The sequence below is a fragment of the Ideonella sp. genome (assembly GCF_041287625.1).
In the GTDB taxonomy this organism is placed as follows: domain Bacteria; phylum Pseudomonadota; class Gammaproteobacteria; order Burkholderiales; family Burkholderiaceae_C; genus Ideonella.
Genome location: NZ_JBGGNH010000044.1, coordinates 1 through 83,190 on the forward strand (window position 1 = coordinate 1; position 83,190 = coordinate 83,190).

72 protein-coding genes, 1 other RNA gene and 1 pseudogene are annotated in these 83,190 nt (G+C 68.4%); 53 read left to right on the forward strand and 21 right to left on the reverse strand.

The annotated features are described in order from the left end of the window. From ACAH41_RS17460 to ACAH41_RS17480, 5 genes are all read left to right on the forward strand, one after another. Positions 1–478: ABC transporter ATP-binding protein (locus ACAH41_RS17460; protein WP_370538390.1), on the forward strand; the 478-nt coding region annotated here is incomplete at its 5' end. Beyond that, complete coding sequence (locus tag ACAH41_RS17465) at positions 475–1,650, forward strand: cytochrome c (protein ID WP_325654989.1); 1,176 nt, start codon at positions 475–477, stop codon at positions 1,648–1,650. The genes ACAH41_RS17460 and ACAH41_RS17465, both read left to right, overlap by 4 nt. A 301-nt stretch (positions 1,651–1,951) precedes the next feature. After that, the gene (locus ACAH41_RS17470; RefSeq protein ID WP_325654990.1) at positions 1,952–2,752 is read left to right on the forward strand and encodes a DUF3592 domain-containing protein; all 801 of its coding nucleotides are present in this window, start codon (positions 1,952–1,954) and stop codon (positions 2,750–2,752) included. Beyond that, the gene (locus tag ACAH41_RS17475; protein WP_325654992.1) at positions 2,752–3,219 is read left to right on the forward strand and encodes a hypothetical protein; all 468 of its coding nucleotides are present in this window, start codon (positions 2,752–2,754) and stop codon (positions 3,217–3,219) included. Before ACAH41_RS17470 ends, ACAH41_RS17475 begins: the two co-directional genes overlap by 1 nt. Before the next feature lie 32 nt (positions 3,220–3,251). Continuing rightward, a complete protein-coding gene (locus ACAH41_RS17480) occupies positions 3,252–3,833 on the forward strand; it encodes a hypothetical protein (protein WP_325654993.1) in 582 nt (193 codons plus the stop codon). 168 nt (positions 3,834–4,001) lie between these two features. On the opposite strand, the pseudogene ACAH41_RS17485 reads toward ACAH41_RS17480, so the two are convergent. Beyond that, positions 4,002–4,130 (reverse strand): annotated as a pseudogene (locus ACAH41_RS17485) (sulfurtransferase); the annotation flags it as partial. 237 nt (positions 4,131–4,367) lie between these two features. Between ACAH41_RS17485 and ACAH41_RS17490 the strand changes: the two are divergent. From ACAH41_RS17490 to ACAH41_RS17500, 3 genes are all read left to right on the forward strand, one after another. Further along, on the forward strand, positions 4,368–4,601 hold the full coding sequence (locus tag ACAH41_RS17490; protein WP_325654995.1) for a cytochrome C: 234 nt from the start codon (positions 4,368–4,370) through the stop codon (positions 4,599–4,601). Between the two features lie 356 nt (positions 4,602–4,957). After that, entirely contained in the window at positions 4,958–5,698 is a 741-nt protein-coding gene (locus tag ACAH41_RS17495) for a hypothetical protein (protein ID WP_325654997.1), read from the forward strand. Between the two features lie 13 nt (positions 5,699–5,711). Next, the gene (locus ACAH41_RS17500; protein WP_325654999.1) at positions 5,712–8,000 is read left to right on the forward strand and encodes a hypothetical protein; all 2,289 of its coding nucleotides are present in this window, start codon (positions 5,712–5,714) and stop codon (positions 7,998–8,000) included. Positions 8,001–8,190: 190 nt separating this feature from the next. Here ACAH41_RS17500 and ACAH41_RS17505 read toward each other — a convergent pair whose 3' ends face one another. Both ACAH41_RS17505 and ACAH41_RS17510 read right to left on the reverse strand, forming a co-directional pair. Further along, positions 8,191–9,807: a rhodanese homology domain-containing protein gene (locus tag ACAH41_RS17505; protein WP_325655000.1), complete on the reverse strand. Its 1,617-nt coding sequence runs from the start codon at positions 9,805–9,807 to the stop codon at positions 8,191–8,193. Between the two features lie 42 nt (positions 9,808–9,849). Next, positions 9,850–10,455, reverse strand: a complete 606-nt coding sequence (locus ACAH41_RS17510) for a cysteine dioxygenase (RefSeq protein WP_325655001.1) — start codon at positions 10,453–10,455, stop codon at positions 9,850–9,852. Between the two features lie 52 nt (positions 10,456–10,507). On the opposite strand from ACAH41_RS17510, the gene ACAH41_RS17515 reads away from it, so the two are divergent. Next, positions 10,508–11,434 carry a LysR family transcriptional regulator gene (locus ACAH41_RS17515; RefSeq protein WP_325655002.1) on the forward strand — a complete coding sequence of 309 codons (927 nt, stop codon included), beginning with the start codon at positions 10,508–10,510 and terminating at the stop codon, positions 11,432–11,434. Positions 11,435–11,473: 39 nt separating this feature from the next. Here ACAH41_RS17515 and ACAH41_RS17520 read toward each other — a convergent pair whose 3' ends face one another. Continuing rightward, positions 11,474–12,679, reverse strand: a complete 1,206-nt coding sequence (locus ACAH41_RS17520) for an acyl-CoA dehydrogenase family protein (protein ID WP_325655003.1) — start codon at positions 12,677–12,679, stop codon at positions 11,474–11,476. A gap of 163 nt (positions 12,680–12,842) precedes the next feature. On the opposite strand from ACAH41_RS17520, the gene ACAH41_RS17525 reads away from it, so the two are divergent. The 3 genes from ACAH41_RS17525 to ACAH41_RS17535 all read left to right on the forward strand — a co-directional run bounded on the left by ACAH41_RS17525 (position 12,843) and on the right by ACAH41_RS17535 (position 15,794). Then, positions 12,843–13,943, forward strand: a complete 1,101-nt coding sequence (locus ACAH41_RS17525) for an LLM class flavin-dependent oxidoreductase (RefSeq protein WP_325655004.1) — start codon at positions 12,843–12,845, stop codon at positions 13,941–13,943. A 70-nt stretch (positions 13,944–14,013) separates the two neighbouring features. Beyond that, on the forward strand, positions 14,014–14,856 hold the full coding sequence (locus ACAH41_RS17530) for a class II aldolase/adducin family protein (RefSeq protein WP_325655005.1): 843 nt from the start codon (positions 14,014–14,016) through the stop codon (positions 14,854–14,856). Beyond that, a complete protein-coding gene (locus tag ACAH41_RS17535; RefSeq protein WP_325655006.1) occupies positions 14,853–15,794 on the forward strand; it encodes an ABC transporter substrate-binding protein in 942 nt (313 codons plus the stop codon). Before ACAH41_RS17530 ends, ACAH41_RS17535 begins: the two co-directional genes overlap by 4 nt. Here the strand turns inward: ACAH41_RS17535 and ACAH41_RS17540 are convergent. The 3 genes from ACAH41_RS17540 to ppk2 all read right to left on the reverse strand — a co-directional run bounded on the left by ACAH41_RS17540 (position 15,784) and on the right by ppk2 (position 19,163). Further along, on the reverse strand, positions 15,784–16,854 hold the full coding sequence (locus ACAH41_RS17540; RefSeq protein WP_325655007.1) for a hypothetical protein: 1,071 nt from the start codon (positions 16,852–16,854) through the stop codon (positions 15,784–15,786). The genes ACAH41_RS17535 and ACAH41_RS17540 overlap by 11 nt on opposite strands. 170 nt (positions 16,855–17,024) lie before the next feature. Beyond that, a complete protein-coding gene (locus ACAH41_RS17545) occupies positions 17,025–18,116 on the reverse strand; it encodes a restriction endonuclease (protein WP_325655008.1) in 1,092 nt (363 codons plus the stop codon). Positions 18,117–18,236: 120 nt separating this feature from the next. Beyond that, a complete protein-coding gene (ppk2, locus tag ACAH41_RS17550; RefSeq protein ID WP_325655009.1) occupies positions 18,237–19,163 on the reverse strand; it encodes a polyphosphate kinase 2 in 927 nt (308 codons plus the stop codon). A gap of 181 nt (positions 19,164–19,344) precedes the next feature. On the opposite strand from ppk2, the gene ACAH41_RS17555 reads away from it, so the two are divergent. Beyond that, positions 19,345–20,349: a transporter gene (locus ACAH41_RS17555; protein WP_325655010.1), complete on the forward strand. Its 1,005-nt coding sequence runs from the start codon at positions 19,345–19,347 to the stop codon at positions 20,347–20,349. A 176-nt stretch (positions 20,350–20,525) separates the two neighbouring features. Here ACAH41_RS17555 and ACAH41_RS17560 read toward each other — a convergent pair whose 3' ends face one another. From ACAH41_RS17560 to ACAH41_RS17570, 3 genes are all read right to left on the reverse strand, one after another. Continuing rightward, positions 20,526–21,026 (reverse strand): pyridoxamine 5'-phosphate oxidase family protein, encoded by a 501-nt coding sequence (locus ACAH41_RS17560; protein ID WP_325655011.1) that lies wholly within the window; start codon positions 21,024–21,026, stop codon positions 20,526–20,528. A 133-nt stretch (positions 21,027–21,159) separates the two neighbouring features. Next, entirely contained in the window at positions 21,160–21,795 is a 636-nt protein-coding gene (locus tag ACAH41_RS17565) for a nucleoside/nucleotide kinase family protein (protein ID WP_370538396.1), read from the reverse strand. Next, a complete protein-coding gene (locus tag ACAH41_RS17570; RefSeq protein WP_325655013.1) occupies positions 21,792–22,727 on the reverse strand; it encodes a carbohydrate kinase in 936 nt (311 codons plus the stop codon). The genes ACAH41_RS17565 and ACAH41_RS17570 overlap by 4 nt, the downstream gene beginning before the upstream one ends. Before the next feature lie 363 nt (positions 22,728–23,090). On the opposite strand from ACAH41_RS17570, the gene ACAH41_RS17575 reads away from it, so the two are divergent. The 4 genes from ACAH41_RS17575 to ACAH41_RS17590 all read left to right on the forward strand — a co-directional run bounded on the left by ACAH41_RS17575 (position 23,091) and on the right by ACAH41_RS17590 (position 27,417). Next, complete coding sequence (locus ACAH41_RS17575) at positions 23,091–24,107, forward strand: sugar ABC transporter substrate-binding protein (RefSeq protein ID WP_325655014.1); 1,017 nt, start codon at positions 23,091–23,093, stop codon at positions 24,105–24,107. Between the two features lie 109 nt (positions 24,108–24,216). Continuing rightward, positions 24,217–25,272 carry an ABC transporter permease gene (locus ACAH41_RS17580; protein ID WP_325655015.1) on the forward strand — a complete coding sequence of 352 codons (1,056 nt, stop codon included), beginning with the start codon at positions 24,217–24,219 and terminating at the stop codon, positions 25,270–25,272. Then, entirely contained in the window at positions 25,272–26,105 is an 834-nt protein-coding gene (locus ACAH41_RS17585) for an ATP-binding cassette domain-containing protein (protein WP_325655016.1), read from the forward strand. Before ACAH41_RS17580 ends, ACAH41_RS17585 begins: the two co-directional genes overlap by 1 nt. Before the next feature lie 40 nt (positions 26,106–26,145). Then, complete coding sequence (locus ACAH41_RS17590) at positions 26,146–27,417, forward strand: ROK family transcriptional regulator (protein WP_325655017.1); 1,272 nt, start codon at positions 26,146–26,148, stop codon at positions 27,415–27,417. 1 nt (position 27,418) lies between these two features. On the opposite strand, the gene aroQ is transcribed toward ACAH41_RS17590, so the two are convergent. Next, on the reverse strand, positions 27,419–27,865 hold the full coding sequence (gene aroQ / locus ACAH41_RS17595) for a type II 3-dehydroquinate dehydratase (protein WP_325655018.1): 447 nt from the start codon (positions 27,863–27,865) through the stop codon (positions 27,419–27,421). Between the two features lie 257 nt (positions 27,866–28,122). On the opposite strand from aroQ, the gene ACAH41_RS17600 reads away from it, so the two are divergent. Both ACAH41_RS17600 and ACAH41_RS17605 read left to right on the forward strand, forming a co-directional pair. Beyond that, a complete protein-coding gene (locus tag ACAH41_RS17600) occupies positions 28,123–30,486 on the forward strand; it encodes a CotH kinase family protein (RefSeq protein WP_325655044.1) in 2,364 nt (787 codons plus the stop codon). Between the two features lie 67 nt (positions 30,487–30,553). Next, the gene (locus tag ACAH41_RS17605; RefSeq protein WP_325655046.1) at positions 30,554–31,435 is read left to right on the forward strand and encodes a M90 family metallopeptidase; all 882 of its coding nucleotides are present in this window, start codon (positions 30,554–30,556) and stop codon (positions 31,433–31,435) included. Here ACAH41_RS17605 and ACAH41_RS17610 read toward each other — a convergent pair. Together ACAH41_RS17610 and ACAH41_RS17615 are read right to left on the reverse strand one after the other, a co-directional pair. After that, a complete protein-coding gene (locus ACAH41_RS17610) occupies positions 31,398–32,243 on the reverse strand; it encodes an alpha/beta hydrolase (protein WP_325655048.1) in 846 nt (281 codons plus the stop codon). The genes ACAH41_RS17605 and ACAH41_RS17610 overlap by 38 nt on opposite strands. Continuing rightward, positions 32,240–33,268 (reverse strand): M14 family zinc carboxypeptidase, encoded by a 1,029-nt coding sequence (locus ACAH41_RS17615; RefSeq protein WP_325655050.1) that lies wholly within the window; start codon positions 33,266–33,268, stop codon positions 32,240–32,242. Before ACAH41_RS17615 ends, ACAH41_RS17610 begins: the two co-directional genes overlap by 4 nt. A gap of 183 nt (positions 33,269–33,451) precedes the next feature. On the opposite strand from ACAH41_RS17615, the gene ACAH41_RS17620 reads away from it, so the two are divergent. After that, entirely contained in the window at positions 33,452–34,750 is a 1,299-nt protein-coding gene (locus ACAH41_RS17620; protein WP_325655051.1) for an esterase-like activity of phytase family protein, read from the forward strand. Positions 34,751–34,846: 96 nt separating this feature from the next. Here the strand turns inward: ACAH41_RS17620 and ACAH41_RS17625 are convergent, their stop codons facing one another. The 3 genes from ACAH41_RS17625 to ACAH41_RS17635 all read right to left on the reverse strand — a co-directional run bounded on the left by ACAH41_RS17625 (position 34,847) and on the right by ACAH41_RS17635 (position 38,034). Next, the gene (locus ACAH41_RS17625) at positions 34,847–35,320 is read right to left on the reverse strand and encodes a glycine zipper 2TM domain-containing protein (RefSeq protein ID WP_325655053.1); all 474 of its coding nucleotides are present in this window, start codon (positions 35,318–35,320) and stop codon (positions 34,847–34,849) included. A gap of 190 nt (positions 35,321–35,510) precedes the next feature. Then, positions 35,511–36,656: an anhydro-N-acetylmuramic acid kinase gene (locus ACAH41_RS17630; protein ID WP_370538391.1), complete on the reverse strand. Its 1,146-nt coding sequence runs from the start codon at positions 36,654–36,656 to the stop codon at positions 35,511–35,513. Positions 36,657–36,687: 31 nt separating this feature from the next. After that, positions 36,688–38,034, reverse strand: a complete 1,347-nt coding sequence (locus tag ACAH41_RS17635; RefSeq protein WP_325655056.1) for a M23 family metallopeptidase — start codon at positions 38,032–38,034, stop codon at positions 36,688–36,690. 358 nt (positions 38,035–38,392) lie between these two features. Here ACAH41_RS17635 and tyrS point away from each other — a divergent pair, with 358 nt between their 5' ends. From tyrS to dtd, 3 genes are all read left to right on the forward strand, one after another. After that, positions 38,393–39,652 carry a tyrosine--tRNA ligase gene (gene tyrS / locus ACAH41_RS17640; RefSeq protein ID WP_325655164.1) on the forward strand — a complete coding sequence of 420 codons (1,260 nt, stop codon included), beginning with the start codon at positions 38,393–38,395 and terminating at the stop codon, positions 39,650–39,652. Between the two features lie 172 nt (positions 39,653–39,824). After that, a complete protein-coding gene (locus tag ACAH41_RS17645) occupies positions 39,825–40,250 on the forward strand; it encodes an FKBP-type peptidyl-prolyl cis-trans isomerase (RefSeq protein ID WP_325655058.1) in 426 nt (141 codons plus the stop codon). A 25-nt stretch (positions 40,251–40,275) separates the two neighbouring features. Then, positions 40,276–40,731 carry a D-aminoacyl-tRNA deacylase gene (dtd, locus tag ACAH41_RS17650; RefSeq protein ID WP_325655060.1) on the forward strand — a complete coding sequence of 152 codons (456 nt, stop codon included), beginning with the start codon at positions 40,276–40,278 and terminating at the stop codon, positions 40,729–40,731. Between the two features lie 54 nt (positions 40,732–40,785). On the opposite strand, the gene ACAH41_RS17655 is transcribed toward dtd, so the two are convergent. Further along, positions 40,786–41,772, reverse strand: a complete 987-nt coding sequence (locus ACAH41_RS17655) for a tripartite tricarboxylate transporter substrate-binding protein (RefSeq protein ID WP_325655062.1) — start codon at positions 41,770–41,772, stop codon at positions 40,786–40,788. Between the two features lie 132 nt (positions 41,773–41,904). Between ACAH41_RS17655 and ACAH41_RS17660 the strand changes: the two genes are divergently transcribed. Beyond that, positions 41,905–42,270 carry a cupin domain-containing protein gene (locus tag ACAH41_RS17660; RefSeq protein WP_370538392.1) on the forward strand — a complete coding sequence of 122 codons (366 nt, stop codon included), beginning with the start codon at positions 41,905–41,907 and terminating at the stop codon, positions 42,268–42,270. A gap of 121 nt (positions 42,271–42,391) precedes the next feature. Continuing rightward, complete coding sequence (locus ACAH41_RS17665; RefSeq protein WP_325655065.1) at positions 42,392–43,045, forward strand: peroxiredoxin; 654 nt, start codon at positions 42,392–42,394, stop codon at positions 43,043–43,045. A 24-nt stretch (positions 43,046–43,069) separates the two neighbouring features. Here ACAH41_RS17665 and cysK read toward each other — a convergent pair whose 3' ends face one another. Continuing rightward, a complete protein-coding gene (gene cysK, locus ACAH41_RS17670) occupies positions 43,070–43,996 on the reverse strand; it encodes a cysteine synthase A (RefSeq protein WP_325655067.1) in 927 nt (308 codons plus the stop codon). A 199-nt stretch (positions 43,997–44,195) separates the two neighbouring features. Here cysK and rnpB point away from each other — a divergent pair. The 9 genes from rnpB (at position 44,196) to glk (ending at position 54,615) form a co-directional block, all read left to right on the forward strand. After that, positions 44,196–44,608: RNase P RNA component class A (gene rnpB, locus ACAH41_RS17675), an RNA gene on the forward strand. A gap of 59 nt (positions 44,609–44,667) precedes the next feature. Further along, positions 44,668–45,918 (forward strand): multidrug effflux MFS transporter, encoded by a 1,251-nt coding sequence (locus ACAH41_RS17680; RefSeq protein WP_325655069.1) that lies wholly within the window; start codon positions 44,668–44,670, stop codon positions 45,916–45,918. A gap of 125 nt (positions 45,919–46,043) precedes the next feature. Continuing rightward, on the forward strand, positions 46,044–47,240 hold the full coding sequence (locus tag ACAH41_RS17685; RefSeq protein WP_325655071.1) for a carbonic anhydrase family protein: 1,197 nt from the start codon (positions 46,044–46,046) through the stop codon (positions 47,238–47,240). Positions 47,241–47,510: 270 nt separating this feature from the next. Further along, a complete protein-coding gene (locus ACAH41_RS17690) occupies positions 47,511–48,917 on the forward strand; it encodes a selenium-binding protein SBP56-related protein (protein WP_325655073.1) in 1,407 nt (468 codons plus the stop codon). Beyond that, positions 48,914–49,555 carry a hypothetical protein gene (locus ACAH41_RS17695; RefSeq protein ID WP_325655074.1) on the forward strand — a complete coding sequence of 214 codons (642 nt, stop codon included), beginning with the start codon at positions 48,914–48,916 and terminating at the stop codon, positions 49,553–49,555. Before ACAH41_RS17690 ends, ACAH41_RS17695 begins: the two co-directional genes overlap by 4 nt. A gap of 75 nt (positions 49,556–49,630) precedes the next feature. Beyond that, a complete protein-coding gene (locus ACAH41_RS17700) occupies positions 49,631–49,855 on the forward strand; it encodes an addiction module protein (RefSeq protein ID WP_325655075.1) in 225 nt (74 codons plus the stop codon). Further along, a complete protein-coding gene (locus ACAH41_RS17705) occupies positions 49,852–50,145 on the forward strand; it encodes a type II toxin-antitoxin system RelE/ParE family toxin (RefSeq protein WP_325655076.1) in 294 nt (97 codons plus the stop codon). Before ACAH41_RS17700 ends, ACAH41_RS17705 begins: the two co-directional genes overlap by 4 nt. 331 nt (positions 50,146–50,476) lie before the next feature. Beyond that, complete coding sequence (locus tag ACAH41_RS17710; protein ID WP_325655078.1) at positions 50,477–53,308, forward strand: ExeM/NucH family extracellular endonuclease; 2,832 nt, start codon at positions 50,477–50,479, stop codon at positions 53,306–53,308. A 185-nt stretch (positions 53,309–53,493) separates the two neighbouring features. Then, complete coding sequence (glk, locus tag ACAH41_RS17715) at positions 53,494–54,615, forward strand: glucokinase (protein WP_325655080.1); 1,122 nt, start codon at positions 53,494–53,496, stop codon at positions 54,613–54,615. 202 nt (positions 54,616–54,817) lie between these two features. Here the strand turns inward: glk and ACAH41_RS17720 are convergent, their stop codons facing one another. Next, the gene (locus ACAH41_RS17720; protein WP_325655082.1) at positions 54,818–57,091 is read right to left on the reverse strand and encodes a winged helix-turn-helix domain-containing protein; all 2,274 of its coding nucleotides are present in this window, start codon (positions 57,089–57,091) and stop codon (positions 54,818–54,820) included. Between the two features lie 196 nt (positions 57,092–57,287). On the opposite strand from ACAH41_RS17720, the gene ACAH41_RS17725 reads away from it, so the two are divergent. From ACAH41_RS17725 to ACAH41_RS17815, 19 genes are all read left to right on the forward strand, one after another. After that, positions 57,288–58,898 (forward strand): hypothetical protein, encoded by a 1,611-nt coding sequence (locus ACAH41_RS17725; protein WP_325655084.1) that lies wholly within the window; start codon positions 57,288–57,290, stop codon positions 58,896–58,898. Between the two features lie 14 nt (positions 58,899–58,912). Continuing rightward, positions 58,913–60,022 (forward strand): DUF1566 domain-containing protein, encoded by a 1,110-nt coding sequence (locus tag ACAH41_RS17730; RefSeq protein ID WP_325655086.1) that lies wholly within the window; start codon positions 58,913–58,915, stop codon positions 60,020–60,022. Positions 60,023–60,467: 445 nt separating this feature from the next. Beyond that, entirely contained in the window at positions 60,468–60,896 is a 429-nt protein-coding gene (locus ACAH41_RS17735) for a division/cell wall cluster transcriptional repressor MraZ (RefSeq protein WP_141288902.1), read from the forward strand. 12 nt (positions 60,897–60,908) lie between these two features. Further along, on the forward strand, positions 60,909–61,880 hold the full coding sequence (rsmH, locus tag ACAH41_RS17740; RefSeq protein WP_325655088.1) for a 16S rRNA (cytosine(1402)-N(4))-methyltransferase RsmH: 972 nt from the start codon (positions 60,909–60,911) through the stop codon (positions 61,878–61,880). Beyond that, positions 61,877–62,164: a cell division protein FtsL gene (ftsL, locus tag ACAH41_RS17745; RefSeq protein WP_325655090.1), complete on the forward strand. Its 288-nt coding sequence runs from the start codon at positions 61,877–61,879 to the stop codon at positions 62,162–62,164. The genes rsmH and ftsL overlap by 4 nt, the downstream gene beginning before the upstream one ends. Then, positions 62,164–63,927: a penicillin-binding protein 2 gene (locus ACAH41_RS17750; protein ID WP_325655092.1), complete on the forward strand. Its 1,764-nt coding sequence runs from the start codon at positions 62,164–62,166 to the stop codon at positions 63,925–63,927. Before ftsL ends, ACAH41_RS17750 begins: the two co-directional genes overlap by 1 nt. A 14-nt stretch (positions 63,928–63,941) precedes the next feature. Then, entirely contained in the window at positions 63,942–65,489 is a 1,548-nt protein-coding gene (locus ACAH41_RS17755) for a UDP-N-acetylmuramoyl-L-alanyl-D-glutamate--2,6-diaminopimelate ligase (RefSeq protein ID WP_325655094.1), read from the forward strand. Further along, positions 65,489–66,901 carry a UDP-N-acetylmuramoyl-tripeptide--D-alanyl-D-alanine ligase gene (gene murF / locus ACAH41_RS17760; protein WP_325655096.1) on the forward strand — a complete coding sequence of 471 codons (1,413 nt, stop codon included), beginning with the start codon at positions 65,489–65,491 and terminating at the stop codon, positions 66,899–66,901. The genes ACAH41_RS17755 and murF overlap by 1 nt, the downstream gene beginning before the upstream one ends. Continuing rightward, the gene (gene mraY, locus ACAH41_RS17765) at positions 66,892–68,073 is read left to right on the forward strand and encodes a phospho-N-acetylmuramoyl-pentapeptide-transferase (protein WP_325655098.1); all 1,182 of its coding nucleotides are present in this window, start codon (positions 66,892–66,894) and stop codon (positions 68,071–68,073) included. The genes murF and mraY overlap by 10 nt, the downstream gene beginning before the upstream one ends. An 85-nt stretch (positions 68,074–68,158) precedes the next feature. Continuing rightward, positions 68,159–69,925, forward strand: a complete 1,767-nt coding sequence (murD, locus tag ACAH41_RS17770; RefSeq protein ID WP_325655099.1) for a Mur ligase family protein — start codon at positions 68,159–68,161, stop codon at positions 69,923–69,925. Then, positions 69,922–71,190, forward strand: a complete 1,269-nt coding sequence (ftsW, locus tag ACAH41_RS17775) for a putative lipid II flippase FtsW (RefSeq protein WP_370538393.1) — start codon at positions 69,922–69,924, stop codon at positions 71,188–71,190. Before murD ends, ftsW begins: the two co-directional genes overlap by 4 nt. Continuing rightward, positions 71,187–72,287, forward strand: a complete 1,101-nt coding sequence (murG, locus tag ACAH41_RS17780) for an undecaprenyldiphospho-muramoylpentapeptide beta-N-acetylglucosaminyltransferase (RefSeq protein WP_325655100.1) — start codon at positions 71,187–71,189, stop codon at positions 72,285–72,287. The genes ftsW and murG overlap by 4 nt, the downstream gene beginning before the upstream one ends. Continuing rightward, on the forward strand, positions 72,284–73,690 hold the full coding sequence (gene murC / locus ACAH41_RS17785; RefSeq protein ID WP_325655102.1) for a UDP-N-acetylmuramate--L-alanine ligase: 1,407 nt from the start codon (positions 72,284–72,286) through the stop codon (positions 73,688–73,690). The genes murG and murC overlap by 4 nt, the downstream gene beginning before the upstream one ends. Next, positions 73,687–74,658: a D-alanine--D-alanine ligase gene (locus tag ACAH41_RS17790; RefSeq protein WP_325655104.1), complete on the forward strand. Its 972-nt coding sequence runs from the start codon at positions 73,687–73,689 to the stop codon at positions 74,656–74,658. Before murC ends, ACAH41_RS17790 begins: the two co-directional genes overlap by 4 nt. 7 nt (positions 74,659–74,665) lie before the next feature. Next, complete coding sequence (locus ACAH41_RS17795; protein WP_325655106.1) at positions 74,666–75,478, forward strand: cell division protein FtsQ/DivIB; 813 nt, start codon at positions 74,666–74,668, stop codon at positions 75,476–75,478. A 7-nt stretch (positions 75,479–75,485) separates the two neighbouring features. After that, positions 75,486–76,718, forward strand: a complete 1,233-nt coding sequence (gene ftsA / locus ACAH41_RS17800; RefSeq protein WP_141288466.1) for a cell division protein FtsA — start codon at positions 75,486–75,488, stop codon at positions 76,716–76,718. A 111-nt stretch (positions 76,719–76,829) separates the two neighbouring features. Beyond that, the gene (gene ftsZ, locus ACAH41_RS17805; protein WP_325655108.1) at positions 76,830–78,074 is read left to right on the forward strand and encodes a cell division protein FtsZ; all 1,245 of its coding nucleotides are present in this window, start codon (positions 76,830–76,832) and stop codon (positions 78,072–78,074) included. Between the two features lie 186 nt (positions 78,075–78,260). Beyond that, positions 78,261–78,908 (forward strand): response regulator transcription factor, encoded by a 648-nt coding sequence (locus ACAH41_RS17810; protein ID WP_325655110.1) that lies wholly within the window; start codon positions 78,261–78,263, stop codon positions 78,906–78,908. 61 nt (positions 78,909–78,969) lie between these two features. Beyond that, positions 78,970–80,943: an ATP-binding protein gene (locus ACAH41_RS17815; protein ID WP_370538397.1), complete on the forward strand. Its 1,974-nt coding sequence runs from the start codon at positions 78,970–78,972 to the stop codon at positions 80,941–80,943. 27 nt (positions 80,944–80,970) lie between these two features. Here the strand turns inward: ACAH41_RS17815 and ACAH41_RS17820 are convergent, their stop codons facing one another. Together ACAH41_RS17820 and ACAH41_RS17825 are read right to left on the reverse strand one after the other, a co-directional pair. Further along, a complete protein-coding gene (locus ACAH41_RS17820) occupies positions 80,971–82,059 on the reverse strand; it encodes an ABC transporter ATP-binding protein (RefSeq protein ID WP_370538394.1) in 1,089 nt (362 codons plus the stop codon). Continuing rightward, the coding region (locus ACAH41_RS17825; protein WP_370538395.1) for an ABC transporter permease at positions 82,056–83,190 on the reverse strand (1,135 nt) is incomplete at its 5' end. The genes ACAH41_RS17820 and ACAH41_RS17825, both read right to left, overlap by 4 nt.

Genomic DNA, 83,190 nt, shown 5'->3' on the forward strand with positions numbered 1-83,190 from the left:
CGTGTGGGACAACGTGGCGCTGGGCCTGCAGGCGCGCGGCGTGCTGCGCGAACAGCGCGGCCGCGTGGACCAGGCGCTGGCGCTGGTGGGCCTGACCGAGTTCGCCGGCGCGCATCCGCATGCGCTGTCGGGCGGCATGGCGCAGCGCGTGGCGCTGGCCCGCGCGCTGGTCAACGACCCCAGCCTGCTGGTGCTGGACGAGCCGCTGGGCAAGCTGGATTCGCTGACCCGGCTGACCATGCAGGGCGAGCTGTCCGAGCTGTGGCAACGCCAGCGCTTCTCGGTGCTGTTGGTCACCCACGACGTGGAAGAAGCGCTGTTCCTCGCGCAGCGCGTGGTCGTGCTCAGCCAGCGGCCGGCGCGGCAGGTGGCCGAGATCGTGGTCGACCTGCCGTACCCGCGCCACCGCGGCGACGCGCGCCTGGCCACGCTGCGCCACCAGGCCTTGCGCGCACTGGGGCTGGACGCCACCTGGTGAGCCCAGGCAGCAGCGACTGGCTGCCCGCCTGGCTCGCACTGCTGGAACAGGCGCAGCAAGCGCTGCTCGCGGCACTGCATGCGCTGGGCCTGGCCACCGAGCTGAACGGCCAGCCGGCCTGGCCTTTTGCGCAGCGGCTGGCGCTGGAAGTGCTGGCCATCGACCGCGGGCTGGCGCGTTCGCTGCTGCTCGCCGTGCTGGTGCTGGCGCTCGCGCTGCTGCCGGCCTTGGCGGGCCTGCTGTGGCGCCGCACCCGCCGGCCCTTGTGGGCTGGCGCACTGCTGGGCTTGGGAGCGGGCCTGGCACTGTGGCCCTGGGGCCAGGCCTCGCTGCTGTGGGCGCCGGCCGTGCCCAGCAGCTTCCAGCATTCACCCAGCGGCTTCAGCGCCGCGGCCATCGTGCAAGGCGCGCAGCGCTACCAACAGCTCTGCGTGGCCTGCCACGGCGCCAGTGGCAGCGGCGACGGCCCGCTGGCCGCGCAGCAGCCACTGTGGCCGCCCAACCTGAACCGCGGCCTGCTGGCTCGGCGGCGCGAGGGTGAGCTTTGGTGGCAGCTTCAGCACGGCGCGCAGGACGCGCAAGGCCGGCCCACCATGCCCAGCTTTGCGTCCAGCTTGTCATCCAGCGACGCCTGGCAGCTGCTGGCCTACCTGCAGGCCCAGGCGGCCGGGCAGTCGCTGCGCGAGGAAGGGCGCTGGCTGCAGCCGGTGGCGCTGCCCGAGCTGGCGGTGCGCTGCGAGGGCGGGCCCACACGGCCGCTGCGCAGCTGGACCGGCCAGCGCCTGCGCCTGGTGGCGGTGGCCGGTGGTGCACTGCTGCGCGAGGACCCGCGCTTCATCACCATCGCCGTGTCCGCGCCCGGCCAGCCCGCCAGTGCAGCGCAGTGCCAGGCCCAGGGCCCGGAGGCCTGGGCCGCGCTGGCCCGCATTGCCGGCGTGGCACCCACCGAGCTGGCCGGCACCCAGTTCATTGCCGACCGTCAGGGCTGGCTGCGGGCACGCAACCCGCCAGGCACGGCCGGCTGGCGAGCAGAAGACCTGGTCTGCCGGGCCGAAGCCAATGGCGCACCAAGCGGGGGCCGCACGCCAGCCGATGCGCTGGACCAGCTGATCGCCCGCATGGATGCCGAGCCGGTGCGGGCCGTCGTGCCTGGCACGCCACATCTGCCGTGATCGCTCACCAGGAAACGCAGGGCCGCTCCAAACTTTCTCGTCCCTGCCGGGGCTATGCCTGTTCCGATGACCTCGGCCGTGTCTTCACATCAAGCTGGCTGGACATCTCTCGCCAGGTGGGTCTTGGGTGAATGTTGGCTCCTCACAGTGGTGGGAGCGATGTCTGGTTTGCACCGCGGGCGACGTACGGGAAAGAAGGGGCCGCGCGGGCGGTCGGCAGGGAAGCAGCGCGGCCGTCAGCCGGCTTCCGCCGTCACCCGAAGTGGCGGCCCCCAGTTTCCCCACCGAACGAAAGGCGCCCATGAGTGCGACCGTTCCAGTCCTGAGCATCGTGGCCGTCATCGCTCTCGCTCTCCTCCTGCCCACGCGTCTGATCATGCGGGCCAGGCAGAGCCGCTCGTGGCCCACCGTCGACGCCACCGTCGTCGACGCCCGCGTCGTCGGCACCAGCAAAGGCTCGCGGCCGAAGATCCGGTACCGGTACCAAACCCCGGACGGCCCCCACGAGAGCGGCCGACTCGTCGTGGGATGGATGTGGGGCGTGTCGGGCGCAGGCCCGGAGCGCATCGTCGGGCAGTGCCCGAAGGGCTCGACGGTCCGCGTGGCCGTCGACCCTGCCGATCCGCGCTACAGCGTCTTGCTGCCTGGCCTCCGCTTCCACCAGGTGGCGACCGCCATAGGCTGCGTGTTCTTCGCGATGGCGATGGCGTTGCTGCTGACCGTGGTCCTGACCGGCGGGGCCACGCCCGTGCCGCCAGAGAAGGCAGCTTATGTCGGGGAGTGGCAGGCCCCTTCGATGTATTTGTTGATCACGCAGGACGGTTCGGTCCGTTACCGCCGGATCAAAGAAGGCGGTTCGAGTTCGATCGACGGCCCGCTGAAGGGTTTCAGCGGCAACGACTTCGAAGTCGGCATCGGCCCGTTGTCCAGCACTTTCGTCGTCTCCACCCCGCCCCATCGAGACGACGAGCAGTGGAAGATGGTCGTCGACGAGGTTGAACTGCACAAGACGGCGGATCACGCCGGCCCGCTGCCGTTCAGCGCCGGTTCGACAACCCCCGCCGCTGCCGGGGGCACGCCATCGGCGAGCGCAAGACCGTGATGCGCGCCGCACTGCTGTGGCCCGTCGCACTGCTGCTCGGGTGCGAGGGCAGTGACCGGCACCTGGCAGAGGCGCCCGCGCTGGCCGCACCGGCTCACGCCTTGTCCGCGTCCGAGGGCGGAGCCGCCGCGCGCCAGGTCGCGTCAATGCTGGGCTTGTCGGCGAGCGTCGACCGGGCTGAGCAGGTACAGGAGCGGATCGGCGATGGCAGCCTCGGCCCTTCGGACGTTGTCACTTACACCGTGCTCTCCGTGCCCGAGGCGGAACTGCTGGCGTGGGCACCGAAGGCGGCGAGGCTCGCAGGCCGACCGGTGTACCGTGCCCCGAAAGCGCTGCCCGACTGGATCAGCCGCCCGGACTTTGACACGCTCGAGTTCTACGACGCATCGGACCTGTCGCCGCAGACTGGTTGGGTCGGTGTCGCACGGGCCCGCGGCAAGGTCTATGTCACGACGATGACGAATTGACCCCAAGCAACTCCCACCGAAGAAAGCCAGCCATGAAAACCGAAATCCTCGTCATCACCGACCGCTCCGGCTCGATGGCCGCCACCGCACAGGACGTGATCGGCGGCTACAACACCTTCATCCGCGAGCAGCGCGAGGTGCACGGTCAGGCGAGGGTGACCTTCGCGCAATTCGACCACGAGTACGAGGTGGTGTACGCCGGCAAACCGGTCGCAGACGTGCCGGCGCTGGACGCCAAGACCTTTGTTCCCCGCGGCAACACCGCTCTGCTCGATGCCATCGGTCGCACGCTCAACGAGCAGGGCCAGCGCATCGCCACCGAGAGTTGGGCCGACTTGGTGATCGTCTGCATCCTGACCGATGGCGGCGAGAACGCCAGCCGCGAATACGACATCGCCACCATCAGGACCATGACTGCGCAGGCAGAGAAGGTCGGCTGGAAGTTCGTGTATCTGGGCGCCAACCAGGATTCGTTCGCCGTGGCCCAGGGCCTGGGGCTCAAAGGCGCCATCGTCGCCAACTACAACGCCGACGCGGCCGGTACGCAGCAAGCGTATGGCGCGACCAGCGCTTCCGTGCGGAACCTGCGGGGTGGGCCACAGCCGAAGCCGTGAGCTTTCGCCAGCGGCAAGGAATTGCGTTGTTGGGAGTCACAAGCGGCGAAACCCCTCGAACGGCAACCAAAGCAGCCTCCTGGCTCAAACCGCATCCATCGGAGAGATGGCGGCTGCCTTGGTTCGGAATACGCAGCCTGACGCGCATCGGCAGGTCTGGAGGCGCTTTCAGCTGGCCGCCTGCAGCACCTTGAAGCCGTGCGTGCCGTCCCGCGCCAGTTGCGCCACCAGGCCGAATTCCCAGTCCAGGTAGCCCTGCATCGCTTCGCGCGGGTTGTCGGTGCCTTCGCAGGGGCGGTGGCTGCAACTGGTGGCGCTGCCCGAGCTGGCGGTGCGCTGCGAGGGCGGGCCTGCACGGCCGCTGCGCAACTGGGCCGGCCAGCGCCTGCGCCTGGTGGCGGTGGCCGGCGGCGCACCGCTGCCCGAGGACCCGCGCTTCATCACCATCGCCGTGTCCGAGCCCGGCCGGCCACTGCTGCGGAGTGCCAGGCCCAGAACCCGGAGGCCTGGGCCGCGCTGGCCCGCATTGCCGGCGTGCCGCCCACCGAGTTGGCCGGCACCCAGTTCATCGCCGACCGTCAGGGCTGGCTGCGGGCGCGCAGCCAGCCGGACGCAGCCGGCTGGCGGGCAGACGACCTCGTCTGCCGCGCCGAGGCCGATACAACCTCAGGCCGTGGCGCGCCGCCCGATGCGCTGGACCAATTGATCGCCCGCATGGACGCCGAGCCGGTCCGGGCCGTGGTGCCCGGCACGCCGCACCTGCCGTGATCGCTCACCGGGAAACACAGGGCCGTCCCAAACGTTCTCATCCCCGCCGGGGCTGTGCGCATTTCGATGAACTCTGCCGTGTCTTCTCCATGAAGCCGGCCGGGCATCTCCCTGTTGGCTCCCGATGAAGAATGTCTGCTGCTCGCGGTGATGGACTCGCGCTGTCGACCCTGATGAGACATTCGCAGTCCTGATCTCGTCGCTGCAAACCTGACGGTCGAACCAATGCCAGTGGCACCCGAACGAGGCACTGCAGGGGAGGTCTACACTGACGACTAACAAGGGCGGCGAGGCTCGCAATGAGCGCGCTGCTACGGTCGCCGAACCCACCGCACCTGCCGACACGGACGCAGCACATGACCGACCGACTTTTTGTCCTTGTGGACTACGACAACCTCGGTGATTTTCGAAAGGCTAAGACGCTTGACGCGGTTGTTCGGCACATTGAATCGCGCATCCCCAACCAATTCATGGACGGCATTTCGCGCGTCGAGGTGCGTTTGTACGGCGGCTGGACCACTGGACGCTCACTTACCCGCCAAGCCCAGGTCCTTGGGGCTGAGATCCAAGCCAATTTCCCAGCCACTACCCAGCGCCTCGATCCAACCGGCAAGCTGGTCACGCGCATACTGACGGTAGCCTTCGCGCGCTCGGGCCTGTTCTTGCCAAGCGAAGATCTAGCCGACACTTTCATGTCGGGACGGTCGGTCCGGAACGTTCAGGTCAATCAAAGTGGATGGCGCACGTGCGCGTCACCTCAACGATGCCAGTTAGCGCCAATTGAATCGTTCCTCCGGGATGGGCAATGCGACTTTGGCAGCTGCGGAGTAACGACCCGAGACCTTCTCCGCAGGAACGAACAGAAGCAGGTCGACACGCTGCTTGTAGCGGACATGGCTGAACTTGCGCTGCGGCAAGGAACAAAGAAGGTGGCAGTTGTCTCATCAGACGCCGACATGTGGCCAGGTGTCCTTCTTTGCCTCACAGCAGGGGCGTCTGTTTGCCAAATTCATACTTCTCCGGGTGGCATCACCAAGCCTGTGCTGATGTCCAATTTGTCGCGACTCGGCGCTGCGTATAACCAAACTTCAGTCTGAAGAGGAGCGAACCGTGACCGCAAATGAGCTAAAACGCATCCTTGGCGCCTTCGTCAATGACCCGAGTGAGTTGGACGTTCGTCAAGGGCGAATCGTTGCGCAAATTCAAGACGAATTGGTAGATGTTCGCCTCGTCACAAATGCAGATTCGGGCGAATTGATGATCGAAGACTCCGACTCAACGTATACACCTCGCTCGTGGCTCCTTCGAAGGGTTGCAAAGCTCGATCTGCTTGCTGACCGGATCTTGATGCATGTTCCGGACACCCCAGCCTTTGTCATACCGAGCGGCCTTCTGCGCGGAGATCTTTCTTCCCCCACTGCAGACGACGAGTTCGCGGTCACCGATGTCGCCGATGCTCTAGAGCAGCGCTTGGGGGCCCCAACCCCGGCAACCACAGCAATCCTGTACCTCACTTCAGATGCTGGCGAGGGCAAGACGACCCTAATTAACCACTTGGCTCGACAGCAGGCCGCCCGCTGCAAGTCCCGAACAGGTAGTTGGCTTCTAGTTCCGATAGCACTTGGTGGCAAGACGTTTCTGAGATTTGACGATGTCGTCATCGGAACATTGTCAAACCGCTTCCGCTTCAATCGGTACTACTTTGATGGATTTCTTGAGCTGGTCAAACTTGGAGCTATTGTTCCGGCCTTTGATGGGTTTGAGGAGATGTTTGTAGAGGGTCACTCAGGCGAAGCCGTCTCCGCGCTTGGCAGTTTCATCGATTCCCTTCAGTCGGCTGGATCGATCATGGTTGCAGCGAGAAAGGCCTTCTTTGAGATCACGAGCTTCAAGACACAGGCACGGCTGTTTGACGCAATCGGGGACAGGTCTGCTTCGTTTGCAAGACTGAAGATCAATCGATGGGAGAAGTCACAGTTCCTTGGCTACGCGGCTCTGCGTGGTTTCTCAGATGCCGAAGTCTTATACGACTCCTTTGCAGCCCGCCTCGGAAGCGAACATCCGATGTTGTCGCGCGCGTTCCTAGTCAAACGCTTGGTTGACCTCGCGCAGAGTGTCGAGACAGTTGAACAACTTGCAAACGAACTCGGTACTGCACCGCAGGACTACTTCTTTAAATTCGTCGAGACGCTCGTGGATCGAGAGGCCCGCCTGAAGTGGCTAGACAAGACTGGGGATGCAGCACAGCCCTTGCTCACTGTGGCCGAACACCATCAACTCTTGGCCGCGATCGCACGCGAGATGTGGCAATCTTCGGCCAATGCGCTTCGGCTCGACGTGATCGACGTGATTGTTGAGATGTTTGCCGAGCCGATGAGGCGGGGCCCTACCTTCGTGCGTCAAATTCGTGAGCGAATTCGAAACCACTCCCTTCTCTCGACGAACCCAGCGCGCGGAGGCTTGCTCGAGTTTGATCACGACGAGTTCCGCCGTTTCTATTTGGGCGAGTCACTAGGCATTGCGCTTGCGGATCGTAACCAAGCAGACTTGCTATCAATCGTTTCGGCCGACAGGCTTCCATCAGACACTTGTGACCAAGCACTCAGCCATTTGCTAAGGGTCGGAGAGCGACAGAGCGATTGCATTACGGTCGTCGTGGATGTCGCACGTAGCTCATCGCCACTTTCGTTTGCGCGAGAGAACTGCGGCGCCCTGCTAGTGCGGCTTCTTTCTGGTGAGTCCGAGAGCCGAGGTCACGAGGAAGTGGATTCGGTTGTCCTCCCATTGAACGCACTTTTAGGTCGACGGCTGTCCGACGTGACATTTTCGAAGTGCCGTTTTGAACCTACAGAGATCGCTGGAGCGCAATTCAACAGCGTCTCTTTCCATGCCTGCGACTTCGAACGCCTCGATGTCGCGGACACTGACACTTTAGTTGGGACGACCTTTGTTGACTGCCGAGTCAACGCTTTGAAGCGCGGTAGCGGGGAAGCTGAGAGAAACCTCTACGGGCCTCATGAAGTAGTCGCTGAAATGCGCAAAGTTGGCGCAGCAATTCCGCTGGCAAAGGACTCACCAGCTGATTCCACCCTACCTGAGGCCGATTCGCGGATTGATGCCGTCGAGAAGTTCCTTCGAGTGTTCTTGCGTGCGACTCAGGTCAATGAAGACACCATTCGGGCCAAGTTCGGCAAGCAAGGCCCATGGTTCCTCGACGACATTGTCCCTGTCTTGGTTCGAGCGAAGATCGTCGAAAATGTTGAGTACCGGGGCAGAGGCGTTCAGGCCCGTTTCAAGCTGGCTGTTCCGATGTACGCGATTCAGGATGCCCTCGCAGCCTCAGAAGGCAGCTTTGATACGTTTCTAGCCGCATTTCACGCAAGGGAAGCCCAAGGCTAGCCTACCCGAAGGAGGTCATCCATGAATGGCAGCTCCTGGCCGGGTCCTGACGCAGCTCGGCGATCTCAATGGCCGCCATCCACGTTGCGGATGCGGTCCGTCAATGCCAAACGGCAGGCTGCTGGTTCAATGGCGAATGGCCGTTGTCGATTGAATCGGTGAACTCTCGGGTCCGGTCATCAGGGGCCTTTCAGCCGGCCGCCTGCAGCACCTTGAAGCCATGCGTGCCATCGCTCGCCAGCTGTGCCACCAGGCCGTATTCCCAATCGAGGTAACCCTGCATCGCTTCGCGCGGGTTGTCGGTGCCTTCGTAGGGGCGGCGGTAGCGGTCGGTGCGGGGGCTGGCCAGGCGCTGGGCGCCGGTCTCGGCCGGCTGGCCGGCGGTGAACCAGGCGGTGTTGCCGCCTTCGAGCACCAGCACCGGCGTGTCCGTTTCGCGCGCCAAGTCCGCGGCGGCAAAGCGGGCCAGCTCGCTGCTGCCGCAGGTCAGCACGATGCGGCTGGGCGGTTGCGGCAGTGCCGCGGCGATCTGCGGCAGCACGGCTGGCAGCTCGGCGCGCAGGGCCCACCAGGCGCCGGGAATGTGGCGTTGCACATGGCGCGCACTGGCGGTGAGGTCGATCACCACGGTGCGGCCTTCGGGCAGCGCCTCGGCCAGCTCGGCCACGCTGATGCTGGGCACGGCGGGCGAAGGTGTCTTGGGCGGCCACGGGCTGCGGTGCGCAAAGCGCGTGGGTGAAACGTCGGCCACATAGGCCACGTCCCAGCCCATCTGGGCCAGCCAGTGCGCGGTCATCGGCGCGCGCACGCCGTCGTCGTCCACCAGCACGATGCGCGCGCCGCGCACCGGCGCGAACACGTCCGTCTCCTGCACCAGCTGGCCGCCCGGCGCGCTGCCGAAGCCCGGCAGGTGGCCGGCGGCGAATTCCTCGGGCGAGCGCACGTCGTAGCGGTAGACGGTGCGGCCCAGCGGCGCGGGCGCCAGCAGCGCCGATTCGTCCAGCCGCTGCACGCCTGCGCGCGCGGCCAGTGCCTGCGCCGCCTCGCGCGCCGCGGCGCGGCTGCTGCGGTCCACCGGGCCGGCCTGTGTCGCTTCGCCATGCGCCAGTTCGAAGCCTGCCAGGGTCCAGCCAATGGTGCCATTGCGCAGGGCGGCCACCGGGTTCGGTATGCCGGCGTTGATCAGCGACTGGGTGCCGATCAGGCTGCGCGTGCGGCCTGCGCAGTTGACGATGACCTGCGTCGTCGGGTCTGGCGCCAGCGTGCGCACCCGCAATGCCAGTTCGGCGCCGGGCACGCTGATGCCGCCGGGAATGCTCATGGTCTGGTATTCGTCGAAGCGCCGCGCGTCCAGCACCACCATGTTGGCGCCGCTGTCCAGCAAGGCCTTCACCTCTTCGGCCGCCAGCGAAGGCGTGTGCCGCTCGTGCTCGACCAGCTCGCCGAAGGACTTGCTGGGCACGTTGACGTCGCGGAACAGCTCGCCGCCGCTGCGTTGCCAGCCGTCCAGCCCATCGGCCAGCAGCGAGACCTGGGTGTAGCCCAGGCCTTTGAGCTTCTCCGCCACCGGCAAGGCCAGGCTGCCGCCCTGGTCGTCATAAAGCACGACGGGCACCTCGCGGCGCGGCAGGCGCCACGGTGCGTCCATCTCCACGCGCGACAGGCTCAGCTGCGCGGCAAACAGCGGGTGCGCCTGGGCAAACGGGTCTTCCTCGCGCACGTCGATCAGCGCGATCTCGCGGCCGGCGCGCAGTGCGTCGCGCACGGCTTCGGGAGAGGTCAGGGGCAGGGCGTGTTCAGCAGGCATGCAGGGCTTTCGGAGCAGGTTCTGGATGGGATTCGGAAGGCATCAGTGTTCTTTGGACAGGTCCCAAAGGTTGGGCAGCCAGGCGTTGGAGTAGCCCGAGACAAAAGGCTTGCGGCCACCCTCGGCGGGGTAGACCGAGCGCTGCACCGCGCCGATGTTGGCGCCGTAGACGTGGATGGAGATGGAGGTGCGGTCCGCATGCAGGTTGCGCACGCGGTGCACGTCCCCCAGCGTGGGCGACACGGCCTCGACCTGGCCTGGGCGCAGCCGCACCGGCTCGCCGCTGGGCTGGGCGTAGCCCTGCGCGCCCAGCAGGTAGCCCTGCGACTCTTCATCGCCGCGCAGCATGCCGATCAGGCCCCACACCGTGTGGTCGTGCACCGGTGTGGCTTGGCCCGGGCCCCAGACGAAGCTGACGATGGAGAAGCGGCTCAGCGGGTCGGCGTAGAGCAGGAACTGGCGGTAGCGCACGGGGTCCGGCTCGGCGAGTTCGGGCGGCAGCCAATCGTCCTGGCTGACCAGCGCGGCCAGCAGCGGCCGGGCCTCGGCCAGCATTGCCGGCTCGGGCAGGCGACGCTCGGCCAGCCGCGTCAAAGCGGCGATGAATTCGCGCAGCGGGCGCGGGTTCAGCAGTTCGGTGGAAGTCATTTTCAACGCTCCGTCTCGTTATGATGCAACGCCTCTTTCATGCGGAAGCCACATGAAGTTAGAAGACCTCGAAGCCTTTGTTGCCGTGGTTCGCATGCAGTCGATCAGCGCCGCGGCCGAGTCGCTTCAGCTGACGCAGCCGACCATCACGCGCCGGGTGCAGAACCTGGAAGAGGCGCTGGGCGTGGCATTGCTGGACCGCAATGTCAAGCCGCCGCGCGTCAATGCGATGGGCCGCGAGGTGCATGCGCAGTGCCGCGCCGTGCTGCGCGAGGTGACGGCGCTGCGCGCGCTGGTGGCGCTGGACACGCGGCCCTCTGGCAGCCTGCGCCTGGGGCTCACCCAGGGCCTGGGCGACCTGGTGCTGCCGGTCGCGCTGGGCCGGCTGCGCGACGCCACGCCCGAGCTCACGGTGCAGGTCTCCGTCGGCTGGGCCGGGCAGATCGTGCAGCGCCTGGTGCATGCCGAACTGGACGGCGCGGTGGTGCTGCTGCCCGAGGGCCACGCGCTGCCGCGAGACGTGCAGGGCGAGGCGCTGGGCGAGCCCGTGCGGCTGGTGGTGGTGGGCCCGCGTGGCGTGGCGCGCAAGTCCCGGCTGCGGCTGGCCGACGTGGCGCCCCAGGGCTGGGTGCTGAACCCGGACGGCTGCGGCTTTCGCGCCGGCCTGCAGCGCGCGCTGGCCGCGCAAGGCTTGCCAATGGACATCCGCCTGGAAACCTTCGGCCGCGAGCTGCAGCTGCAGATGGTGGCCGAAGGCTTGGGGCTGGGCCTGGTGCCCGAGCCACTGCTCACTGCCAGCGCCTGGCGCGAGCAGCTGGACGTGCTGCCCCTTTCCGACTTCCAGCCGCGCGTGGCGCTGTGGCTGCTGCACGCGCGGCTGCTGGGCAAGTTCGAGGCGCCGCTGCGGCGCTTCGCGGCCGATGTGGTCGAGGTGCTGGGCCTGCAGGAAGCCAAGCCCGCCACGCGCTGCCGCGCCTGAAGCAGGACGGCTGATCGGGTACTGCTCGGTCGGCATGGTTCAGCCTGCGGCCTGCAGCGCCGCGCGGCCGGCGGCGATGCAGGCGCTGTCCTCCTGCGGCGTGTGGATGCGGCCGCAGAGCACGTCCCGGTGGTAGCGCTCCAGCGGGTTGGCGCGCGCCATGCCGTGGTTGCCGCTGAGCTTCAGTGCGCGCTCCACCACCTCGATGGCGTTGCGCGTCACGGCGGTCTTCAGCAGGCCGCTTGCCGCTGGGGACCAGGGGCGGCCGGCGTCGCCGTCGCGCGCTGCCGCGTCCAGCTGCAGCCGGTTGGCCTGCAGCAGCAGCTCGATCTCGCCCAGCGCCTCCTGCGCACGCGGCAGCGTGGCCAGTGGCGCGCCCAGGCTGGCGGGTGCGCGGGTGCGCAGGAAGTGGATCAACCAGTCGCGTGCGTTGAGCGCAATCGCGTCATACAGCGCACCCAGCAGCACGTGCATCCAGTGCTGCTGCTCGGCGTCTGGCGCACGCGACCAGTCGGCCGGCTCGCGCAGTTCGAGTGCATGCGAGGCAGGAATCAGCACCTGCTCCAGCAGCACGTCGTGGCTGCCGCTGGCGCGCTGGCCCAGGCTGTCCCAGGTCTTGACGATGCGCACGCCAGGCGCCCGGCGCGGCACCAGGAACGCACCGGTGCGCACGGGGGTTTCGTCGCTGCGGGCCCAGACCACCAGCCAGCTCAGGCCTTCCACGCCGGTGCTGTAGAGCTTGTGGCCGGACACGCGCCAGCCTTCGGCGCAGCGCTGCGCCACCGTGGCCGGCAGCCCGCCGCGCGCCGGCGTGCCCAGCTCGGGCTCGACGCGCAGCGCGTTCAGCAGCGCGCCGTCTTGCACCACGCTGTGCAGCACCTGCCGGCGCAGCGCTTCGGGCCAGCCGCTGCCGGGGCGCGACAGCGCGCGGGTTTGCAGGTACTGCATGGTCAGCACCAGCGCAGTCGCCGGGTCGCCGCGGGAGACGGCCGCAATCACCTCGCGTGCCCGCTGAAGCCCGGCGCCACCGCCGCCATCGGCTTCGGCCACCGTCAGCGCCAGCAGGCCGTGGCGCTGCAGCAGCGCAAAATTGGCATGCGGGAAGCTGGCCTCGGCGTCGTGCTGGGCGCTGCTGGCCGCCAGCGTGGCGCTCAGCTGGCCAAGGGCGACCGCAGCGGCTCGGCTGGCGCTGGATGCAGGGGCGGGTGGTTGCGCAAATTGGGCCGGTTCGGCAAGCAAGGTCATGGCGACTGCAGGGAAAACGAGTGACGCTGGCCCGCAGGCTAGGCGCGCGTGCCGGGCTGGTCAAGCATGCGATATGAGCATGAATATCCGAAATCATCATTTGATGTGCGCATGATGCGGCGCTAGCGTCCGGGTCCTGTCCAGACCATTTCCAGGAGACGCCATGTCGCTCGAGATCATCGGCATGATCAGCACGCAGCACCAGTCGGAGACCCACGCCGCGCGCGGCCCGGTGATCGACCGCGACTACACCTGCCGCTTGGCCCAGGCTCACGAGGCCGCGGGTTTCGACCGGGTGCTGGTGGCGCAGCATTCCACCGGGCCCGATGCCAGCCAGGTCATTGCCTACGCAGCGTCCGTCACCGACAAGCTGCACTTCCTGCTGGCGCATCGCCCCGGCTTCATCGGCCCGGCGTTCGCGGCTCGCCAGCTGGCCACGCTGGAAAACTTCACCGGCGGCCGGCTCGCGGTGCACGTCATCTCCGGTGGCTCCGACGCCGAGCAGCGCCGCGATGGCGACTTCCTCGACCACGACAGCCGCTACGCCCGCACCGACGAATACCTGCAGGTGCTGCGCCAGGCCTGGACCTCGGACAAGCCCTTCGACCATGAAGGCGCGCTGTACCGCTACGAAGATGCGTTCTCCGAAGTCAAGCCGCTGCAGCAGCCGCACATCCCGATCTTCTTCGGCGGCGCCAGCGAGGCCGCGCTGCGGGTGGCCGGCAAGCACGCAGACGCGTATGCGCTGTGGGGCGAGCCGCTGGCCGAGTCCGGCGAGCTGATCCGCCGGGTGCGCGGCGAGGCGGCGCGGCATGGCCGCAAGCTGCGCTTCTCGGTGTCGTTCCGCCCCATCATTGCCGACACCGAGGCCAAGGCCTGGGCCCGCGCCGATGCCATCCTGGCCGAGACCCGCCGCCTGCGCGCAGCCAGCGGCGCCGGCCAGGGTGCGCCGCTGCAAAGCGAAGGCGCGCGCCGCCTGCTCAGCGCGGCCGAGCGCGGCGACGTGGTGGACGAGCGGCTGTGGACGGCCATCGCCCGCGAGTCCGGTGGCCGCTCGAACTCGACCTCGCTGGTCGGCACGCCCGAGCAGGTCGCGCAGGCGCTGGCCCGCTACATCGACCTGGGCGTCGGCACGCTGCTGATCCGCGGCTTCGACCCGCTGGAAGACGCACTCGACTACGGCCGCGAGCTGATCCCGCGCCTGCGCGAACTCGCCGCGGAGCGCGAGGCGCGGGGGCAGGATCTGCACAAGGAGGCGGCATGAGCCCCGCCCGGCCGCCCGAAGGGGCTCATCCCCGCTTGGCGGGGCCGACCGCAGGTCGCGGGGTGCTCCAATGAGTGCCGTTTTAGAGACGGCTCCCAACGTTGGTGACTTCGACCCGCTGGCCGGTCTCGCCGTCAACACACCACCGCGCCAGCACTTCTGGTGGGACGAATCGGCCGTTCCGGCGCGCAATGTCGCGCAGGAGCGCCGCCACCGCCAGGAGAAGCTGGCCATCACCTTTCGGCTGTTCGCGCGCCAGGGGTTCGATGTCGGCCTGGCCGGCCACGTGACCGCCCGCGACCCGGCGCTGCCGGACCACTTCTGGGTCAACCCGCTGGGCCTGCATTTCAGCCGCATCCGCGTGTCGGACCTGCTGCTGGTCAATGCGCGTGGCGAGATCGTCGTCGGCCGCGGGCCGCTGAACCAGGCGGCGTTTGCGATCCATGCCGCCATCCACGAGGCGCACCCGCAGGTCATCGCCGCTGCGCACACCCACTCGCTGCACGGCAAGGCCTGGTCCACGCTGGGCCGGCTGCTGGACCCGCTGACACAGGATGCCTGCGTCTTCTACAACGACCACGCGCTGTTCGACGACTTCACCGGCGTGGTCTTCGAGGAAGACGAAGGCTGGCGCATTGCGCAGGCCATCGGCAGCCGCAAGGCGCTGATCCTGAAGAACCACGGCATCCTCACGGCAGGCCCCACGGTCGAGGCGGTGGCCTGGTGGTACATCGCGCTGGAGAATGCCTGCCGCACCCAGCTGCTGGCCGAAGCCGCCGGCAAGCCGCAGCCGATCTCGCCTCAGGTCGCCGAGCACACGCATGCGCAGATCGGCCGCGCCACCGGCGCCCGCCGCGCGTTCGACAGCCTGGCCGCCGTGCTGGTCGAGGACGAGCCGGAGGTGCTGACGTGAGCGGTGACATCGGGCGCCGTGCAGTGCTGCAGGCGACAGGCGCTGGCGCTGCATTGCTGGCCGCGCCGGCCTTCGTGCGCGCCGCCGGCAAGCCGGTGCTGAAGGCGGGTGATCAGAAAGGCGGGCTGCGTGCGCTGCTGGAATGTGCCGACGAGCTGAAGAACCTGCCCTACGAGATCCAGTGGGCCGAGTTCCCAGCCGCCGCACCGCTGGCCGAAGCGCTGAACGCCGAGGCCGTCGAGCTGGGGCCGATTGGCGACGCGCCGTTGATCTTTGCACTCGCGCAAGGCGTGCGCATCAAAGCGTTTGCGGTGAACCGCAGCGACGCCTATGGCACGGCGGTGCTGGTCAAGGCCGACTCGCCAATTCGCACCGGCGCGGACCTCAAAGGCAAAAGCGTCGCCACCAACCGCGGCTCCATCGGCCACTACGTGACGCTGCGCACGCTCGCCGCCGCCGGCCTGCAGCCCGGCGACGTGCAGTTCCGCTTCCTTGCGCCATCGGACGCCAAGCTGGCGCTGGTCGGCGGCTCGGTGGACGCCTGGGCCACCTGGGAGCCGTACACGGCAGTGGCCGAAACGGTGGACAAGCTGCGCGTGCTGAGCAACGGTCGCGGCCTGTGGTCCGGCCTCAGCTACATCGCCGCGACCGACACCGCGCTGCGCGACAAGCGCGAGCTCCTGGTGGACTTTCGCGCCCGCACCGAGCGCGCTCAGCGCTGGGCCAACGCCCACATCGGCGACTACGCGGACGCGCTGGCCCGCATCATCGGCATCCCCGCGCCAGCGGCGCGCCTGGCCTTCGAACGCCGCCAGACCCGCTACCTGCCGATCGACGCCGCGCTGATCGCCGAACAGCAGAAGACCGCCGACGTCTACCTCGACGCCGGCCTGCTCGCCAAGCGGCTGGTGGTCAGCGAGACGTTTGTCAGCGTGTGAGGCGCCGGGCGCCTGCGTTCGAGATCGGCTTGAGCACCGCGTTGATCACCTGATCCGGGTTCCGGTGGTCGCGGTTGCCGACTTCGGCCAGGATCTCGCCATGGTCGTTGATGGCCCTGGTCCGCATCACGTACCAGCCCGCCGCCTGGAGGTCGGGGCTCAGCAGTTCAGTCAGCAGCGTCGGCCCGCTCTGAAGCCACACCACCGCCTTGCCGTCGCAGGAGCCGATGGTCAGGTCCTGGTTGTTCAGCGCGCTGACTTCGCAGCCCTGGTACTGGGCCGTGGGCAGCATCACGAGCTGGCCCGGCTTCCAGAGCATGGGCTGGTTGGCGTCCTTCGCGAAGTCGATGTAGGAGCCGCCTGCCGTGCCTTGATCGTTGATGTCCTGGAAGATGGCGCCGGTGAGTCCGGCCAGTGCTGACAGGTCCTGCAACTGGCCGTCCTTCCAGACCTGCGGGCTGTAGTAGCCCGCGCTGAACCCGAAGCCGATCACCCAGCCATTGGCTGCCGTGCGGTAGGCCTCCACCATGCTGATGCCAGGTGTCGAAGGCAGCACGGTTGGGAGCGTGGCAGGGTCGTTCCACATGACCGGCCATTGCACGCCGTCCTTGATCGCAATGCCCACCGCGTGGCCCTCGCTGTCCACGTCCAGCGCCATGCAGGCGCAAGGCTCCCCGGCAGGGGCAAAGGAGGCAAATGGGGTCAGCGAACCATCGGGCCGCCAGAGCACGCTGCGGCTCCTGTCGTACGCATAGGCAACCAGGTAGTGGTTCTGCGGGCTGAGCCGGGCCATGTCAAAAGACCACTGCTCAGGGTTCTTCACGACCTTCGCCCGGCCTTGGGTCCACAACACCGGGTAGTACATCGACTCACCCTTCCTGCGGCCTGCGCCCGACACCACCCCCGCCTCGTCGATGGCCTCGGGCCAGGCACTGGCCAGCTGGTTGAACGGCGGCAGAACCTGCAGCCCGTAGGTCTGCGCGCTGGCCGCGCAGGCAGTGCCCAACAGAGTGGCCGCAGCGGCCATGCCGCTCAGGACAGTGTTCGAAAAAGATGCCATCGGGAACCTCCTGGATGTTTGAAAACAGAGGCTGCCGACGCTTGTACTACTGCGGTGCGTTGCCGGCAGCGGCGCGATCGTAGTTCGATCCAGCGCGCGGCTGACGGGGGGCCCCTAGAACCCGTGGCGGGTCGCGTCAGGGCTTGACGGTGATGGCGGGCGGGCCGGTGTCAGGCCGGCAGCCGCATCGGCATTTTCTTGTGGCACTGCGGGTAGCCGGTGCAGCCCCAGAACGGGCTGCCATCGGTGCGGCGGGCGCGTTCGGTCATCTTCTTGCCGCAGCTCACGCAGGTGGGGCGCCAGTAGTCGTTTTCGAGTGCGAGGGTCAGCAGCAGTTGTTGCTCCTCGGGCGAGCGCTGGCGGATGAGGGCCAGCAGGCGTTCGCTGTCCAGCAGGTTGATGCGGTGCTCGCGGGCGAAGGCTTCGGCCTCGGGGGTGAAGCCGGAGGTGGTGGCGAACTGGCCGCGGCGCACGTCGCGGGCGGCCATGGTGCCGCTCAGCGCCTGCAGCCGGTCCACGCCAACGCGCCGGCCGTGCCAATGCTTGCACTGCACCACGCTGACCGGGCGGCCGGGCTGGTGGCGCGAGTACAGCCAGAGGTCCAGGCCGTCGTCGTCGGCGTGCGACTTGGATCTGGTCTCGAAACCGGCCTGCTGGAACAAGGCCTCGACCACGGCTTCGAAACGCCGCCATTCGATGGCCTCGAAGACGGCCACGCTCCATGCGGTCGGCCGCTCGGGCACCAGGCTGGCGGTGGCGGGCAAGGTGCCGGCGACCCGGCGTGGCGTGAGCTGGTGCCGGGTGGAGACCTCGCCCGGCGCGGGCGCGGGTGAACGGGCGGGCTTGCGCGGCGGCGCAGCCAGCGGCGGCAGCGTCGAGGGCGGTTCCGCCAGCCGGCTCTCCAGCCCGATGCCGGGGCCGGCTTCCTCGAACAGCGAAGGCTCGACCCGGTCGGTCTCGCCGCTTTTGCGTCTGCGCTTGTGCGAGCGGCGGGGCGCGTCGTCGCCCATGCGCTGGCCTTTCCATGGGCTGACGCTGGCGCGGCGCTGGTAGCGCAGCCACAGGAAGCCTGCAGCGCCCAGTGCAAGCAGCCCCCAGCCGACGGGGGCTGCGCTGGCGAAGGTCGGTGCGTAGGCTGTCTTGCCCAGCAGCAGCGGCAGCAGCGTGAACAGCAGGCCCAGGCCGGCGACAACGATGGCAGCGTCCTGCCGCCGCCTGGCGCTTCTTGCCTGTTGTCGTGTCGACGAATGCTTGCTGGCCACTGGCTTGTCCTACTGCTGCTGCGCTTGCGTTTGCGCAGCCATGATAGGGGCAGCCCCGGGCTGCGCGCAGCTCCGAGGCACGGGCCAGCGACCGCCGGGCCCCGCGGCCCGACCAGTCGTTCAGAAGATTTCGGGCACGATCATCTCGTCCGGCACCGGGTTGCGCGAGTAGTCCGCATGGCGAACACGCGCGGGCAATTCAACCGGCGGGTGCGGCACCTCGCTGTAGTCGAATTGCGACAGCAGGTGCGTCATGCAGTTCAGCCTGGCCTTCTTCTTGTCCACCGCCTGCACGATCCACCAGGGCGACTCGGGGATGTGGGTGCGTTCCAGCATCACTTCCTTGGCCCGGGTGTAGGCCTCCCAGCGGCGGCGCGACTCCAGGTCCATCGGGCTGAGCTTCCACTGCTTCAGCGGGTCGTGCATGCGGCCCAGGAAGCGCAGGTGCTGCTCGTCGTCGGTGATCGAGAACCAGTACTTGATCAGCTTGATGCCCGAGCGCATCAGCATGCGCTCGAACTCAGGTGCCGAGCGGAAGAACTCTTCGTACTCGTCGTCGCTGCAAAAGCCCATCACCCGCTCGACGCCGGCGCGGTTGTACCAGCTGCGATCGAACAGCACCATTTCGCCGGCAGCCGGCAGGTGGGCGGCATAGCGCTGGAAGTACCACTGGGTGCGCTCGCGGTCGTTGGGCGCGGGCAGGGCCACCACGCGGCAGACGCGAGGGTTCAGCCGCTGGGTGATGCGCTTGATCACGCCGCCCTTGCCGGCCGCGTCGCGGCCTTCGAACAGGATGACGACCTTCTGGCCGGTCGTCGCGACCCAGTCCTGCAGCTTGACCAGCTCGCCCTGGAGCTGGAACAGGGTGCGGAAGTACTGGCGGCGTTCGTCGCGGCTGGCGTCGGTGTCGGCGGGACGGTTGCCGTCGACGTCCAGGCTGGTGAAGCTGTCTTCGGATTCGAGTTCGAAGGCCTCGTCCATGCTGTCGAGCATGTCGGCTTCGATGCGGCGAATCAGCTCGCCATGGTCGGATAAAGGCAGGGCCATGGGCGCTCCGTGGGTAGGATGGGGACGGCCTCGCATGCTCGGCTAGGTGCATGTCGGCACTGTGACAGCCGGCCAGGCCGTCGCGCCAGTGTGACAGCCCGCACAGCGCGCGCCGCCAGCGGCGGCCCGCCCCGGCACCATGCGCGATGGCCGCAGCCGTTGAACCGCCTCAGGACTTTTGATGAACCCTCGTTACGGACCCGATGAAAAAGGCCTGATCTGCGGCTATGTGTTCGCGCCCGGCCAGCCCGGCCAGCCCATCGGGCCGGACCAGGCGCTGGCCTGGCTGGCCGGCAGCGACCAGGCCAGCCGCGGCGAATTCGTCTGGCTGCACTTCAGCCTGGCCGACGCGGCGGCCGAGCCCTGGCTGCGCGAGAACCTGGACCTGCGCGACGAGTTTTTCGAGGCCCTGCACCAAGGCTCGCGCTCGACCCGGCTGGAAGACGTGCAGGACCAGTTGCTGGCCGTCATCAACGACGTGGCCTACGAGTTTTCGTTCGACCCTTCGCAGATCGCCACGCTGTGGCTCAACGTGGACCGGCGGCTGCTGGTCAGCGCCAGGCTGCATCCGCTGCGCTCGATCGACCGGCTGCGCCAGGCCGTGCGCCAGGGCGAGCAGTTCGCCTCGCCGGTGGCCTTGCTCACGCATTTGCTGAACGACCAGGCCGACGTGCTGGCGCGCATCGTGCGCGACGCGGCCGTCAAGGTCGATGACATCGAGGACGGCCTGCTGCACGACCGCGTGCGCCACACCCGGCGCGAGCTGGGCCAGCTGCGCCGCGTGCTGGTGCGGCTGCAGCGCCTGCTCGCGCCCGAACCGGCCGCGCTGTTCCGCCTGCTGCGCCAGCCGCCGCGCTGGATCGCGCAGGACGACCTGGAGGAACTGCGCCAGTCGACGGAGGAGTTCTCGCTGGTGATCCGAGACGCCGCGGCGCTGCAGGAGCGCATCAAGCTCTTGCAGGAAGAAATGGCTGCGCTGGTCGACGAACGCACCAGCCAGACGCTGTTCACGCTGACCATGGTCACGGTGCTGGCGCTGCCGATCAACATCACCACCGGATTTTTCGGCATGAACGTCGGCGGCATGCCGCTGTCCGACAGCCCGCACGGCTTTGCGATCACCGTCACCGTGGTCACGGTCTGCACGCTGATCGCCGCGTGGATCGCCTTCCGGCGCAGGGATTGAGGTGCCTCATCAGCGGGGCTTCGACAGGCTCAGCCCGAACGGGAGTGTGTGCCTGGGCCGAGCCCACACGCCGTTCGCCCTGGGCCCGCGCCGTTCGCCCTGAGGAACCCCCTCCGTTCGCCCTGAACAAGCCCGCCCGTTCGCCCTGAGCCTGTCGAAGGGTCCGCGATCAATGCTCAGTTCATCCGAACTTCAGCATCCTTGCCGAGCTTCGGTGTTTCACCGGTCACGGCCGCCTTGGCCATCTTGTAGAGCTGCACGACCTTGCTGTCGTCCACATCCCAGTAGTGGGCGTGCGAGATGCGCACTTCGACCAGCGCGAGGTCGGGGTCGTCCACGCCGCCCTTGAAGTAGGCCTCGTTCAGCTTGGACCAGAGCTCACGCTTCTTGGCCTCGTCGGTGCTGACGCGGGCAATGCCGGAGACCGAGACGTAGCTGTCGTCGCCCGGGTTGGCATAGCCGATGTTGACCTGCGGGTCGGCCAGCAGGTCGCTGACCGAGTCACTGCTGCGCGACATGAAGAACCACAGCCGGTCGTCCTCGTCGATCTTCTTGTTCTGCGTGGTCATCGGCCGGCTGTGCAGGTGGCCGTTGGCATGGCGGGTGGTGAACAGGCCGAACTTGGTGTCCTTGATCAGCGACCAGAGCTTTTCGCGGGAGTGAGTGTCGGTGGTCATCGTTGTGCGTCCCTTGGCTGGGCGCGCCCGGTGCGAGCGCGCAAGGCCATCAGGATGACGCGGCCCGGCCGCTTGGCGTATCGGCTCACCGGCTGCTGCCACGTAGGCGCATGCCTTCAAGCCGAGGCGCTTTTCACGCCGCGAGCGGCCAGCGCAACTGCCAGTCGGCGCGGCCGGCAGCCGCCTCCACCAACCGCGCATTCGGCTCGTCGTTGCCCAACGCCCAGGCCCTGGCATCTTCAGCACTGCGCCCATGCCGCTGATGGCGCGCGATGAGCTGCGCCAGGCGCTGGTCCTGGTCGACCGCCACGTGCCAGCACTCGTCCAGCAGCGGACGCACGCCGGCCCAGGCGCCGTTTTCCAGCAGCAGGTAGTTGCCTTCGACGATGAGCAGCGGCAGCTCGGGTGGCACGGCGAGTGCGCCGGCAATGGGTTCTTCGATCTCGCGGCGGAACTCGGGGGCGTAGACGGTTTCGCCGGGCACCGGTGTGCGCAGCCGCTGCAGCAGCGAGACAAAACCTGCCGCGTCGAAGGTGTCCGGCGCGCCCTTGCGGCCGGCGCGGCCCAGGCGTTCCAGTTCGGCTTGCGCGAGGTGGAAGCCGTCCATCGGCACGATCTGGGCTTGGTCGCCCAGTTCGGCCAGCAGCAGCGCGGCAACGGTGGACTTGCCGGCGCCCGGCGGGCCGGCCAGGCCCAGCAGCCGCCGGCCGCCGCGGGCCAGCAGGGCGCGGGCGCGTTGCAGGGCTTCGGCCGGCAGTTGCATCGTCAGCTCACTTCGCCGCGCCGCGGCAGGTCGGCGCCGCGGCGTGAGCAGGTGATGGCTGCCGCGCGCGTGGCCAGCGCGAGGATGCAGGCGGTCTGTTCGGTCGTCAGGCCGCGCACGCCGGCAGGCGTCAACAGGCCCATCTCGTTCAGCGCAGTGAGCAGCATGGCCTGGAAGGTGTCGCCTGCGCCCACGGTGTCGATCACATCGACCTTCACCGGCTCGGCCTTCACATGGCCGGCGGCGGACCAGGCTTCGGCGCCTTCGCCACCTCGCGTGATGACGACCAGTGCTGCGCCGGCCTTGAGCCAGCCGGCGGCCAGCTCGGCCAGCGGCGCGCCGGGGTAGAGCAGGCCCAGGTCTTCGTCGCTGACCTTCAGCAGGTGCGTGCGCGGCACCATCCAGTCCAGCACCTCGCGCCAGCGCGCCAGGTCGGGCTCGACATTGGCGCGCACGTTGGGGTCATAGGCGATCACGCTGCGCAGGTGTTCGCGCTCGACCAGCGCGCGCTGCGTGCTGCCGGTCGGCTCGATGACCATCGCGTACGAGCCGAAGTGGTAGGCCTGGGCCGCGGGCTGCGCGGCGGCCACGGCGTCCAGTGCCGACAGCGGCAGCTGGTATTCGGCGGCGCCGTGGGAATAAAACGCATAGTCCGGCACGCCGCTGGGGCGCACACCGACCAGGCTCAGCGTGGTCGGCGCGTCGGTGCGCTGCACCAGGCTCGTGTCCACGCTTTCTGCCTGCATCGCGGCCATCAGCCGCTCGCCGAGGAAGCCGCGCGAGATGCCGCCGAAAAAGCGCACCGGCTGGGCCAGCCGCGCGAGACCGATGGCGACGTTCAGCGGCGAGCCGCCAATGCGCGCGTCCAGCGTGTGACCGGTGGCAGTGCTGCCTTGGTCGAACACGTCCATCAGCGCTTCTCCGCTGACCACGATCATGGGAATCTTCCTTTGTGTGCTGGCTTGCCGGTGAAGCCGGTGGTGGGTGGATTGTCGGGACTGTCGCGCCGCGCAGGTGCGCAAGCGCGGGGCAACGATGACGGGGAAAACGCGCTGCTGGCCGGGCGCAACGCGGAGTAGAACTGGCTGGCTGGGGCCCTCGCACCAATTGCCGCCGAACCCTCGCGGCGCGGCGTTGACGCAAGCGTGACGCCGGCACGCGGCTGCCCTTGGCGTTGCGGCGGGATGCTAGTGGTTTTCCATTAATCAATCCACTTGATTTATTTATCAACTGTTTCCAGAATCCGCTCCACAACAAGCCGCGCCGCCGTTCGGCGTTTTTGCCCCAGGAGACCCATCCCGATGTCCTGCTTCCGCTCCGCTCCCCTGACCACGCTGGCCGTCGCCGCCTGGCTGTCGCTGGCCGCCTCGCCTTCGCTGGCCGAAGACGCGCCGGTGATCGGCCTGATCACCAAGACCGAGACCAACCCGTTTTTCGTCAAGATGAAGGAAGGCGCAGCCGAAGCCGCCAAGGCCAAGGGCGCGAAGCTGCTGACCGGTGCCGGCAAGGCCGATGGCGACAACGCCGGCCAGGTCACCGCGATGGAGAACATGCTGGCCGCCGGTGCCAAGACCATCCTGATCGTGCCCAGTGACAGCAAGGCGATCGTGCCGTCCATCAAGAAGGCGCGCGACAAAGGCGTGCTGGTGATTGCGCTGGACAGTCCTACCGATCCGACCGACGCGGTGGATGCCTTGTTTGCCACCAACAACTACCGGGCCGGCGAACTGATCGGTCAATACGCCAAGGCAGCGCTGGCCGGCAAGCCACCGGTGGTCGTGACCCTCGACCTGTTTCCCGGCCACCCCGTTGGCGCGCAACGCCACAACGGCTTCATGAAGGGCCTGGGCCTGGCTGCGCCGGAGGCCAAGAGCAACGAACTCGGCAAGGGTCCGGAAATCGCCTGCATGGCCGACAGCTACGGCGACCAGGCCAAGGGCCAGACGGCAATGGAAAACTGCCTGCAGAAGGCGCCCGGCGTGAACCTGGTCTACACCATCAACGAGCCTGCTGCGGCCGGTGCGTACAACGCGCTGAAGAAGGCCGGCAAGGAGAAGGGCGTGATCATCGTTTCAGTGGATGGCGGCTGCCAGGGCGTGAAGGACGTGGGCGCCGGCAAGATCGCCGCGACCAGCCAGCAGTACCCGCTGACCATGGCCTCCATGGGCGTGGAAGCCGGGGTGGACTTTGCCAAGACCGGCAAGAAGCCCAGCGGCTACACCGACACCGGGGTGGTCCTGATCGCGGCCAGCCCGCAAGCGGGCGTCAAGAGCATGGCGGTCGACAAGGGCCTGGAACTCTGCTGGGGCAAGAAATGAATGCGACCCCGCGGCCCGCCGCGAAAAGCGGCGGGCCGCGGGGTCAAGAAAGCTTGGGAGCGGCCTTGCGCTTCCTTGAGACCGCGCTTGCGCGCCCAGGAGACCTGTGATGAAACCCAACCCCTCCGCCGCAGCGGCGCCCGCTGCGTCTTCTCCGCCCGGACCCACCCTGGTCGCGGTGACGCCCGCCGCGCCGGCAGGCGCCATCGGCAGCCACCTTCCGCCCGGGCTGAACCTGGCTTCGCTGGGGCCGTTCATCGCGCTGTTGATCGCCTGCGTGTTCTTCGCCACGCAGAGCCCCATCTTCCTGACCGGTGGCAACTTCTCGCTGATCCTGCAGCAGGTCGCGGTCGTCGGCGTGATCGCCATCGGCCAGACGCTGGTGATCCTGACGGCCGGCATCGATCTTTCGTGCGGCATGGTGATGGCGCTGGGCGGCATCGTGATGAGCAAGCTCGCGGTGGATGCTGGCCTGCCGGCACCGCTGGCGGTGATGGCGGGCCTCGCGGTGACCACGCTGTTCGGCCTGGCCAACGGGCTGCTGGTGACGCGGGTCAAGCTGCCTTCGTTCATCGTCACGCTGGGCACGATGAACATCGCGTTTGCGATCACGCAGCTGTACTCCAGCTCGCAGACCATCACCGACGTGCCGCCGCTGATGACGGCACTCGGCAACACCTTCGCCATCGGCGGCACCGAGTTCGCCTGGGGCACGCTGCTGATGCTGGCGCTGTACGGCGTGGCCTGGTTCGTGTTGCGCGAGACGGCCGCGGGCCGGCATGTCTATGCCGTAGGCAACAACCCGGAAGCCACCCGCCTGGTCGGCATTCCGACGCAGCGCGTGCTGCTGGTGGTCTATGTGACGGCCGGCTTCTGCTACGGCCTGGCCTCGCTGCTCAGCGTGGCGCGCACAGGCGTGGGCGACCCGAATGCCGGCCAGACCGAGAACCTGGACGCCATCACCGCGGTGGTGCTGGGCGGCACCAGCCTGTTCGGCGGCCGCGGCGTGGTCATCGGCTCGCTGATCGGTGCGCTGGTGGTGGGCGTGTTCCGCAACGGGCTGACGCTGATGGGCGTGTCGTCCATCTACCAGGTGCTGGTCACAGGCGTGCTCGTCATCCTGGCCGTCGCAGCCGATCAACTGTCCCGTCGCGGAGCCCGCTGATGTCAAGTTTCACCACGCCAACCAATTCGCACATCGCCCCCACGTCCAAAGCCAAGATCGTGATGCAGGCCACCGGCCTGGTGAAGCGCTACGGCCAGGTCACGGCGCTGGACGGTGCTGACTTCGAGCTGCGTGCAGGCGAGATCCTTGCGGTGATTGGCGACAACGGCGCCGGCAAGTCTTCGCTGATCAAGGCGCTCTCGGGCGCTACGCTGCCGGACTCCGGCGAGATCCTGCTGGACGGCCAGCGCACCGTGTTCAAGAGCCCCATCGACGCGCGCCGCGCCGGCATCGAGACGGTCTACCAGGACCTCGCGGTGGCCCCGGCGATGACGATTGCCGAGAACCTGTTCCTCGGCCGTGAGCTGCGCCGGCCCGGCCTGCCGGGCACGCTGCTGCGCATGCTGGACAAGCGCCGCATGCTGGCCGAGAGCGCCGCGCGGCTGGCCGAGCTGAAGGTCGGCATCCGCTCGATGTCGCAGGCGCTGGAGACGCTTTCGGGCGGACAGCGCCAGTGCGTGGCGGTGGCACGCGCGGCGGCCTTTGCGCAGCACGTGGTCATCATGGACGAGCCGACCGCGGCGCTGGGCGTCAAGGAAGGCAACATGGTGCTGGAGCTGATCCGCCGGGTGCGGGACAAGGGCCTGCCGGTGGTGCTGATCTCGCACAACATGCCGCACGTCTTCGAGGTGGCCGACCGCATCCACGTGGCGCGGCTGGGCAAGCGCGCGGCGGTGCTGAATCCGAAGAAGATCAGCATGAGCGACACTGTGGCGGTGATGACAGGCGCGCTGCGGCCGGATCAATTGCCGCCCGAGATGTTGGCGCATTGAGTCACCTCTATCCCCTTGCATCGTCCCTTGAAGGAGCCCCTTGCCTGCGTTGACTGCCGACGGCGACAGCCGCCTTGAAGCCGATGCCGAAGCCATGCCGGCCCGTGGCGGTGACGCCCGCTTGTCCACCCGCGGTTCCAACCAGGGCGGCCTGCGCCAGTACAACGAGCGCGTGGTGCTGCAGGCGGTGCGGTTGCATGGCGCAATGCCCGGTGCGGACCTGGCGCGGCTGACGGGGCTGACGGCGCAGACCGTTTCGCTGATCAGCAAGCGGCTGCTGGACGAGGGCTACCTGCGCAAGGGTGCGCCGGTGCGCGGCAAGGTGGGCCAGCCTTCGGTGCCGCTGTCGCTGAACCCGCTGGGCGCGTATGCAGTGGGCATCAAGGTCGGCCGCCGGCAGATGGACACGCTGCTGGTGGACTTCACCGGCGCGGTGCAGGCCCGCTGGTCCTGGAACTACGACTTCCCCGACCCGGACGAACTGCTGGCCGAGATCGGCCGCCGGCTGGCCGGCATCCGCCGCAAGCTGGGGCCGGGTGCGCGCGAGCGGGTCTGCGGCGTGGGCATTGCCGCGCCGCTGGCGCTGGGCGGCTGGCAAAGCCTGCTGGGCGTGTCACCTGCGCTGGCCGCGCGCTGGGCCGGGCTGGACCTGCGCGAGGCCGTGGCCCAGCGCTGCGAATGGCCGGTGCTGGCGATGAAGGACACCGCAGCCGCCTGCGTCGCCGAACTCGTGGCCGGCCGCGGCCGCAGCCTGCACAGCTTCCTCTACGTGTTCGTCGACACCTTCATCGGCGGCGGCCTGGTGATCGACAGCCATTTGCGCACCGGCGCCACCGGCAATGCCGGCGCGGTCGGTTCGATGCCGCTGGGCCCGGCCGGCACCGGGCCGCAGGGCGCGGCGGGGCAGTTGCTCAGCGTGGCTTCATTGAACACGCTGCAGCAGGCCTGGGCCGCGGCAGGATTGGCGCCAGCGCTGGGCGAGCAGTCGCTGCAGGCGCCGTGGCGCGGCGTGACCGAAGCCTGGCTGGCGCAGGCGGCACCGGCGCTGGCGCATGCGATCCAGGGCGCGGCCTGCCTGCTGGACCTGGACGGCGTGATCATCGACGGCGTGTTCGACCGCGCGCTGCTGGCCGCGTTGATGCGCGCGACCGAAGCCGCGATGCGGGCCCACAGCTGGGAAGGCGTGACGCGGCCACCGCTGTTCGAAGGCGCGGTGGGCGCCGATGCCGGCGCCTTGGGCGGCGCCTTGCTGCCGCTGCACGCCAACTTCGCGCCCGACCGCGAGCTGTTCCTCAAGGATTTGACGGCCTGAATCAGGCCTTGGCGGCGGTGATCGCGCTGACTGCCGCACGCAGCCCGAGCAGGTAGCTTTCGGCACCAAACCCGGCGATCTGGCCCTTGGCGATCTCGGCGAACACCGAGTGGTGGCGGAAGGCCTCGCGGGCATGGATGTTGGACATGTGCACCTCGATGATGGGCGCCTTCAGGATCGCAAGCGCGTCACGGATGCCGTAGCTGTAGTGCGTCCACGCGCCGGCATTGATGATGACGGCGTCCACCGCATCCCGGAAGGCTTGGTGGATACGCTCGACCATCTCGCCTTCGTGATTGGTCTGGAAGCAGGTCACCTCGGCGCCGAGCTCGCTGCCCAGGGCCTTGAGGTTGGTGTCGATCTCGGCCAGCGTGGCGCGGCCGTACTGGGCCGGGTCGCGTTGGCCGAACATGTTCAGGTTGATGCCGTGGAGGACAAGGATGTTCATGGGGCGTAAGCCTACACGTTGCCGAAGCCTCCGGGCCTTCCCTTGTCCGGCGCGGGAACTGCGCGGCGCCTCGGTCTCGATGATCGGCCGCGACGGCCGGGTGGTGTACTGGGAACAGGTGACGGCACCCCCAGTCTGAAGCCTGCGCTTGCCGCTGCGCAAAGCCCATACTCGCCCTTTCGGGGCGCGGCACCGTCGAGTGATTGGGAGGCCTGGACGCTCCACTGATTGCGCTGGTTGGCAACGGGAGGAGACCCATGCTGTACACGACTCGAACGCTGGCGCTGCTGGGCGCCTGGCTGCTTTTGCCCGCGGCCTTTGCCGGCACCGCGCGGCTGGACTGCGGCGGAAATGGTGGCCGCTATGACGCGGTCTACAGCGCCGACCGGCTCTATGACGCCAGCAACGGGTCTGGTGCCATTGGCGGCACCGCCAGCACGCCTTCGCTGCTGTATGCCGGCCAGGTGATCGAGAACACCGCGTATTCGCCACTGGTCAACAGCGTGCGCGAAGGCGCCAGCGAATACCGTTTCGACGTGCCCAACGGCACTTACCTGCTGAACATGCAGTTCGTCGAGCTGGTGCAGAACGGGCCCAACCTGCGCAAGTTCTCGGTGCTGGCCGAAGGCCTGCCGCTGCTGCAGGACTTCGACCTCTACGCCCGCTTCGGCCGCAACTACGCGGTGACCTACCAGTTCGCCGTGACCGTGGCCGACGGGCAGCTCAACGTGACCTTCCCGGCCAGCATCGGCCAATCCACCATCGCCGCAATCTCGGTGCAGTCCACCAAGGCCGACACCCGCGCGCCGAAGACGCTGGCCTCGGTCGCCGCGCTGGGCGGCTACTACCGCAACATCGTCACCTGGCCGGATTCGACCGAGGCCGACCTGGCCGGCTACCTGGTCAGCCGCGCCGCATCGTCCGGCGGGCCGTACACGCTGCTCACGCCCAAGCCGGTGCCGAACAGCCGCTACTTCGACGACGCGGTCACGCCGTTTGCCGCCAGCTTCTACAAGGTCGCCGCGGTCGACGTGTTCGGCAACCAGAGCGCGCTGTCCGCCGCTGTTTCCGCCGCACCGCTGGACCGCACGCAAAGCACGCTGCCGGCCTTCCAGCTGACCATCCCGGCCGACCAATACGCCATCCTGCAGGCCAACCCCGATTCGGACTACGTGACGGCCGACTTCGCCGGCGACAACCTGCTGTTCAGCGCCATCGGCGTCAAGTTCCGCGGCGCCACCAGCCTGAACAACCAGAAGAAGTCCTGGAAGGTCAACTTCAAGAAAGGCGTGCCGTTCCAGGGCCGCGACAAGCTGATCCTCAAGGCCTCGGGCCTGGACACCACGCAGCTGGCCGAGTGCCTGTCTGCCGCGCAGCTGGCGGGTGTGTCCACGCTGTTCTCCAGCTGCAGCTTTTCGCACCTGGAGGTCAACGGCGAGTACCTGGGCGTGTTCAGCCACCTCGAAGACGTGGACGACGACTTCTTCAACGCCCGCGCCATCAACCCCAAGGGCCAGCTGCTGGAAGCGCAGGACGTGGTCGCGTCCAACTTCCGCATGCTGGACGACTATTCGACCGCCTGGGACGACCACAGCGACAACGACGACGGCTACCCCGCGCTCGCCGCGCTGGTGCAAACGGTCAACGTGACCTCGGACGCCGACTTCCCGGCCGTCATCTCGGCTGTCATCAACGTCGACAGCTACCTGGACTACCTGGCCGCGATGCAACTCACCGGCGACTGGGACCACGTCGGCCACAACTACTACATGTACCGCAGCCCGGACAGCCCCGTCTGGGAAGTCATTCCCAAGGACTTCGACCAGGCCTTCTACCAGACCACGCTGTCGCTGCTGAAGGGCGTGAAGACTACGCCCCGGCAGTCGATCAATACCTACAACGTGCTGACCTCGCGGCTGCTCACGGTGCCGCTGTTCCGCCAGCAGTACGTCAACAAGCTCGCCGAACTGCTGGCCACGCAGTTCACGCCGGCCCTCCTGAACCCGCGCATCGACAGCCAGCACCAGACGGTGCTGGAAGACACGCACCGCGACGTCTACAAGCGCTTCCGCGAGGACAACGCCGGCTTTGACGCCTCGCCCGCCGCGCTGCAGGATTTCGTGAGCCAGCGCATCGCCTACATCAACGCCAACCTGGCCAGCATCTCGCCCAACCTGGCCCAGCCGCTGCTGCTCAACGAGGTGCTGCCGGACAACCGCACCAGCGTCGTCACCGCCGCCGGCAATCACAGCCCCTGGGTCGAGCTCTACAACCCCGGCAGCCAGGCCTACAACCTGGCCGGCCACTTCCTCACCAACAACCCCGCCCAGCCCACGCTCTGGCCCTTCCCGGCCGGCACCAGCGTGCCGGCCCACGGCTACCTGCTGGTCTGGCTGGACAACCTGCCCGCCGCCGGCGAACTGCACGCCAGCTTCACCGCCAACCCCAAGGGGCAGGCGCTGGCGCTGTATGCCCCATCGGGCAGCAGCGTGACATTGCTGGACACCATCGCCTGGCGCGCGCAGCCTGCCGACACGTCCTACGGCCGCCGTGGCAGCGGCTCGTCGCTGTGGGGCCGGCAAACCCAGGCCACGCCGCTGGGGGCGAACACGGGACCGTGAGGCTTGCGCTTTTCCCGGGCTTGATTTGGCCGCGTTGCGCGCCATCTTCAGGTCTGGAGGAAGTCTCATGCATACCACCGGGTCCGACCCGGCCAGCCTGCTGGCCATGAGCGCCGTGCTGCTGGCAACCGCCTTGTTCGTCGCTGGCTTGCTGTTGCAGCCGCGCTGGCAGGCCTGGCGCCGCGCGCGGCTCGCGCGGCAACCGTTTCCGCAGGCCTGGCGGCGCGTGCTGCGCAAGCGTGTGCCGCTGGTCGCCAAGCTGCCGGCGGATCTGCAGCTCAAGCTCAAGCAGCGCATGCAGGTCTTCCTCGCCGAGACGGCCTTCATCGGTTGCGCGGGCCTGAAGGTCAACGACGAAATGCGCGTGACCATCGCCGCCCAGGCCTGCCTGCTGCTGCTGGGCCGGCCCGAGGTGGCGTTCGACCGGCTGCGCCAGGTGCTGCTGTACCCCGGCGCGTTCATCGTGGACCGGGTGCACAGCGGTGCTGCCGGCGTGCAGCGCGAGGAACGCCGGGTGCTGTCGGGAGAATCCTGGCAGCAAGGCCAAGTCATCCTGTCCTGGCAGGACGTGCTGGCGGGTGCTGCCGATGCCGGCGACGGCCACAACGTCGTGATCCACGAATTCGCCCACCAGCTGGACCAGGCCAACGGCCCGGCGAACGGCGCGCCGTTGCTCGGCACCCGCGCTCAGACTCGCCGCTGGTCGCAGGTGATGCAGGCCGAATTCGACGCGCTGCACGCCCGCCTGGCTCGGGCCCGATGGGCCGAACCCGGCACACCCGAAGCGTCACCCGGCCTGCTCAACCCCTACGGCGCCACCGACCCCGCCGAGTTCTTCGCCGTGACCAGCGAAGTCTTCTTCGAGCAGCCCCAAGCGCTGCTGGACCAGCATCCGGCGCTGTACCAGGTGCTCAGCGAGGCCTACGGGCAGCATCCGGCCAGTTGGTGACAGGCGAAAGGCTCGCGGACCAGCGGGCCACCTGCTGCGCCACCCAGGCCGCGTCGTCCAGCGGCAGGTCGTGCCCGGCAAGTGAATGGGCCTGGAGCGGCAGTTGCCAGGCCTGCGCCAGGCGCTGCGAGCAGGCGGGGTTGACGAGGCGGTCGGCCGCACCGTTGAGCACCAGCATCGGCACGGTGGGCGGCTGCAGCGGTGCCCGATAGCGAGCTGCCGCCCACAGCTGGCGAAGCGTGTTGGCGGCGCTGACCGGGTTAGTGCGGCGCAAGGCCTCCCAGTGGGTCAGCACGGCGCGGGCGCGCAGGGGTTGGCTGGCGGCCAGGGCACTGGTCAGGCCCAGCAGTTCGGCCTCCCACGCCGGGCCTGAGAGGGCGCGGCCGCGGGCGCTGCGCAGGCGCCAGAGCCAGCGCAGCAGGGCCAGTGGCGCGGCGGGGCGCAGCCGATGGTGCAGCGGGCTGAACGGGCGCAGGCTGGTGTTGACGAGCACCGCGCCGCGCAGTTCCTGCGGGTGGCGCGCAGCCCAGTCGCAGGCGACCATCGCGCCCAGTGACAGGGCCAGCACGTGCACCGGGCCATCCTTCAAGACGGGCTGCAGGGTCCCGCGCAGTGCCTCGGTCATGGCCGGCACGCGGCTTGGGCTGACTTCGCGGTGGCGCACGCCGTTGCCGGGCAGCTCCGGAAGGATCAGGCGCGCGTTGGGCAGGGCTTGCTGCAGGCGGACGGGGAAGTCGCCCCAGTGGCCGGCGCCGCGCGTCAGGCCGCGCAGCAGCACCCATGTTGGCGGTGAGGCGGGGGCATTCATGCGCGCGGCGTCCGGTACCAGCGGTTCAGCGCGAGTTCGAGCTGGGTGTGGCGTTCGGTGGGCGCGGGCAGCCAGTGCGCATGGCCCAGCGTGGCGCGGGCGATGAAGTCCAGCCACGCCACGTGCCGGCGCAGCACGCGCTGGCGGCGGTGCTCGATCAGCGGGTTGAACGCGCCGTGCCGGCTGAACAGCTGGCGCGGGTTTTTCTTGACCCACAGCCAGGAGCCCATCTCCAGCGTCAGCGGCAGGAAGATGCTGCCGGGGTGCTGGTGCTGGCCCTGGTCGTACAGGTGGTCCCACAGGTCGCCATGGGTGCGGTATTGGCGGCTCTGCGGCTCGAACACGTAACGGTGGTGCAGTTGCGCGCGGTCGAACACCTCGCACAGCGCATGCAGCTCGGGCAGGTGCTCGACCGGGTGCGCGGTGTGCGCATACGGGAACCAGATGCGGTCGTGCAGGCCGAAGCCGGAGTGGCAGTCCACCGCGATGCTGAAGCCACGGCCCAGCAACTGGCTTTCGACCAGCGCGCACAAGGCCTGGCTCTCGGCTTCCATCGGCTGGCCGGCGCGGCCGCGGTACCAGGGCAGCACCGGGCTGATGCGCTGGCCGGAGACCAGCCAGGGCACCGGCGGCTGTGCGTCCACCGGTGCATTGCGCATCAGGTCCACGCCGCGCGGGTTGGCGCGGCTGCCACGCCAGTAGCCGCCGGGGTTGACCAGCGGCATCAGCACCAGGCGCATGCCGGCCAGCAGGTGGTGCAGCGTGTCGTCCCAGGTTAGGCGCTCGACGAGGCTGCGCAGGAAGGCCATCGCGACCTCGGCGCCGATGCGCTCGAGCCCATGCACGCCGCCGAACACGCCGAGCGCCGGTGCGGCCGGGTCGCTGCTGCCCATGCTGACGGCCAGCAGCGGGAAACGCTCGCCGTGGCCAGCGTCGATCTCGCCCAGCGTGTGCAGCGTCAGGTAAGGCGCACTGGTGTCGACCAGCCGGCGGATCGCCGTCAGTTCCGGCAGCAGAACAGGCATGGCGGTTCGCACAACGACAACGGCAGCGACAACAGCATCGCGTGAGGGTAGGGCTGCCGTGTGTCATGCGGGTGTCATGGCCGGCACGCCGGTCTGACGCAAGGGTTTCACCGGGACTTCACGGGCACGTCATGTGATCTGACGACCATCGCGGCATCAAGCATTTCCTCTCAGGAGCAGACCATGAGCTTTCCCCGTTTTGTGCTGAGCGCCCTGGCGCTGGCCTCGCTGTGCGCCACGGCCCAGGCTGCCGAACTCGTCGGCTACGCCAGCCTCCCGGCCGACACCTTTGCCAAGGGCCCGACTGCCGGCCAGTTCGTCTCGTCGGCCAATGGCCGCACGCTGCCGCTGGTCGACAAGCAGCCGGTGCAAGGCTTCTCGGCCGTGCTGCCCGGCCCGGTGGCCGGCACCTACCGCGTGATGCCGGACAACGGCTTTGGCAACAAGGCCAACTCGCCGGACGCGATGCTGCGCACCTACACGCTGCAGCCCAACTTCCGCACCTGGGACGGCTCGGCGCTGGTCGGTGAAGGCAACGTGCTGCCAGTCAACGAGAAGACCGGGGCTGTGGTCGCCGCGTTCACCGACGAGACCTTCACCGCGCTGAAGGACCCGGACGGCCTGATCGGCTTCACCAAGGTGGCCGACCGCGAGTTCTACCCCTACTCGGGCAGCGGCCCGGGCGCTGCCGACATTCCCGTGCCGCAGAAGGTGCGCGACGGTGGCTACCTGACCGGCAGCGACCTGGACATCGAATCGATGCGCCGCGACAAGAACGGCTACTTCTGGTTCGGCGACGAATTCGGCCCGTTCCTGGTCAAGACCAACAAGAACGGCAAGGTGATGCGCGCTGCCATCCCGATGGCCGGCGTTCAGTCGCCTGACAACCCCTTCCTGAACGGCGCGCAACCCACGCTGAACGGCTCGAACGGCTTCGAAGGCATGGCCATCAACGCCGCTGGCGACCACCTCTACACGCTGCTGGAAGGCAGCGTGGTGGGCGACACGCCCAAGACCCTGCGCATCAACGAATTCAGCGTGGACGACGAGGCCTACACCGGCCGGCAGTGGCACTACAAGCTGGACGACGCCGGCACCAACATCGGCGACATGACGGCGGTCAACGCCCACCAGTTCATCGTGCTGGAGCGCAACGGCACGCAGGACCCGCGCTTCAAGCGGGTCTACCTGATCGACCTGAACGTGGTCGACGCCGACGGCAATGTGCAGAAGACCGAGATCGCCGACCTGATGAACCTGGCCGACCCGCACGACCTGAACCAGGACAGCAGCCAGACCTTCACCTTCCCCTGGGTGACGATCGAGGACGTGCTGGTGCTGGACGCTTCGACGCTGCTGATCATCAACGACAACAACTACCCGGGCAGCAGCAAGACCGCCGGCGTGCCGGACATCACCGAGTTCCTGCGGGTCAAGCTGGACCAGAAGCTGGCCCTGAAGGACAAGACGCCGCTGAATTGAACCCGCGCCCGTCTGCGGACGGGCCAGGGAGGGAGAGCATGAAAAAGGCCGGCCCCGCTGCGAAGCGGGCCGGCCTTTTGTCGTTGATCCAGGGACTCAGTTGACGACGGGCGGCGCCTTGGTCACGCGGACCTTGCCGCCGGTACTGACGATGACCACAACGTCGCCAGGCTGCAGGTTTTCATTGCCCTTGGCTTGCACGATGGCGCGGCGGTCGCCATTGCGCAGCTGCACCAGCAGCTCCACGCCTTCTTCCTTGGTGGAAGAGCGCTCCACCGCGTTGCCGATGGCGGCACCGGCCACCGCACCGATCACACCGACGATGGCCGATTCCCGCGAGCCTCCGACGCTCGAGCCGGCGACGCCACCCACGACGGCGCCGGCAGCGCCGCCCAGGCCACTCTGGCTGCCGTCGATGGTCACCGGGCGCACGCTGAGGATGGTGCCGTCCTGCACGGTGGACAAACGCTGTGCGTCGCCGCGCTGCACGACGTCAGGGCTGGAGGTGGCGCAGGCGGCCAGTGTGGCCACCATCGTGGCGAGGATCAGGCGGGAAGCGAGGCGTTGCATGGTGTTTCAGACGTGTTGAGCGGGACAGAACGCCCCGGGCGGGCGTGGCGTTGACAGGTCTTTTCAGGCGCGCCATCAACGGGTGAATTGTGCGCGCCACGCGTTGCCCCCTGCTTTTGCATTGACAAGACGGTAGTGGACGCCGGTGCGGCGCGAATTGCCGCGCGGTGAGGGTTTGTGAAGCAGCCGTTCAGCCGGCCGGGTACAGAGCGCCCAGGACGCGCGGGCCGCGGGCGCCGGTCACCTCGGCGCGGTTGCCGGGCCGGCGCTGCATGAAGGCGCGGGCCAGCCAGGCAAAGGCGGCGGCTTCGACCTGCAGCGGCGGCAGGCCGGCGTCGTCGCTGCTGTTGACCATGACGCCGGGCAGTGCGGCGGCCAGCCGGTGCATCAGGTCGTCGTTCAGTGCGCCACCGCCGCAGACCAGCAGGTCGGCGCTGGCAGGGGCATGCTGAAGCAGCGCCTGCGCGGCGCTTTGCGCGGTGAACTCGGCCAGCGTGGCCTGCACGTCCTGCGGCGCAGGCAGGGCCGCGGCGACGAGGCTGGCGAGCTGGCGCATCAGCCAGGTCGCGTTGAACAGGTCGCGGCCGGTGCTCTTGGGCGGCGGCGCAGCGAGGAAGGGTTCGGCCAGCAGCCTGGCCAGCAATTCGGGCTGGACCTGGCCGCCCGTGCTCCAGCGGCCGGCTTCGTCATAGGCCTGGCCCAGGTGCATGTGCACCCAGTGGTCCAGCAGCGCGTTGCCGGGGCCGCAGTCGAAGCCGCGCACCGGCGTGGTCATGTCGCGGCTGCCGGGCAGCAGTGTCAGGTTGGCGATGCCGCCCAGGTTCAGCACGGCACGTGGCCGTTCGGTGCCGCCGAAGACCATCGCGTGGAAGGCCGGCACCAGTGGCGCGCCCTGGCCTCCGGCGGCCACGTCGCGGCTGCGGAAGTCGCAGACCACGTCGATGCCGCAGCGCTCGGCCAGCAGCGCGCCCTGGTTCAATTGCAGCGTGTAGCCCAGGCCGTCGAACTCAGCCGGCCGGTGGCGCACCGTCTGGCCGTGCGAGCCGACGGCGGTGACCTGGTGGGCGCGGCAGCCGTGCTGGCGCAGCAGCTGCTGCACCACGCCGGCCTGCAGCGTGGCCAGCGCATTGGCGGCCAGCGCGGCCCGGTGCAGTTCGTCGGCGCCGCGCTGGTTCAGCGCCAGCAGTTCTTCGCGCAGCACGGCGGGGAAGGGCGCATGCGCGTGGGCCAGCACCTGCATCGTTGCGCTCTCGCGCTGGAAGGCGGCGAGCACGCCATCGATGCCGTCCAGCGATGTGCCTGACATCAGGCCGATGTAGAGATCGGCGTTGTCCATGGCGCTCAGGCCGCTGCTGGGCAGCGCCGCGTCATTCGACGCGGGCGGTCTGCTGGCCACGCGTGTCGTTGGCCACCGTCAGCTGGATCTTGGCGGCCTGCGCCAGCGCGGTGAAGCGGGCGCGCTGCGACGGGTCGAGCTTGATGGTCTCGGAAGACTTGGCGATCTCCAGCGGGTCTTTCTGCAGGCCGCCGACCTTGAATTCGAAGTGCAGGTGCGGCCCGGTGGCCCAGCCGGTCATGCCGACGGCGCCCAGGCGGTCGCCCTGGCTGACGTGCTGGCCTTTCCGCACGTCGATGCGGCTCATGTGTGCATAGAGCGTCGTGCGGTCGCCGGCATGGTGGACCTGCACCACGTTGCCGTAGCCGTTTTGCTGGCCGGCGAATTCGACGGTGCCGTCACCGACGCTGCGGATCGGCGTGCCCATCGGTGCGCCGTAGTCCACGCCCAGGTGGGCTTTCCAGATCTTCTGGATCGGGTGGAAGCGCATCGAGAAACCGGAGGTCACGCGCGAGAACTCCATCGGGCTGGCCAGGAAGCTGCGGCGCTTGCTCTCGCCATTCAGGTCGAAATAGCCGCCCTTGCCTTCGCCGAACCACACCGCCTGGTGCGGATGGCCGTCGTTGATGAACTCGGCGGCCAGCACACGGCCGCTGCCCTGATTCCAGGTGATGGGTTCGCCGTCGGCCGTCAGGTGTTCGTAGACGACGCTGAAGGTGTCGCCCTTGCGCAGCTCGCGGCGGAAGTCGATGTCGGTCGAGAACAGTTCGGCGATCTGGGTGGCGACGGCGTCGGGGATGTTGGATTCGTCGGTCGCGGCGAACAGCGAGCTGCGGATGGTGCCGCTGGCCAGGCGTTGCGTGGCTTCCAGCGGCGCCTGTTCCAGATGCGATTGCCAACGGCCCTGCGCGTCGCGTTCGATGCTCAGCCGGCTGAAGCGGGCCTGGCCCTGGCTGTCGTCGTCGGTCGCGAAACGGGCCACCAGCGAGTCCAACCGGCCGCTGCCACTCAGCGAGGCGGTGATCATCTTGCCGGCCCGGCCCTCGACCAGCTTGCGCCCGATCGGGTCCAGGCGCAGCCATTGCACGGCGGCTGCGTCGACCACGCCCAGGCGCTGCATCAGGCTGTCCAGCGTGTCGCTGGGGCGGGTGATGTCGCTGCGGTTGAGCTGCAGCTCGGTGTCGGCCAGGGCCTCAAGCTGAGGCGCCAGCGCTTCGGGGGTGACGGTTTGCACCACCAGGCGCTTGGGCAGGTCGGCCGCGTCAGGCGCCATCGGCGCGATGCCGAATGCGGTCACCCCGGTGCCAGCCAGCAAGGCCAGGATGGCGGCGGAAAAACCGCGGGGATGCGAGTGGATGAACTGTGCTGCGGGCGCCAAAGCGCGCTGCAGGGCGGAAAGAGAGGGTGTGCCCGACGACTTCAATCTTCAGCGGAGCTGCTTGCTCCGTCCTGTGTGCGGCGTGCACGCCAAAGCGTGCACCATGTGCCAAGACGGCAAAACCGGGCGCCATGCGCCTGCCGTCATCCACCATCCTGCAGCCCCGTAGAATCGCGGTCCTTGCTTGGAAGCAAGGACTCCTTCTCCACTCGTTTCCACCCGCTTTTTTGCCGTTGTTCGTGCGGTGCTGCCGGCTCGAAAAAAGAATCGGCGCAGTATACCTGTGACACTTCCGCCAAAAGGCGCGCCCGAACCGGGCAAACACCTGTTATTTACACCGATGTCCGAATCTGCTGCCATGCCGGCGCCCGTTGGCGCCAACCCGTCTGACAGCGCAGCTGCTGCGGCCGTCTCCCTGAGCGACGGCGTGCGCGAGGCGCTGGCCATCAGCCAGCGCGGTTGTGCCGAGCTGCTGCCGCAGGCGGACTGGGTGAAGAAGCTCCAACGTTCCGAAGCCACCGGCCAGCCCTTGCGCATCAAGCTGGGGCTGGACCCCACTGCGCCTGACATCCATATCGGCCATACCGTGGTGCTGAACAAGCTGCGCCAGCTGCAAAACCTGGGGCACACGGTGATATTTCTCATCGGCGACTTCACGTCGATGATCGGCGACCCGTCCGGCCGCAACGCCACCCGCCCGCCGCTGACGCGCGAGCAGATCGAGGCCAATGCCCAGACCTACCGCCGCCAGGCCGACCTGATCCTGGACCCGGAAAAGACCGAGCTGCGCTACAACAGCGAATGGAGCGACCCGCTGGGTGCCCGCGGCATGATCGAGCTGGCCGCCAAGTACACGGTGGCCCGCATGCTGGAGCGCGACGACTTCACCAAGCGCTTCCAGTCCAACACCCCCATCTCGCTGCACGAGCTGTTGTACCCGCTGATGCAGGGCTACGATTCGGTGGCGCTGAAGAGCGACCTGGAACTCGGCGGTACCGACCAGAAGTTCAACCTGCTGGTGGGCCGCGCACTGCAGGCCGAATACGGCCAGGAGCCGCAGTGCATCCTGACCATGCCGCTGCTCGAAGGCCTGGACGGCGTCGAGAAGATGTCCAAGTCCAAGAACAACTACATCGGCATCACCGAGCCGGCCAACAGCATGTTCGCCAAGACGCTGTCAATCAGCGACGAGCAGATGTGGAAGTGGTTCACGCTGTTGTCCTTCCGCTCCGAAGCGGAGATCGCGCAGCTCAGGGCCGAGGTCGAAGGCGGACGCAACCCCAAGGACGCCAAGGTCATGCTGGCCAAGGAAATCACCGCACGCTTCCACAGCGCCTCTGCGGCCGACGCCGCCGAGGCCGATTTCCAGAACCGCGCCAAGGGCGGCATCCCGGACGACATTCCCGAGCTGACGCTGAGCGGCGCGCCGATGGGCATTGGCGCGCTGCTGAAGGCGGCCAACCTGGTGGCCAGCAACGGCGAGGGCCTTCGCATGGTCGAGCAGGCTGGTGTGCGCATTGATGGCACCGTCATCAGCGACAAGGGCCTGAAAGTCCAGCCCGGCACTTTTGTCGTGCAAGTCGGCAAGCGCAAGTTCGCTCGCGTGACCCTGGGATGACGGCACCCGGTCCCTCGGGTACGTGGGCCCACCCGCCGGGCGGGTTGCGCGGCCGCCTTGGGAGCGGCCCGGCGCCGGCCGCGTCACAACTCGCAACAGGCCAGGGCGGTGGCACGCGAGCGGGTAAGCTCGCGGCTCCTCCGGCTTGGCCGGATTTTTCAGGACCGACGAGATGACCCGTTCCCTGCGTTCTTCGCTGACCCTTGCCGCGGCCTGCGCCGTGGCCCTGCTGTCCGGCGCTGCCCATGCGGCCGATGCCGCACCCGTGACCACCGCTTCCGGCCTGGTCTACACCTCGATCAAGGACGGCACCGGCGCCAGCCCGGCGGCCACCGACAAGGTCAAGGTGCATTACCGCGGCACGCTGATGGACGGCAAGGAATTCGACAGCTCCTACAGCCGCAACGAGCCGGCCGAGTTCCCGCTGAACCGCGTGATCCCTTGCTGGACCGAGGGCCTGCAGCGCATGAAGGTTGGCGGCAAGGCCAAGCTGACCTGCCCGCCTGGCATTGCCTACGGCTCGCGTGGTGCTGGCGCCGTGATTCCGCCGAATGCGACGCTGAACTTCGAAGTCGAACTGCTGGACATCATCAAGTAAGGCCCGCCAGCCGCGGAAGCGCTGCGTGATTGCCGTGATCCAGCGCGTCAGCCAGGCCCACGTGGTCGTGGCGGGCGCGACGATTGGCGCCATCGGCCCCGGCCTGCTGGTGCTGCTGTGTGCCGAGCCGGAAGACAGCGAAGTGCAGGTCGCCAAGCTGCTGGACAAGTTGCTCAAGCTGCGCATCTTCAGCGACGACGCCGGCAAGATGAACCGCAGCGTGTCCGACCTGGACGGCCAGGGTAAGTCCGGCGGCTTGCTGGTCGTCTCGCAGTTCACGCTGGCGGCCGACACCCGCGGCGGCAACCGCCCCAGCTTCACCGGTGCGGCGCCCGCAGCGCTGGGCCGCAGTCTGTACGAGGCCTTTGTCGCACTGGCTCGCCAGCGCCACCCCATCGTCGCCACCGGAGAGTTTGGTGCCGACATGCAGGTGCACCTCGTCAACGACGGCCCGGTGACGATTCCGATCACGGTGCGCTGAGCGCAGCATGAAAAAAGCGCCCCGCAGGGCGCTGGGTGGCCGGTCCTGGCCGGGTCAGTCCGCGTACTGGCCGGCAGCCTTGATGGCCGGGCCCCACTTGTTGATCTCGGCCTCGACCCACTTCTTGTGGTCCGCGGCGTTGGAGCGGTTGTCGGTCACGACGACGGCGCCCAGCGCCTCTTCACGCTTGTGGAACTCAGGATCCTTCAATGCGACCTTCAATGCAGCGTTGAGCTTTTCCACAACTGCCTTGGGCGTGCCCTTGGGCGCGTACAGGCCGTGCCAGATCGTCACGTTGAAGCCCTTCAGGCCGGCTTCGTCCAGCGTTGGCAGCTTGGACAGCAGGGCGCCTGGCAGGCGGGCTGGCGTGGTCACCGCAAAGGCCTTGACCTTGCCGGACTCGATCTGGCTGGTGGTGTTGGTGGTCTGGTCGCACATGATGTCGACCTGGCCGCCCAGCAGGTCGGTCATGGCCGGTGCCGTGCCCTTGTACGGCACGGTGGTCATGTCTTCCTTCAGGCTTTGCTGGAACAGCAGGCCGCACAGGTGCGAGGCGGAACCCAGGCCGGCGTTGGCCAGGTTGACCTTGCCCTTGTTGGCGGCCAGCCACTTGGCCAGCTCGGCGTAGTTGGTCGCCGGCAGCGTGCTGCGGCCAATCAGCGTCATCGGCACTTCGTTGATCAGGCCCAGGTATTCGAAGTCGTCCAGCGTCTTGTAGGCCAGGTTGCGGTACAGCGCAGGCGAGGTGGCCATGCCGATGTGGTGCAGCAGCAGCGTGTAGCCATCCGGTGCCGCCTTGCTGACCTTGGTCGCGCCCAGCGTGCCACCGGCCCCGCCGACGTTCTCGATCACGATCGCCTGGTTGCCCAGCGGCTTGCGCAGCGCCTCGGCAAAGTCGCGCGCGACCTTGTCGGTCGGCCCGCCCGCGGCGAACGGCACGACGATGGTGATGGCATGGTCCGGGTATTCGGCATGGGCGCTCTGCGCGCCGAGCGCGGCCAGCAACGCGGACAACGCGGCGCCGAACAAACGACGGTTCATGGAAGTGCTCCTTCTGTGGGGGCGTGAGGATGGGATGGGCGGGATGCTAGGCGCAGCAGGGGGCTGCGCCATCGCGGTTACTACGTAAGCTGACGCTACCATCTGCAGCCCCGTCAACCTCTGCGCCTTGTCATGCCCGCCATGCCCACCGTCATCCCTTTTTCGCTCGCTGAGCAGCCACCGGTGATCGACCAGCCGCGCGAATCCCGGCGCGAAGTGGGCGCACCGCAGCGCAGCACCTGGACGCTGTATGAAAGCGCGGCCGAAGGCGTGTCGGCCGGCATCTGGGATTGCGAGCCGGGCCGCTGGCGCATCGAATTCGGCCCGAACGAGCACGAGTATTTCCACGTGCTGCACGGCCGCGCGCGGGTCCATGAAGAAGGCGCGGGCTTCACCGAAGTCGGCCCCGGCCAGGCGCTCATGATCCCGCCGAATTTCCGCGGCTCGTTCGAGGTGCTGGAAGCCTTGCGCAAGCACTTCGTGATCATCGAAAAATGAGCTGACGGCGGCGGCTGGCGCGCTGGCTGCATGGCGAAAAATACTTGGCTGGAAAAACGCAGCGCGGGCGATTACGCTTGCAGCCCGCCGGCCGAGATTGTTCAACCTTGAAGGAGACACCATGTCCCTGCGCATCAACGACACCGCTCCGAATTTCACCGCCCAGACCACCCAGGGCGTCATCGATTTCCACCAGTGGATCGGCGACAGCTGGGCCATCCTGTTCTCGCACCCGAAGGACTTCACGCCGGTCTGCACCACCGAGCTGGGCTACATGGCGAAGATCGAGCCGGAGTTCACCAAGCGCAACGCCAAGCTGATCGGCCTGAGCGCCGACACGGTGGACCGCCACGGCGAATGGGCCAAGGACATCGAGGAGACCCAGGGCGCCGCGGTCAAGTACCCGATGATCGGCGACAGCGACCTCGCGGTGGCCAAGCTCTACAACATGCTGCCGGCCGACGAAGTGGGCACCGATGGCCGCACCGCAGCCAACAACGCCACGGTGCGTTCGGTCTTCATCATCGGCCCGGACAAGAAGATCAAGCTGATGCTGACCTACCCGATGACCACCGGCCGCAACTTCGACGAGATCCTGCGCGTGCTGGACTCGATGCAGCTCACCGCCAAGCACAAGGTGGCCACGCCGGTGAACTGGAAGCACGGCGACGACGTGATCATCACGCCGGCCGTCTCGAACGAAGACGCCGAGAAGGCCTTCCCCGGCTTCAAGACCATCAAGCCTTACCTGCGCACCACGCCGCAGCCGAAGTGAACGACCACCGGCAGGCTCGGGCTTTCAGGCTTCCTCGCTGGGCAGGAAACCTTCGATGGACAGGTAGCGTTCGCCGGTGTCGTAGTTGAAACCGAGGATGCGACTGCCGGCCGGCAGCTCGGGCAGTTTCTGGGCGATGGCGGCCAGCGTGGCACCGCTGGAAATGCCCACCAGCAGGCCTTCTTCGCGGGCGCTGCGGCGGGCGTAGTCCTTGGCTGCTTCGGCCTCGACCTGGATCACGCCGTCCAGCAGTTCGGTCAGCAGGTTCTTCGGCACAAAGCCGGCGCCAATGCCCTGGATCGGGTGCGGTGCCGGCTGGCCGCCGCTGATGACCGGTGAGGCGCTGGGCTCGACCGCGAACACCTGCAGCTTCGGCCAGCGGGCTTTCAAGACCTTGGCGACGCCCGACAGGTGGCCGCCGGTGCCCACGCCGGTGATGATCGCGTCCAGGCCTTCGGGGAAGTCCGCCGCGATTTCCTCGGCCGTGGTGCGCACGTGCACGTCGATGTTGGCCGGGTTTTCGAACTGCTGCGGGATCCACGCGCCCGGCGTGGCTTCGCGGAGTTCCTCGGCCTTGGCGATGGCGCCCTTCATGCCTTGCGCGCGCGGCGTCAGCACGAAGCTGGCGCCGTAGGCCAGCATCAGCCGGCGGCGCTCCACGCTCATGCTGTCGGGCATCACCAGCACCAGCTTGTAGCCCTTGACGGCCGCGACCATCGCCAAGCCCACGCCGGTGTTGCCCGAGGTCGGCTCGATGATGGTGCCGCCGGCCTTCAGCGCGCCGCTGGCCTCGGCCGCCTCGATCATCGCCAGCGCGATGCGGTCCTTGATCGAGCCGCCCGGGTTGGACCGCTCGGACTTGACCCACACCTGGTGGCTGTCGCCGAACAGGCGGTTGATGCGGATGTGCGGCGTGTTGCCGATGGTGGCGAGGACGTTGGCAGCTTTCATGGGCGCGATTCCTTGTGAAGGCGGGCATGATGCCGCATGCCGCATGCCGCATGCCGCATGCCGGGGCCGCGCATGAGCTTGTACGGCGCTGTCATGAGGAAACGCCGGGCCGCCCCAAGTTTCCGAATCCCCCTTGGGGGGACGGACGGGCGCAGCCCGGCCTTGGGGGCACCATGAGTCATGGGACAATCCGGCCCGTGAAGCCGACCAGACCGCCGCTGGTGCTAGTTGCCGAAAGGCCGCACTGGAGGAAGGTCCGGACTGCACAGAGCAGCGTAGCGGGTAACGCCCGTCCACCGCGAGGTGCGAATCAGAGCCACAGAGACGAGTCCTGCCGGGGCGCCCGAACTGGGGTGTTCTACCTGGGTCTGGCGCAAGCCAGAACCGAGTAGCCACCCCTGACGGGGCGAACGCCACGGCAGGGGTGAAACGCGGCAATCTTTACGCGCAGCAACACCAAATAGGCCAGCGATGAAGCGGCTTGCTGAGCTGGCGGGTAGGTGGCATCGAGCCAGGGTGGCAACATCCAGGCCCAGAGGAATGGCGGTCACGGCCGGCGCTTCGCAAGAGGCGCCGGCCGCACAGAATCCGGCCTATCGGTTGGCTTCACACTTTATTCAACCCCCGTCCGCGCGATCCGCGGGCGGTACCTGGCCCGCGGGCCGCTCGCGATGAATCCCGACGCTTCGACGATCTGGCGCGGCCCGCGCTGGCTGCTGGCCGCGCTGCTGGCCTGCCTGGGCATGCTGGGCCCGTTTTCCATCGACACCTACCTGCCGGCCTTCACCGGCATTGCGCAGTCGCTGGGCGCCACGCCGGTGGAGATGCAGCAGACGCTGTCGGCCTACCTGCTGGGCTTTGCGCTGATGAACCTGTTCCACGGCGCGCTGGCCGACAGCTTCGGCCGCAAGCCGGTGGTGCTGGTCGGGTTGATGGTCTTCACGCTGGCCTCGGTCGGCTGCGCGATGAGCCAGTCCATCGGCGCGTTGGTGCTGTTCCGCGCGCTGCAAGGCATGTCGGCCGGCTCGGGCATGGTGGTTTCGCGGGCCATCATCCGCGACATGTTCCCGCCGGCCGAGGCACAGCGCGTGATGTCGCAGGTCACGATCTACTTCGGCGTGGCGCCGGCCATTGCGCCGCTGTTCGGCGGCTTCCTGTTCGTGCACATTGGCTGGCACGCCATCTTCTGGTTCCTGGTCCTGGTCGGTGCGCTGCTGCTGGGCGTGATGTGGCGCTTGCTGCCCGAGACGCTGTATCCCGCCCAGCGCCAGCCCTTCAATGCCCGCCACCTGATGCGCGGTTACTGGGACATGGTCTCCAGCGCGCGCTTCATGGCGCTGGCGTTCGCGTCCGGCGTGCCGTTCAACGGCATGTTCCTGTACGTGCTGTCGGCACCTGTCTTCCTGGGCGAGCACATGAGGCTCGGGCCCACGCAGTTCTTCTGGTTCTTCCTGATGACGATTGGCGGGATCATGGGCGGCGCCTGGTTCTCGGGCCGGCTGGCCGGCCGCATCACGCCGCAGCGCCAGATCCGCTGGGGCTTCATCGTGATGATCTGCGTCTCGTTGCTGAACCTGGCGCTGAACCTGCTGCTGCCGCCATCGCCCGTCTGGCACCTGCCGCTGATCGGCCTGTTCTCGCTGGGCTGGGCGCTGATGGTGCCGGTCGTCACGCTGCTGGTGCTGGACGAAGCGCCCACGCGGCGCGGCATGGCCTCGTCGCTGCAGGCCTGCATCGGCAGCGTGGCCAACGCGTTGGTGGCCGGTGCCATCGCGCCGCTGGTGATGCACTCGACGGTGATGCTGGCGGTGGCTTCGTCGCTGATGACGGCGGTCGGCGTGGTCGCGTGGATCTGGGTCCGGCCGCGGCTGACCTTGCCCACGCATGCCGACCTGAAGCGTGCGGCGCTGGATCTGAAGTGAGGCTGCTGGCGGCGCGTTGAAGCCCGGATCAGCACCGGAAAACCGGCCCGAGTCCGCTTCAAGCGGCGGAGGGCGGCAGTCGATATCCAGCGAAGGACCTGCCCGGTCCTTGCCTGGAGCCTCGCATGTACCGCCCGATCTTCCCGCGCCACCCGTTGGCCTTCCTGACTCCCCTTGCCCGCGCCGCCGGCAACTGCCATCACGCGTTGCAGCGGCTGGCCGCGCGCATGGGCGTCACGGGCCTGTTCCCGATCAGCGTGCTGGCCATCGGTGCGCTGGCTGCGCTGACCATGGTGGCGCCGGACGCGCACGCCAACGAGCCTGCCTCGCCGTCGGCGCCGAAGGAAGCCAAGGCTGAACCCAAGACCGAGGCCAGACCGGCCGCGAAAGCGGAAAAGAGTGAGAAGGCCGAGAAGGCCGAGCCGGCAGACGCACCCCCCGAAGCCATGGACCGCCTGCGCGAAAAGCTGGCCCAGCGCCTTGGCGCCGTGCGTGCGCCGGGCAGCAAGTCGCCCAATGACTTGCAGGTTGCCGGCAAGAACCCCGAAGCACCTCTAGTGCCCAAACCGGCCGCCAAGGCCAAGCCGGCCCGCGCGGGCGCAGACGGCGCACTGGAGCCGCACGCCGTGGCGTTGCACCCCGCCGGGCCGGCGCACTGGGCTTACAACGGCGCGGGCGGCCCGGAGGCCTGGGCCAGCCTCAAGCCCGAATTCGCCGCCTGCAGCACCGGCCAGCGCCAGAGCCCGATCGACATCCGCGATGGCATCCAGGTGCAGATGCCGGCCATCCAGTTCGACTACAAGCCCAGCGGCTTCAGCGTGCTCGACAACGGCCACACGGTGCAGGTCAACCTGCCGGCCGGCAACGGCATCACCGTCAACAACCGGCGCTACGACCTGCTGCAGTTCCACTTCCACCGGCCTTCGGAAGAACGCATCAACGGCAAGCTGTTCGACATGGTGGTGCACCTGGTACACAAAGACCCGGAGGGCAAGCTTGCCGTGGTCGCGGTGCTGCTGGAGCGTGGCAGCGCGCAGCCGGTGGTGCAGGCGGTGTGGAATGCCTTGCCGCTGGAGAAAAACGAGGACACGCCGGCGCCCGGCAGCCTCGACGTGAGCCAACTGCTGCCCAAGGACCAGCGCTTCTACACCTACATGGGCTCGCTGACCACGCCGCCCTGCAGCGAAGGCGTGTTGTGGATGGTGATGAAGCAGCCGGTGCAACTGTCGCCCGAGCAGCTGAACATCTTCTCGCGCATGTATCCGATGAACGCACGGCCCATTCAACCGACCGCTGGCCGCATGATCAAAGAGGCGAGCTGAATGGGGCACCCGGCGACCTGAACAGCTCGCCACCCGCCGTGCGGGTGATCCGGCGCCTTGGGGCGGCCCGGCGGCCCCGGATCTCTCCGCCGTCCCCGTTGGAGGTCGCTCGGGGCTTCCCTGTCCCACAAGGCCGGCATGGCCTTGGGCGCGGGATTGACAGCGTCGCCAGCTGAGCGATGCTGCCGGTCTGTTTCGCGCCTGATGTTGCGTGTTGTTCGAACGTAAGGCGGCGTTCAGCACATTCACCGCATATCAAGGGGAGACTTCATGCTGGAATCATTGCGTCCGGACCCAACCTTCCATCCCTCCGCCAAGCTCGCCATGGAGGCGCCGCCCGAGCGCCTGGCCTACACCGCCTTGCTGTCGCCCGACGGCTCACGTCCTGACGCGCTGGCCGTCGTCGACGTGGACCCCGCCTCCGAGGCCTACGGCAAGGTGCTGTACCGGCTGGACATGCCGTACCGCGGCGACGAGTTCCACCACTTCGGCTGGAACGCCTGCAGCTCGGCGCTCTCGCCCATGTCCGGCCACAGCTTCCTGCGCCGGCGCTACCTGATCATTCCCGGCATCCGCTCGTCGCGCATCTACGTGATCGACACCCAGCCCAACCCGGCGCGGCCGACGATCCACAAGGTCATCGAGCCCGAGGAGGTGTTCAAGAAGACCGGCTACTCGCGGCCGCACACGGTGCACTGCGGGCCCGAAGGCATCTACGTCAGCACGCTGGGCGGCGGCGGGAAAGACGGCACCGACGGCCCGCCCGGCATCTTCCTGATGGACTGCCAGACCTTCGATGTCATCGGCCGCTGGGAGATCGAGCGCGGCCCGCAGAAGCTGCACTACGACTTCTGGTGGAACCTGCCGCGCGACTACATGGTCAGCAGCGAATGGGGCCTGCCGCCGCAGTTCGAAAACGGGCTGGACGCCGAAGGTTTGCTGGCCAACAAATACGGTCACGCGATCCATTTCTGGAACCTGCGCGAACGCCGCCACGTGCAGACGCTGGACCTGGGCGCCAACCACCAGATGGCGCTGGAGCTGCGCCCCGCGCACGACCCGACCAAGGAATACGGCTTCCTCGGTGTGGTGGTGGACACCACCAACCTCGAAGGCTCGATCTGGACCTGGTACCGCGAAAACGGCCAGTTCAAGATCGCCAAGACCGCCGTCATTCCGCCCGAGCCGGCACCGGCCGACCAGTTGCCACCGCTGCTGCAAGGCTTTGGCGCCGCGCCGCCGCTGATCAGCGACATCGATCTCTCGCTGGACGACCGTTTCCTCTATGTCGCCTGCTGGGGCACCGGCGAGCTGCGCCAGTACGACGTGAGCGACCCGCTGCACCCCAAGCTCACGGGCAGCGTGCGCGCCGGTGGTGTGGCCAAACACACACCACGCGCAAGCGGCAAGCCGTTTGGCGGCGGCCCGCAGATGACCGAGATCAGCCGTGACGGCAAGCGCGTCTATTTCAGCAACTCGCTCTATAGCAGCTGGGACAAGCAGTTCTACCCCGAGGGCGTTCCCGGCCTGCAGCTGATGGCGCACGTGGGCCCGAACGGCGGGTTGACGCTGGACCCGAAGTTCGAGGTCGAGTTCGGTGCCGAATACGCCTCGCACCAGATCCGCCTCGAAGGCGGCGACTGCTCGACCGACTCGTTCTGCTACCCGTCCGCATGAGCGGTGACCTTGCCACGGCCGGCCTATGGGCCGCCGTGCTGGGCCTGGGCGCGTACCACGGGCTGAACCCAGCCATGGGCTGGCCGCTGGCGGTCGCCAACGGCCTGGCCGAGCGCCGCAGCCGCGCGGTGTTCACGACGCTGCTGCCGCTGGGCGCCGGCCACTTGGCGGCGATGGCGCTGGCGCTGCTGCCGTTTGCATTGCTGAGCTGGTACGTCGAATGGAGCCGGCCGCTGCGCATTGCGGCCGGGCTGCTGCTGGCGCTGTTCGGCCTGGGTCTGCTGATCCTGCGGCGGCACCCGCGCTTCCTGGCGCGCGTGCCGCCGTCGCGGCTGGCCTGGTGGTCCTTCCTGGTGGCCAATGCACATGGTGCAGGGCTGATGCTGCTGCCGATCAGCCTGGGCCTGTGCGGCACGGCCGGCGGCGGCATGGCCACGCTGCAGGCCAGCGCCGGCACGGCCATCGCGGTCGCGCTGGTGCACACGTTGGCCATGATGCTCACCGGGCTGGCCATCGCCTGGCTGGTCTATCGCCACCTGGGCCTGCGCTTCCTGAAGCAGGGCTGGTTCAACCTGGATGCCGTGTGGGGTGTGAGCCTGGTGCTGACGGGTGGGCTCAGCGCGGTGCTGGCTTGGTGAGGGTGCCCTTCCTCAGGCCAATCCTCGTGGGGCTTGTGGCATGCTTATCGTTCTGTTGACAGAACGAGGTGCGCGATGACCATCCCGATTGAAGTGCTCGAGGCCGAGGCGTTAAGCCTGCCACAGGCGGACAGGTCGAGGCTTGTAGACCGACTTCTGGCCAGTCTTGGGCACGACCCGGAATGGGAGGAAGCTTGGTCCGAGGAGGCTGACCGACGGGAAGCGCGCATCGCTGATGGCCAAGCCCAGTGGGTCAGCGGACCTGAAGCGGTAGCGCGTATCCGTGCTTCGCTAAAGTGACCTATGTACTCACGCCGGAAGCTGAAGCCGAGTTGTCAGACGCGGCTTCCTTCTGCCGGCGACAGTTCGGCGCCTTCGCTGCGGAGAACTTCCTCGCCACCTTCGAAGCGAAAGCTTGCCTGATCGCTGAATTTCCAGGCGTCGGGACGGCAACTTCAAAGGGCCGCTACTTGTTTCCAATAGGACGGTATCCGTTTTCGGTGCTTTATCGAATCGAAGGTGAGGCCGTCCGCATCAGCGCTGTCGCACATCATGGTCGGCGACCAGGATACTGGCGCAAGCGGCGATGATCAGGGAACGCGGGGCCCTCTAGGACAGCGCCACCACGGCCGGTACCAAGCCGAGTTTCTTGGCCCGCCGGGCAAACTTGCGGTCGTCGAATGTGACGACGTCGCGCCTCAGCGTCCGCTCCATCATGGTGATTCCAAGTATGGCGCGGCGATGCCAGCGGAGCCCTGGCGAACCCGATCGATCACTGAAAGTGCGGGCATCTTCGATGGAAGGTCAATCGTGCATCCCTAGAAGACACGCTGTTACCGCATCGTCAGCACTTCGACACGGCATCGTCATCGAGACTCGCGAAGCTCTGGGGTTAACCAGTCCAGCGGAGACAACGCTTTCATGAAACTCAATCCCATCCTCGCCGCGGCACTGCTCGCGGTGTCGGCCTCGGCCAGCTTTGCGTCCACCAGCGGCGTCGTCATCAGCCAGGCCTACGGCGGCGGTGGCAACAGCGGTGCCACGCTGAAGAACGACTTCATCGAGCTGTACAACGCCGGCTCGGCAGCGGTCTCGCTGAACGGCTGGTCGGTGCAGTACAACTCCACCACCGGCACTGCCAGCTGGGGTGTGACCACGCTGAGCAACATCACGCTGCAGCCCGGCCAGTACTACCTGGTGCAGGAAAGCGCCGGCACCGGCGGCACGCAGAACCTGCCCACGCCAGATGCCACCGGCACGTTGGCGATGAGCGGCAGCGGCGGCAAGGTCGCGCTGGTCAGCAGCAGCACCGCGCTGACGGGCGACAAGCCCACCTCGGCCAGCATCGTCGACCTGGTCGGCTACGGCAGCGCGAACTACTTCGAAGGCAGCGCTGCGGCGCCCGCCACCACCAACACCACCGCCGTGCAGCGCGCGGCCGCCGGCTGCACCGACACCGACCAGAACAGCGCCGACTTCGCCGCCGGAACGCCCGCGCCGCGCAACACCGCCAGCCCGGTCGGCACCTGCACCGTCAGCGGCCCGACGCAGCGCAGCATCCCCGAGATCCAGGGCAGCGGCAGCGCCAGCCCGTTTGTCGGCGAGAAGGTGCAGACCAGCGGCGTCGTCACGCTGGTCACCAACAACAGCTTCTACATGCAGGACCTGAACGGCGACGGCAATGCCGCCACGTCCGACGGCATCCTGGTCTACACCGGCAGCGCGCCCACCGTGGTGGCCGGCCAGCTGGTGCAGCTGCAAGGCACGGTGGCCGAGTTCAACACCGGCGCCGCGAGCAATGCCGACACCGCCGCGCACACCGTCACCGAGCTGACCGGCATCAGCGGCATCAGCGTGCTGTCCAGCGGCAACGTGGTCACGCCGACGGTTGTCACGCTGCCCGAGAGCGTGGACGGCGAGCTGGAGCGTCATGAAGGCATGCTGGTCACGATCAACGGCCCGCTGACCGTGCAGCAGAACTACTTCCTGGGCCGCTACGGCCAGCTGTCGCTCGCGGTCAACGGCCGCCAGGAACAGCCGACCAACCGCTTCCGCCCCGGCGCAGACGCCCAGGCACTGAACGACGCCAACAACCGCGCCCGCATCCTGCTGGACGATGGCACCTCGGTGCAGAACCCGAACCCCACGCCCTACATCGGCGCGGACAACACGGTACGCGCCGGCGACACCATCGCCACGCTGACCGGCGTGCTGGACTACGGCCTGGCCACCTCCAGCAACACCGACTACGGCGACTACAAGATCCAGCCGGTCGGCGCGGTGGCCATCACCCGCGCCAACGTGCGCCCCACGGTGCCCGCCACCACCGGCGGCAACCTGCGCGTGGCCAGCTTCAACGTGCTGAACTTCTTCACCACCTTCACCGACGGCAACACCGCCGACGGCCAGAGCGGCCAGGGTTGCAAGCTGGGTGACAGCACCTCGGCCTCGAACTGCCGCGGCGCGAACAACTTGGCCGAGTTCGAGCGCCAGCGCGCCAAGATCGTCGAGGCCATCGCCGCGATCGATGCTGACGCGCTGGGCCTGATGGAGATGCAGAACAACGGTTCGACCGCGGTGCAGAACCTGGTCGATGCGCTGAACGCCAAGGTCGGCGCCGGCACCTACGCCATCGTGCCGGACCCGGCTGCCGGCACCGGCACCGACGCGATCAAGGTCGCGATGATCTACAAGCCGGCCCGCCTGGGCACCTCGGGCGCTGCACAGTCGGACATCGATCCGGTCAACAACCGCCCGACGCTGGCGCAGACCTTCGGCACCGCCAACGGCAGCTTCTTCACGCTGGTCGTCAACCACCTGAAGTCCAAGAGCAGCTGCCCGACCGAGAGTGACCCGGAATACGCCGGCAACTTCGACAGCGGCGACGGCCAGGGTTGCTGGAACGCCAAGCGCGTGCAGCAGGCCCAGCGCCTGGTCACCTGGGTCAACAGCCTGAGCACGGGCGCCGGCACGACCGACGCGGTGCTGCTGGGCGACTTCAACTCGTATGCCCAGGAAGACCCGGTGGCCACGCTGGTGAACGGCGGCTTCCAGGACCAGATCGCGCGCTTCAACGCCTTCGGCTACTCGTACGTCTTCAACGGCGTCTCGGGCCGGTTGGACCATGGCTTCGTCAGCCCGTCGCTGGCGGCCAAGGTGACGGACGCGACCGACTTCCACATCAACGCCGACGAGCCGGCCATCATCGACTACAACACCGAGTTCAAGCAGCCGGCCTGCCCGACCTGCGGCCCGGACTACTACAGCGCCACCGAGTACCGCTCGTCGGACCATGACCCGATGGTGATGGGCCTGTCGCTGCTGACGACGATCAACGGCACGGCCGGCCGCGACGAGATCATCGCCACGCCTGGCGACGACGTGATCATCGGCGGCGGCAATATCGACAAGATCAGCACCGGTGAAGGCAAGGACCTGGTGGTCATCAACGCCGTGTCTGACGCGATGGACCTGGTGACCGACTTCATGCCCGGCGAAGACCGCATCGACCTGCACGGCCTGCTGGCCAGCATTGGCTACACCGGCAGCGACCCGATCGGCGACGGCACGATCCGCGTGGCCGACGGCCAGCGCGGCGCCAAGGTCCAGCTCAAGTGGGCCGCCAGCTTCACCGGCTACAAGACCATGGTGCTGCTGCAAGGCCGCCAGGCCGCCGAGATCGTGCCCGCGCGCGACCTGGTGCTGAGCGGCCCCACGCTGCAGAAAAAGCGCAGCCGCAAGTCGGTGCACTGAACCGCACCGCGCCCTGGCCGGCGCCCAAGGTAAGGCCGACCATCCGATGACCCCATGCGACCCACTGGTTACATGGGGTCATCTTCTTGGGGCTTTCCCCTGCGGACAGTGCGGATCGCCGCCCGCGCCGGGCGAGAATTGCGCCAGCGGTGCCCGGCAACGGCGGGCCGGAAGGAACAAGGCAAATGGCGCAGGAAGAACACAAGAGTGGCGTGCTGGAGACGCTGATGCACGGCCTGGTGGCGGGCGTGGCCGAAGGCATGGTGCGTGAGGAAGAGCACGCGCCGGCCACCGTGGCGGCCGGTTACCCGCACCTGGTGGCCGACATCGGCGGCACCAATGCCCGCTTCGGCCTGGTCTGGCAGCCTGGCCAGCAGGCGCAGCAGGTCCAGAAGCTGCCGGTGGCCGAGCATGCCGGCCCGGCCGAGGCCGCGCGCGCCTACCTGGACGGGCTGGCCGCGCAGCACGGCGGCAAGGCGCCCAAGCCACACCGAGCGGCGTTTGCCGTCGCCACGCCCACGCGGGACGACCGAATCGTGTTGACCAACAGCCACTGGAACTTCTCGCGCCGCGAGGTCGAGGCCACGCTGGGCCTGGAGGTGCTGCTGATGCTCAATGACTTCGAGGCGCTCGCGCTGTCCCTGCCCCGGTTGAAGGCCGACCAGCTGCAGCCCATCGGCCCGCTGGCGCCTTTCGCGGCGTCGGCCCCGGGCGAGGGCGGCACGCTGGCCGTCGTCGGCCCCGGCACCGGTCTGGGCGTGGGCGCAGTGATCGACAGTCGCCATGGCTGGATCGCGCTGCCGGGCGAGGGCGGCCACGTCACGCTGCCGGCGGCAGACGATTTCGAGGCCGCACTGCTGCAGTGGGCCCGCAAGGAATTCCCGCACGTATCCGCCGAACGCTTCCTCTCGGGCATCGGTCTGCCAGTGATGTACCGCGCAGTGGCCGGTGTGCTCGGCGTGCCGGACCGCGGCCTGGCGGCCGAACAGATCGTCGAACAAGGCCTGCTGCCGCTGGACGCCGGCGGCGACGCGGCTTGCGAGCGCGCGTTGGATGTCTTCTGCGCGATGCTGGGCGGCGTGGCCGGCAACCTTGCGTTGACGCTGGGCGCGCGCAATGGCGTGTACATCGGTGGCGGCATCGCGCCCCGCCTGGGCGACTACTTCTTCCGCTCACGCTTCCGCGAACGCTTCGAAGCCAAGGGCCGCTTCCAGGGCTACCTGTCGCAGATCCCCACTGCGCTGATCACTGACACGCTGGCTGCACTCACCGGTGCGGCGCTGGCGGTGGAGCAGCATCAGCGCTGAGATCGCAAGGCAACGGCCGGGCTGCCTGGCTGCTGCTTGCATGCGCGCCAAGGCCTCGCGCAAACAAATGGGGTCAGAGTCAATTTATCCTCTTGATGGGCGTGGCAAATTCGCCGTCATTTCCCGGATAAATCGACTCTGACCCCATTTGTTTGAGGCACCGTCGGTGGCAGGGCAGCGGTCCAAAACCGGGAAGCCCTGATCAGGGGCCGGCCAGCCGAACCACATCCGCCTGCACCGGCCCGCTGACGCTCGCCACCAAGGTGCCGTTGGGCGCCAATGAAAACGAGCGGAAGCGGCGCAGCCAGCCGGCGGGCAGTGTGAAGGCCAAGGTCTCGTGCTGGCCGTCGGCATCCACGCGCACGACGCGGTCCTGCTTCTTGCCGCGCAGCACCAGCCACAGCGCGCCGTCATGCCACTGCCAGTTGCCCCAGTCCTCGGGACTGAGGCCGGCGTGCACGCGCTGTGCGGCGCCGATGCTGCCTTGCGCGTCCAGCGGCCTGCGCCACAGGCCGGCTTCGTTCTGCCGGGCGTAGTAAAGCCAGCGGCCTTCAGCGGTCTGCACTTCCTGGCCGAACTGGCCGTGGTCGTCGGTCAGGCGCAGGAACTGGTGGCTGGCGAGGTCGAAGCGCCAGAGCTCGCGCCGGCCGCCGCGGTCGCCGGCCAGCAGCAGGCTGCGCTTGTCCAGCGCCCAGGTGACGTTGCCGTAGTTGCCGTCCAGCGGGATGGCTTGCGGCGGCTCGTCGCGGTTGAGCCGGCCGAGCAGCAGCAGGTCGGTGGCCGAGCCGGGCGGGCGCAGCGTGGTGGCCCAGCGCGGTTCGTCGGCGGCGCAGCCGGCGGGCTCGGGTGTTCCGGGCGGCAGCGGCAGTTCGCGCGGCGCCTGGCCGGGGCGGTCCACGGTCCACAGGCCGATGCGGCCACTGCGGAACGAAAGGAACAGCACCTGGCCGGCGCTGGGGCAGGCCTGGGCGTAGAGGTTGCGGCTGCTGGCGGCCAAGGTTTCGCGCAAGTGGCCGTCATGGCCGTCCAGCAGCTCGATGCTGTCGGCGAACTTGTAGACCGAGGCGGCCACCGCGTTGGGCTCGCCCGGCAGCGTGGCCAGGTGGATGGCGGCCTGGGCGCGCGAGAACAGCGTGGGCTCGCCGCCCTGTGGCGAGATGCGCCAGGTGGCTTGCGTGCCGTCCCGGGCGGAGTTGAAGGCGATGCCGCGGTCGTCGGCCAGCCAGGCCATGCCGCCCAGCGGCGCGTCGTCATGGGTCAGGCGGGTGGCTTGGCCGCCCGCCACCTCGGCCAGGAAGACGTCGCCCACGGTGATGCTGCCGCGCATGAAGGCCAGCAGCTTGCCGCTGCGCGAGAAGGCGGGCTGCACGTCGGTCTCGCCGCCGCTGGGGCGGGTCAGCTGGCGCTCCTGGCCGGTGGCGATCTCGTGCAGGAAGATCGCACCGCCGCCGGTGTCGTCCTGGCCGGTCGACTTCAGCGGCCGCGCCAGCGCCAGCCAGCGGCCGTCCGGTGAGGCATCCACGAAGCCGACGCGGAACTGGTAGAAGCAGCTGGCCAGCTTCTCGGGCTGGCCTTCGGGCAAGGTCAGCGCGACGATCTCGCAGTCCTCGCCTTCGCGGGCCCTGGCGTAGGCCAGCCGGTCCGGGCCCAGCCACATCGGACTGGCCAGGTGCATCTCGGCCGGCTCGCGCAGCTCGATCACCGGCGCCTCCGGCCGGTTGCGCTCGACGATGCGCAGCCGCACGTCGCCCTCGCCGCGCGACCAGACAAAGGCCAGGCGCTGGCCGTCCGGGCTGACGGCCGGGTAGTTCTCGACGCCGTCCAGCAGCGTCATCGGTTGCGGTGGCGTGCGGTCCACCCCTGCCGTTGCCTTTTCGTTGCCAGGCTGCAGCCACCAGGCGGCGCCTGCAGTGATGGCCAACACCAGGACCAGCACCAGCGCGCCGGCCATGGCCGGGAGGCGACGCAGCGGGGACTTGTTGGCCGACGTGACAGGCACGGCCCGTGCCTCGGCCACCGCGGATGCCTCGCTGGTCGGCAAGGGCGCGGCAACGGGCGCCGGTTCGGCCATGGCCGGCAGCCGCAGCTGGTAGCCGGTCTTGGAAATGGTCTGGATCGCGCTGCCTGCTTCGTCGGTGAGCCCTTGCTCGGCGCCCGGCGCGTCGTCCAGCACCCGGCGCAGCTGCCAGACGGCATGCGTCAGCGCGCGTGAACCGGTGTAGGTGTTGCCGTCCCAGACTTCGGCGATCAGCCGCTCGCGCAGCACCACGTCGCCGCCGGCCTCGGCCAGGCGCTGCAGCACCGCCGCTGTCTTGACGGACAGCTGCTCGCCGGCAGCCAGGCCGGAGCCTTCGCTGTCCACCAGGCGGCGGGTCGTGGCATCGAAAAGGAAACGGCCGATGCGCCAGCGACGGTGGGGCGGCGCGGCGGGCGGATCGGCTGCGCCCGGTACGGCTGGGCGGGAGTCGAGCTGCACGTCAGGGCCTGTGGAGCGAAGGCAGGGCGGCGCGGCCGCGGGCCGTTGGCATCACGCAAGTCATTGATTTGAAAGGATCAATTAAACATCGAGAAAAAACCGAGAAAAGCTCGGCAGGCGTTCCATTGTGGGGCGGCGAGGCACTCTGTGTAATCGGCGGCAGATCTCATCCCTGCTTTTCATTGGAGTCCTGCCCATGTTGTTGACCTCGCGTTTTTGGCGCCCGGCCTCCCGCCTTGCGTTGACGGCGACCGCCCTCGCTTCGGCGCTGCTCTTGCCCACCGCACGTGCCGACGTGCTGGGCGTGCTGACCGACGCCGTCACCGGCCAGCCCTTCCCCGAAGGCCTGCCCTTTGTGCAGTTGCTGAGCTGCCTGAACACCGGCGACAAGCTTTGCAGCGGCTGGATCGCTGCGGTCAACCCGGACGCTTCGGGCGCTTTCCGTTTCGACGGCAGCACGCTGGCGCCCGGCAGCTACCAGGTCACCGGCTGGTCCGATGGCCATGAGCAGAAGCGCAGCAAGCCCTTCACCATCACCGGCACCGAGGACCACAGCGTGAACCTCGCCCTGGCGATGGTGCCGGTGACGGTGTCCGACATCCAGGGCTGCGAAACGCTGGAAGCGGGCGGTTACTGCACGGTGCACTACCGGTTGACCAGCCAGAGCAGCGAGCAACAGCAGCTGCAGGTCTGGGCGATGGTGGACGCCAACAGCGCGATTCCGGCCGGCTGGTCCGAGTACGAGTGGGGCAACGACAGCGCCAAGCCCATGGTGGTCACGCTGGGCGCCGGCAAGAGCAAGTTGCTGAGCCAGCGCATCTACGTTGGCACCGGCATGCCCAGCGGTGCCTACAGCTCGCTGTCGCTGTTTGTCTCGCCCAAGGGCAAGCCGCAGGAGACGTTGATCACCGAGATGCTGCCGACCGTGCTGTTCACGGCCACCGGCGGCAGCGGCAACGGCCTGCGCATCGAGACCGATCCGCGCGCCAAGGCGCAGGCGATGGCGGCCATGAAGCAGGCCCGCCTGGTGCGCAAGGGCTGGGAAGGCAAGGCCCAGGTGCAGGCCGCGGCCAGCGGCAAGCTGACGATCTACGGCCAGGTGATCGGCGCCGACACCGGCGCCGCACTGCCGGTGGAAGACAAGCCGCAGGTCGAGCTGATGCGCTGCGAGATGCCAGACGACACCTATTGCCGCTGGCTTCAAAGCGACCCGGCAACGCTGGACGAAACCGGGAAGTTCACGGTGCACATGAGCAACGCGCCGGCTGGCCGCTACCAGCTGCATGTGATTGCCGGTGCCCACTACGGGCAATCGGTGCAGCCGGTGTTCGACCTGCCAGGCGCCGAGGGCACCAAGCTGCTGAAGGTCACGCTGCCGCGCCTGGCGATCGACCTGGACGCGGTGGAACGCTGCACCGCAGCACCCGCCGACAACTGCCCCATGCGCTACACGCTGCGCAACACCACCAGCCAGGACATCAGCGCCGCGGTGTGGCTCTACACCTACGGCGTGCAGAGCAAGTCGCAGGCCGGCACGCCCATCTACGACATCGGCCAGAACGGCAAGGCCCACGGTCAGAAGATCCTGGTGACGGTGCCTGCGGGCCAGACCTACGAGCTGGCCAGCAAGCTGGACCTGTCGGACCTGGCGCCAGGCTCTACCGGTTGGATGCGCCTGTTCATTGGTGACCCGAGCGACGCGGCCCAGGCCATCTCGTACACCCACATTGGCAACTACACCGTCAGCGCCGGCGCCGAAGGCCGCACGCTGACCGTCGTCCCACGTCCCGACGTGATCATCCACTGAGACTCAGAACCTGCATGAACGCTTCTTTCGCTTTTTCCGCCACCGCGCTGGCCGCCTCTGTGTTGTTCGCCAGCGCGGCCTCCGCCGCCCAGCCCACCGGTCGCCTGAACGACACCGGCGCCTCGATGTGCCTGGACGCCGCTGGCGGCACCACCTGCGTCAACCACCAGGATGCACTGGTCGGCCGTGACGTGAGCCACCCGGACGCCAGCGACGGCCGGCTCGGTTTTTCGTTCCAGAAGCTGGATGCGCAAGGCGGCAAGCTGCCCGCCAATGCCGCCGACTGGGCCTGCGTGCACGACCGCGTCACCGGCCTGATGTGGGAGATGAAGACCGCCAACGGCAGCGTGCACGACGCCACGCGGCAGTTCACCAACCTCGGCGACGGCAGCGCCACCGACAGCAGCGCGCTGGTCACCCAGGCCAATGCCGAAGGCCTGTGCAGCCGGCACGACTGGCGCCTGCCCACGCGCAACGAGCTGATCAGCATCGTCGACTACAGCACCGTCTACCCGGGCCCGACGGTCGATGCCGACTGGTTCCCGAACAGCACCGCCTACAGCGTCTGGACCTCGAACGACCAGGTCGGCAACACGGCACGCAGCTGGTACGTGAACTTCATGGACGGCTACAGCGCCACGCTGGACAAGACCTATGCCTTCGGCCAGGCGCGCCTGGTCAGCGGCACCGCGCCCGCCCCGTCGCCGCGCTTCCAGGTGCTGGACGGTGGCGCCGAGGTGCTGGACACGCTGACCGGCCTGACCTGGCAGCGCTGCTCGGCCGGCCAGACCTGGAGCGGCAAGAGCTGCACCGGCCAAGCCACGGCGATGGACTGGCCAACCGCGCTGCAGACCGGCACCGACACCGCCAAGGCCAGCGGCCAGGCCTGGCGCGTGCCCAACGTGAAGGAGCTGGCCAGCATCTCGTCCGACGACCGTGTCCAGCCCTCGGTCGACACGGCGACCTTCCCGCGCACGCCCAGCGAGCTGTTCTGGACGGCCACGCCGTACACCGCCTCCGGCCCGTTTGGCGCCTATGCCTGGACGGTCTATGGCTACGACGGCTCGGCCACTTCGCAGCTGACCACCGAAGGCGCCAGGCTGCGCCTGGTGCGCAACAAGTAAGCCGGCGGGTTCATTGCTGCACGGTCCGCCGCGGGCGGACCTTCCGCCCCGGCGCAGCGCGTGCGCCGGGGCCTTGTCGTTGGCGTCCCCAAGCGACATGCGTCAGCTAAAGTAACGGCGACCTGCAAGCGTTCCCGGCCGCTTTTGTCGGCGGCCCGTCCCGGGCCGCATCCAACAAAGGGAACTGCTTGTGGCATGGTTCACGCTTCTCCCGGCATGCGCCAGCAGCTCCCCGCAGACCCACTTGCGTGAGAGAGCTGAGTATTCACATTCACAGCCACTCGCAAGCGCTTGTTTTTGAAGAACCTTTTATTTCCGGCTTCTTCACATACGCCCCTAAGTACCTGATTTCATTGATTTTTCCCCCGGGTTTCGTTGACCCGTCCCCGAGCGGTGGGTTAAAGTGGGGTGAAATGTGTTTTTGTGGGGTGATGTGTCCGAATTGGTGCTTCAGGGCGAGTCAGAGCTGACGCTGGACGGCAAGGGGCGGGTCACCGTGCCTGCCCGTTTCCGCGACACGCTCAACGCGCTCTGCGGCGGCCAGATGACGGTCACCAAGCACCCCACGCGCTGCCTGCTGCTGTTCCCGCGCCCGGCCTGGATCGATTTCCGCACCAAGCTGCTGGGCCTGCCGATGGATGTCGAAGCCTGGCGCCGCATCTACATCGGCAGCGCGATCGATGTGGACATCGACGGTGGCTCGCGCGTGCAGCTCTCGCCCGAGCTGCGCAAGTGGGCCGGGCTGGACAAGGAGCTGACGCTGGTCGGCATGGGCAGCCGGATGGAAATCTGGGACCGCGAGCGCTACACCGCGCTGGAAGAAGCGACCCTCGCGCAGCCCATGCCCGAAAGCATGCGGCACATGGTGATGTGAGACCCGATCGCCATGACTTTTGCCCATACCACCGTGCTGCTCGACGAAGCAGTCGATGCGCTGCTGCTGCAGCCGCATGAAGACGCGCCCGATCCGGCCGCCGGCACCTATGTCGACGGCACCTTCGGCCGCGGCGGCCATTCGCGTGCCCTGCTGGCTCGCCTGGGCCCGGCCGGCCGTTTGATCGCGTTCGACAAGGACCCGGAGGCCGTGGCTGCGGCCACCAGCGGCGACAACGCCATCACCGATCCGCGTTTCGAGATCCATCACGCCAGCTTTGCCAGCATGGCCGAGGTGCTGGCCCAGCGTGCGCCTGCAGGTGCCGACGGCGTGCTGATGGACCTGGGCGTCAGCTCGCCGCAGATCGACAACCCCGCCCGCGGCTTCAGCTTCCGCTTCGATGGCCCGCTGGACATGCGCATGGACACCACGCGCGGCGAAAGCGCGGCGGACTTCCTGGCGCGTGCCGACGAGCGCCAGATTGCACAGGTGATCCGCGACTATGGCGAAGAACGGTTTGCTGTCTCGATTGCAAAGGCGCTTGTGGCTCGCCGCGAGGGCGGAAAACCACCGCGAACCACTGCCGAGCTGTCCGAGCTCGTGGCTGGTGCGGTCAAGACCCGCGAAGCCGGCCAGAACCCTGCCACACGCACCTTTCAGGCTCTTCGGATTTTCGTCAACGCCGAGCTTGAAGAGCTTGAGCAAGGCCTGCGGGCTGCGCTGAGCCTGCTGAAGACGGATGGCCGGCTGGCGGTGATCAGCTTCCATTCGCTGGAAGACCGCATCGTCAAGACCTTCATCCAGCACGAGAGCCGCGTGGAGGTGGACCGCCGCGCGCCGTTTGCGCCGCCCAGCCGTGCGCTGCGCCTGCAGCCGCTGGGCCGCATCAAGCCGTCCGAAGGCGAAGTGCGCGAGAACCCGCGCTCGCGCTCGGCCGTGCTGCGCGTGGCGCGCCGACTGTCGGTCGAGGAGAGCGGGCTGTGACGCGCGTGAGCCTGATCCTGCTGCTGGCGCTGATGGGCAGCGGGCTGTACCTGGTCAAGGTCAGCTACGAGGCGCGCAAGCTGTTCGCCGACATCGAACGCGCCAAGGCCGACGAGCACCAGCTGGCCGCCGAGGCCACGCGGCTGGACGCCGAGCGCCGCAGCGAAGGCACGCACCTGCGCGTGGAGCGCGATGCCCGCGAGAAGCTGCAGATGCGCCTGCCGTCGCCGGACGCGACGCTGTACGTCGCCGAGACGCGTGCGGCCTCCGGGGGGGCTCGGTGATGGCCAAGAAGGCTACGAATTCAGTGCGCGGCGTGAACTACTCGACCAGCCCTTTGCTGGCCTCAAAAACGCCGCCGTGGCGCAGCCGTTTCCTGGTGCTGCTGGTGGGCGGCGCCTTCCTGGTGCTGATTGCCCGTGCGCTGTACGTGCAGGTGCTGGAAGCCGAGTTTTTCCAGAAGAAGGGCGAGGAGCGTTTTGCCTCCACGCTGGCCCTGTCGGCCAGCCGCGGCCGCATCCTGGACCGCAATGGCCAGATCCTGGCCATCAGCGTCAACGCGCCGACCATCTCGATCAACCCGCAGCAGTTCAAAGCCAACGCCGACCAGAAGCGCCAGCTGGTCTCGCTGCTGGGCATGAAGCCGCAGGAGCTGGAAGGCAAGCTGGCCGAGGACAGCGCCTACGCGGTGCTGCGCCGGCAGATCGATGGCGGCGTGGCGCAAGAGATCCGCAAGCTTGGCATCAAGGGCATCACGCTGGAGCCGGGCTACCTGCGCCGGTATCCAGAAAACGAATCGGCCGCGCACGTGGTCGGCTTCACCGACATCCAGGACGAAGGCCAGGAAGGCATCGAGCTGACCTTCCAGAAGCAGCTGCAGGGCCATGGCGGCTCGCGCAGCGTGGTCAAGGACAGGCTGGGCCGCATCGTCGAGGACCTGGGCGAGCCGGTGGACCCGCGCGACGGCAGCGACGTGCAGCTGACCATCGATTCCAAGGTCCAGGCGCTGGCCTACCAGCGTATCCGCGATGCCGTGCAGCAGCACCATGCCAAGGCCGGCAGCGTGGTGGTGCTGGACGCGCAGACCGGCGAGATCCTGGCGCTGGCCAACTACCCCAGCTACCTGCCTGAGGAGCGCCACAACCGCACCGGCGCCCAGCTGCGCAACCGCGCGGTGACGGACGTCTTCGAGCCCGGCTCGACGATGAAGCCGTTTGTCGTCTCGAAGGCGCTGGAACTGGGCCTGGTCAGGCCAGACATGGTGATCGACACCAGCCCGTTCATGGTCGGCCCGCTGCGCGTCAACGACGATCCGCACCCGCACCCGGCGCTGACGGTCTCGCAGGTGATCCAGAAGTCCAGCAACGTTGGCACCGTGCGCATCTCGCAGAAGATCGAGGCGCGCGACATGGGCGAGATGTACCAGGCGCTGGGCTTCGGCAGCAAGCCGCAGATCGGCTTTCCCGGTGCGGCCACCGGCAAGCTGCGGCCCTGGCGCAGCTGGAAGCCGGTCGAGAAGGCGACGATGAGCTACGGCTACGGCCTGTCGGCCTCGCTGCTGCAGATCGCCCGCGCCTACACGGCGATTGCCCGCGACGGCGAGCTCGCGCCGCTGACGCTGGTCAAGGGTGAAGAGGCCACCGCTTCGGTGCAGATCTTCCAGCCGGAAACCGTTCGCACCATGCGCCAGATGTTGCGCGGCACCGTGCAGCCCGGTGGCACCGCGCCGCTGGCGCAGCCTCTGGGCTACTCGGCGGGTGGCAAGACCGGCACCGCGGAAAAGATGGAAAACGGCCGCTACAAGAGCGGCAACTACCGCGCCTGGTTCACCGGCATTTCGCCGATCGACAAGCCGCGCGTGGTCGTGGCCGTGATGCTGGACGAACCGAAGCCGATCTACTTTGGTGGCCTGGTTGCCGCACCGGTGTTCAAGGGCGTGGTCGAGCAGACCTTGCGCACGCTGGGCGTGCCGCCGGACCTGGAAGTCAAGCCGCAGGTGGTCGCCCAGATCGGCCCCACCGCAGACGCCAACAAGACGACGCACTGAGACGCCGCACCGACATGCCACTTACCCATCTCAGAAGTGCCGATGCAGCCGCCCGCTGGTTGACCTCCTGGGTCACCGGCGCGCTGCGCACCGACAGCCGCCTGGTGCAGCCCGGCGACGCCTTCATTGCCTGGCCCGGCCAGCGCAGCGACGGGCGGCAGTTCGTCGAGGCCGCGCTGGCGGCAGGCGCGGCCACCTGCCTGGTCGAGCACGAAGGCGTGGGCGAGTTCGGCTTCCAGGATGCCCGCGTGGCCACGCTGCCCGGCCTGAAGGCGGCGACCGGCCTGATCGCCGATGCCTTCTACCGCCACCCCAGCCAAGCGCTGAAGGTGATCGCGGTCACCGGCACCAACGGCAAGACTTCCAGCGCCTGGTGGACCGCGCAGGCGCTGAGCCTGCTGGGCCAGCGCTGCGGCGTGGTCGGCACGCTGGGCGTGGGCGAGCCGCCGCGGCCGCGCTCGCATGTGCCTGGTGCAGACAACGCGGCGGACGCTGGCAGCATCGAATTCACCGGCCTGACCACGCCGGATCCGGTGGTGCTGCAGGCGGGTTTCCGCCGCATGGCCGACGAAGGCTACGCCGCCTGCGCGATCGAGGCCTCGTCCATCGGCGTGGTCGAGCAGCGCCTGGCGGGCACGCGGCTGGAAGTTGCGCTGTTCACCAACTTCACCCGCGATCACCTGGACTACCACGGCAGCATGGAGGCCTACTGGGCCGCCAAGCGCCAGGTCTTCGCCTGGCCCGGCCTGAAGGCCGCGGTGATCAACGTGGACGATCCGCAAGGCGCGCTGCTGGTGGCCGACCTGGCCGGCAAGGGCCCTGCGTTGTGGACGCTGTCGGTGCGCGACGAGGCCCGGCTGCAGGCGCAGGACGTGGGCTACACCGCGCAAGGCCTGAGCTTCACGCTGGTTGAATCTTCCGCGCGCGTGCCGGTGCAGACCCGGCTGATCGGCGACTACAACGTGCTGAACCTGCTGGGTGTGATTGGCGGCCTGCGCGCGCTCGGCGTGCCACTGGCCGATGCTGCGGCCGCTGCGGCCCAGGTCACGCCGGTGCCTGGGCGCATGCAGCGTGTGCCGCTGCCGGCCGGCGCGGTGGCGTCGCCCGAAGTGGTGGTCGACTATGCCCATACGCCGGACGCGCTGGACAAGGCCATCTCGGCGCTGCGCCCGCTGGCGCAGGCGCGTGGCGGCCAGCTGTGGTGCGTGTTCGGCTGTGGTGGCGACCGGGACGCGACCAAACGCCCGCTGATGGGTGAGATCGCCCAGCGCCTGGCCGACCGCGTGGTCGTCACCAGCGACAACCCGCGCGGCGAATCGCCTGAAGCCATCATCGGCCAGATCATCGAAGGCACGGTCGAGGCGCGCAGCCTGGCGCCGGTGCAGACCGAACCGGACCGTCGTGCCGCGATCTTCCAGACTCTGGCCACTGCCGCATCGCAAGACGTGGTGCTGATCGCCGGCAAGGGCCACGAGGATTACCAGGAGATCAACGGCTTCAAGCACCCGTTCTCCGATGCCGCGGTGGCAACCGCGGCGCTGCAGTCTCGGAGCGCGAACTGATGGCCTCTTTCACGCTCGCCACGGTCCATCGGTTGTTGCCGGACGCACAACGCGTCGGCCCGGCCGTGGCTGGCGGCGATGAGGGGTTGGCGCTGCGCCGCGTGCACACCGACACCCGCACGCTGGCAGCCGGCGACCTGTTCGTTGCGCTGAAAGGCGAGCGCTTCGACGCACATGACTTCCTGCCGCAGGCCGCCGCTGCCGGCGCCGTGGCGGCCATCGCGTCGCACGGCCTGGCCGAAGCCGGCCTGCCCGGCCTGCAGGTGGCCGACCCGCTGCGCGCGCTGCAGCAGCTGGCCACCGGCTGGCGTGAGCAGTTCACTTTGCCGTTGATCGCAATCACTGGCAGCAATGGCAAGACCACGGTCACGCAGATGATCGCCAGCATCCTGCGCGCGGCGCAGGGCGAGGCGGCGCTGGCCACGGCCGGCAACCTGAACAACCACATCGGCGTGCCGCTGACGGTGCTGCGCCTCACCGCCGCGCACCGCCTGGCGGTGATCGAACTGGGCATGAACCACCCGGGCGAGATCGCCGAGCTGGCCGCCATTGCCCAGCCCACCGTCGCGCTGGTCAACAACGCGCAGCGCGAGCACCTGGAGTTCATGCAGACGGTCGAGGCCGTCGCGCAGGAAAATGGCAGCGTGATCAGCGCGCTGCCGGACAACGGCGTCGCGGTCTTCCCGGCCGACGACGCACACAGCGCCACTTGGCAGGCGCTGGCCGGCACGCGCCGCGTGCTGCGCTTTGCGCTGGGCGACACGGCCGAGACCGGCGCGGACGTCGGTGGCCAGGCGCGCTGGGCGGGTGACCACTGGGTGCTGCAGATGCACACGCCCGTCGGCGAGGCTGGCCTGGCGCTGCGCGTGGCGGGCCGGCACAACGTGAAGAACGCATTGGCCGCGACGGCCTGCGCGCTGGCGGCTGGCGTGCCGCTGGGTGCGGTGGTCGCTGGGCTGCAGGCCTTCGAGCCGGTCAAGGGCCGCTCGCAGGTCAAGCTGCTGGCCTCGGGCCAGACGCTGATCGACGACAGCTACAACGCCAACCCCGATTCCGTTCGTGCCGCCATCGAGGTGCTGGCCGAGCTGCCGGCGCCGCGCTGGCTGGTGCTGGGCGACATGGGCGAGGTTGGCAACGAAGGTCCGGCCTTCCATGCCGAAATCGGCGCGCTGGCGGCGGAGCGCGGCATCGAGCATGTCTGGACCGCTGGCGAGCTGGCGTTGCACGCCGCGCAGGCCTACGGTCCGACGGCGCGGCATTTCACCGGTGTGGCCGAGTTGCTGGCGGCGGTGGACCGACCAAAGGCGCAGGCAGTGGTCGTCAAAGGCTCGCGATTCATGAAGATGGAACAGGTCGTCGCCGCACTGCAAGCGGCCGGCGCACAAGACAAAGGGGAGGCCGCATGCTGCTGAGCCTGTCGCAGTGGCTGCAGGGCCTGTACCCGGAGCAATTCGGTTTCCTGCGCGTGTTCCAGTACCTGACCTTCCGCGCAGTGATGGCTGCGCTGACGGCCCTGGTCATCGGCCTGGTGTTTGGCCCGTGGGTCATCCGCCGCCTGACCGAGCTGAAGATCGGCCAGCCGATCCGCGAATACGGCATGCAGAGCCACCTGGCCAAGCGCGGCACGCCGACCATGGGCGGCGCGCTGATCCTGATCGGCATCGGCCTGGCGACGGTGCTGTGGAGCGACTGGAGCAACCGCTTCGTCTGGATCGTGATGCTGGTGACCTTCGGCTTTGGCGCCATCGGCTGGACCGACGACTGGCGCAAGGTGGTCGACAAGAACCCCGAGGGCATGCGCTCGCGCGAGAAGTTCATCTGGCAGTCGCTGATCGGACTGGTCGCGGCGCTGTACCTGGCGTTCAGCGTCTCGGAGACCAACAACCTGCGCGTGCTGGAGCTGTTCCTGCGCTGGGTGCAGAGCGGCTTCTCGAACGACCTGCCGCCAAAGGCCGACCTGATGCTGCCGTTCTTCAAGACCATCAGCTACCCGCTGGGTGTCTTCGGCTTCATCGGCCTGACCTACTTCGTCATCGTCGGCGCCAGCAATGCCGTCAACCTGACCGACGGGCTGGACGGCCTGGCCATCATGCCGGTGGTGCTGGTGGCCGGCGCGCTGGCCATCTTCAGCTACGTGGTGGGCAGCGCGGTCTACAGCAAGTACCTGCTGTTTCCCTACATCCCTGGCGCTGGCGAGCTGATGATCTTCTGCGCCGCGATTGCCGGTGCCGGCTTGGCCTTCCTGTGGTTCAACGCGCACCCGGCCCAGGTCTTCATGGGCGACGTGGGTGCGCTGTCGCTGGGCGGCGCGCTGGGCACGGTCGCGGTCATCACGCGGCAGGAGATCCTGCTGGGCGTGATGGGCGGCGTGTTTGTCGCCGAGGCGCTGTCGGTGATGCTGCAGGTGGGCTGGTTCAAGTACACCAAGAAGAAGTACGGCGAAGGCCGGCGCATCCTGAAGATGGCGCCGCTGCACCACCACTTCGAGAAGTCCGGCTGGAACGAAACCCAGGTCGTGATCCGCTTCTGGATCGTGACGATGCTGCTGTGCCTGATCGGCCTGGCAAGTCTGAAGCTCCGCTAGTCATGACAGCCCCCACGCTCACTTTGTTCGCTGCCCCCCAAGGGGGCGCTCGGCCTGCTTGGGGCGGCCCGGCGCTGGCCTCGACATGAACCATCTGCGCGACCTCTCCATCCTCATCCTGGGCCTCGGTGACTCCGGCCTGGCGATGGCGCGCTGGTGCGCGCGGCATGGCGCCGCGCGCATCCGCGTGTGGGACTCTCGCGAGATGCCGCCGCAGGCCGCAGCGTTGGCCGCAGACGTGCCGGCCGCCGAGCGTTTCTCCGGCGCGCTGGACAACGACCTGGCGACGGGCCCGCTGGCCGACGTGCAATTGCTGCTGAAGAGCCCCGGCCTGGCCCCGGCGGACTCGCGCATCGCGCCGCTGCTGGCCGCTGCGCGCGCCAAGGGCCTGGCGCAGCAGAGCGAGTTGGACCTGTTCGCGCGTGCGCTGGCCGACCTGAAGGCCGACCGCGGCTATGCGCCCAAGGTGCTGGCCATCACCGGCACCAACGGCAAGACCACGACCACCGCGCTGACCTCGATGCTGGTCGAAAGCTGCGGCAAGCGAGTGGGCCTGGCTGGCAACATCGGCCCGACGATGCTGGACACGCTGGCTGCCGCGCTGGACCTGGAGCCGCTGCCGTCTGCCGAAGCCGAAGCCGAGGATGTCGCGCCAGCCGAGCCGGTCGCGGAGTTGACAGCACCTGTCGAGGCCGAGCCGCTGGACGAGCCCGCGGAGCCGGTGGAGGTGGAAGCCGAGGCCGAGCCCGAAGCGCTGCCGCTCGATGACGAAGACGCGCTCGCACCGCCCGTCGTGCTGGCCCCACCGCCGCCCAAGCTGCCGGTGTTTGCGCACCTGCCGGACGTGTGGGTGCTGGAACTGTCCAGCTTCCAGCTCGATGGCGTGCAAGGCTTCGAGCCCAGCGCGGCCACGGTGCTGAACGTCACGCAGGATCATCTGGACTGGCACGGCACGATGGCCGCCTATGCCGCGGCCAAGGCCCGCATCTTCGGCCAGCAGGCGCTGATGGTCGTCAACCGCGACGACACGCTGGTCGAGGCGATGGTGCCGGCGCCTGTGGTGGTCGCGGGCGGCCGCGGCAAGCCGAAGAAATCCATCGGCCGTGCAGTCTGCCGCTTTGGCCTGGACGCACCGCAAAAGCCAGGCGACTTCGGCCTGGTCACCGGCGGTGGCATGGACTGGCTGGTGCGTGCGATGCCCGCCGACGAGACCATCAAGAAGCGCAAGGGTGAAGAAGAGGACGAACTGCTGCTGCAGCGCCTGATGCCGGCAGACGCATTGCGCATCCGCGGCCGCCACAACGCCGCCAACGCGCTGGCCGCGCTGGCGCTGTGCACCGCCATTGGCCTGCCGCTGGCGCCGATGCTGCACGCGCTGCGCGAATACCGCGGCGAGCCGCACCGGGTCGAGATGATCGGCCAGATCGGTGGCGTCGAGGCCTTCGACGACAGCAAGGGCACCAACGTCGGCGCGACCGTGGCGGCGCTGGACGGCCTGGGCCAGGACTGCGGCGGCAAGCTGGTCGTCATCCTCGGCGGCGACGGCAAGGGCCAGGACTTTTCGCCGCTGGCTGCACCAGTGGCGCGCCACGCCCGCGCGGTCGCGACCATCGGCCGCGATGCCGCCGCCATCGAGGCGGTGCTGGGCGGCGGCGGCGTGCCGCTGCAGCGCCACGCCACGCTGGAAGCCGCCACGCGCTGGTGCTTCGAGCAGGCGCAGGAAGGCGACGCGGTGCTGCTCAGCCCGGCCTGCGCCAGCCTGGACATGTTCCGCAACTACGCCCACCGCGCCGAGGTCTTCATCTCGGCAGTGCAGGACCTGGCGGCCGAGCGTGGGGAGATCCTGACGTGAGCGTGGCTGACACCTTGCGCCAACCCTTCGTCGGCCTGCGCGAGCGCGCTGCGGGCTTGTTCGGTCGCGCTGGTGGCGAGCGGCTGCCGATCCGCGACTGGATCGGTGGCGTCTCGGCCAAGCCGGTGCAGCTTTCGGGCTACGACACCGGGCTGATCTGGGTCACCGCCTTGCTGCTGGCGCTGGGCCTGGTGATGGTCTATTCGGCCTCGGTGGCGATGCCGGACAACCCGCGTTTCGCGCGCTACGTGCCGACCTTCTTCCTGAGCCGGCAGGCGATGTTCATCGGCGTGTCGTTCGTGGCCGCGCTGGTCACGCTGCAGATCCCGATCGCCGTCTGGGAGAAGTGGGCGCCGTGGCTGTTCGCCGCCACGCTGGCGATGCTGATCGTCGTGCTGGTGCCCTTCATCGGCAAGGGCGTCAACGGCGCACGGCGCTGGATTCCGCTGGGCGTGATGAATTTCCAGCCCAGCGAGCTGGCCAAGCTGGCGATGGCCATGTATGCCGCGAGCTACATGGTGCGCAAGATGGAAGTGAAGGAGAACTTCGTCAAGGCGGTCTGGCCGATGGCGGTGTCGCTCGGCGTGGTCGGCGTGCTGCTGCTGGCCGAGCCGGACATGGGCGCCTTCATGGTGATCGCCGCGGTGGCGCTGGGCATCCTGTTCCTTGGCGGTGTCAACGGCCGCATGTTCTTCCTCAGCGTGGCGGTGCTGGTTGGCGCATTCGTGCTGATGATCGTCTTCAGCGAATTCCGCCGCCAGCGCATCTTTGCCTACCTGGACCCTTGGAATCCGGACTATGCGCAGGGCAAGGCCTACCAGCTGACCCACTCGCTGATCGCGTTTGGCCGCGGCGGCGTGTTCGGCCAAGGCCTGGGCGCGTCGATCGAGAAGCTGCACTACCTGCCCGAGGCGCACACCGACTTCCTGCTCGCGGTGATCGGCGAAGAGCTGGGCTTCATCGCGGTGCTCGCGGTGATCCTGGCCTTCTTCTGGCTGACCCGCCGCATCTTCGTGATCGGCCGCCAGGCCATCGCGCTGGACCGCGTGTTCGCCGGGCTGATGACGCAAGGCATCGGCATCTGGTTCGGCGGCCAGGCCTTCATCAACATGGGCGTGAACCTCGGCGTGCTGCCCACCAAGGGGCTGACGCTGCCGCTGCTGAGCTACGGCGGCTCGGGCGTGATGCTGAACCTCGTTGCGCTGGCCATCGTGCTGCGTGCGGATTTGGAAAACAGGCAGCTCATGCGAGGAGGCCGCGCATGACCGGGACCACCTCGATGGCTTCCACCCGCCACCTGGTCATCATGGCCGCGGGCACCGGCGGGCATGTGATTCCTGGCCTCGCGGTGGCGCGAGAGATGATGACCCGTGGCTGGTCGGTCAGTTGGCTGGGCACCGAGGGCGGCATGGAAAACAGGCTGGTGCCGGCCACCGGCATTCCGATGGACCGGCTCTCGTTTTCCGGCCTGCGCGGCAAAGGCCTGCTGCACACGATGACCGGCGGCCTGCGCCTGCTGAAGGCCTTCTGGGACAGCGCGCGCATCCTGCGCCGCCGGCATGCCAATGCGGTGCTGGGCATGGGCGGCTATGTCTGCTTCCCGGGCGGGCTGATGGCGGCGGCGCTGGGCAAGCCGCTGGTGCTGGTGAATGCCGACGCCGCGCTGTTGATGAGCAACAAGGCCTTGCTGCCGGTGGCCGACAAGGTGGCCTTCGGCTTCGACGGCCCGGCGGCCGACAAGGTCAAGCGCGCGCTGGTGACCGGCAACCCGGTGCGCGTCGAGATCGAGGCGATGCCGCCCCCCGAGCAGCGCTTTGCCGGCCGCGAAGGGCCGCTGCGCGTGCTGGTGGTCGGCGGCAGCCTGGGCGCCCGCGTGCTGAACGAAACCGTGCCGGCGGCGCTGTCGCAGATGCCGGCCGAATTGCGGCCACAGGTCACCCACCAGACCGGTGTGACGAACCTGGACGACGTGCGCAGCCGCTACGCCACGCTCGGCCTGCAGGCCGAGGTGCTGCCCTTCATCGACAACATGGACCAGCGCCTGGCCGACTGCGACCTGATCGTCTGCCGCGCCGGCGCGATCACCGTCAGCGAACTCTGTGCGGCCGGTGTGGCCAGCGTGCTGGTGCCGCTGGTGGTGTCGACCACCTCGCACCAGCGCGACAACGCCGCCTGGATGGCAGAGCGCGGCGCCGCGCTGCACCTGCCGCAGACCGACATGAACCCCCAGCAGCTGGCCGGGCTGCTGCAGCAACTGGACCGGACGCAACTGCTCGCGATGGCTCAAAAGGCCCGCATGCTGGCGCGTCACGGCGCGGCCGGCAAGGTCGCCGATGAGATTGAAAGGCTGATCAAGCCATGAAACATGCAGTGAAGCACATTCACTTTGTCGGCGTCGGTGGCGCCGGCATGAGCGGCATCGCCGAAATCCTGCACAACCTGGGCTACAAGGTCTCCGGCTCGGACCAGGCCGACAGCGCGACCACGCGCCGCCTGGGCGAACTGGGCATCCAGATCTTCATCGGCCACGACGCGGCGCACATTGCCGGCGCCGGCGCGGTGGTCACGTCCACCGCGGTGCGCGGCGACAACCCCGAGGTGATCGCAGCCCGCAGTGGCCGCATCCCGGTCGTGCCGCGTGCGGTGATGCTGGCCGAGCTGATGCGGCTGAAGAAGGGCATTGCGATTGCCGGCACGCATGGCAAGACGACGACCACCTCGCTGGTGACCTGCGTGCTGGCAGAGGCCGGCGTGGACCCGACGTTTGTCATCGGCGGCAAGCTCAACTCGGCCGGTGCCAATTCGCGCCTGGGTTCAGGCGACTTCATCGTCGTCGAGGCCGACGAGTCGGACGCTTCGTTCCTGAACCTGATGCCCATCCTGTCGGTTGTCACCAACATCGACGCCGATCACATGGACACCTACGGCCACGACTTCGCGAAGCTGAAGGGCGCGTTTGTCGACTTCGTGCACCGCATGCCGTTCTACGGTGCCGCCATCCTGTGTGGCGACGACCCCGGCGTGAAAAGCATCATCCCGATGATCTCGCGCCCGGTCATCACCTACGGCATGGGCGAAGACGTGCAGGTGCGCGCGGTCAATGTGCAGGCATTGCGCGGCGGCCAGATGCGCTTCACCTGCCAGCGCCGCAATGGCACAGTGATGCCGGACCTGGACATCACGCTGAACCTGCCGGGCGAGCACAACGTGCGCAATGCGCTCGCCGCGATTGCGGTGGCCACCGAGCTGGAACTGCGCGACGAGCCCATCCTGGCCGCGCTGGCCGGTTTCACCGGCGTGGGCCGGCGCTTCCAGCGCTATGGCGAGCTGGCAGCCAACGGAGGTGGCGCCTTCACGCTGATCGACGACTACGGCCACCACCCGGTCGAGATGGCCGCGGTGCTGGCGGCGGCGCGCGGTGCCTTCCCAGGCCAGCGCCTGGTGCTGGCCTTCCAGCCGCACCGCTACACCCGCACCCGGGACTGCTTCGAGGACTTCGTCAAGGTCATGGGCCAGGCCGACGCGGTGCTGCTGACGGAGGTCTATGCCGCCGGTGAATCGCCCATCGTCGCGGCGGACGGCCGCTCGCTGGCACGGGCCCTGCGTGTGGCCGGCAAGGTCGACCCGGTGTTTGTCGACGAGGTGACGCTGCTGCCGGAAGAGATCAGGGCGTTTGCACGAGACGGCGATGTCGTGATTGCAATGGGCGCTGGCTCGATTGGCGCAGTGCCGGCGCGCGTGGTGGAACTGGCGGGGCAAGCATGAGCACGGTGGATGTGAAAGCCTTTGGAAGAGTGGCGGTGCTGATGGGCGGCGATTCGGCCGAACGGCCGGTGTCGCTGATGTCGGGCGAAGGCGTGCTGAAGGCGCTGCTGTCGCAAGGCGTCGATGCACATGCCTTCGACCCGGCCGAGCGCCCGCTGCAGGACTTGAAGACCCAGGGCTTCGCGCGCTGCTTCATCGCGCTGCATGGCCGCCATGGTGAAGACGGTTCGGTGCAGGGCGCACTCGAATTGCTGGGCATTCCCTACACCGGCTCGGGCGTGATGGCCTCGGCGGTGGCGATGGACAAAGTCATGACCAAGCGGGTGTGGATCGCCGAGGGCCTGCCCACGCCGAAGTTCCGCCGCCTGCGCCGTGGCGAGCATGGCCGCGAAGTGACACGCGAAGTGCCGGACACGCTGGGCCTGCCGCTGATCGTCAAGCCCGCAAGAGAAGGTTCCTCTTTTGGCGTGACCAAGGTGGCGGGGTATTCAGGGATGCAGGAAGCGGTGGCCTTCGCCGCACAATTCGACCCTGACGTGCTGTGCGAAGAATTCATCGAAGGCGACGAAGTCACCTGCCCGGTGCTGGGAGAAGGCGACGCCGCCGTCGCGCTGCCGGTGATCCGCATCCAGGCACCCGACGGCAAATACGACTTCGAGCACAAGTACCACTCCGACGAGACGCAGTACCACTGCCCGAGCGGCTTGCCCGAGGCCGAGGAGCGCGAGATCCAGCGCATCGTCGTCGAGGCTTATCGCCTGCTGGGCTGCCGCGGCTGGGGCCGCGCCGATTTGATGATCCGCGCCAGCGACCGCAAGCCCTTCCTGCTGGAGATGAATACCTCCCCGGGCATGACCGGCCACTCGCTGGTGCCGCGCTCGGCTCGGGCCGCCGGCATGAGCTACGAGCAGCTGTGCGTGCACCTGCTGGCCGGTGCCACGCTGGACAACCCGCCGGCCAAGCGCTGAACGCATCATGAACGCCGCTGCCACTTTCACCGCCCGCTTTGCTCGCAGCCCGCTGCGCGCCGAGCTGCCGCTGGACGTGCGGGTCATGAACACGACCACCGCCGCCGTGGTGGTGCTGGCGCTGGTGGTGGCCGCGGGTGCGGCTGCCGGCTGGATTGCGCGCCAGCCGTACTTCACGATCCGCAGCATCCGCCTCGAAGGCGACGTGACACGCAACAGCGTGGCGACCATCCGCGCCAATGCCGCGCCGCGGCTGGCCGGCAGCTTCTTCACGATGGACCTGCAGGCCGCGCGCGAAGCCTTCGAAGCCGTGCCCTGGGTGCGCCATGCGGTGGTGCACAAGGTCTGGCCGAACCGGTTGCTGGTGCGGCTGGAAGAACACAAGCCGGCGGCGGTGTGGCTGGGCGATGAAGGCAACGACCGGCTGGTCAATTCGCATGGCGAGATCTTCGACGCCAATGTCGGCGACGTGGACGATGAGCGGCTACCGGAATTCGATGGCAACGAGGGCCAGGCGCCGGCGATGCTGGCGATGTACCGGCGGCTCACCGCGGTGTTCCGGCCGATGGATTTGAGCCCCGTGCGGCTCGCGCTGTCGGACCGCGGCTCCTGGGAGGTCGAACTGGACAACGGCGGCGTGGTCGAGGTGGGCCGCGGCTCGGAAGACGAGGTGATCGCGCGTTGCGAGCGCTTCGTGCGCACCGTCAGCCAGGTCGCCGCGCGCCAGCACCGGGCCTGGAACCGCGCCGACCTGCGCCATGCCGACGGCTATGCGTTGCGACTGAACACAGCGGCCGACACCGGCACGCGCACCAACTGAGGAAGGCATGGCCAAGGAATACAAGGATCTCGTCGTCGGGCTGGACATCGGCACCGCCAAGGTGATGGCGGTGGTGGCCGAGGTCCTGCCCGGTGGCGAGCTGCGTGTGGCCGGCCTGGGGGTGGCGGCGTCGCACGGCTTGAAGCGCGGCGTGGTGGTCAACATCGATGCCACGGTGCAGAGCATCCAGCAGGCGCTGAAGGAGGCCGAGATGATGGCCGCCTGCAAGATCGAGCGGGTCTACACCGGCATCACCGGCAGCCACATCCGCGGCCAGAACTCGACCGGCATGGTCATCGTGCGCGACAACCGGGAGGTCACGCCGACCGATGTGGCGCGCGTGATCGAGACCGCCAAGGCGATCAACATCCCGAACGACCAGCGCTTGCTGCTGGTCGAGTCGCAGGAGTTCGTGATCGACGGGCACGAGGTCAAGGAGCCGATCGGCATGAGCGGCAGCCGGCTCGAAGTCAAGGTGCACATCGCCACCGGCGCCCAAAGTGCCGCCGAGAACATCCTGAAGTGCGTGCGCCGCTGCGGGCTCGAAGTCGAGCAACTCGCGCTGAGCCCGACGGCGTCGGCCGCGGCAGTGCTGACCGAAGACGAAATGGACCTGGGCGTGGCGGTGGTCGACATCGGCGCCGGCACGACCGACGTGGCGATCTACACCGGGGGCTCGATCCGCCACACGGCCGTCATTCCCATCGCTGGCGACCTGATCACCAGCGACATCGCGATGGCGCTTCGCACGCCGACCAAGGACGCCGAAGAGATCAAGGTCGAATATGGCGTGGCCAAGCAGCTGCTGGCCGACCCGAGCGAGCAGCTCGAAGTGCCGGGCCTGGGCGACCGGGTGCCGCGCATGCTGTCGCGCCAGGCGCTGGCCGGCGTGATCGAGCCGCGGGTCGAGGAGATTTTTTCGCTGGTGCACCAGGTGATCCGCGAGTCCGGCTACGAGGAACTGCTGTCGTCGGGCATCGTGATCACCGGCGGCACGGCGGTGATGCCGGGCATGGTCGAACTGGGGGAGGACATCTTCCTGAAGCCGGTCCGCAAGGGCCTGCCGACCTACTCGGGCGCGCTGTTCGACATGGTGGCCAACCCGCGTTCGGCCACCGTGATGGGTCTGCTCGAAGAAGCACGCCTGGCCCACACCCGCGGCCACAAGGCGGCGCAGCAGGCGGGGTCGGTCAAGACAATGTTTGGGAAAGCCCGGGACTGGTTCCTGGGCAATTTCTAGGGATGTGGGTCCCGGATCAAGAGGCTCGCTTGAAGCCTCGCCAGAAGTGATTGAGTCAATCAGTTTTTTTCAGATAACGGCAACTGCAACGCGACGACGAAGGAGGTTCCAATGGCCATCGAGATGATCGAAGAATTTGACCAGGGCACGCAGATCAAGGTGATCGGCGTGGGTGGCGGCGGCGGCAACGCTGTCGAGCACATGATTGCCCAGGGCGTGCAAGGCGTGGAATTCATCTGCGCCAACACCGACGCGCAAGCGCTGAACCGCAGCGCCGCGGCGCAGCTGGTTCAGCTGGGCTCCACCGGCCTGGGCGCAGGTTCCAAGCCCGACGTGGGCAAGACCGCGGCCGAAGAGGCCGAGGACCGCATCCGCGTGGCCATCACTGGCGCGCACATGCTGTTCATCACCGCCGGCATGGGCGGCGGCACCGGCACCGGCGCCGCGCCGGTCATCGCCCGCGTGGCCAAGGAAATGGGCATCCTGACGGTGGGCGTGGTGACCAAGCCCTTCGACTTCGAAGGCGGCCGGCGCTGCAAGCAGGCCGACGCAGGCGTTTCCGAGCTGGAAGCCAACGTCGACTCGTTGATCGTGGTGCTCAACGAGAAGCTGCTGGAAGTGCTGGGCGACGACGTCACGCAGGACCAGGCGTTTGCGCATGCCAATGACGTGCTGAAGAACGCCGTGGGCGGGATCAGCGACATCATCCACATCCCCGGCCTGGTCAACGTCGACTTCGAAGACGTGAAGACCGTGATGAGCGAGCCGGGCAAGGCGATGATGGGCACCGCGATCGCCAGCGGCCCGGACCGCGCGACCAAGGCGGCCGAGGCCGCGGTCGCCTGCCCGCTGCTGGAAGGCATCGACCTGTCCGGCGCGCGCGGCGTGCTGGTGCTGATCGCGGCCTCGCGCAACAACTTCAAGCTGTCGGAAAGCAAGAACGCGATGAACGCGATCAAGCGCTACGCCGCCGACGAAGCCCACATCATCTACGGCACCGCCTATGACGAAAGCCTGGGTGACCAGCTGCGCGTGACGGTCATCGCCACCGGCCTGTCCTCGGCCCGCCGTGCGCAGGCGCCGCTGACGGTGGTGCAGACCCAGCCCGTGCTGCGCACCGGCACCGACAACCTGCCGCTGCTGAACACGCCGATGCAGGCCGGCATGGCCGGTGCGGCGCATGGCATGAGCCACGGTGCAGCGCCTGCGCCTGCAGCGCACGACTACGGCCACCTGGCCACGCCGAGCGTTTGGCGCACCGGCCGCACGCAGGCGGCAGCCAAGGTCGAAGCGCTGAGCTCCAACGGCATGGACGAAATCGAAATCCCGGCATTTCTCCGCAAGCAAGCCGATTGAGCTTGAGTGAAGCGTCGATCCGCTGAGGGTCGGCGCCTGCGTTGAAGTTGCGGTGATGTTTCGGGGCGCTTGGACGCCCCGTTTTTCGTGGCATCTGCAAAAGCGTTCGGCAGAAACTGTCCCTTGAAGCAGTGACGAAGGCGCAGGGCACCAGCACGCTGGCGGCGAGTCCCTACACTGCGCACCATGACTGCATTGACTGTCGTGATCGTTGAGGACGATGAACGCTTCCGCGCCGCGTTCAGCGCAATGGTGGCGCAGGCGCCTGACATGCTGCTGGCCGGCACCGCTGCCGACCTGCCGCAGGGCCTGCAGCTGCTGCAAAGCGTGCGCCCGGACGTGTTGCTGGTCGACCTGGGCCTGCCCAGCGGCAGCGGCATCGAGCTGATCCGCTTCGCGCATGACCACCTGCCGCAGACCGACGTGATGGTCGTCACCGTGTTTGGCGACGAGCCGCATGTGATGGCCTCGCTGGAAGCGGGGGCCACCGGCTATCTGCTGAAGGACAGCCGGGCCGAGGATTTGGTCGAGCAGATCCGGGCCCTGCGCGCCGGCGGCAGCCCCATCAGCCCGGTGATCGCCCGCCAGCTGCTGCTTCGCCTGGCGCCCGAGCCGCAACCCACCGCGGCCGACGATGCCTTGCTGTCGCCGCAGGAACGCCAGGTGCTGACACTCAGCGCCAAGGGCTTCAATTTCGAAGAGATCGCCCGCATGCTGAACGTCTCCCGGCACACGGTGATGACTTACGTGAAGCGCAGTTACCGCAAGCTGCAGGTGCATTCCAAGACCGAGGCGATCTACGAGGCCCGCAAGCTGGGCCTGGTGCGTGACTGACAGCGCGCTTGCGGCGCCGCCCGCCTTGGGGCGGCGCCGGGCCTGGTGGGCCGTGGCCGGGATGGTCGCGGTGCTGCTGCTGCTCGGCGGTGCGGTGGCGCTGCTGGTGACGGCGGTGGCCGCCGCGCCGTCACCCGGCCCGCTGCGCGATGCAATGCGGGACCACGCGCTGCTTCACCTTGAAGCCTTGCCGGCCGGCCTGCCTGCCGACTTGCCCGAGGCCCAGTTCGAAGGGCGAGAGCGGCTGCTGCTGCAAAGCCTGCCGTCGCCAGACGCCGCAGGCTGGCAGCCCGCCAGCCTGCCGGCGCTCAAGCAGACGCCACTGGGCGATTCGGTCGCGCGCGGCAGCCTGTCGGTCTGGTGGTACCGGGTGCAGGTGGTCGTGCCGGCCTTGTCTGTGGACAGTGCCGGCGCGCGCACGCCGATGGTGCTGTACGTGCCGCGCGTCTCGGGCGGCGCGGTGCTGCTGGCGCAATACGGTGGCGAAGTCGGCGGCGAGACCGTCAGCGCCGCGCCGCACTGGCAGCTGCGCTGGGATGGCAGCGCCGGCTGGCGCGAGCAGTGGAACCGGCCCGTGTGGGTTGACCTGGGTGCGCAGGTGCCAGGTACCCGGCTGACATTGGCCCTGGGTGTCGTGCGGGCGCCAGACCGTTCGCACCGACTCAGCCGGCTGTACGTTGGTCCGCGCGAGTTGCTGACCCGGCGGCTGGAACTGCGGCTGCTGCTGCAGCAGGCCGCGCCGCAAGTTGCCAGCCTGACCTTCCTGGCGCTGGGACTGGTGGCCTTCGTCTATTGGCTGGGGCGGCGCGGCAACCGGCCCTACCTGCTGTTTGCACTGACCTCGGTGGCCTGGACACTGCGCAACCTTCACTACTACGTGCAGTTCCCTGCGAGTGACACCGGCCTGGAGTGGTTCTGGTGGATGAGCAACGCTTCGCTTTCGTGGGTCATGGTGCTGATGTACATGTTCGCGATCCGTTTCGACAGGCGGCGCCACCGCGGCCTGGAGCGCGCGCTGGTGGCCTTCGTGGTCATTGCGACGCTGCTGGCCATGCCCGGCTCGCCGCTGCAGGCGGTGTCGCAGATCCACCTGGTCAATGCGGTGGTGGCGCTGGGCGTGGGCCTGACCATGGGCTGGCTGGCCTGGCACGATGGCGGGCGGGACTTCCGGCTGATCACGCTGGCGCTGTGGGTGACGAATGTGTTCGGCCTGCACGACCTGCTGCTGGTCTCGGGCGCGATCACGCCGGAATCGGTCTACCTGCTGCCGTTTGCGATGTTGCTGATGTTCCTGGCCTTCCTGCACGCTGCGCAGCACCGCTACTCGATGGCGATGGACCAGGTGGCCCAGGCCAACACCATGCTGGAGCAGCAGCTGGCCACGCGCGAAGCCGAGTTGCGGACCAACCACGAGAAGCTGCGGGCGGTCGAGCGCGAGCAGGCGCTGCTGCTGGAGCGCCAGCGCCTGATGCGCGACATGCACGACGGCCTGGGCTCGACGCTGATGTCCTCGCTGGTGCTGGTAGAGCAGGGCAAGCTCGACAGCGCCGCGGTGGCGCTGCTGCTGCGCGAGTGCGTCGACGACTTGCGGCTGGTGATCGACTCGCTGGAGCCGATAGGCCACGACCTGGTCACGCTGCTGGCGTCGCTGCGCCACCGCCTGGGCAGCCGGCTCGAATCGGCCGGGCTGCGCATGCTCTGGGAGGTCGAAGACCTGCCGCCGCTGGAGTGGCTGCACCCGCCCGATGCCTTGCACGTGCTGCGCATCGTGCAGGAGGTGCTGACCAATGTGCTCAAGCACGCCCGCGCCGGCGAGGTGCGGGTCGCGACGCTGCAGACCGAGGGCGGCGTGCGTGTCGTGATCGCCGACGACGGGGTCGGCTTCGACAGCGCCACCGCCCTGCACGGCCGCGGCCTGCGCCACCTGCGCCAGCGCGCCGGCCGGCTGGGCGGCCAGATCGAGATCGAGAGCCGGCCGGGGCAGGGCACGCGGGTGCTGCTGGACCTGCCGCTGGTGCGGGGCGCGGTGCGCTGAACCGAGCGAGCCCCGCCGCCGGAAGACCTATGCCGCGGCGGCCCCGAACACGTGCGCCCGCCCCAGCACGCTGATCGAGACGCTGTCGCCCACCGCCGGCACATGCACCGCCGGGCTGCGCACCAGGATGGGCGCCGCCGAGCCGGGCTGGTCTCCCAGCAGCCGCACCGCCACGCCGCAGACCGAGCCGCCGAAGTCGACCTCGGTCACCACGCCGCGGCAGGCACCGGCGCCGCTGGCGGCCGCGGCGTCCTCGCCGTGGCCGGACACCGGCTGCAGCTGCAACTGCTCGGGCCTGAGCATGATCTGTACCGCGCCCTGGCCGCGCGGGTCGTCGGTGGCGATGCGGCCCAGCGCGCAGTCGGCCCAGCCTTGCTGCAGCTGCGCCGGCAGGATCACGGTGTCGCCGAGGAAGCTGGCGGTCTCGGGGTCCTGGGGCTGCAGGTAGAGCTCCAGCGGCCGGCCGACCTGTACCAGCCGCCCCGCGCGCATCACGGCCACCTGGTCGGCGAAGGACAAGGCCTCGGCCTGGTCGTGGGTGACCAGGATGGTGGTGATGCCGGCGCCGCCCAGCAGCTCGGCGACGGCCTTGCGGGTGCTGGCGCGCAGGCCGGTGTCGAGCGCGGAGAAGGGCTCGTCCAGCAGCATCAGCTGCGGCCGCTGGGCCAGCGCGCGGGCCAGCGCGACGCGCTGCTGCTGGCCGCCGGAGAGCTCGTGCGGGCGGCGCGCGAGCATGGCCTGCGGCAGCGCCACCATCTCCATCAGCTCGGCGATGCGCTGGGCGCGGCCGGGTGCGTTGCGCGGCAGGCCGAAGCCGATGTTGTCGGCCACGCTGAGGTGGGGGAAGAGCGCACCGTCCTGCGGCACGAAGCCGATGCCGCGGCGGTGCGCCGGCAGCGCGTCGGCGCCGTCGGCCAGCGTCTGCCCGGCCAGCACGATGCGGCCGCTGTCGGGCAGCTCGAAGCCGGCGATCAGGCGCAGCAGCGTGGTCTTGCCCGAGCCCGAGGGGCCGACGATGACGGTGCGGCTGCCAGAGGCCACGTCGAGATCGACGTGGTCCAGCACCTGGGCGCGGCCATAACGTTTGCAGGCGGCCTGCACTTCCAGAAAACTCATCGTCCTGCGACCCGTTTTGATTGCACGTGGAGCAGCCAGGTCATGGGCAGCGAGAGCGCCACCATCAAGACCGCGTAGGGCGCGGCGGCTGCGTAGTCGATCTCGCTGCTGTAGGCCCAGAAGGCGGTGGCCAGCGTCTGGGTGCCGTTGGGCGCCAGCATCAGCGTGGCGGTGAGCTCGGTGGTGATGCCGAGGAAGACCAGCGCCGCGCCGGCCGCCGCGCCCGGCGCCGCCAGCCGGATGGTGACGGCCCACAAGGCCTGCGCCGGCGTGCGGCCCAGGCTGCGCGCCACCTGCTCCAGCTCCACCGGGGCCTGGGCGATGCCGGCGCGCAGGCTGATCAGCGCGCGCGGCAAGAACAGCATGGCATAGGCCAGCAGCACGGTGACGGCGGTCTGGTAGATGGAGGGCGTGACCCGCACGGTGACGGTCACCAGCGCCAGCGCGACGACCACGCCGGGCAGCGAGCCTATCAGGTAGTTGCAGCCCTCGAGCAGGCGCTGCAGCCGGCTGGGCGCGCGTATCGCGAGCCAGGCCATGGGCACCGCGGCCGGCACCGTGAGCAGGCTGCCGCCCAGCGCCAGCAGCAGCGTCTGGCCCAGCGCCGGGCCCAGCTCGCCCAGGCGCCAGATGCCGGCGCCGCCCGCCAGCAGCCAGCGGCCCAGCGTGATCAGCGGCACGCCCAGCGCCAGCGCGGTCGTCAGCACCGGCAGCAGCAGCGCCAGCGCGGTGAGCTTGCCGAGGCGGCGGCGCGGCAGCAGGCGGGCGGCGCCCGAGCCGACGCGGGCATAACGCTCGCGCCCGCGCAGCAGCGCCTCCAGCCCCAGCAGGCCGAAGCAGGCCACCACCAGCACGCCGGCCAGCATGTTGGCGGCCGGGCCGTTGTAGCTGGACTGGAACTGGTCGACGATGGCGGTGGTGAAGGTGTCGAAGCGGATCATCACGTACAGGCCGTACTCGGCCAGCAGGTGAAGCCCGATCAGCAGCGCGCCGCCGCACAGCGCCAGCCGCAGCTGCGGCAGCACGACGCGCAGAAAGACCTGCCAGGGGCTCAGCCCCAGCGAAGCGGCGGCGTCCTCGATGGCCGGGTCGAGCCGCCGCAGCGACGACGCGATCGGCAGGTAGAGGAAC

Bases quoted from the DNA above. Each gene is read 5' to 3' on its own strand.
- ACAH41_RS17470 (WP_325654990.1), top strand. From the start codon at position 1,952: ATGAGTGCGACCGTTCCAGTCCTGAGCATCGTGGCCGTCATCGCTCTC.
- ACAH41_RS17475 (WP_325654992.1), top strand. From the start codon at position 2,752: ATGCGCGCCGCACTGCTGTGGCCCGTCGCACTGCTGCTCGGGTGCGAG.
- ACAH41_RS17480 (WP_325654993.1), top strand. From the start codon at position 3,252: ATGAAAACCGAAATCCTCGTCATCACCGACCGCTCCGGCTCGATGGCC.
- ACAH41_RS17495 (WP_325654997.1), top strand. From the start codon at position 4,958: ATGACCGACCGACTTTTTGTCCTTGTGGACTACGACAACCTCGGTGAT.
- ACAH41_RS17505 (WP_325655000.1), bottom strand. From the start codon at position 9,807: ATGCCTGCTGAACACGCCCTGCCCCTGACCTCTCCCGAAGCCGTGCGC.
- ACAH41_RS17510 (WP_325655001.1), bottom strand. From the start codon at position 10,455: ATGACTTCCACCGAACTGCTGAACCCGCGCCCGCTGCGCGAATTCATC.
- ACAH41_RS17515 (WP_325655002.1), top strand. From the start codon at position 10,508: ATGAAGTTAGAAGACCTCGAAGCCTTTGTTGCCGTGGTTCGCATGCAG.
- ACAH41_RS17520 (WP_325655003.1), bottom strand. From the start codon at position 12,679: ATGACCTTGCTTGCCGAACCGGCCCAATTTGCGCAACCACCCGCCCCT.
- ACAH41_RS17525 (WP_325655004.1), top strand. From the start codon at position 12,843: ATGTCGCTCGAGATCATCGGCATGATCAGCACGCAGCACCAGTCGGAG.
- ACAH41_RS17530 (WP_325655005.1), top strand. From the start codon at position 14,014: ATGAGTGCCGTTTTAGAGACGGCTCCCAACGTTGGTGACTTCGACCCG.
- ACAH41_RS17540 (WP_325655007.1), bottom strand. From the start codon at position 16,854: ATGGCATCTTTTTCGAACACTGTCCTGAGCGGCATGGCCGCTGCGGCC.
- ppk2 (WP_325655009.1), bottom strand. From the start codon at position 19,163: ATGGCCCTGCCTTTATCCGACCATGGCGAGCTGATTCGCCGCATCGAA.
- ACAH41_RS17555 (WP_325655010.1), top strand. From the start codon at position 19,345: ATGAACCCTCGTTACGGACCCGATGAAAAAGGCCTGATCTGCGGCTAT.
- ACAH41_RS17560 (WP_325655011.1), bottom strand. From the start codon at position 21,026: ATGACCACCGACACTCACTCCCGCGAAAAGCTCTGGTCGCTGATCAAG.
- ACAH41_RS17570 (WP_325655013.1), bottom strand. From the start codon at position 22,727: ATGATCGTGGTCAGCGGAGAAGCGCTGATGGACGTGTTCGACCAAGGC.
- ACAH41_RS17575 (WP_325655014.1), top strand. From the start codon at position 23,091: ATGTCCTGCTTCCGCTCCGCTCCCCTGACCACGCTGGCCGTCGCCGCC.
- ACAH41_RS17580 (WP_325655015.1), top strand. From the start codon at position 24,217: ATGAAACCCAACCCCTCCGCCGCAGCGGCGCCCGCTGCGTCTTCTCCG.
- ACAH41_RS17585 (WP_325655016.1), top strand. From the start codon at position 25,272: ATGTCAAGTTTCACCACGCCAACCAATTCGCACATCGCCCCCACGTCC.
- aroQ (WP_325655018.1), bottom strand. From the start codon at position 27,865: ATGAACATCCTTGTCCTCCACGGCATCAACCTGAACATGTTCGGCCAA.
- ACAH41_RS17600 (WP_325655044.1), top strand. From the start codon at position 28,123: ATGCTGTACACGACTCGAACGCTGGCGCTGCTGGGCGCCTGGCTGCTT.
- ACAH41_RS17605 (WP_325655046.1), top strand. From the start codon at position 30,554: ATGCATACCACCGGGTCCGACCCGGCCAGCCTGCTGGCCATGAGCGCC.
- ACAH41_RS17610 (WP_325655048.1), bottom strand. From the start codon at position 32,243: ATGAATGCCCCCGCCTCACCGCCAACATGGGTGCTGCTGCGCGGCCTG.
- ACAH41_RS17615 (WP_325655050.1), bottom strand. From the start codon at position 33,268: ATGCCTGTTCTGCTGCCGGAACTGACGGCGATCCGCCGGCTGGTCGAC.
- ACAH41_RS17620 (WP_325655051.1), top strand. From the start codon at position 33,452: ATGAGCTTTCCCCGTTTTGTGCTGAGCGCCCTGGCGCTGGCCTCGCTG.
- ACAH41_RS17625 (WP_325655053.1), bottom strand. From the start codon at position 35,320: ATGCAACGCCTCGCTTCCCGCCTGATCCTCGCCACGATGGTGGCCACA.
- ACAH41_RS17630 (WP_370538391.1), bottom strand. From the start codon at position 36,656: ATGGACAACGCCGATCTCTACATCGGCCTGATGTCAGGCACATCGCTG.
- tyrS (WP_325655164.1), top strand. From the start codon at position 38,393: ATGCCGGCGCCCGTTGGCGCCAACCCGTCTGACAGCGCAGCTGCTGCG.
- ACAH41_RS17645 (WP_325655058.1), top strand. From the start codon at position 39,825: ATGACCCGTTCCCTGCGTTCTTCGCTGACCCTTGCCGCGGCCTGCGCC.
- ACAH41_RS17655 (WP_325655062.1), bottom strand. From the start codon at position 41,772: ATGAACCGTCGTTTGTTCGGCGCCGCGTTGTCCGCGTTGCTGGCCGCG.
- ACAH41_RS17660 (WP_370538392.1), top strand. From the start codon at position 41,905: ATGCCCGCCATGCCCACCGTCATCCCTTTTTCGCTCGCTGAGCAGCCA.
- ACAH41_RS17665 (WP_325655065.1), top strand. From the start codon at position 42,392: ATGTCCCTGCGCATCAACGACACCGCTCCGAATTTCACCGCCCAGACC.
- cysK (WP_325655067.1), bottom strand. From the start codon at position 43,996: ATGAAAGCTGCCAACGTCCTCGCCACCATCGGCAACACGCCGCACATC.
- ACAH41_RS17680 (WP_325655069.1), top strand. From the start codon at position 44,668: ATGAATCCCGACGCTTCGACGATCTGGCGCGGCCCGCGCTGGCTGCTG.
- ACAH41_RS17685 (WP_325655071.1), top strand. From the start codon at position 46,044: ATGTACCGCCCGATCTTCCCGCGCCACCCGTTGGCCTTCCTGACTCCC.
- ACAH41_RS17690 (WP_325655073.1), top strand. From the start codon at position 47,511: ATGCTGGAATCATTGCGTCCGGACCCAACCTTCCATCCCTCCGCCAAG.
- ACAH41_RS17695 (WP_325655074.1), top strand. From the start codon at position 48,914: ATGAGCGGTGACCTTGCCACGGCCGGCCTATGGGCCGCCGTGCTGGGC.
- ACAH41_RS17700 (WP_325655075.1), top strand. From the start codon at position 49,631: ATGACCATCCCGATTGAAGTGCTCGAGGCCGAGGCGTTAAGCCTGCCA.
- ACAH41_RS17710 (WP_325655078.1), top strand. From the start codon at position 50,477: ATGAAACTCAATCCCATCCTCGCCGCGGCACTGCTCGCGGTGTCGGCC.
- glk (WP_325655080.1), top strand. From the start codon at position 53,494: ATGGCGCAGGAAGAACACAAGAGTGGCGTGCTGGAGACGCTGATGCAC.
- ACAH41_RS17725 (WP_325655084.1), top strand. From the start codon at position 57,288: ATGTTGTTGACCTCGCGTTTTTGGCGCCCGGCCTCCCGCCTTGCGTTG.
- ACAH41_RS17730 (WP_325655086.1), top strand. From the start codon at position 58,913: ATGAACGCTTCTTTCGCTTTTTCCGCCACCGCGCTGGCCGCCTCTGTG.
- rsmH (WP_325655088.1), top strand. From the start codon at position 60,909: ATGACTTTTGCCCATACCACCGTGCTGCTCGACGAAGCAGTCGATGCG.
- ACAH41_RS17750 (WP_325655092.1), top strand. From the start codon at position 62,164: ATGGCCAAGAAGGCTACGAATTCAGTGCGCGGCGTGAACTACTCGACC.
- ACAH41_RS17755 (WP_325655094.1), top strand. From the start codon at position 63,942: ATGCCACTTACCCATCTCAGAAGTGCCGATGCAGCCGCCCGCTGGTTG.
- murF (WP_325655096.1), top strand. From the start codon at position 65,489: ATGGCCTCTTTCACGCTCGCCACGGTCCATCGGTTGTTGCCGGACGCA.
- mraY (WP_325655098.1), top strand. From the start codon at position 66,892: ATGCTGCTGAGCCTGTCGCAGTGGCTGCAGGGCCTGTACCCGGAGCAA.
- murD (WP_325655099.1), top strand. From the start codon at position 68,159: ATGAACCATCTGCGCGACCTCTCCATCCTCATCCTGGGCCTCGGTGAC.
- murG (WP_325655100.1), top strand. From the start codon at position 71,187: ATGACCGGGACCACCTCGATGGCTTCCACCCGCCACCTGGTCATCATG.
- murC (WP_325655102.1), top strand. From the start codon at position 72,284: ATGAAACATGCAGTGAAGCACATTCACTTTGTCGGCGTCGGTGGCGCC.
- ACAH41_RS17790 (WP_325655104.1), top strand. From the start codon at position 73,687: ATGAGCACGGTGGATGTGAAAGCCTTTGGAAGAGTGGCGGTGCTGATG.
- ACAH41_RS17795 (WP_325655106.1), top strand. From the start codon at position 74,666: ATGAACGCCGCTGCCACTTTCACCGCCCGCTTTGCTCGCAGCCCGCTG.
- ftsA (WP_141288466.1), top strand. From the start codon at position 75,486: ATGGCCAAGGAATACAAGGATCTCGTCGTCGGGCTGGACATCGGCACC.
- ftsZ (WP_325655108.1), top strand. From the start codon at position 76,830: ATGGCCATCGAGATGATCGAAGAATTTGACCAGGGCACGCAGATCAAG.
- ACAH41_RS17810 (WP_325655110.1), top strand. From the start codon at position 78,261: ATGACTGCATTGACTGTCGTGATCGTTGAGGACGATGAACGCTTCCGC.
- ACAH41_RS17815 (WP_370538397.1), top strand. From the start codon at position 78,970: ATGGTCGCGGTGCTGCTGCTGCTCGGCGGTGCGGTGGCGCTGCTGGTG.
- ACAH41_RS17820 (WP_370538394.1), bottom strand. From the start codon at position 82,059: ATGAGTTTTCTGGAAGTGCAGGCCGCCTGCAAACGTTATGGCCGCGCC.